We start from the raw sequence: 109,120 nt of genomic DNA on the forward strand, positions 1-109,120 counted from the left end.
GTTGCTGCCTAGGCTAGCCCCTTGTCACACAAACTACCGAAGCCTCTAAAATGTTTGGCTGCAAAACGGATTATAAGCTCGGTGGGCTTTTAAAAAGCGCTGCTCATGCGCTGAGGAGCACGTCGCGCCGTGCGTATAATAAGGCGGGTAACGCCAAAAAAACGAGGCTCTGAGGGGATACCATGTCTCAAGAAACCATCCGCGCGGCCGAGCGTGCCGCGGGACAGGTGAACACCATGTCGACGTATGATCCGGACTCCGACCAGCTGCATGAGGAATGTGGCATTTTCGGCGTATGGGCGCCCGATCGCGACGTGGCTCGACTGACGTACTTTGGCCTGCGTGCACTGCAGCACCGTGGCCAGGAATCGGCGGGAATCGCCGTGGGTGACGGCGGCACGGTTATGGTCCGCAAGGATCTGGGCCTGCTCGACCGCGTGTTCTCCAATGCCGACCTGTCGACGCTCTCCGGCCAGCTGGCCGTGGGTCATGTGCGCTACGGCACCGCCGGCGCCAAGAGCTGGGAGGCCTCTCAGCCGCACCTCTCTACCATCAACAGCGTCATTATCGCGCTTGCTCACAACGGCACCCTCGTCAACACCGACGAGCTGCGCCGCCAGCTGATCGAGCTGGGCGTGCCATTCCTCTCCAATTCGGATTCCGAGGTCGCGACCAAACTCATCGGCTACTTTACCCAGCGTACGGGCCATCTGCGCGAGGGCATTCGCAAGACCATGGAGCTCGTGCGCGGCGGCTACGCCATGACGCTCATCAACGAGCAAGCGCTCTACGCATTCCGCGATCCACACGGCATTCGCCCGCTCGTGCTGGGCAAGCTGGTGGACGAGGGTCTGGACCAGGCCGATGCCGCAGCCGTTTCGCAGCTGCCGTCGCAGGACGGCGCCACGACGGTCGACTCCGCCGTCCGTGTCACGCGCGCCGGCGGCTGGGTCGTTGCTTCCGAGACCTGCGCACTCGACATCGTGGGTGCCGAGTACGTCCGTGACGTCCGTCCCGGCGAGATCTTGCGCATCAGCGCCGAGGGTCTGGTATCCGAGCAGGGCGTGCCTGCAGCCGAAGAGCCCGCCAACTGCATCTTTGAGCAGGTCTACTTTGCCCGCCCCGACTCCATCATGAACGGCAAGAGCGTCTATGCCTGCCGTTACGACATGGGTCGCCAGCTGGCACACGAGGAGCCCGTCGAGGCCGACCTGGTCATCGGCGTGCCCGACTCCGGCCTGCCGCCCGCGGAGGGGTATTCGCACGAGAGCGGTATTCCCTTTGGCGAGGGCCTTATCAAGAACCGCTACGTGGGCCGTACGTTTATCGAGCCTACGCAGGAGTTGCGCGCCATGGGCGTGCGTATGAAACTCAACCCGCTGCGCGACAATATCGAGGGCAAGCGCCTGGTCGTCATCGACGACTCCATCGTGCGCGGCACCACCATGGTGCAGCTCGTCAAGATGCTGCGCAACGCCGGCGCCAAGGAGATTCACATCCGCATCAACTCGCCCGAGGTCATTTGGCCGTGCTTCTACGGTATCGATACCGACGTGCAGTCGCAGCTTATCAGCGCCAACAAGACGGTCGACGAGATTTGCGAGTATATCGGCGCCGATTCGCTGGCCTTCCTTTCGGTCGAGGGCCTGCTTAAGGTCATGCCCAAGGGCGGCTACTGCGACGCGTGCTTTACCGGCCGCTATCCCGTGGCGATTCCCGAGAGCTTTGGCCGCGACAAGTTTATGGAGGGCTTTAAGCCCCGCAACCTGGACAAGCCGCTGTACTTTGACGACGACGCCGTGGTCGAGAAATACGACGACCGCAGCTGGGAAGAGGAGCACGGCGAGGCCTAAAACCTGCCATATGGGGACAGGTTTATTTTGGTAGGTTTTACCTGCTGTTTTGTTGATATGACGGCGCGTGCTGTTATGGCGCGCGCCGAAATGAACGCAACTATGAGCACCGTTTGGCGCCCGTGCGGCGCCACGGTAGTGGGAGAGGAAGGCTCAGATGAGCGACAGCAAGCATGTGACGTACGAGGACGCCGGCGTCGATACCGCCGAGGGCGGCCGCGCCGTCGACGCGATTAAGCAGATGGTCAAGGATACCAATCGCCCCGAGGTTATCGGCGGCATCGGTGGCTTTGGTGGCCTGTTCTCGGCCGCCGCGCTTAAGGATATGGAAGACCCGATCCTGATCAGCGGTACCGACGGCGTGGGCACCAAGCTCGTGCTCGCCCAGATCATGGACCGTCACGAGACGGTGGGCCAGGACCTGGTCGCTATGTGCGTCAACGATATTCTGGCTTCGGGCGCCGAGCCGCTGTTCTTCCTGGACTACGTTGCCATCGGTCACATCGAGGCCGAGCACATGGCAAAGATCATCAAGGGCGTGGCCGACGGCTGCAAGCTCGCGGGCTGCGCGCTCGTGGGCGGCGAGATGGCCGAGCACCCGGGCGTTATGGCTCCGGCCGACTACGACCTCGCCGGCTTTACCGTGGGCGTCGTCGATCGTCCCAAGATGCTCGACCCCGCGAACGTTCGCCCGGGCGATGTGATCCTGGGCCTGCCTTCCACCGGCGTGCACTCCAACGGCTACTCGCTCGTGCGCAAGGTCATCGGCGTCGACGGCATCAAGCCGGGCACGCCCGAGGCCGCCGCTAAGGCCGAGGAGCTGAGCCGTCCGCTCGAGGAGCTCGGCGGCGCTTCGCTGGCTGACGCCCTGCTGGCTCCCACGCGCATTTATGTGAAGCCGATTCTTGAGCTGCTGCGCGGCGGCGCCAACGTGCATGCTATCGCCCACATCACCGGCGGCGGTATTACCGAGAACCTCAACCGCGCGCTCGCCGACGACGTTGACGCCGTGGTCACCCGCAACGGCGCCGAGATGGGTTGGGACGTTCCGCCCGTTATTACTTACGTGTCGCGTCAGGCCGAGCTCGCGCCCAACGAGGCATGCAAGACCTTCAACATGGGCGTCGGCCTGTGCCTGATCGTCGCCCCCGAGGACGAGGCCGCCGTGACCGAGGCACTGGTCGCGCTGGGCGAGAAGCCGTTCCGCGTGGGCGAGTGCGTCGAGGGTTCCGGTAAGGTCGTGTACTCCGATGAGCGCTAACGAGCAGATGGCTGCTGCCGAGGGCCTGGGCTTTGTGCCCTACACCCGTCCGACCGGCACCGATACGGCCGAGCCGCTTAAGATTGGCGTGCTTATCAGCGGCTCGGGTACCAACCTGCAGGCGCTGATCGACCTAATCGCCGCCGGCAAGCTCAACGCCTCGATTGAGCTCGTGGTGTCGAGCCGTCCTTCGGCCAAGGGCCTACAGCGCGCCGAGCGTGCGGGCATCCAGACGCTCACGCTGTCCAAGGATGTCTATGCCGACCCCATCGCGGCTGACGAGATCATCGCGCATGAGCTGCTCGAACGTGGCTGCGAGTACGTGGTGATGGCCGGCTATATGCGCATGGTGCACACGCCGCTGCTGGCGGCGTTCCCCAATCGCGTGGTCAACCTGCATCCGGCGCTGCTGCCGAGCTTTACCGGTGCCCATGCGATTGACGATGCGTTTGCGCGTGGCGTCAAGGTGACCGGCGTGACCGTGCACTTTGCCAACGAGATTTACGACAACGGCCCCATCATCGCCCAGCGTGCGCTGGCTGTCGAGGAAGGCTGGGACGTCGACACGCTCGAGGAGCATATCCACGCGATTGAGCACGTGCTGTATCCCGAGGTCGTGCAGATGCTCGCCGACGGCCGCGTTCACGTGCTGGAGAGCGGCAAGGTGGCAGTTGACCCGGCGCGCTAGTCGCTTGAAAAAGGGTCTCCTTGGTTTCCTTGAGATGTGAAAGCTTCATCAGAACCAAGAAATCTGATAGGGCCTCGTCCGTGTGCGGGCGGGGCCCTTTTGCGTGGCCTTTCATGTTTGCTATACTGCTAGCAGATAGAGAGGAGCCGCTATGGGTACAGCAACGGTGCAGCTCAACACGCGAATCGATCCTATGCTCAAGGCTGGTGGCGACGCGGTCCTAACTCGCAATGGATTGGGGGCGAGCGATGCTATTCGTGCGCTTTGGGTCTATCTTGTCGAGCATCAAACGTTGCCGGGATTTATGGTAGCGGATAAGCGCGAGGCGCCCCGTGCGGAGAGCCTGGCCGAGCAGGGGTGTGGCCTAGCTTTTTCCTCGTTGGGGCTAAGCGCTTCGGATTTTGCGCCAGGTGGATCATCTGCGGAAGACTGGGATGCCGTACGAGATGATATGTATGACGCGATGATTGCCGACATCGAGGCGAATTGCCGATGATCGAGGCAAAACGCCTGCTTGTAGATACGAACGTTTGGCTCGATTATTACCTGCAAGAGGGGGCATTCGATGAAGCGAAGAGATTGGTTGAACTGGCCGAGGCGGGAAAGGTCGACCTTCTTTATGCGCCCACGACGGCAAAGGATGTGTTCTACATTTTGCCTCGGCGTCTAGCCCGGCGGAATGCGAACGGGATTAGCGTGTCGTTTGCCTCGGCGTCATGGGCCTGCATCGAGCATATGATGCAGGTAGCAACGGCCTCTCCACTTTCGTTGGCAGAGTGCGAGATGGCACGCATGCTTGGCAAGCGTATGCCGGATCTTGAAGACAACCTCATCATTGCTTCGGGCGAGACGGCAGATGTTGACTACGTGGTCGCGAGCGACCGGCGCATGTTGGAGGCGATGCCCGAGGTTTGCCTGACGCCCGCGCGTGCACTCGAGATGATTGGGATCCTCGACTAACCTTGTCTGTCTGGTTTCGCTATCATATGGGGCAATGTGAACCCCATGCAACTTTGGAGGACGGTATGGCGGATAACGCCGAGGCGCTTTTCTCGCCTGAGCTGGTGTTTTTTGATTGGGAGTGTGCGACGCCGGATGAGGTGTTTGCGCAGCTCGAGGACGAGCTCGCTCCGCGCGGCTACATTGCCGACGGTTGGCTCGACGCCGTTCGCACGCGCGAGGATGCCTATCCCACGGGTCTTGCCATGCCGGCGGCAAACATTGCCATTCCGCATACCGATCCGGGGTTTGTGGCCAAGCCCTATATCGCGGTGGTGAAGCCCGCCGCGCCCGTGACATTTAACGCTATGGCTGGCATGGGCGCTCCGGTGCCGGCGCAGATCGTCATCAATCTGGGCATCGCCGAGCCGGGCGGCCAGGTCGAGGCCCTGCAAGCACTTATGAATATCTTTATGGACGCGGATGTCGCGGCCGATGTGCTCGGCCAGACCACGCCCCAGGGCATGGTCGACGCCATCCGCCGTCACTTCTAAGGTGGGGCTGAGTCGGCACTTGGGGACGTTCCTTTTCTGCCGGCAGTTAGGGACAGTCCCCGTGTGCCGGCACATAAAGAACGTCCCCAACTGCCAAGTGCCACATCTGTCCCCTTTGCACCAAAATGGTGCAGATTAACCTGTCCCCAATGCACCAAGCGTGCCGCGGGGGCTGCGTTGTGACACAATGGCGTTTGTTCGATTCGTTATGCGAAAGGCCAACTATGGCAAATAAGAAAAAGAACTCCGAGGCCGCGCCGACGCCCGAGCAGCAGGCCCACGCTGCCTCCAGCTCTCGCAAGAAGCAGCGCAAGACGTACGTGTCCAAGACCGTCAAGATCGTCCTGGTGGTCATCGGCGTGCTGGCGATGCTGCTTTCCGTCTCGGCGATGGCGTGCTCCGGCCTTATGTCGCAGGCCGAGGACACCTCGGGCTACAAGCTGACCGGCGGCGTGGCTGCTACCATCAATGGCACCAACCTCACCGAGGACACCGTGACCAAGCAGATCATGAGCATGCGCACGTCCTATGGCTACACCAAGGACAAGGACTGGGCACAGTACCTGGTCGACAACGACCTCACGCCCAAGAAGTACCGCAAGCAGCTCATCGACTCCTACACGCAGCAGATTCTGCTTCAGCAGGCGCAGAAGGAAAACGGCGTGACGGTGTCGGATGAGGAAGTCGAGAAGGCTTGGAAGGACGCGTGCAAGAGCGCGGGCGGCGCCAAGACCTTTAAGAAGACCCTTAAGACTTACGGCTACACCGAGGACACCTATAAGAGCTCGCTCAAGGAGAGCCTGGCGCAGCAAAAGCTCAAGGAAGCCGTGGCGCCCACCAGCAAGCCCAAGGACAGCGAGATCGTCGATTACATCAACGAGAACCTGTCGAAGTACAACGATGCCCGCCGCTCGTCGAACATCCTGATCAAGGTCGATTCCGACGCATCCGACGAGGACAAGGCTGCCGCCAAGGCCAAGGCGCAGGAGTGCCTGGACAAGATTAACTCCGGCGAGCTGAGCTTTGAAGACGCCGTGAAGCAGTATTCCGACGACACCGGTTCCAAGGAGAAGAAGGGCGACGTGGGCTGGGACAAGCTCACCACCTTCGTCGACAGCTATCAGGCGGCGCTCGAAGGCCTTAACAAGGGCGACGTGAGCGACGTCGTCGAGTCGACGTATGGTTACCACATCATCAAGTGCACCGACTACTTCCATGTCGATAGCCAGGTCGATGACATTAAACAGGTGCCCAAGGACATCAAGAAGTATGTCTCCAACGTGGTGAAGACGCAGGCAGAGAGCACTGCGTACAGCGAGTGGCTGGAGCAGTACAAGAAGGACGCCGACATCACCGTTAACCCCATGCCCAAGGACGTGCCGTACAACGTCAGCCTGAAGGGCGTCACCAAGAGTTCGACCGACAATTCGTCGACGACTGAGTAATCATGGGGCGGCGCTCGTGTGAGTGCCGCCCGCACTATTGAGGAGGATTTGCAGATGACCAACGAAGAGCTGCAGAAGGAAATGATCGCAGCCATGAAGGCTAAGGACAAGGTTCGCCTGTCTATCATTCGCCAGGTTAAGGCCGAAGTGAAGAACATCGAGGTCAACGAGCGTCGCGATGTGACCGAGGAAGACGTCAACAGCATGATCAAGCGTCTGATTAAGCAGACGAGCGAGACGCTGGAGATGTCCATCAAGGCCGGCACCGGCCAGGAGCGTACCGACAACCTGACCGAGCAGGTCAAGATTCTGGAGAGCCTGCTGCCCGCGCAGGTTTCGGGCGAGGAGCTCGAGGCCCTGATCGAGCAGGTTATCGCCGAGCTGGGTGCCACGTCCAAGAAGCAGATGGGCCAGGTCATGGGCGCGCTCGGCAAGGCCACCGGCGGCAACTTCGACAAGCCTGCCGCGGCAAAGATCGTCGGCGCAAAGCTGGCGTAATTTGTTACGCGGTTTTACCAAACCGCGTAACGGCTCGACGCTGCAAACCCGTACACGCGGCAATCTGACGTTCAATTTCAAGGGCGCGACCATAAGGTCTGCGCCCTTTCATTTCACGTCACCTTGCTCGCGTGTACGGGTTTTCGCTGACTTATGCTCAACAAGGGCGGTTGTATTATTTTCGGTGCTCATTGGGGACAGACTTAAATGAGTACCCACGGGGGGTACTCATTTAAGTCTGTCCCCAATGAGTGGGTGGAAGGTTGCGGGTTCTTTACGGGGATGTAGTGTGGGCTGCGGAAACGTGGTTCTTTCCGTACAATAGTTCAACTCGTGTAAACGCAGGGAAGGGACATCCATGGCAGACATGATCGAGATCAAGCATCTCAACAAGTACTTTGGCGACCTGCATGTGCTCAAAGATATCAACCTCACCGTCAAGCGCGGCGAGAAGCTCGTAATGATCGGGCCTTCCGGCTCGGGCAAGTCGACGCTCATCCGCTGCGTCGATTATCTTGAGGAGCCCACGTCGGGCGAGGTCATCATCGACGGTACGCCGCTCACCAAAAAGAATCACCTGGAGATGGCCCGCAAGTATAGCTCCATGGTGTTTCAGCAGTTCAACCTGTATCCCAACATGACGGTGCTCGGTAACCTGACGCTCGCGCCCATCAAGCTGCAAAAGAAGAGCAAGGAGGAGGCGACCGAGATCGCCATCGCCGCGCTCAAGCGCGTCGGCATGGCGCATAAGGCCGGCGAGTATCCGCAGAATCTCTCGGGTGGTCAGCAGCAGCGCATCGCCATCGCCCGCGCCCTGTGCACCAAGCAGCCCATCATCCTGTTTGATGAACCGACCTCGGCGCTCGACCCCGAGATGGTGCAGGAGGTGCTCGACGTTATGATCGAGCTCGCGCAGGAGGACATCACCATGATCTGCGTGACGCACGAGATGGGCTTTGCGCGCCAGGTGGCCGACCGCGTCATCTTTATGGAGGACGGCCGCATCCTGGAGGAGGGCACGCCCGAGCACTTCTTCGATAACCCCGAGAACCCGCGCTGCCGCGAGTTCCTGTCCAAGATTCTGCACTAGGCGCGGTGATGGACATGACGGATATGACGAGGGCGGCTGTATCGCGCCGTCACTTTTTGCAGCTGGCTGGCGCCGGCATGCTTGCGCTGACGGGGACCGCGCTTGCCGGTTGCGGCAACTCCACCAGCGGCGAGGGTTCCGACAAGGGATCCAAGCTTGCGGCCATTAAGTCGCGTGGCCATCTGAATGCCGGCGTTAAGAAAGACGTTCCCGGCTACGGCTATTACGACACCGCCAAGGGTCGCTTTGAGGGCATGGAAGTCGATTTGTGCTACCAGATCGCCGCTGCCGTCTTTGGCGTGAGCTACAAAGAGGCCCGCGCCCAGGAGCTTGTCGAGTTTACCGACGTAACGCCCAAGACGCGCGGCCCGCTGATCGATAACGGCCAACTCGACGTGGTCGCGGCGACCTACACCATCACCGACGAGCGCAAGAAGAGCTGGGATTTCTCGACGCCGTACCGCACCGACTACGTTGGACTCATGGTCAAGAAGCGTTCGGGCTTTACCTCGATTGAGAACTTGGACGGCAAGGTCATTGGTGTGAGCCAGGGTGCCACCACGCAGGGCCTGATCGAGCAGATGATCAAGGACAACGGCTTTAGCTGCAAGCCCGAGTTTAGGGCCTTTAGCGGCTACCCCATCATCAAGAGCTCGCTCGACGCCGGCAATATCGACGTCTTTGCCATGGATCGCTCCACGCTGGCCGGTTACATGAACGAGACCGTTGAGCTGCTGCAGCCCGAGGTCAAGTTTGGCGAGCAGGGCTACGGCGTGGCGACCAAGAAGGGCTGCGACCTTTCGGCCGTGGTCGATCAGGTGATTTGCGATCGCCTGGCCGATGGCTGGCTCGACCAAGAGGTCAAGACCTGGGGCCTTGTATAGGCACATCGTCCAAGGAAGGAATCAAATGCTCGAAGGATTATTTGACGCCGACCGTTGGTCGACGACATTTCAAAACATGGGGCCCTTCTGGGAGGGCTTTGGCGTGACGCTGCAGGTGGTCGTTGCCGGTCTGCTGCTGTCGCTGGTGCTGGGCACGCTGCTGGGCGTGTTTTCTACCACCCGTTCGCGGGTGCTGCGTGGCATCAGCCGCGTGTACGTGGAGTTTTACCAGAACACCCCGCTGCCCGTGCAGGTGCTCTTTATGTACATGGCCGGCCCGCAGTTTTTGCAGGCCATAACCGGTGCCGACCAGCCGGTGCGCATTGCGCCGTTCGTGTTGGGCTTCTTGGGCGTGGGCCTGTATCACGCGGCCTATATCTCGGAGGTCATCCGCACCGGTATCGAGGCGGTTCCGCGCGGTCAGATGGAGGCGGCCCAGAGCCAGGGCTTCACCCGTGCGCAGGCTTACTGGTACATCGTGCTGCCCCAGACGTTCAAGATCATTCTGCCGCCGCTGTGTAACCAGGCGCTCAACCTGGTCAAGAACACGTCGGTGCTGGCGCTTGTGGCCGGCGGCGACCTTATGTACCGTTCCGACAACTTTGTGAGTCTGTACGGTTACCTGCAGGGATACATCGTCTGCTGCCTTATGTACTTCATCATCTGCTTTCCGCTCGCCATGCTGGTGCAGTGGCTCGAGCGCCGCTCCAAGGAGCGTCCGCGCGGCGTGAGCCTGGCCGAGCTGGGGCTCGACAACGTAGAGGAGGCCTAGCGCATGGAAATCTTCAACGCGACCAACCTGCTCTACATTTGGGGCGGCTTTGTTAAGACCATCGAGATCTCGGCGCTGTCGATCTTTTTCTCGCTCATGTTTGGCACGGTGCTGGCGCTCGTTAAGAGCTATGCGCCCCGCCCATTCCGTATTTTGGTGAGCGCCTATATCGAGCTGTTCCGCTGCACGCCGAACCTGCTGTGGATCCTGTTTATCTACTTTACGGTGCAGGGTCTGGACATTGTGATTTCGACCATCGCCTTTACGCTGTTTACCAGCGCTGTTATGGCCGAGATTGTGCGCGGCGGCCTCAACTCGATTCCGCGCGGCCAGTTTGAGGCAGCGCAGAGCCAGGGCTTTGGCTTCTTTGCCACCATGCGCTACATCATTCTGCCGCAGACGTTTAAGACGATCATTCCGGCGCTGTTTAGCCAGTGCACGACCGTCATCAAGGACAGCTCGTATCTTTCGGGCATTAACGTGGCCGAACTCATGTACACGGCAAACGTCGTGATGGCCCACGCGATCGATCTGTCGCAGGTGCTTATGCTCTACGGTCTGGTGTTTGCGATGTACTTTGTGCTCAACTTTGGTATCTCGCTGCTGGTTCGCGCATATCAGAGGCGAATGGTGGCAGCGTAGAATGTGGCAAAGGGACAGCCCCTTTGTCACATAGAGAAAGGAATCGCGATGAGCGATCTGGAGAACAAGAAGAGTCCTGTGGTCATTACCATCGCGCGCGACTTTGGTGCCGAGGGCCACGAGATCGGACGCATCCTCGCCAACGAGTTGGGGATTCCTCTGTACGACAACGAGCTACTGGTGCGCGCGTCGCTGCGCGCGGGCGAGTCGCTCGACAAGATGGCCGCCTACGACGAGCGTCTGGCCGTGGAGAACATGGCGTTTCTGCCCGACCGCTACGATGCGCGTTCGTACTCGGACAAGTTGTTCCAAAAGATGAGCCAGGTGATTTTGGACCTGGGCGAGACCGAGAGCTGCATTATCGAAGGCCGTCTGTCCGATTACCTGCTGCGTAACAACCCCAACCATATTGCCGTGCTGGTGACCGCTCCCTTTGAGGATCGCGTCGAGATTGTGCGCAAGAAGCGTGGCCTTAATAAAAAGAAGGGCGCCAAGCTGGTCAAGCAACAGCAGAAGGCGCGTGAGGCTTTTTACAAGCGCTACAGCGCCGGCAAGTGGAAGATGACGAGCGGTAAGGACATCGTCGTCAACCGCGCCAAGCTGGGCCGCGAGGGCTGCAAAGACGTTATCGCCGCTGCCTACCGCTACAAAGTCGCCCAGCTCGAAGACTAACCGACCAAAACCACCACAAAGGGGCAGGCACCTTTGTGGTGGTTTTTGTTTTAGGCCGAGGGAAAGGCCTTGGTGAGACCGGCGCGCGTCTGCGTGTCGGTCTTTTGATAAATGGAGCTCAGGTGGCGCTGTACCATGCGCATCGAGATACCAAGCTCCTCGGCGACCTGTTTGAGCGGGCGCTCGTCCTGGGTTACGGCCATGAGCACGTCGACTTCGCGCGGGGTGAGAGCGTGATCGGTGATGAAGACCTGACGCTGCTCCTCGATACTCGGTGCTGCCAGCGCCTCCTCGGCAAGCTGTTGATGTTCGCGCTCCTGCTCGGTTTGGGGCAGGCGGAACAAGCCGGCTGCCACGAATGCTGCGCAGGCGGCGACGAGAAGCACGACCGCGCCAATCATGATGAGGGCGACGTTGCCAGAGGTCACAAGCGCAAGCGAGACGCCCGACGTGGTGAACGCGCACACGTTATTGGCCGCACGGCCCATGCCGGCCCAGAAGGCGGGCACGTGCATGCGCGGTGCCAGCTGAGTAAACGTGGCGGTAAAGAACGTGACGAAAAAGCCCGAGCTCAGGTAAAAGACGACAAGGCCCAGGTTGGGATCGGCGCCGGCTTCCACGGCCAGGATGGAAATGGTCGAGAGCACGGCGATGCCGAGCATGACAAGTCCCATGTATCGACGCTCGGCAAGATCAAAGATAATGCCGGCGGCAAGGCCGCTCGCCGCCAAAAAGAGGCGCGGCCATGTTTGCACGGCAATGGTGCCCTGGGCGTTGGAGAGCGTGACCACGTTGTCGAGGGTCGAGAACAAGCAGGCCAGAATCATGACGAGCGCGATGCTCCAACACGCCTGCTTGGCAAGGGCGTGCGATGGCTCAACAAAGGGATTGATGGCGGGGCTGGAGCTCTCGGCAGCCTTTTGGGGAACGACGCTGAGGGCAGAGATGGCGATCGTTGCCGCGCCAAGAATGATGAGCTCGACGATGCCACCGCAATTGAGCAGGTTGATGGCGAACTGCATCAGGATGCCCGCGGCATAGGCTGCTCCCGCACCGGTGGCGAGCTTGGGATCGTCTTGGAATGTCGTTGCGAAGGCATGGTGTGCCGCGCCGCCCAGTAGGCCGAGTCCGAGGAATGCGAGGCATCCCAGAATCTCGAGCGCAAGCGGGCTCGTGGGGGACTGAATCTGAGTCAACCCCAAGATGGCGATGGGGACGGCGGCGCTGACAACTGCCTGAGGCCGGCCTTTGCGCTGTGCGAGCCCGAGCAGCGGCGCATATCCGATAAAGCCGATCACGCTGGCGCCCAGGATAAAGCCCTGTGCGAGCACAACGCGTTCGGCGCCGGTGAGTAGCCCGACATTGATGTCGAATCGAAACTCGGCGGCAAGAAAGACAAAGGTAAAGAGCGCAAGTGCCAGAAGCGCGTTGATTTTAGGCCTGCTCAGGTTCAAGGACGGTCCTTTGGGTGGACGAATAATCGTGTCCTCGATTGTAGCGTTCCCGGGACGAGTGTGGCGATGGCGAAATCATATTGACTTAAACCGCAGGTAGAGGCCTGGGTTCACATCTACGAACCTAGGCATACGGAGTCATTTGACACATCTTGGTGGTACAGAATCACCGCAAAGGGGACAGGCACCTTTGTGGTGGTATGGCCCATCGACCAAGGAGGCCGTTATGTACGGAAACCACTTTGACAAGCAAACCCAACGCGAGCGTACCTGCTCGCTGGTTCACGGTACTTGGCGTTGTGTGGGTGCCAAAATCGCTTGCGCTGGCGCGTGTGCGCTTATGGTCGGCCAGCTGCTGCTGCCGAGCGTGGCGCTTGCGACCGAATGTGACGATTCCGTCGCTGCGATGGGCGAGGTTGCCGCGGCTCCGGTGACGCCGACGGTTGCGGAGGATACGGCTGCAACGACCGCACCAGCTGCTTCGACCGCGCCTGCAACCGATGCTGCTCCGACGGTACAAGCCACCGTTGAGCCTCAGCAGACAATCCCAGCCGATGCCGCCAATGAGTCTAGCGGTTCGGCGCTCGCTGGGCAAAACGCTTCTGGCGACGACACCGCCGCCATGCCGGCGAGTAACGCCATCATGCCCTGCGGTGTGACCGATGTTGTTGGCGGCAGCGGCGTTAGGGTCAATATTACGGTGCGGAACAATTACACCGACATCAAGAAAGAAGAAACGATTGAGTATGTGAAGGGGGTTGCCCTTGTAGATGGAGACCAGTCTGCTCTCGATGGTAGCGCTTTGACTTTTATCGGCCTGGGGGACTTGAGCGTCCATGCGGCGTATGACAGTGCGAGCAATAAAACAACGCTTACCCTGGATATCAGCAAGATTCAGAGACAGAAGGAGGAACAGAAGTACTTTACGGAGTACAAGGAGAATAAGTCCAAGATGACGACCACCTATGATGGATCCAAGCTTACGTATACGGGTACAGAGCCCGGGAATATCATCATCGGTGATCCGGACGACGCCTTTAAAGGAGACACCGAGGCGACCGGGAAACCCACTATTAACGAGATCCGGGATGACTACTACACCCGCACCCATGTCTACGAGAGGGCGTGCCTTGTTATCCCGGCAGCGGAATCAGAATCGGAATCCATCTCCTTTGCCAATGTTCAGAATACGAACTTCAATTGGCAGCTGGATACTGGTCCGCAGGCGACGGCAGGTGTCCCTAACTACGATGCAGATAAATACGAAATCGCTTATGAATGCTGGCAGGAATTTGAAAACAACGAACCCGTTGCTGCCTGGTATTCCGATAACGGCTCACATGGTTCCCTGCCGACTATTACAAAGTTTAAAAGCGGGAAAGAGTACGTGTATTCTCTTATGCTGAAGCCAAAAGACGGATATTCCTTCAGCGATGAAACCGTTGTTACCGTAAACGGGGAAACCGTAAAGTCGAGTCTAAGCGGAGAATTCCTGTATGTCCCTGCCATTAAAACAATCACGATGCCTGCTTCGTCGGAAAACGAAGCTCTTGAGAATCTAAACGTCAACGACGTGAAGACCGACTACGCGCCCGGCGAGGCGCCGCGCGCGACCGCGACGGTCCCCGCTGCCGATGCCGACAAGTACGAGATCGCCTATGAGTGTTGGGAGGAAATGGAGCTCGATATGGAATCCGGGGAGTCGGTACCCGTTGCCTTCTGGTATTCCGACCCCGCAAAGTATGCGCCGGGCATGAAGAAGATTGACCACTTCGAAGAGGGTAAGTTCTACATGTATTCCGTTGAGCTGAGGCTCAAGGGCGACAATACCGTGGGCAATGACTGCATGATGTACGTCAACGGCCATTGGGCGCACCACATCAAGACCGTCAACGGCGTTTTCGCGCCAAACGCTGACAATATGCTGTGCGAGCAGCCGATCGACGAATGGCGTGCCATCGACGTTATCGAGATCAACGGTGCTACGACCACCTTCAAGGCTGGCGATAAGCCGGTCTTTACGGCGAATGTTCCGACGGGCTCCAACTCCCTTCCTCAGTGTGAGTTCTGGACGGGTAGCGATGGCAGCGAAGTGAACTCTCAGAAGTTCTGGGATCAGAACATCACGAACCACATCGACGCCTTTAAGCCCGGCGTGGCCTATCGCTACGGTATCTACCTCAAGCCCGCGCGCGGCTTCTACTTCACGCCCGACACCAAGCTGGTGATCAACGGTCAGGAGTGCGGCTACCAGGTGGGCGAAGCGAGTGTAGTTGATCCCGAGAGCGGCTGGATCTACACCCTGTGGCTCAACACCGATTTGACGTTTACGCCCGAAGCCACGCCGACCCCCGATCCGCAGCCTACGCCGGATCCCAAGCCGACGCCGCAGCCTGAGGTTAAGCCTGAGACCAAGCCCGAGGTGAAGCCCGCGGCCAAGCCGGCCACGACAACCGCCACGACCAAGACGGTTGAGAAAACCACGCAGGCCAAGAAGGGCGATGCTGTCCTGGCTACCACGGGGGATACCACCGCGATGACGGTCGCCGCCCTAGGCGTCGCCGGCGCAACCGTAGCCGCCGCCGGCCTCGCCGCGACCAAGCGCCGCAAGCATTAGAGCTGGGTGACGGCTCTCGTTCTCGGCCTCAGCAAAATCTCAATCTGTAACACCAAACTGCCCAAAACGGCTCTAGATGTTACAGATTGAGATGAACCGAATGGCCGCCAATCTAATGTCTCGATCTGTAACACCAAGCGGGGAATTTGACCTCTAACTGTTACAGATCGAGACAAACTGGCCGGCCAAGTCCAGAACCGCCACAAAGGCGCCTGTCCCTTTTGTGGTGGTTTGCGCAGGTAGAACGGTAGGTTCGTATATATGAACCTACCGTTCGCTTTGTTTTTGGACAACGATTACGCTGGATGACTTTTGGTTTGCAGGAAAGGAACGACCATGAGGTGGACTACTGTTCGAGCGCTTTGCCGCCGCCTGACCATTGCCGCGGTGACCCTCACTATGGTGACGGGCTCGTTGCCTGTGGGCGCGTTTGCTGAGGTGCTCACCACCGATAGCACCTTTGTGCAGACGGATGTCGACCAAGTAGACGCCGTCGACCCCGCCGACGCCGCGCCCGATGCCGATGCCGCCAACGCCGCCGACCCCGCGCCCGATGCCGACGCCGCCGACCCCACAGTGCTCGATACCGGTGACACCCCTACGCCCCCGGACTCCGAGATTGCATCGGCGGCGGGCCTGACGGGCGCCGGGCAGACCGAGAGCACACCTGCGGGTACGCTTGCCACCGATCTTGTCGAGGGCAAGGAACTCGCCGAGCAGCAGAAGCAAGAGGAGGCTTCCGGCACCGAGGCAACCTGGAACGAGGAGCTTGAACTCTGGGCAACCTCGAAGGGCGCCACGGGCGTAAAGGGCGAATACGACGATGGCTACGTGGCCGGCGAGCAGACCCCCGCGCAGTACTACTTCTCGATTGATAGCCTCACCAACGAAATTTCTATCGAGTATGGCGACGCGGGCATTACCACGTTGGAGGTGCCCTCGACCATCGACGACAAAAATGTCGTAAGCCTTACGGGTATGGGAAGCGCTGCGCTCACATCGATCACCTTCGCTTCGAATTCGCATGTCCGCTCGGTTGGCGGCTTGGGCGGCAGCAGCATCAAAGAGATCGCACTGCCCGATTCGGTCGAGGAGCTCAAGAGCTATGCATTCTACAAAAGCAAGACGCTCCAAACGGTAACCTGGCCCAACAACGCGGCCTTTACCACGATTCCCGAGCAGGCCTTTAAGGAATGTGAACAACTTGACGACAATGTGGTGGCAACGCTGCCGCCTTCGGTCAAAACTATCGACTATCTTGCATTCGCCTATTGCGGCGTGCCACAGTTCTATGTCTCGGACACAACGGTACTCACCTTTACGCAGATCGATGTGCCGGGCACGGTGGAGCGGATTGAGCAACATGCCTTTGACGGGTGCTCCTTTGTGTCGTCGGTGACGATTGGCGATGGTGTCAAATCTATCGGGGCGCTCGCGTTCGCCTCTCTTGATCCTGCGATTGCCGGCAAAGAGATTGTGCTACCCAAAAGCGTGGAAATGATAGAGTGGGGAGCTTTTGAGAACACGAGATACGGAAACGAGACGAACCATAATGCCGTTGTCCTGCGCGTGATGAACCCCGATCTTCAGTTTGGTGAGGCGGGATATCCGGGCGACTATAATGAGCGCGTGACAATCGATGGCGTAACGTATGCGATTCCCTTTAGTGAAGGCCAGATCATCTATGCCTATGCGACCGATTCGGCTGGCAACCCCTCGATGGTCAAAAAGCTTGCCGATGCCGTGGCCGATCGCAAGGACTCCGTCGATTCCTCGAAGCCTGCTTACACGTTTGAGTGGATGGGCGAGGCGGCCCAGGTGACGGGCAAACTTCCCCAGAGCGCGACGGCTACACTCGTGCAGGCGGGGCAGTCCACGCCGCTGGCGGTTGGCGATGACGGCAGCTTTACAGCGGACGCTCTCTCCAAGACAGCAGCCACCCTGCGCATTTCGCTCAGCGGTTACTATGACATGGTGCTGGCGCGCCCGGGCGACCAGATGACGGGCACATGGAATATCGGAGAGATTAAGGCGGGGGACTTTACCAAGATTCCGGCCTCGCGCGCGATTGAACTCAACGTGGGCTATCTTGAACCGATTGTGGGCCAGGATAAGACCGAACGCATTGAGCTCAATAGTCTCGATAACATCGATCTGACGGTGAAGAGCGGCGGCAAGACGCTTAAGCCTGCCAAGGGTGACAAAGAAAACGACTTCCGTATCCAGGGCACAGCACTCGTGGTGTCGCAGGCCATTGCCGACGCGGACCAGGATCTGGAGATAACGCTCGAGCCCAAAGACAGCCTCAGGCTGGGTGGGGCGACGGCGACGGTGAAGCCCTCGGCCGGCAAGCTCGATATCGACTTGAAGCCTTGGGGCACGGCGACGGTCACGACCAAGGGCGACTACCAGGGCGCCAACCGCGTGCTGGTGTTCCGTACGTCCGACGGCAAGCTCGTAGCCGACGGTGTCACCTATTTGATGGGTTACGAAGACGATGGCACCACGCCTATCATGAAGGCCGAGACGCCGCGCCTTAAGGCCGGTTCGTACACCATCGTCGCCTTTAACAAGACGAGCTACGACATCCAAGCGACGAGCTATTCCACGTTTAGCCGCCTAGGGCTGACCGTGGGTAAGCATATCGCGCAAAAGCAGGTGAAGATTGAGGACGGCAAACAGCTCGACGTGACGCTCGACGTCCCCACGTTTGACGTGGAGACGTATCGTGCCGAGCGTGGGCTGACGGCGGGCTCGGTTATCGCTGATTCGTCCGCGGTCGTTGGCGTGGAGACCGAGCTGCGCATTCATTACGAGCTCAAGGACAGCCAGGCTGCCAAGATTGAGATTCCGCTGGCCAAGGATGCCGTCGAGGATGTGTCCGCAGGCTCTCGCGACCCCGGTGATAGCTCCCATACATGGTGGACTGACGCGACGTGGGAGGGCGACAACCTCGTTCTCGATATGAAGAAGAGTGCGGGCGCCGATGTGTTTGTGCGCTTTAAGCCTAAGGCCGCGGGCATCTATGCCGTCTCGCCGCTCATTACGCTGGGCGAGGTGACATTGCCGCTGGGAAGCACCACACTCGAGGTTAGCGGATCGCGCATCGAGGTCGACAACACCGACGTTCACAGCCTGCTGGGCAATGTGGCCTACGTATACGCAGCGCCCGGCAAAAGCGTGCAGCTTACCGTGGGCGCGGGCGCCTCGGCTGCAAAGTACACCGGCAAGACCAATAAACTCGGCCGTGCCAAGATTGAATACGAGCTGCCGCAGGATACGCTTGCCGCCGAGCGCGTGACGCTCGAGGCGCGCGTGGGCTCGACCGACGTCGCCGCCGCTGCCGCAGAGGTGACGGCTCGCAATTATGTGCGCTATGTTCCGGGCGCTTCGGTCTGGAACTTTGATGTGACGTATCGTGGCGGTACGCAAAACTTGGTCAAGGACGGTAAGGACACCGGCAAGAGCCTGTGGACCTTCCATCATCTGCCACAAAAGAAGAACGCCTACTGGACCTTTGACATCACGCTCGAGGTGGGAAACGAAGAGGCCGCCGACACGCTCGACCTGTACGTGGACTGCGTGGATGGCAAGACGGTGACGATTCCTCTGGCTCAAAAGTCGCGCGAGGGCACCCATGCTCGCTATCTGGCGGAGTATGTGGACGAGGGTTACCTTAAGCTGCTCGATGAGTTTAACAAGGCGAATGACTCGACCTATGTGAACTGCGGCAACTTTGAGCAAATCTTTATGCCGCAGACCTACCGCATCTCCAATGCTCAGCTTATGACCATGCTGAGTTTTGACGCCAAAGCTTCGGCCAAAAAGCATTCCGCCGCGGCCGAGGAGCGCCAGCAGGAGTTCTCGAATGCCGTGCAGCAGTGGCACGAGTATATGATGGATAACTCGTTTAATGATGTCGACGAGGCCTTTAACGACGCGATTGACCAGATGGTCGCCGATGCGTTTGCCGAGGAGGAGAAGGGCGGCAAGGACGAGGGCGGCAACGCGCGTAAGGTTTGCCGTGCTCCTGCTGCCCGCGAAGGCGAGGGTGATGATGCTGGCAACGACGAGGCGGCGCAGTTTGCCGCCGAGCTTAAGGCTGCGGTTGGTGGCTCGTCGGCGCTGCTGACCAAGCAGGGCGACAGCTATGGCGTCAACGTGGACAAGATGATCTTTGAGGACGCGTACGGCACCGGTGAGGATTGGTACCAGGAACTCGCGTCGGCTCAGGGTGCAAGCGCGGCGGACGCGGCGGCGCTCAAGGAGCTTGTTGACCATGCATCGCGAGCGGAGTTTATTGCCCAGCAGGCCGAGAATCTGGTGGGCCAGTCGATGGGTATCGGCCAGCTCAACCAATATGGAAGCTGGAATGACGCAACCGCTGCGGCGCTCAACAAGTGTGCGGGCATTAAGGCCAGCGAGTACAACGGCCAGTCGACGAGCGGGTTTAACGATTTGGGCCAGGCGCTCGGCAGCTCGCTGAGCTACAAGGCGGCTGACGACGATACCGTCAAGGGCTTTAAGGTCGCCGCGCCCGATGGCGAGCAGACGGCCTATATCGAGTCCGAGTTTATCGAGAACTCCAATAACAACAAAAACCAGGCGCTGCTGTTTAACTCGATCGCCATGCAATGCGACATTTTGGACAATCTGTACGATAACTGGAACGTAGTCCACAGCCTCAATAACTCTACGATTCGCGGATGGCTCATGGCCTGGAAGCGCAACGGCGACGTGAGCGCCCATATGAAGCTCATCCGCACGATCCGTTCGCTCAAGAGCTATAAGATCGAGTGCGAGATGTTCGGACAGGTCTTTAAGACCGATGCGTGGAAGGCGGCCGGCCAGGCGTTTCCCGCGGCGACCCAGGGCATCGGCATCTTTACCGGCATTTACGGCGTGAACGATGCCAGCAAGAACTGGGAGAACGTGAACGTCCGTATGCAGAAGGTGAAGGGCGAGCGCGAGGGCTATGAGCTTCAGCATACGCGCTTGCTTGCCAAGCCCGAGAAGACCGAGGACGACTGGAAGTGCATTTACGCGCTGCGCGACGCCATGGAGAAGGCGCGTGCGTTTGAGGATCTGCTGTATCGCCAGCTCTGCCACGATAGCACCGATGTGGCGGTGGGCTCCATTATGACAATCGCCGGCGTGCTGACGGCCGGTTCGGCGGGTACCGTGGTGGGCGCTGCCTATGACGCGGCTTCGACGAGTGTGGGCTCGGAGCGCGCGATTAAGTTGACCAATGCCGAGTGCGCCTACGATGTCGCCTGTGAGCAGGTGGAGCGCGCGTGCCAGAATCGTATTACGGTCAACTGGGGTGAGCTGACCGATGCTGAGGTCTATAACGCCAACAAGGACGGCTTGATCTCGGACGAGAAGATGCAGTCGATCTTCGAGGCGCGTTACCGCCATGTGGCCGCCAAGGCTGCACCCGACCCTGCGGGCGTGGTGTACGAGGGCCTGCTGTCCAATACGGTCAAGGGTGCGACGGTTGAGCTGTGGAGCGCCGACGATGCGGCCGGCACCAATGCCACGCGTTGGGATGCCGAGGAGTATGAGCAGGACAATCCGCTTGCAACGGGTGCGGACGGTGCGTACAACTGGAATACGCCGACCGGATGGTATCAGGTGCGCGTGACCAAGGACGGGTATGAGGAGGCGCGTTCGGCTTGGCTGCGCGTGCCGCCGATTCAGACTGAGGTGAACATTGGTTTGGTGTCGACGGCGGCGCCCGAGGTAGCTTCGGTCCATGCCTATACCGATTGCGTCGAGGTTGAGTTTACGCAGTATATGGATGCGAGTGACGATGCCCTGGTCGCATTGTGCGCGCAGGGCTTGGGCGACGTGACGTATACGTGGCTCGACAAGCAGGACGATCCCAATGGCAGGCCGCTGTCGCGCGTGCTGCGTATTCGCTATGCCGATGCGTGTGAGGCGGGCTCGACGGTGTCGTTTGAGCTCGACGGTGCTCGGAACTATGCCGGCACGGCCATGTCGCGCTGGGCAAGCGGGGAGCTTGCCGTGGGCGTTCGTGCCGACAAGCTCAAGCTCAACGTGGAACAAGCTGTGACCATGCTTGAGGGCGGCGACTTTGAGCTGGTGGCACATGTGACCGATAAGGCGGGCAAGCCGTTTGCGGGCGCCAAGGTTAGTGTTGGGCTGGAATCCTCGGCTATCTGCTCTGTCGATGCCACCCAGGCCGTGACGGGCGAGGACGGCGCGGCGACGTTTATGTTGCACGGTGCCCTGCCCGGCTTGACGACGTTGACGGCGACGGTGGACGGCACGGCGCTGTCCAAGCAGGTCGACGTTCGCGTGTCTGCCGAGGCAGTGCGACCGGCGCGACCGGTGGCGACGATTGGTGCGACGACGTTTGGTGCATGGTCGCCCAAGGAGAACTACATTACGGTGCCCAAGGGCACGAAGCTGGAGCTTTCGGCGGAGGATGGCGCGACCATTTGGTACACCACCAACGACACCTGCCCCTGCCGTGACGAAGGCCGCGTAAAGTACACCGAGCCTATTGTGCTTGATAGCAACATGTATGTGCGCATTGCGGCGCAGCGTCCCGGCATGTCGTACAGCGAGTATTCGGAGCGCTTGAACATTACGATTACGGTGACCGATGAGGCGGTGCCTGAGCCCAAGCCGGAGCCCGGGCCGGAGCCCGAGCCCAAGCCGGAACCCAAGCCGACGCCTGGCAGCGGCGAGCAGGGTGGCGGTGCGGATGGCTCTGGCGGTACCGGGGTTCCTGCGGGTGGTTCGACTTCGACGACGACAACGGTGACGACGGACAAGTCCAAGGGTAAGGGCAAGAACGGTAAGAAGTCCGATAACGCTGCGCTCGTCAACACGGGAGACGCCACTGCGATGACGGTCGCCGCCCTGGGTATCGCCGGCGCAACCGTTGCCGCCGCCGGTGTTGCCGCGACCAAGCGCCGCAAGCGCTAGGTTTTTGGCGACAGCGCCCATCCTCGGCTTCGGCAAAATCTAAATCTGTAACACCTGACCGTCCAAAACGGCCCTAGATGTTACAGATTTAGATGAACCGAATGGCCGCCAACCTAACGTCTCGATCTGTAACATGTAGCGAGGAATTTGGCCTCTAACTGTTACAGATCGAGACAAAACGACCAGGCAAGTCCCAAACCACCACAAAGGGGACAGGCACCTTTGTGGTGATGGGTTGGCCGGCATAGAAAAAGTCCCCGCCGGGCGTGTGCTCGACGGGGACTTTGCCGTTTAATGGCTAGCGCTGAGGGTGATTACTCGCCCAGCAGGCTCTTGGTGATGGAGGCAGCGGCCTTCTTGCCGGCGCCCATCGCCAGAATGACCGTAGCGGCACCGGTGACGATGTCGCCGCCGGCCCAGATGCGGGGATCGGTGGTCTGGCCGGTCTCCTCGTCGGCGACGATGTAGCCCCACTTGTTGAGCTCCATCTTGCCGCCGATCTTCTTTGCGAAGGGGTTGGCGTTGGTGCCGATAGCCGAAATCGCGACGTCGCAGGGGATCTCCTCTATGGCGCCCTCGATGGGCACCGGGCGACGACGGCCGGACTCGTCGGGCTCGCCGAGTTCCATCTTCTGGACCTTGACGGCGCACACGGAGCCGTCCTCGCCAGCGACAAACTCGAGCGGGGAGACGAGCGGCAGAACCTCGACGCCCTCGGCCTTAGCATGGTGCAGCTCGGCGCGACGGCAGGGCATCTCGTCCTCGGTACGGCGGTAGGCGATGATGGCGTGCTCGGCGCCCAGGCGCTTGGCGGTACGGACGGCGTCCATAGCCACGTTGCCGCCACCAAAGACGACGACGTTCTTGCCGTGCTTGGTGGGGGTGTCGTACTCGGGGAACTTGTTGGCCTTCATCAGGTTCACGCGGGTGAGGTACTCGTTGGCGAAGAAGACGTTGGGCAGGTTCTCGCCGGGGACGTTGAGGAACTTGGGCAGGCCAGCGCCGGTCGCCACGTAGATGGCGTCGAAGCCCTGCTCGAACAGCTCCTCGGCCGTGGCCATGTTGCCCACGACGGAGTTGTACTCAAACTTGACGCCCATGTCCTCCAGGCCGTCAATCTCGCGCTTGACGACTGCCTTGGGCAGACGGAACTCGGGGATGCCGTAGACCAGCACGCCGCCGCCGGTAAAGAATGCCTCGAAGACGGTGACGTCAAAGCCGTTGCGGGCGAGCTCGCCGGCGCAGGTGATGCCGGACGGGCCAGAGCCGACGACGGCGACCTTCTTGCCGTTCTTGGGAGCCATCTTGGGCGTGGAAGCGAGCTCGGGGCGATCACCCAGGAAGCGCTCGAGCTGGCCGATGGCCACGGGCTCGGACTTCTTGCCACGGATGCACTTGCCCTCGCACTGGTTCTCCTGCGGGCAGACGCGGCCGCAGATGGCGGGAAGCATGGAGTCCTCGCGGATGGTATCGAGAGCGCCGCCGAAGTCCTTCTCGCGGATCTGCTCGATAAAGCGGGGGATGTTGATGTTGACGGGGCAGCCCTCAACGCAGAACGGCTTCTTGCAGTTGAGGCAGCGCTCGGCCTCGGCCAGCGCCATCTCCTCGGTGAAGCCCTTGTCGACGGGGCGGAAGTCGCAGGCGCGCTCGGCAGCCGGCTCCTCGTTATCGGGGGTGCGGGGCGACTTCATATCGGCAACGAAACGACCGTTAACTAGTGGCATGCGCAGCTCTTTTCCTCATAGGCCTTGAGGGACGCGCCCTCTTCGGAACGGTAAGCGGCCTGGCGGGCACGAAGGTCATCCCAGTCGACCAGGGTGGCATCGAAGTCGGGGCCGTCGACGCAAGCGAACTTGGTCACGCCGCCCACCTCGACGCGGCAGCAGCCGCACATACCGGTGCCGTCAACCATGATGGGGTTGAGCGACGCGGTGATGGGGGTGTCGTACTTCTGGGCGGTGAGGGTCGAGAACTTCATCATCGGAACGGGGCCGACGCAGAAGACCTGGCTCACGGCCTTGTCCTGCAGCAGGCGCTCCAGCGGAGCGGTGACAACGCCCTGCTCGCCGTAGGAGCCGTCGTCAGTGGTGATGTGGATGTGGTCCTCGTCGAGGAGCTCGCGGAACTGGTCCTCCATGAGCAGGAGGTCCTTGGTGCGGGCGCCCATGATGGCGTGCACCTCGTGGCCGGTCTCGACCAGGTGCTTGGCGACCGGGAAGGCAATTGCCAGGCCGACGCCGCCGCCAATGACGGCGCAGGGGCCCTCGGCCATCTCGGTGGGAACGCCCAGCGGGCCCACGACGTCGCGCAGCGACTCGCCGGCCTCATAGGTGGACAGCATCTCGGTGGTCTTGCCGATCACCATGAAGATGAACTCGACCCAGCCCTCGTCACCGTTCCAGCCGGCCAGGGTAAACGGGACGCGCTCGCCCGTCTCGTTGGCGCGAACCATGAGGAACTGTCCAGCGTGCGCATGTTTGGCGATTGCAGGCGCCTCGATGCGGAACTTGAACACCTTCTCCGAGAACTGCGTCTTCTCCAGGATCTTATACATAGAACCCCTCTCTTGTTAGGGCCGCCGAACCGTGCCTCCACGGAAATGGACGGTAGCCCGAATAAAACCGTACGCGCACAGGCGTTGTGCAGACATACGGTACGAATTATACCCTCATGGACATGCCGTTTACGTGTATCTTCGGCAGGCGGAAAAGTGACCTGCCAAAAAGGGACAGGTTTATTTCAGCAGGTTTTATCAGGCAAAACGAAAAAGGGGGCCGGCCTCGCGCATCGGTGGGGCCGGCCCCCTATGGGGCGTTATGCATGTATGGCGGCACAGAGTCAATTGCGATGCAGCCGTTGCGGCGTTTCCGCACATAAAACCTGCCAAAATAAACCTGTCCCTTTTTGGTAGGTTTTAGTGCTTGCCGTTGGCGGAGGCGGAGCCGTTGACATGGTCGCGGGCGTAGATCACGCCGTGCACGATGGCGAGGCCCGCAGCGTCGGCGGCGCGGGCACAGGCGTCCTGGAAGTCCTCGGCCTCGCGGGCGCGTAGCTGCTTGAGCACATAGTCTGCGACAGCCATCTTGCCGGGAGGGTTGCCGATGCCGGTGCGGATGCGGCTGAAGTCGCGGCTGCCCATCTTGTCGATGATGGAACGCAGGCCGTTGTGGCCAGCATGGCCGCCGCCCACCTTAACACGTACGTCGCCGGCGGGAATGTCGAGCTCATCGTGGATCACAAGCAGCTCCTCGGCCTTGATCTTGTACTCGCGGCAGAGCTTGGAGATGGGGCCACCCGAGGTATTCATATACGACTGCGGCTTGACCAGCACAATCTGGCGCTTGCCGCCCTCTTCCTCGGGATCGTTGATATTGATGAGCGCGACCTCGGCGCCTGCCTGGTTTTTCCAGTACGTGACGCCGGCCTGACGGGCCAGCTCGTCGATTGCCTTAAAGCCAGCGTTGTGGCGGGTCTCGGCATACTCATCGCCAGGGTTGCCAAGTCCGGCAACCATGCGAATCTTAAGCGGCTGTGCAGCTGCCATATTTGTCCCTTCGTTACACAAATAGTTCAATCAACGACAAAGGCTACCACGCCCGCCGAAGGCGAGACTTCGTTTCAGCGAAATCCCACCAGACAAAAGCGCGGCCGCGGCAGAGCGAGCCGTCGGAACAGAAGAAACCCCCGCGCGACCTTTCCGAAGCAAGGGGGAGCGCGGGGGTTTCTTCTGTTCCGACGGCGATGCGCCGGGTTGCAAGGACGATGCGACTACAGCGCGAAGTCGCCGCCGACGAGCGTGGAGACGGGCTCCTCGTGGTAAACGGCGGAGATAGCCTGGGCGAACTCCTCGGCGACCGAGATGGTCTTAATCTTGCCGCCGACCTCGACGGGAATGGCATCGGTGACGACGCACTCGACGATGGGGGCGTCGTTCAGGCGCTCGATGGCCGGACCGGAGAAGATGCCGTGGGTGGCGCAGACGTAGATGTCGCCAGCGCCCATAGCCTTGAGCTCCTTGACGTTGGCGCACAGGGTGCCAGCGGTGTCGATCATGTCGTCATTGATGACGCAGGTCTTGCCCTTGATGTCACCGATGATGCCCATGACCTCGGCGGCGTTGTGGCGCGGACGGCCCTTGTGGGCGATGGCCAGGTCGCAGCCGAGCATGTCGGACAGCTTCTTGGCGGCCTTGGCGCGACCCACGTCGGGGGAGACGACAACCAGGTTGTCGGTGTCGAAGTGCATGTCGTTGTAGTACTGGCCAAACAGCGGCAGTGCGGACAGGTGGTTAACCGGGATATCAAAGAAGCCCTGGATCTGACCCTGGTGCAGGTCGAGGGTGATGATGCGGTTGACACCGGCGCGCTCGAGCAGGTTGGCGACGAGGCGGGCGGTGATGGGCTCGCGCGGGCCGGCCTTGCGGTCCTGGCGGGCATAGCCGTAGTGGGTGATAACGGCGGTGATGGAGCGGGCGGATGCGCGCTTGGCAGCGTCGGTGGCGATGAGCAGCTCCATGAGCATGTCGTTGACGTTGCCGCCGGCCACGGACTGAATCAGGAAGACGTCGGCGCCGCGGACGGTCTCGTCGTAGCGGGCGTAAATCTCACCGTTGGCGAACTGCTTTAGCGTAAGGCCCGAAAGCTCGACCCCAAGGTACTCAGCAATCTTTTGAGCGAGGGGACGGTTGGAGGAACCGGAATACACGCGGATGGACTTGCGCATATTCTCCGACTTCTCGGGATCATTAATCGGCATTACCCTTCTCCTTTATACATCGAATGCCATATAGATGCCTTGTTGCATTGTAACCGCGCGACGGGGTTTATCGAGTCTTGATAACGTCTTTACCGTCAACGGACACGAACCGACCACTCATCCGGTCGCGCAGGTCACGATAGAAAAAAGGAGCCGTCCCCATGGAACAGCTCCTTTTGTGCTTGGTAAAACGTTATACCTCGTCGTCCTCGTGCAGACGGCGGCGATAATCGGCGGCCCAGCCCTCAATATTTACCTGGCGGGCGCGGCCCAGACCGAGTGCGTCGGCCGGGACCGGCTCGGTGATGACGGAGCCGGCGGCCACGAGTGCACCGTCGCCAATCTGGGCGGGCGCGACCATCATGGTGTCGGAACCGATGAAGGCATCCTTGCCGATGACGGTCTTGTGCTTGTGGACGCCGTCGTAGTTGCAGGTGATGGAGCCCGCGCCCACGTTGACGCCGGAGCCCATGGTGGTGTCGCCGATGTAGGACAGGTGCGGAACTTTGGAGCCCTCGCCGATCGTGGACTTCTTGATCTCCACGTGCGTGCCGGCCTTGGAGCCGTCGAGCATGTGGGTGCCCGGGCGCAGGTAGGCGCGCGGTCCGCAGTCGACGCCGTTCTCGATGACGGCCTCGATGGCGATGGTCTCATCGATGGTGCAGCCGCTGCCGACGGTGGTGTCGGTGAGACGGCTGTTGGGGCCGAGCTGGCATTCCTCGCCCACGGTGACGTGGCCGATCAGGTGCGTCTGCGGCCACACGACGGTGTCGCGGCCGATGGTGGCGTCGGGGCCGATCCAAGCCTGCGTGGGGTCGATGAACGTGACGCCCTCGGCCATCCAGTGCTCGTTGATGCGGTCGCGCGCGATGGCGGTGAGCTGTGCGAGCTGGATACGGCTGTTGACGCCCAGACCGTCGCGGTAGTCGTCACAGTGGAAGATGGAGACCGCCTGGCCGTGACCCTTGAGGATTTCGAGCATGTCGGGCAGATAGTACTCGGACTGCGCGTTGTCGTTGCCGATCTCGTTAATGTGGGCGGCGAGCTGCGCGCCGTCGAAGGCGTAGCAGCCGGCGTTGCACTCCAGCAGCGTGGCGGCCTGCTCGGGCGTGCAGTCCTTCTGCTCGATGATGCGCTCGATCTGACCATCGGCGCCCAGTTTGATGCGGCCGTAGCCAAAAGGATCGGGCGGGGTCATGGTCATGACGGTGCAGGCGAGCTCGCCGGTGGCGACGGTCTGTGCGAACTTGGCGACGGTGTCGGCGGTGATGAGCGGCAGGTCGCCGTTGAGCACGACGACGGGGCCTTGCGTGATGCCGCAGGCCTCGAGCGCGACCTTGACGGCGTGGCCGGTGCCCAGGCGCTCGGTCTGCTCGACGCACTCGACCTTGGTGGCGCTGTTGGCGTAGGCGCCATCGATGAGGGCACGCATCTCGTCGGCGTGGCTGCCGATGACGACCACGACGCGGCTGCAGCCGGCCTTGATGGTGGCGTCGACGATCCACTGAACCATGGGCTTGCCCAGGATCTTGTGCGAAACCTTGCAGTGGTTCGACTTCATGCGGGTGCCCTCGCCGGCAGCGAGGATAATTGCGGTTGCGTCCATGTGATCTCCTGTTACGTTATAGAGACGTGTGTTTGGAAACGATACACGGCGCAATATGATACCGCAGGCATATGATGAGCGCGTAACGATTGGTTTGCGGCGGTTGAGGCTTGCGCCGCCGTCGTGGCGTTTGCGCTGGTTGTGCATGGCGGAGGCGCTGCGGCGTTGTCGTTTGAGCGAGGGGACGGGGGTGCCCGTGGATATCATGCGAGAGGAATCGGGCAACGAGCCCGTCGCGGCATTCTCGATGTCGCATCCGGCGGTGCCGGCACTCTACATGGTGCTGACGTTGGGGCTCACCATGTTCTCGATGCAACCGGTGCTGATCGCGCTGTCGCTCGCGGGCGGGTTGGCGTATGGATTTGCGACGCGCGGGGCTGCCCGCACGTTGGGCGCGCTTCGCTGGCAGCTGCCGGTGATTTTGATCATTGCACTGGTCAACCCGCTGTTTAGCGCATCGGGCTCGACCGAGCTTTTCCATATTGGCATGCGCGCGGTGTATTTGGAGAGCATGATGTACGGCCTGTGCATGGGTGGGCTGTTTGTGGCGAGCGTGCTGTGGTTTGAGGCCGCGGCGTCGATGCTTGGCTACGACAAGGTGCTTGCGCTTTTGGGCAACGCCGCGCCGGTGATCGCGCTCATGATTTCGATGTGCATGCGGCTTATCCCACAGTTTTTGCGCCGCGGCCGCACGGTGCTGGCGGTGCAGGACGCGATTGATGTACCGGGACGCGCGCCGGCTGACCCCGTGCGCTCGCGCCTGCGGGCATCGAGCGTGCTGATGGGCTGGGGCATGGAAGATTCGCTTGAGCGCGCGGATGCCATGCGCTCTCGCGGGTGGGGTGCTGCGTCGCGCCGTACGACGTATGCGCGGTATCGGCTGAGGCGCGGCGATGTTGCCGCGCTGGTTGGACTTGCAGTGTTTGGTGTCGCCGCGGTGGCGGTGGCATGGACCGCGACAACGCAGTATTCGTTTTACCCGCAGCTTTCGGTGCCCGCGCCGTGGCTGGGCTATGTCGTGTACGCTGCCTGGATGGTGCTGCCCTGCGTGCTGCATGCGATCGATGAGAAGAGGTTCGGCTGATGGCTCGGTTGGATAGTGGCCCGGTGTCGGGCGCGGCGTGCGACCCGGATATGCCGGCGATTGAGGTGCGGAGCCTGAGCTTTACCTACCCCGGGGCTGATGCTGCGGTGCTCGAGGGGCTCGACTGGTCTGTCCCCCAAGGTGCATTTGCGCTGCTTGTTGGCGGTACCGGATCGGGTAAGTCGACGCTGCTGTCGTTGCTCAAGCCCGAGATCGCTCCGGCGGGCGAGTGCACTGGCGATGCGCGCGTGCTGGGCGAGAACGTTGCCGACATGGACGTGCGCGCGTCTGCGGAGCGCGTGGGCTACGTGTTTCAGGATCCCGAGAACCAGATTGTGTGCGAGACCGTGTGGCACGAGATGGCGTTTGGCCTGGAAAACTTAGGCATGTCGCGCGACGAGATGCGCCGCCGTGTGGCCGAGACCAGCTATTTCTTTAGTCTGGAGGACTGGCTTCATCGCGATACCGATACGCTTTCGGGTGGCCGCAAACAGCTGCTGTCGCTTGCCGCCGTCCTGGCGCTGCGTCCGCGTGTGCTGCTACTCGACGAGCCCACGTCTCAGCTCGATCCCGTTGCCGAGAAGAATTTTCTGCACGCGCTGTTTCGCGTGAACCGTGAGCTGGGCTGCACGGTTGTTGTGGCTACGCATCAACCGCGGCCGATGCTCGAGTATGCGACGTGTGCGTACCGGATTGAGGGCGGTCGCGTGCGCGAGGTGGCGGATACGGCTTCTTTGGGACGCCGAGAATCGCTGTTTTCCGATGACATGTTGGGGTGGGGTGCCATCCGATGTGCAAAAAACGGAGTATTCAGCAGGCGTGAGGACAATTTGGGCTCTCTGGAGCCGCTCGGGGACGTATCGAGCGCGAAAAGAAGTTCGGAATTGGACAAATCGTCCGAATTTGTGGCGCAAATGTTGCTCGAGAACGGCTCGGAAGCCTTCCCGCGCACGAATGGAAGCAGAATACTCCAAAAAATGCACGCTGGGTCGGCTACCACCCTGTCGGAAGGCTGGTTTCGCTACGATCGCGCGGGCGGTTGGGTGCTGCGCGGGCTCGATGCGTCGTTTTCGGCTGGCGCGGTGCATGCAGTCGTGGGCGGAAACGGCTGCGGCAAGTCGACGATGCTTTCGGTGCTGGCCAAGACCGCCAAGCTGCAGCGCGGCCGCATGGTGCGCGGAGCGGCCTCGGCGGCGCTGTTGCCTCAGAATCCCAAAGCATTGCTGGTTGCCGAGACGGTTCGCGATGAGCTGATGGAATGGGCCTCGACCTGCGGATATGACGAGAACTTGGCGCGGGAGCGTGCGGCGCAACTGGGATTGGACGGCCTGGAGACGCGTCACCCCTACGACCTCTCGGGCGGACAGCGCCAGCTGCTCGCGCTGGCAAAGCTGCTGCTGATTGGCCCCGAGCTGCTGCTGCTTGACGAGCCCACGAAGGGCTTGGACCTGGAGAGCCGCCGCATCATCGCCCGCGCCCTGCGTGACCATGCGAAGGCTGGCGGCACCGTCATCATGGCTACGCACGATTTGGACTTTGCTGAGCAGGTCGCCGACGACATCGCCATGATGTTCGATGGCGAGATTGCCTGCATGGAGCCGCCGGCCGACTTCTTTGCCGACAACGTGTTTTATAGGGCGTGATGGGATGGCGGATTATCGCATCGTGCGCCTACTCGCAAAACTGGAGATACCGCTGCTGCTGGCGGTGCCAGCCGTGATGGCTGCGGCGTTGCTGGCGGGCGTTGAGCAGGCGGCGCTCGCCATGCTTGTCGTGGTGGCGCTGGTGCTTGCGCTGTTCTTTGCGGGCTACGAGGCGTCGCGCCCGGGCTTACGCCAGATTATGCCAACGCTGGTTCTGGCGGCGTTGGCTGCGGCGGGGCGCATTCTGTTTGGCCCCATTCCCGACTTTAAACCGGTGAGCGCCATCGCCATTATCGCGGGGGCGACGCTTGGTTGCCGCAATGGTTTTATGGTTGGCGCGCTGGCGGCGCTGACCAGCAATTTCTTTTTTGGACAGGGCATGTGGACGCCGTGGCAGATGTATGCCTGGGGGCTCGTGGGATACGTTGGCGGTGCGCTGGCGCATGCCGGCGCTTTTGATCGCGCCGATGGCACCGTGCGTATGCCGGCGCTGTTGATCTACGGCTTTGCTTCGGGTTTGCTGTACGGCGTTGTGATCAACGCGTATGACATCATTGGGTTTGTACAGCCGCTCACGTGGGCGGGTGCCATGGCGCGTCTTGCCACCGCCGTACCGTTCGATATCACGCACGGCCTTGCGACCTGCGTGTTTTTGGTCGCCCTGTACAAGCCTTGGTGTCGCCGCATCAACCGAGTCGTCGTGAAATACGGGCTGTAGGGTTGGTTACGCCGGGGCGGGAATCAATACTGCCGAAGCGCCATTTCAAAACTATGCCGGTTTACGGGGCCAGATTGGCACAAGCAGACCATGCCGGCTATCTTTGAAATAGAGCAAGCCGTTTACCTGCGGTTTTATTATTTCGGAATTGCGTATGGTTGGGGGTTCGCGATTCAGCCCCGTAAACCGGCATAGTTTTGAAATAGCCGGCTGATACGACGGGCATCGTGGCCCTCAGAGAGCCAAATTGATCCGTTTTCTTTCGCCTCCAGACGTTCCCAGGGAATCAGCTGAACCCGCCCGCCACGGAATCGGCCTATCTACTACGTTTGGCCCGACACCCCCAAACACAACCGCGTTTTATGAAAAACCGCAGGCTTTCTACCTGCGGTTTTCTTTTTGCGTTGTTCGCTGTGGTTGAGGGTAGTGGCTTAAACGTAGTAGATGGGCCAGTTTCGTGACAAGCGGGCCGCGTGGATGCCCTCGCGAGGTGAAAATGATCCCTTTTCCTCCGTCCCCAGGGGATTAGTTGGGGCTAGAGCTCTAGGGTGAGGGTGACGGGGCAGTGGTCGCTGCCGAAGATGTCGCCGCGGATGCCGGTGTCGCGTACGTTGTCGGCGATTGCGTCGCTTACCAGGAAGTAGTCGATGCGCCAGCCGGCGTTGTTCTTGCGGGCATTAAAGCGGTAGCTCCACCAGCTGTAGACGCCCTCGACGTCGGGGTTTGCCGCGCGCCAGGTATCGGTAAAGCCGGCGTTGAGCAGCTCGGTAAACTTGCCGCGCTCCTCGTTCGAAAAGCCGGCGTTGCCGCGGTTGGACTTGGGGTTCTTAAGGTCGATCTCCTCGTGCGCCACGTTAAAGTCGCCGCAGGTCACGACGGGTTTGCCGGTCTCGCGCTCGAGCGCGTTCAAAAAGCCGCGGTAAGCATCGTCCCAGGCCATGCGCACGTCGATGCGGGCGAGTTCGTTTTGCGCGTTGGGAGTGTAGACATCCACAAACCAGAACTTGTCGAACTCCAGCGCGCAGACGCGGCCCTCGGTTGCGGCTTGGGCGACGAGTACGGCCGCCTCGTTCTCGCCGGCGTAGGGTAGCAGTGCGTCGGCGTGCAGCACGCGCAGCGGTTCCTGGCGGCTAAAGACCGCAGTGCCCGAATAGCCTTTACGCTCGGCGTAGCTCCAGGTTTGGTGATAGCCGGCCAGGTCAATATCGACCTGGCCTTCTTGCAACTTGGTCTCTTGCAGCGCCAGGATATCGACGTCGAGTTCTTGCGCGATCTGGATAAAGCTCGGGTCCTTTTTGAGCACGGCGCGCAGGCCGTTGACGTTCCACGAGGCGAAAGTGTAAGTCTGAGGCATGGTGTCCTTTCGACGGGGTTGGCAGGCTTAAGATTAGCGCAACAGGGGCGGGGTGGGCTCCGCGCATGCTGACTTAAAGGTCGCATGCTGGGACATCGCCCGACGCCGCCCGATCAACAAGGACGGAGGGCTCATATGACGCAGGCAATATCGGACCCCAGGCAGGCGTCCGCCGCGCTGGCGGATCTGTTTGACACCCACAAGCGCGTGGTCTTCTTTGGCGGCGCTGGTGTTTCCACGGCAAGTGGCATCCCCGATTTCCGCAGCGTGGACGGCCTGTATCACCAGCAGTTTGCCTACCCGCCCGAGACTATGCTCTCGCATAGCTTTTATGAGACACATCCGGCCGAGTTCTTCGACTTTTACCGCACCAAGATGATCGCGCTTAACGCTAAGCCCAACCGCTGTCACACCAAGCTGGCCGAGCTGGAGCGCGCCGGCAAGCTTGATGCCGTGGTGACGCAAAACATCGACGGCTTGCATCAGATGGCGGGCTCGCAGCGCGTGTTCGAGCTGCACGGATCGGTCCATCGCAACATTTGCCAGTCGTGCGGCGCGGTCTATAGCGCCGAGTGGATTTGCTCGCGCGAGCACGAGGACGCCGCGGGCGTGCCCGTGTGCCCCGCGTGCGGTGGTCGCATCAAGCCCGATGTGGTGCTTTCTTGCGACATCGCGGCCGCGTTTGCGTTCTAGCCCGTGTGCGCGGATACAATAGAAAGACTGATTGCAAAGCGACCCCGCCGCCAGCTCCCCAAGCTCGGCGGCGTGGGCATTTTAGGAGGATGTTCATGGCGAACGACAGCAAGACATGGCGGTGCGGAAAGTATGAGCTCAGCTTTGACCGTCCGCGCATCATGGGCGTCCTCAACGTGACGCCCGATTCGTTTAGCGACGGCGGGGAGCACTTCGACCCGGATGCCGCCATCGAGTACGGCCTGGCGATGCTTGACGCCGGCGCCGACATCATCGACGTGGGCGGTGAGTCCACGCGCCCCGGCTTTACCCCGGTTAATCCCGACGAGGAGGCTCGCCGCGTGCTGCCCGTGGTGCGCGCGCTGGCCAAAGAGGGCGCCATCGTCTCGATCGACACGCGCCACGTGGCGGTTGCCAAGGCGGCCGTGCGCTGCGGCGCCTCGATCGTCAACGACGTGACGGGCTTCACCGACCCCAAGATGGTCGAGTTTGTTAAGACGAGCACCTGCGGCGTCATCGTGATGCATGCCGGCGAGGTCGCCGCGCCTACACGCACGCACGCAACGGTGCAGCTCGATACCTCGGCTGCGGCGTTTGTTGCCGAGAAGGCGCGCGAGGCGGCTGCCGAGGCCGCGCGTGAGGCTGAGAAGCCGGCTCGCCGCCGTCGCGGCAAGTTACTGGGCGAGCCTAAGCCGGAGGCCAAGCTTCCGGGCGGCGTGGTGCAGCCCTCGTTGCCGTTTGGCGATCCGGAGCCCGCGACCGAGCCTGCAAGCGAGCAGGAGACGCCGGCCGCCGAGCAGGCTGCTGCCGCCGAGACCGTCGCGCCCGCGCCCGAGGCCACCGAGGCCGCATCGGAGTCCAATGACCGCCTGGCCGCCATGATGCGCCGCAGCGCCCGCCGCGAGGAGGCCTACGTGCCCACCTCGCAGCTCCGCCGCTTCACCCTGCCCGATTCGGCGCCCATCATGCGCCGCGTCATGGGCTTTCTGTCCGACCAGGCCCGCGCGCTCATCCACGCCGGCGTGTCGCGCGACCGCATCTGCATCGATCCTGGCCCGGGCTTTGGTAAGTCGGCTAACGAGGACATCGTCATCCAGCGCGAGACTGCCAAGATGGCGTCACTGGGCTATCCGCTCATGTGCGCTGTATCGCGCAAGCGCTTTGTGGGCGCCGTCTCGGGCGTGACCGAGGCCGCCGAGCGCGATGCCGCTACGTTTGGCGTGTGCCTGGGCGCCATCCAGGCCGGCGCCAACGTCGTGCGCGTGCACGACGCCGCGGGCTTTGCGCAGTTCCTGAACGGCTACTGGGCGGTTGCCAAGCCGCAGCCGCGCCGCGCGTTTGTGGCCGTGGGATCCAACTTGGGGCATCGCTGCGACAACATCCGCGCCGCACGCGACATGATCGCCGAGATTCCACTTACCTGCGTGTCCAACTCCTCCAAGATCTACGAGAGCGAGCCGGCCTACGAGACGCGCCAGGACGCGTTTGCCAACGCCGTCATCGAGATCAAGACCGAGTTGGCGCCGCTGGTGCTGCTCGACGAGCTCATGAAGATCGAGGCCGAGCTGGGCCGCGACCGCTCCAAAAAGGCCAAGGCCAACGGTCCGCGCACCATCGACCTGGACCTGCTGTGGATGGACGGCGAGACCCACGGCGGCAAAAAGCTGCGCCTGCCGCATCCGCTGATCGGCGAGCGCGACTTTGTGCTGGTGCCGCTCGAGGATCTGATGCACGACCCGGCGCGGTTCTTCCGCTACAACGGCGTCGAGGTCAAGGAGCCCGAGGATCGCGTGGGCCATATCGTGGGTGAATTGGGGCGTATGTAGATGATCGAGACGAACGCTGTAGTCGCTGCCACTGAGCTCGACGCGGCGCGTGACGCGGGTCGCGAGGGCGTGTCCGCGGGCTGGTGCGCGTGGAGCGTGGGCGATGCTTCGCTGACGTTTTCGCTGGTCGTGCGTCCGGATGTGAACATGCATGCCTTCCACGGCCTGCCGTTTGTGGCCGCGATGGGCATGATGGACGCGCTCGTGGGCACGGCTTCGACGCCGGGGTTGGGCCTTGCCGGCAAGGTGGGCATTGAGTGGCCGAGCAATATCGTGTGCGGTGCGCCTGCGTTTGAGACGTCGCTCGCGCGTGTTGCCGTGAACGGCGGTGCCGGTGCTGCGGGCATGTTTGCCGCGGTGACGGTTGATATTGAACGTGCGGCGCTGGGCGAGCTTGGCGTGGATATGGCCGACGAGGTGCTGGTCGAGGCATTGGCCACCGCCGTGCTGACCCGCGTGGACACCTGGGCGGTTGCCGCCAACACACCACAGGGCGCTGCCGGCCCGCTGGCTCCGGTGCTGGGTGAGTACTTCGATATGGTGCCGCTGCTGGGTCGTCAGGTTGCGGCGGTGTCGCCCAACGGTTTGCCGCTTGCGGTCGGTGTGTTTGCGGGCCTGGACATCTGGGGCCGCGCGACCATCAAGACCGATGCCGGCGAGCAGGAGTTTCCGCCCGAGGCCGTACGGATTCGCGGGCTGTAACGCGGGGCGTTCGCGCCCAAAGATAGACATGACAACAAGACCCTCCTCGGCCTGTGCCGGGGAGGGTTTCGCCTATCTGGGGAATGGGTTGCCAGCGCCCTATTCCTCAAAACTGAAAAATTTTCGTTTTTGAGGAATAGGATTAAGGCGGCTCGGTCTTTCGCGAGGTATATTCGCTATAGAGCCTATTCCTCAAAACTGAAAATTTTTCAGTTTTGAGGAATAGCGATAAAAGACCGCGAGGAGGCCCCGATGAAACTCATCAATAGAACGTCATATATGGACACGTTGACGAGTCTTATTGGCGTGCCGGACATCAAGGTCATCACGGGCATCCGTCGTAGCGGTAAATCAAAATTGCTCGAGGCCCTCCGCGATTACGTGGAGGCACATCTGTCCAATTCGAATGTCATCCATATCAACTACAACCTCGATGAGTTCGAGAACCTGCTCGAGTATCACGCGCTGCTCGCCTATGTAAAAGAGCATCGAGTGTCCGGCAAACAAAACTTTCTGCTTATCGATGAAGTTCAGATGTGCGACGGTTTTGAGCGTGCGATCAATAGCCTTCACGCATCCGAGCAGTACGACATATTCATTACCGGATCGAATGCCTTTTTGCTGTCGAGCGATCTGTCGACGCTCTTTACGGGGCGTACGTTCGAGATCGAGGTTTTCCCATTCTCGTTTGAGGAGTATCGTCTCTATGGCGACGAGGGCGAGGTCGACCGCGACTTCGATGAGTACGCGAGAACCGGCGGTATGTCCGGCTCTTACCCTTATCCACTGCAGGAGCAGCGCTATCAATATCTCTCCAACGTCTTCAAGACGCTCATTGTGAGAGATATCGTGCAGCGGCATAACGTGAGAAACGAATCGGCGCTGCTGCGCATTGCCGATTACATGATGGACAACGTTTCCAACATTACGTCGGCACGCAACATTACTGATGCATTAAATGCGGATGGGTTAAAGATTACGAACAAGACGGTCGGCACGTACATGGGGTACCTGTGCGATGCGTTTGCCTTCTATAAAGTTCGTCGGTACGACATTCGCGGCAAAAAATACCTTAAGAGCGGCGAGAAGTACTATCTGGCGGACCATGCGTTTAAATATGCGCTGCTTGGTACACGTGATATGGATTGGGGACGCGTATACGAGAACATGGTGGCAATCGAGCTGCTGCGTCGCGGATACGAGGTATACGTCGGCGTGCTCTATAAAAAGGAAATAGACTTTGTAGCAATCAAGCGGAGCGAGAAACTCTACATTCAGGTGAGCGACGACATCAGCTCGGATAAGACATTTGAACGCGAGATTTCGCCACTGCTGAGCATTGGCGATGCGTATCCCAAGATGATTCTCGCCCGCACGCATCACGAGGCCACGGATCGCGACGGAGTGCAGATCGTGGACCTGGCGAGGTGGTTGTGCGGCGAGGCGTAGCAGAAAGCCTATTCCTCAAAACTGAAAAAAATTCGTTTTTGAGGAATAGGACCGATGCATTGCTTAGTCCGCCGCTCGCGCCCGTGCTCGACTTAAGCCCCTGCCTTACCCCAGCTCCTGCATGCGGCGGTAGATTTCGCAGATGCCCTTGATGGTGAGCTGTCCGTCGACCACGTCGAAGGCATCGGTCGAATCGGCGACGATGCCCGCGAGACCGCCCGTGGCGATAACGGTGGCATCCTCGCGGCCCAGCTCGCGCTTCATGCGCTCGACCAGGCCCTCGGCCATGGCAGCAGCGCCCACCACGGCGCCGACCTTGATGCACTCCTCGGTATCGCGGCCGATGGCATGCTCGGGCGCCTCGAGCGGCACGCTGGCGAGCTTGGCGGCACGGGCGGCAAGCGCGTCCATGGAGATGCGGATGCCCGGCGCGATCGCTCCGCCAATGTAATAACCGTCCTCATCGATGACGTCGATATTGGTCGCGGTGCCAAAGTCCACCACGATTGCCGGCGCGCCGTAGAAAGTTTCGGCCGCAACGGCGTTAGCGACGCGATCGGCGCCTACGGCTTGGGGACGCGCCGCGCGCAGCTTGGTCACGGCGGCCGTCTGCGGCCCGATGACGATGGCGTCTGCGGCAATGCGGTCGGCCACGGCGTGCCACTCGCGCGAGAGCTGCGGCACCACGCCCGCAAAGGCGATCGCGTCAACCGCATCGAGCGAGAGGCCGTACATCTTAAAGAAACCCATCAGGCGCACGTGGATCTCGTCGGCGGTATAGGAGCGGTCGGTGGGCATGCGCCACGACTGCACCAGCTCGTCTCCGTCGAACAGGCCCATGGCCGTCTGCGTGTTTCCCATATCGATAGCGAGCAGCATGTCTACTCCCAGTGTTGGCATAAAAGGACGCGCACCATTGTATACGCGCCGTCGACGGCGCTCGGCCGCGATTCGTTTACGGTGATAGGGGCTGAGGGGTTTAAATATGAAGGAATTATGCTCTACGAGATTTTCCTTGCCGTTTACCGAACTCCCGCGTAATATTCTTTCTTGCGCACATGAGGCGCCCAGACATTGCGGGGTGGAGCAGTCTGGTAGCTCGCCGGGCTCATAACCCGGAGGTCGTAGGTTCAAATCCTGCCCCCGCGACCAAGAACTTGCAGCTCGTCGGCCTAGCCGGCGAGCTTTTTTGTTATTCCGGGACCGTGTTTTCGGTCCAATTCCCAACCTCTCAATCAAAGATCTCGATCTGTAACATCTAGACCCGATTTGGGCGGCTAGATGTTACAGATCGAGATGTTTCGGCAGGACGGTCTTCGTTTGTCTAAATCTGTAACACGAGGGACGGTTTTTACTGAGTAACTGTTACAGATCTAGATCTTTCGGCAGGCTAGATTGGTTCGTCTCAATCTGTAACAGTTGCTCGGCAAAATAGGGCCTAACTGTTACAGATTGAGACAAACCGACGGGCCGTCCGCTCCATCCACCTGCCGCCACCTGATATTCGCCGATTTTCGTTGTGCCGCTGTACCTCCATGCCATATCCTCTAGACAACTACGCGGCAACATCGCCGCCGCGCCTACAAGAGAGGAATGTCCATGACCGCACCTGCCACTAAGCTGCTCCAGCCCATTACGGTTGGCCCCCTTGAGCTCAAGAACCGCATTATGTTCCCGCCGCTCACCACCGGCTACGAGGAGCGCGACGGTTCCATTGGCGAGCGCAGCCTGGCTTTTTACGAGCGCCTGGCCCGTGGCGGCGTGAGCTACATCGTCATCGGCGACGTCGCTCCCGTTATGACCGCGAGCCCCACGCCCAAGCTGGCGACCGATGCCCAGATCCCCACGTTTAAGGCGCTGGCCGACGCCGTCCACAAGCACGGTGCCAAGGTCGCGCTGCAGCTGTTCCATCCCGAGTACGACGTGCCCGGTGTCGGCCGCATGGTCATGGGTTCCATGGCCGCTGCGAAAGCTGCGCAGGAGGCCAAGGCCGCCGGCGACGAGGAGGCCTTTGCCGCCAAGATGGCCGAGTCCAACGAGATTCGCAAGCAGGCCTACGCCAAGCTGCACCACGACATGCAGCACTTTGTGAACGAGGCCACCGTGGAGCAACTCACCCAGATCAAGGAGGCCATCGCTGCCTCGGCCGCTCGCGCACAGCAGGCCGGGATCGACGCCATCGAGGTCCACGGCGACCGCCTGGTGGGTTCGCTGTGCTCGGCCATCCTCAACAAGCGCACCGACGAGTACGGCGGCTCGTTCGAGAACCGCGTTCGCTACGCGCTGGAGGTCGTCGCCGCCATTAAGGAAGCCGCACCGGAGCTGATGGTGGAGTACAAGCTCCCCGTGATCATGGAGAACCCCGACGGCACGCCGCGCGGCAAGGGCGGCCTGCAGCCCGATGAGGCCTGCGAGTTTGCCAAGCTGCTCGAGGGCGCGGGCATCGACATGATCCAGGTCGCGCAGGCCAACCACACCGGCAACATGGGAGACACCATTCCGCCCATGGGCGCCATGCCCTACAACTGGACGCTGCCGGTGGCCGAGCGCGTCAAGGCCCTGGTCTCCGTGCCGGTGGCAACCGTCGGCCGCGTTGTCTCGGTCGAGGCCGGTGAGAAGATTCTGGAAGACGGCGCGGCCGACATCATCGCCTACGGCCGCTCGCTCATGTGCGACCCCGACATTGCGCTGAAGGCCGCCACGGGTGAGCCCATCCGCGAGTGCCTCAACTGCAACAAGGGCTGCGTCGACGCGATTCAAAACCGCAAATACATCTCGTGCGTGCTCAATGCCGAGAACGGCGACGAGGCGACCATCGCCATTAAGCCGGGCGAGGGCGACAAGAAGATCGCCGTGGTGGGCGGCGGTATTGCCGGCCTGGAGGCCGCGCGCGTGGCGGCCAAGCGCGGCTACGACGTGACCGTCTATGAGGCGAGCGATCATCTGGGCGGCCAGATTGTGCTGGCGGCCGCGCCTCCGCGCAAGGACGAGATCATGCGCTCGGTGGAGTATTACGAGAAGATTCTGCCCGGCCTGGGCGTAAAGGTTGAGCTCAACCATGCCGCTACGGCCGAGGACCTCAACGCCGCCGACGCCGCGATTGTGGCTGTGGGCGCGCACGACGTGGTCATCCCCGTTCCGGGCGCCGATTCGGACAAGGTCGTCTCGAGCTGGGACGTGCTGGCCGGCAAGGCGGAGCTCGCGGGCTGCGTCGCCGTTATCGGCGGCGGCCTGGTGGGCACCGAGACTGCCGAGTACCTGCTGCAGAACGGCTGCGAGGTGGCGATTGTCGAGATGCTCGACAAGATTGCCGCAGGCGAGTCCGAGACCATTCTGCCGCTGATTATGAACGACTTTGCCGCCCACAACGTTGAGCAGCATGTTAAGACCCGCCTGACCGCCATTACCGACGAGGGCGTGGAGGCCGTTCGAACCACCGAGGACGGCGCCGAGGAGCCGGTGAAGATCGCCTGCGATTACGTGGTGATGGCCGTGGGCTCCAAGGCCAACGGGTTTGACCTGGACGGCGTAACGGTGCCCGTGACCTGCGTGGGCGACTGCTCGGGCGAGCGCACCGCCGACATTGCGAGCGCCATTCGCACGGCGTATCACGCGGCCAACGAGCTCTAAGTAAGAAAGCTATCGCGTATTGAGTGGGCGGGGAGTGCCGTATCGGCGCTCCCCGCCTTTTTTGCCAATGAGGGCGCCCCTGACCAGCGGGTTCAGAAAATCCGAATTTCATGCACCAGAAAATCCGACTCCTTAGAACATGAAAATCCGAATCGCAACCACCCGAAAATCCGAATTTGCTACAGTGGAATAGAGGAATCAGAAAGCAGGAACTGGAAATCTGCGGGGGTGGCTCATGGCGGGCGAAAGGCTACATCGGGACGGATACATCCCGCGTATCGTGGATGCGCAAATCGAACGCTACCTTCGCGTCTTTGGCGCGGTCGAGATTGCGGGCACCAAGTGGTGCGGCAAGACGTGGGCCGCGCTTGAGCACGGGGCGTCCGCCTCGTATGTCGACGAGAATCTCGACCTCGCGCGTGCCGACCCGGCGATGATGTTGCTGGGAGACCGTCCGCATATTATCCATGAGTGGCAGCGAGTTCCCCAGATTTGGGACTACGTTAGACACGAGGTTGACCGCACCCGGGGCACGCGCGGCGCCTATATCCTCACGGGTTCCGCCACGCCTGCGTTTGGCTCAAAGACGGAGGCACCCGCGCATAGTGGAGCCGGCCGCATCGGCCGCGTCCGCATGTACCCCATGACGCTTGCCGAGACAGGTGAGTCCAGCGGCAAGGTGAGCCTGGCGGGCTTGTTTGAGCATCGTTTTGAGCCCTGTCGGTGCAATGGCGATACACCGGGGCTTGTCGAAGCCGCCTGCCGCGGCGGCTGGCCCGAGGCGATCGATATGGTTTCGGCTGACGCCCAGCTCATCGCTCGCGAATATCTCAACACTACGTTTTCGAGCAGCTTCCCGGCGGTTGGTCTCGACCCCGATATTGCTCGTCGAGTCTCCGCATCGATCGCGCGCAATCTGGGACAGGCGACCACGTATAAAACGATTCTTATGGATATGTTCGGTGCCGAGGGGGAACCCGCAGCGTTTGCCGACGAGACCAAGGTGCGCAGGTACCTGGATGCCCTCAAAGGCATGTTCATTCTCGAGGAGGTCCCCGGTTGGGTTCCCGCCGCGCGCGACAAACGACGCTTTACCGTCAAGCCCAAGCGCTATCTGGCAGATCCGAGCCTTGCTTGCGCCTTGCTAGGTATGTCCTTGCAGGCGCTGCTTGCCGACTGGCAGACATTTGGTCTGGTGTTTGAGAATTTGGTCATACGCGATCTTTCGGTCTACGCACGTTCGCTCGACCTGCTGGATAGCACGCCCGTGCGCTATTATCGCGACGATTCGGGCCTTGAATGCGATGCCATCGTGCAGCTAGCCGATGGACGGTGGGCCGCCTTTGAGATTAAGGTGAGCGAAGATAAGGCGAGCGCCGGCGTTGAGAGCCTCAAGCGCGTTCGCAAGAAGGTCTGTGGAAATCTTCGTTCACGCACACGCGAACCGGAGTTTATGGCCGTGATTGTGGGGGTGGGTGAGTACGCCCGCGAGGTCGAGGACGGTATCTACGTGATACCCGTGCGCGCGTTGGGGTGTTAAGGGGCGGCACGCCGTGTGCCCGCTGCCCGGTGCTGCGGATTGGTGCAAGTGGTCAGGTTTGTTTGCACCATGTCCTTGGCATATGGAAGAAGCTGCTATTCGTAATCTTTAAGACATCATTAAGGCTTGCGCTGTGGAGCAAACCGCAGGTCAATGCTATTCTTTTACCTTATCGTATGGTGTTGTATTCTGCCTGAATTCTATGCCTACGAGCAACGGATTGATCGCGACCAAGCGGAAAGGACGGCACGCCCGCTAGCAGGGCAAACGCAAACGATGAGTGGCATGGACCGACATAGCGAGCTCCAGCAGCACAAGACGGCGGCCGAGTACCGCCAAGCTGCCGACGAGCATGTGCGGACCCTCAAGGATTTCTGGAAGGATTTCCTGGTGAGCGGTCTGTTTGTGCTGGCCGCCATCGTTGCCATCTTTGCATGCCTTGCCTGGTTTGCCGCGAACAATCGAGTGAGCGCCACGGGGAGTACGATCGGGGCGAAGGGCCCACGGTTTGTGCTCTCGGGAACGCAGGGCGGCACGGCAGGTAAGTACGACGCCCAGGACAACTACGCGTCGGACAGTACAAGCCTTGCCGTGAACAATCTTTTCAACCTCAATAACATGAGTGCCGATGGCAGTCTTTCTCCGGGGTCGGCGGGCCAGCTTCAGCTCAACGTCAAGCCGCTCTGCAACGACCTGCACGATATTACGGTGGAGATGACCTGGGAGATTTCTGTCCAGACGAGCGTTGCGGGCACGGACTCCGTTGTGGACGCATCGACAAACGAAGAGATCATCAACTCGCTTAAAGATTTGGTGCGCGGTCATATCCTGGTTTTCCAGGGCAAAGACACCTCTGGCTTTTACTCCAATCCGCTGGTTCCCACGACAACCACGGTGACCCAGGACGGAGCGAGCGTCACCGTCATTACGCAGAGCTTTACCATCCCGGCGCGGAGCTTTTGCGCTGAGGGCTCAAATAGCACGACCAAAACCGCAACCAAAACCCTCTACTGGATTTGGCCGGAGCAGTTCAAGAGCTATGTTCGCACGGGCAACGCCGGCTACGGTGGCAACCTTTTCGCTAACACAGGCGACGAGGGGGGATACACAACCCTCGTCGGCGACATCAACAATAACCACGCGCGCTATTTCCGCGCCGATAGCACGAGCGTGCCAGGTCAGGCGCCTAGCGCGGTTCCGCCTGTCGGAGCCGGCATGTCCTCTGCGGATGTGGAAACCTGCGCCAGCTACTACAACAACGCCGACGAGATTATCGGCAAGAACGTCAAGTACATTCGCGTGCGCTTCACCGCCAAGGAGGCGGATAAATAAATGGACGAGCAGCTTAATGCCCGCGAGCAGGGCGATATCAAACACAACGAAGGAGCGGCAAACCCCGGCGGCAACGGGTTCGGCTCGCACGGCGAAGCGCGTCCGGCTGGCCGCATCGAGCGCATCAAGGCTTGGGTGAGCGACCACCGTCGCGAATCCCTGGCCATCGTGGGTCTGGTGGCCGTGCTTCTCGTGTTGCTGGGATTGACGCTCGGATGGTTCGTCGATGCCAATCGCGGCTCCACCGTTGGCAAGATCAAGGAGCCGGCGGAGCTCAAAGTGCTGGGCCCCAACGCTACGGCAACAGAGCAGGTCGACCTGAGCTACAACCCCGAATACGGCGATACCAAGACCGGCAACACGGTGACGCTCAAGCGTGCGTTTTGCGTGCAGACGGGCGGTGACGGTTTTGAGCTGCAACTCGCGAATACGACCAACATTACGGGTCTCACTATTGAGCTGTACAGAGCCGAGAACACGTCTGCGCTCCAGACGCCCGACGTGAGCGGTACCGCAGACGGCAAATCTTATAGCTGGAAAGCAACCGGAGAGAACCTGCTGACGAGCTTCGAATATATCAACAAGGAGAACGACGGTCTGGCAGCCGTGCCGGGCGAGGGCGCAAGCGACCCTACATTCAAGGACTATCAAAACGTCCAGCGCAACGCGCGCCCGCTCTACCGATACAAGAAATTCGGCAAAGGCGACCTCAACGCTAAGACACTCGACAACTCGACTGGCAATGACACGCTTAACTTTATCATCAAGCTTTCGTGGGACGAGAGCGCCAAAGAGACCGACGTGATTTACCTGATCGCGCGCAACACGAGCGGCAAGTAGGAGAGGGGGCGCACATGGAGAAGCAAGAGAAACAGCAGGATGCCGAGCGCGAGCAGCTGGCAAAAAGCAAGAGCCTAGTCAAGAACAAGCTGGTTGTGGCGGCAATCGCACTTATTTGCGCCGTGGCGCTCGTGACGGGTGGCTACTTTACCTATTCCGCCTACACCGCCAACGGATTTCTAAAGTCCGTCGCCGCAACGGGCACTGCGCAGAGCCTATTTGCAAGCGATTTGCTCACGGGCTATATGAGTGCGCCTAGCCCCGACGAGCTCGCCCGTGCCCAGCGCTCCGTTACGGTGTATCCCAACAACGGGCAGTGCAACTTTACCTTTAGCATCTACAACTACTTGCTGGGCAACAGCAACTTCTGCAACGACAAAAATGTGACATACACCTTGACGGTCGAGGGGCACGGGCTCGATGGCGCCACGTGGAGCTATGCGCCCCAGCCCGGTAGCAGCGTCACGCTTCCGGAGAATCAACCTACCAAGAACGACTACACCGTGACGTTCCCTGAGGACAAGCTGGGACATGCCTACTTTGTGATTAAGGCCACGGTCGTATCGGAGAAGAGTCCCGGCACCGAGCTTACCTGCCTGGCGGCGAAAGTCGTGCCGTCAAAGAGGGCCGAGGTCAAGACCGCGGCGGTCGAGGGCGCGCTGGTCGATGAGGCTGGTAAGTTTACTGATTACGCTGCGTATAACTACCGCGTGACGGTCACGGGAGCACCGGCGAACGTCACGCTCACGTGGGGGGAGAACGTGGAGATCGACCCGTTCTTCGCGACCAACCATAGCGCGACGGTGGATGCTACAGCTCGCACGGCTACGTTCACCATGGAGCCGGGTTCGATGGTCGTCAACTTCTACCGAGCGGACGGCAAAACGCCTGGTGGCTGGGATGACCTGGGCATTAGCGCGAGCGGAACCACCCAAGCGGGTACGACGGAGACTCAATAACTCTGGCAGCAGAGTTTTTAGGATAAGAGGTACGGAATCGATGAGAACGGCAAAGCGCATACTCGCAGAGTTCATGACGGTGGTCATGGTGCTCCAGGCATGCTCGCCCACGGTGGCCGCTGTGGCGGCCGGCTGGCAGAACATCTCGAGCGAGATTGCCGCCGCGTCTGCGGAGGCATCGGACGCTGCCGAGAGCGGTGAGACCAACGGCGATGCCGCGACCGGGCCTGGGTCGAGTGATACTGGTGCCGCGGGTGACAGTGCCCAGGATGGCGCTGCGAATGGCGACGCCGCAACGGGCGATACCGTCGATAGTGCCACGGGTTCCGATTCCACGGGCGATCAGGCGGAAGGCGACGATGCGGCAGGGGATGCCGCCGCTGGCGATGCCGAGCAAGATGCCGATGCCGCGGTTTCGGAAGACGCTGAGGCCCAGGCCGATGCTTCGATTACAAATCTTGATGAGCTTGTCGACCTGCTCAAGGCGAACGGCGCGGAAAGCATCGTGTGCAAAGACGACAGGAGCGGAATCCAAAGCCTCAATGTCACGTTGTCGAAAGCGTTCGCCGTCCTGTCTAACGCCGACGCTTCGCTTTACTATGATGCGCAGATCAAGGTTATCATCACGGGCGATGCGAAGCTCACTGAGTCGGCTGATAACGGCATGTCTTTCCAGGGCCTTGGCAGCGATGAGCGTCCGTTCGAAGGCAGGATCTATAGGTCGCTGGACGATGATAGTCCCGTCGAGCTTACGACTGATCGGACGGTCTTTAATAACCTCAAGCTGTCTGGCCAAAAAAATAGGGTCAGGATAAAGTGGGTGGGCGCGACTAGCTATAGCGCGCCGATGGTCGCTTCGAAGGTCAGCGGTGCGGAAAACAGCGAAGAGAGCAAGGCGCTCATCGCGTCGGTTGACATCGCGGATCCCGTGAACGCTGATGTGAAGGACACGACTTCCGCCTTGACGGCACCTCTCCTGGGTACGACGACGGGCAACCTTACCGCGAACGTTACCTATAGCCTCACCCCCACCTGTTCCCGAAAGAATCTCAACGCGAATGCGACGGGCAACATTGGCTTGATTGCCAACACGGTCGAGAGCGGGACCTTGACGGTTGAGTCCGTCACGTTCCCCAACGATCTGGCCTCAGACGGAACCGTCAAAACGAGCTCTGGCAACGCTGGCCTGCTCGTAGGCGAAGTCAAGGACGGTGCGACCCTGAGTATCGGCGCCCTGACCAACGTTCCCACCACCACCGTCCAGTCCACAAACGGCTCCGCCGGCGGTGTCGTAGGCCTCGTTGGCTCGAGCGCAGGTGCCATGGTCAACGTCACGGAAGCTCTCGACCTACGCGCGCTCACCGTCAAGGGCACCACCGCCAGCGGCGGTTTTATTGGCAAAGCGACCGTGCTCACGCTGGGCGCGGATAATAAGCAGATTAGGTGTCCTCTAAATATTGGCGATGAGAACAGCGCTTGTTCTGGTGGCGTTATCGGCGACGTGAGCTTTGCGCAGGGATTTATCGTTAAGCCCAATATGTTCGACCTGGGCAACCTTGTGACACTTGGTGCGTCGCAGCGCGCCGGCGCTCTTTTTGGCATGGCCGATATCTCTAATGGAGACATCGTGGTGCAAGGCGGGGCGTATAAGAGCAAACTCGCCTTACCAGAAGATGTTAGTGTCAACGGCAGCTACGGCGGCCTTGTCGGCAAGGTGTTCGCGACGAAAACGGACGACAAAGGCGCTTTGCGTGCCTTTGTGGTCCAAAAGGATGCGGATAAGAAAACGTGCTCAATTGAGTTTGAACTTGCGGGCAAGCTGTCCGATACGGGCGGTGTTGTTGGCTATGTTGGCGATAACGCGGATTCCAATTCGCAGCCTGTCAATTCGCAGCCTGTCGCCGCTGTGCTCGACGGCGTGACGGTTACGTGCAAGGGAGTTGCTTCGGCACGAACGGACGCCGGAAAGTTCGGTGGCGCCGTGGGTGTTATCGACACGCGCAGCGTGCTCGACGTGCGCGATTTTACGCTTACAAGCGATAATGCCATTGGCGGTGCAGCAAACAATCGCGCGGCTGGTATTGCGGGCTCCGCACGGAATGCCGTAATCAAGTTCAGCGGCATCACAAACCTGTCGGGCGCAAGCTTTGCCGAGAACGCCACGACGGGTCAGCTTGTCTACGAGAACAACAACGCACTGATTTTCGCTGCCGGCGATGGCTCTAACGGTAACGTAACCGATGAAGGCGCTACGGGTTGGACCTATAGGCGCAGCAACAAGGCCTCGAAGACGGATGATATCGCGACCTATGGCGAAGTTATTCGCTTGGGCGATAAATTTATTACGCTTGACCCCAGCACTCACAAGCTGACCTTGCCGGCATCGTTGGCGCTGACTAACGGTGCCTACACCCTAACCTCTGTTGAGGATTTCGCCAAACTTGTAATCACCTGGCAAACCAACGGCTACTACTCCATGGTCGAGGGCGTTTCTGAAAACAACCCGAACATCTTGCAGTCCTCGACCATTACGGTGAACGGCACTATTGATCTCAAGGGCACGGGCCTGACGGGTTTCACGCAGGATCGTGCAGACGGCTCGCAAGTTTTCTCGGGAACGTTGAACGGTGGCGGCACAATCAATCTTGCCGTCGGCGAGGCGTACGGCAAGCGTGGTGAAGACGTGCTCGACGGCAATAACACGAGCAACGGCAACGGCAAAATCTACCGCCACGGCCGCTTGGGCTTGTTCGCGGCCGTCAACGGTGCAACCATCTCCAACGTCACAATCGCTGGCTCCATGAAGTTCGATAACGGTTCGGCTATCGATGCCGGGTCGCTTGCGTGTGCCATCGTCGGCAACCTGTCATTGTCTGGCGTAACGTGCAAAACGAATATCGCGTGCGATGATACGTTTGCCAATGACGTGAACATTGGCGGTATTGCGGGCAGCGTGCTGGCGGCTTCTACGGTTGCGTTTAAGGATAACAGCAAGGCTCAAGCGACCATCGCTGCAACTAAAACGCTTAACGGCAATAGTCGCATTGGCGGCGCCATTGGTTATGCGGGCGATTATGGCTCGTCATTCAATGTTGCGGGCCTCGAAGTCGCCGGATCAATCGAAACTGGCGATTGCGCCGGCGGCAAGATTGCCCAAGTCGGTGGTCTTATCGGCTGCATCGCACAGAGTACCTACAATGCAGGGACAATAGCCAACTCAGCTGATAAGTACGTGAACATTTCGGGCCTTTCGTTCAATTCATTCGAAATGAAAGTCGGCAGGAACGGCGATAAGCTCAATGGCACGGGTGGTTTCTTGGGTTATAGCTGGGGCAACGCGGTCGTAACTATCGGAGATGAGAGCATTAACAAGAATGAAAACTCTTATGCTCTGAAAACGACCAACGCTTCTATAACCGCGACTGCGGATGATTCCAAGGAACTCGGTGGTCTTGTATACGCCGCGAGCGGCCACTGGATTATCAACAACTATGCCATCGATCTCTCGGGCACAACCATTAATGCGGGCGCCGCTCAGACGCTCGGCGTTCTAGTTTGCCGCGGCTGCAAGGTGGATGATAAGACGACATATGGCGTCGAGAGCTACCTAGGCCTGTACTTGGAGGACAGGGCTTATTGGGATACCGCCTATAGGGTGCCCACCGGCGAGGGGGCCATCGTTGCGTCGGGCGTAACGTCCTTCGATGAATGGGTTGGCAGCGGTGTAAAACCAAACAACGGCAGCAAGCTCATGGACGCCGACTGGAACACGGTCGTTTCGCTACACACACAGAAAAACAAGCTGGACATGGACGGCGATTCCACAAAAGACAACAGCTACCATAATCGCTCGTCTTTCGGTCGAAGCCAGAATACGAACGGCAATACCCGCTACTTCTACAACCTCGACATAGCCTCTAAGAATTGTGAAGGCGGCTTTAGTGGCAGTCAAATCGATACAGCGGAAAAGCTGCTCTTATGGTCTGCTTACCGTTATGCTCCCGAAGGTATTCGTTCGACAATCGTTCCCAATGGCACGACAGGGCTCGATGATTCCATAACCATAACGGGTACAATCGATTTGGCCGGCTACAGCTATTATCCAACTCAGCCGAGCGGAGAGGTGACGGTTGAGAATGCGACCATTACCTTCTGTTACTCCAAGATCAAGGCCGAGCAGAATGGCAACAAGCTAAATTCCGATGCTACCCAGCACGAGAACATGCACTGCGGTCTTTTTCGAACGGTGGCAAACGGCGATCTCACAGTAAAAAACGTCACTTTGCGTGGTACTGTTGGGCCCGTTATTAATGACGGAAAGAGCTCTGAAGACACTGATGGAGCAAGCGGAAGCTCTTCGGGCGCGCTCGTGTGCCGCTACGTGTATGGGTCCAGCGACGGCAATGGCACCAAGATTAGAAAGATCTCAATTGATGGTCTTACGCTCAACAATCTGATTGTCGACGGCGCCAACAGCGCCACGGATGCTAACGCCTATATGCCTCTGCTCATCAACGAGATGCAGAAGTACGTGAGCCTGAACGCGAAGAATATCAAGACTACTGGGTACACGAGTGACACCAAGGCGGCTACGTCGCTGTTCGGAAAGCTTGGTGTAGGCAGTGAGGCCGATCAGGTGACGGCAAAGTTTGAGCAAATCAGCTTGCCCAGCCAAAAGAATAAAACGATCTTCACCCATGCGAGCCTGCTGGAGAGTTTTGGCTACGGAAGCACGAGCACGGGCTCTGCGGACTACACCTTTACTAAGGCCGATGCCGATGCCGGAATGGTGACGTACGGAAGCGAAATCGATGCCGAGAACAAGGAGTACTCGGGCAAGCAGCTTTGGTATTACGACGAAGCGACGTATGGTGCCGTGAGCGGCTATGTGACGGTTGATGGTAAGAAGGACGGTGACGTCAGGCCTTGGTTCGGTGACTACCTTCCTTATGTTTACAAGGGAAAAGCCACCGAGGATGGCGTCCAGTATCACGAAATTAAAGTCAACCAGCGCATTCCAAAGCTGGTAGAGGGATGCGGCACATATGGCGATCCGTATGCCGTTAAGGACGCGGCGGAAATGAACGCCATCGCCAACTATATCAACAACCAAACCGCGCTCGACGGCTGGGAGGTCACCATTGTCGTCGACCAGAGTACGCTCTGCAATCGCCGTAGAAACAACTCAAATGACAATGAGATTACGTACGTCTATAAGCAGGCGAACGACGCCGGGGAGAAGTGGGAGAAGAGGACCGGCGATAACGCCACTGATCATTCGGCCACGCTTTCCGACGATATGATGCACCGCTATATCCAAAGTGCGTACTACAGTATTGAACCTACCGAGGGCAATACGATTACTCTCGACGGCGCATCGTTTGGCGGTTTTGGAAATAGGGCCAACCCGTTTAGGGGCGTCATCGTTGGCAACTTTGGTAGTGATAATAAAAACGCAACCATCAAGATAGAGAATAACAAGGGTTCGCTTCGCGGCCTTATTCCCTATAGCTACGGCAGCGTTGTGCGCAGCCTCAACATCAACTATGTGAACGCGTCGGCGACTATTACTTATTCTGCCAAGGATTCCGACGGCGTTCCGACGGCGTTTTTCGGTGGCGTTATCGGCTGCATCCTTGGCGGCGATAACATTATCGACGGTGTGGCCGTGAATGGGACAACGCCCGATAACTCCACAACCGGCTTTACGGTTGCTGGTGGCGGAACTAAGCCACATCTTGTTCCCATCGGCGGTTACGTTGGTGCCATTGCGGGCGGCGGTGTGATCTTCCGCAATATGTCAGGGACGTCTTGGCGCGCTGGAACCAGCGACAAGTCTCAGGGTCTTGGAACGGGCAACTTCCGGCAGTACGACAATCCCTACGTTGGTCGTGTGATTGATGGCTATGCCTTTAGCGAGGGCTGCAAAGTCGAAAACGGTAACGCTAACTACAAGATCAACGAGCTCACAAAAAAAGGAACCTCCTGTGTCACCACCACAGGCACCGACAACAAGTACCTTGGCACTAACGCCGAGGCTCCTGTGACCATGGTAGAAAACGCCCAGGGCCTTTTGGTGCTCTCGGCCATTATCAGCTCGGGTGCGGGTGCTGGCGCGGCACATACCAACTACTCCAATAATGGCGTGTTCCGCGGTTCCAAGGCTTACTGGGGCAGCGATTCGCAAGACCCGGCGATATGCGGCTACCTGTTTGGCAACAAGGAATATGGCAAGGTACGGAATGCTAGCTACGCAAATGTGGGCAAGCCTGAGAGTGCTGCCGGCGATTTCGAAATCGCCAAAAACGACGACCAGAAGGCCCCCGGCAAGCAGGGGTGGCACGGCCCGCTTGACCATGATGACGATGTAAATTCGCCCTACCTGGTGGCGTCCTATGCTGCCGACTACCAAACGGGCTATGTGTGCGCGTCGAAATCGATCGGCATGAGCTTGGAGTTCAAGCAGGGCGACACCTACGATATGACCGGCTACGGCACGGGATACGTGGGCCTCAGTGGCCGTTACTATTCCAATGCTTGCAACTCGAACGAGGCGGCCACCGACCGCGACCGCATCACGCCGCACGTGGCCACGATCGACGGCAACGGGGCCACCATTACGGTGGGTACCAAAGGCGCCGCCTACGGCGTCGTCGAATATGCCGATGACGACTATAAGGTCTCGGGCGTGGGCGGCCTTTTCAGTACTGTGATGTTCACCTCAAGCTATGTCGCCCCCAGCGTCACCGCGAACGACGGCGCGCAGGTCAAAGACCTCACCTTTAGCAACTGCAACGTAGCGCTCACCTATATCGACACCAACGGCGAAGCCAAACCAGGAGGGGCGCCGAACGACCTTACCGGTGCCGGCCTTTTGGCGGGTGCAACGGCCAACTACGACGACGGCACGTGCGGCATCTACTGCAACGTGCAGATGAAGAACTGCACCGTGTCGGGCGCAAAGAGCGTAGGAGGGCTTCTTGGCAGCTCGGGCCGCGCCAGACGAACTACGCGCGAAGACAGAACCTATATGGTCGAGTTCAGTGACGGGTGGGGCCCCGCGTATCTCTATGACTGCTCATACACTGGCCTTAACGTCACGGGCGAGAAGAATGTCGGTGGCTATGTGGGTACGGTCGCCTCGGCGTGCGGTGTGTGGACAACCGCAGGCACAGGGGTAAGCGAGAAGACTGTTGCCGCGAACTCGACCATAACCGCCACGGGGACAACGCCCTACGTGGGCGGTGTGCTCGGCTATGCCAAATCAAGCGATATCTCGGTCAACACTAACGTCGGCACCACCGAAGCGGTCTCGTCGAGCAGCACGGCAGTTATCTCTGGGGTAAATGTGCTTGCTACCGGGGAGAACACCGATACGTGCATGGGCGCCGGCGGTGTGCTCGGAAGCGCCTATAGCGGAGTTATTTCTATGAGCAACGTGCGCATTGATGGCGGAGACGGCAGCAAGAATGCCCTCATCGGCGATGAGACCGGAAAGAACACGACCATCCGCAATGCGGGCGGCTTGATTGGCGAGGTTACGACCAGCATCTATAGATCCAACGTGTACTGGTTCGAGGGCTGCAGCGTCGAGAACATCGACGTTGCCGGCACCAACCAATGCTCAGGTGGGCTGATTGGCTACTTCTACAGCAACGATGGTATAACTTGCAACAATATCGCGATTGAGGGTGCTGCGATCAAGGGCAGCTGGAGCGGTGGTCTGCTCGGTGCGATTCACAACGGTTCCGACGTCATCAACGTCACCAACACAAGGGTATCCAACACCACGTTTGGCGGAACCTCCAACGGCGGCATTGCGGGCGACGGACGTGGCCAGTTCCATCTGGTAAACGTGCTTATGGATGGCAACACCTACAAAAAGGACGCTAAGCAGGGCGTGCTCTTGGGCGAGGTTGACACAGGGGATAATCGGTACAGCCTCTCCGCAGCAGGTGTGGACGTAAAGCCTGGCGACGGCAAGACCACGAGCGACCTGCCGCCGATGGTTTACACGACCAATGCGGCTGCGGTTAACAAGAAAACCTACATCGCGTTCGGCGACTATAAGGACACGCTGCGCGCGCCCGACGAGGGCACCACGCTCTACGGTGCGGACGATACCGCTACCACGGCGGCAAGCCCGTACGTGACCACGAGCCCCGTGAGCACGCTGGCGGTGCGTGCCTCCGACAACGACACCACCGACCGCTACCTGTTTGGCGACGGCGCCGCCATCGACACCGCGGCGACCATCCAGAGCGAGGCGGCTGCTGGCGTTGATGGCCGCTACACCTACACCAATATCGGCGGCATTAATGACAACGGCGCCTATCAAAATACCTCGAGCTACGATGCCTCATCCGTGGCGAGTAAGTTCAATTCGAATAATGATACAAGCAGCAACCAGGCCACAACAGATTTCCCCGTTTTGGTGATCTCTGGCAACGACAACACGACGGTCAAGAGCTATCTAAACATCGTCACGAACGGCGGCTTCTCCGACGCTTGCAGATTGAATAACGAGAATGGCACCAATCCGCACGTGACGGCCAAAGCAGAGGTGTTCCAACTCAAGGATGGTGTGTTCGTTAAGGACGATGACGCGTCGAACAATCCCACACTTCGTGTGGTGAACAACGGTAAAAAGAACATGTCGTTTAGCCCAAGCTCCGATTGGGACAATGGCAAAGGTCGCTTTACGCTCCTGACCGTTACCTTTACCGAGGCGGGTCAGAGCTACAACGTTCAGGTGCCGATCATCGTTAAGCGCAAGCTCGAGATCGATTTCACTGCAACGTATGATTACGGCACTCAGTTTAAAGAAAGAGACTACGCTAACCTTGGAAAAGATGCACACGTGCTTACGAGCTTTGGCGAGCCGATGACGGGTCTGCTTACCTGGACATACAATTCTGCTAATGGGAAGGAAGTCGACTTTGGCTGGGACAGCTATATGGCTGCCGGCGGCTCGATGAAGGGGCTCGGCAAGAGCATCCTCTTCAATGGTGCCGACGGAAGGTTGCCCCAGGGCACCCAGCTTACGCTCATCGATGCGAACGTTGATGGCAAGGCCGGTGGCAGAGAGTACCACTATACGGTGGGCGAAGGCGGAGCAACGAGCGTTTCCCTGAGCGGAAATGCGGGCTTTGAGGATTCTGCGGGCAATCCATATCAGGAGCGATGGCTGAGCGAGATTTTGGATGTGTACGCCGAAAAGGATGGCGCCGGCACATGGGCCGAGTGTAATAACGAGGCAGAGGCGACCGCTAAGGCGAAGATCGGAGACAAGTGGACGCTGTTTAAGGTTGCGGGCGCTAACGTTCCCAGCAACAAGCGGTATACGCTAAAGGTACCTAAGGAGAAGGATACCGGCAGAGAGAAGCGTGCATCGGAGAGCGTCTACCTAGTTGTCAACGTGCCCAAGTCGGGCGACGGCGTGACGCAAGCTAGTATCAACGGTTTTACGGCTTCGTCTATTGACTCGAATTCTTCGGGTGGCCGCATATCTTGGAATCTGCATCATGTTTTACGCACCGATGGCAGCGACGATATTCAAAACAGTACGGCATCGACATACAGCATCTTGTCCAATTATGAGCAGAATGTAGTCGACAAAAAAGATGGGGCGTGCATTCCGGTTTCGAAGTCGGAGGACGGTGCCGCCTACGTTCTTTCTCTCGATGTCATGGATACGGTTACGTTTAGCCCGAGCCAATACTATACAGAGAGCGACCATCTGTTCTATCAGCTCGATACATCGCTGTGTCGCTATGGCGCCAACAACAACCTAATGGGAGTAAGCAGTTTCCCGAGCGGAACTTCGGCAATTGCGAAGTTCTATGTTGCCATCGGCAATCAGAACTACAGGTGGAGTGGCAGCGATTGGGAGCCGTATGACGCTTCGACGCCTGCGTTTACACAGATTGTGACGGATACGGGTGATGACTCACTGAGGCTCACGCTCGACCATGACCTCGCCGGAATCCGCAAGATCGCAACGGACGGATCCTTTACCGTGCATACGGTGGTGGAAGAGATTCGCCTTACGCCGGACGGCTGCAACAAGGTTATCTCCCTGTCCAAGCAGTCTGGCGAGGACGCCTGTACCAAGATGTCCTATACTGCCAAGCTTTCGACGCGTAAGGAAGGCCTTAATACCTCGAGCCTGACGCAGACGAAGCCCGGTAACGTCGGGTACTATCGCATGGACACGGGTGATACGACCATTACGCTTTCTGCGCCAGATAAGTCGCAGCTTGGTATTAACGTGGACGACCTACGTCCGATCGCGAATGGCACGATTGGTCTGGGTGCCACGTATGAACTGGGTGGACTTAGCAACGCCGCCGAGGCAATTGCAAATGCCGACTCTGTTGTGTACACGCTCGAGCTGCAGCGCCGCGGAACCGACGGCACGTATGAGAGTGTAACGGATGATATCTCCAACTACGTAACAGTGACGGAGAGTAAGCTTGCCGCGGTCGCTCCCTCCGGTAGCACGATCACCTTCACTGACTCGAAGGAGAATGGCAAGTTCAAAACGCAGAACGGTAATACGACGTTTAGCCTGCCCTTTACCGTTAAGGTCAACACGCAGGTTGAACAGCGTGAGCAGTTCTACGCGAACTATCGCTTGGTGATGACAGCGAGCCTGGTTAAGGGTGACGTGGCGAGCGCAAAGCCTCAATCGCCCGACTATGTGACCTATACGCTCACGAGGGTGAACCTCAACGGCATCGACCACTAGTTCCGAAGCCAACTGGCTTCGCAAAGGGGGCGGCAACCACCCGGTTGCCGCCCCTTTTCTTGTTCTCCTGGCCTGCTGCTGCCCCAGCTTCCCACCTAGCTTTCCAGCTTTCCACCTTAGGTGGTAAGTTAAGTGGAAAGCTGGAAAGCTAGGTGGAAAGCTGGAAAGTAAGTGGAAAGTTGACATGTAGGTGCGGGCTGAAGAGGGGTTAATAATTACACAAACCATACCAGCCAAACAAAAAGATACCAATCTGGTTGGTAAAACACCGTCAATGAGCCGCGAGCTAACTAGCTGCGTAAATAAAACCTAAAGAACTGTTGCAAATTAATGGCAAATGCCCAGATAGCGAAATTGCGATTTTCAATTAACTGTTACGTGCAAACAGCAAAATGCTACTATCTAACATGCACGTAAGAAAGCAGATTAACGGTTAAGGCTAAGAAGTGGCAGGTATGTCAGAAGCAACTAGGACTCGCACGCATGCGCCCGAGGTCAGGCAGCGCGCCGTCGAGGTCCTCCAAGAGGGGGTCGGTCATCGTGCCCTCGCCGCGGAGCTCGGCATTCCCCAGGCCACGGCTCGTCAGTGGGCCCGCGCATACGCCGTGGGCGGTGCCGACGCCGTGCTTAACGCGGGTTCGCATCACCGCACGTATTCGTACGACGTCAAGCTCGCCGTGGTAAAGGATCGCCTGGAAAACGGCCTGACGGTTCGCGAGGCCATGATCAAGCACAAGATCCCCAGCGAGTCTTCGGTCAAGGCCTGGTGCCGCCAGTATCGCGAGAGCGGTGAGTCCGCGCTGGCCGATAAGCCGCGCGGTCGCAAGCCGCGCGTTAAAAAGGCGAAATAGCGAATGGGATGGTGCGCCCACAGGGGCGCATTTTTCTTGCCGCCCCTCTGCTCCAAAGCGGACGCGTCCTTGCCCCGTACGCTTAAAACTCCCCAGTTGACCGAAAACCTGCCGCCGCTACTCCTCAATTGAGCTATAACGTTAAACAATTGCAGCGTTTTTGCATGAGGGAGTGATGGTATGACGCTACTGTATTTCCTTACCCTGTTTCCGCTGGTACCGGCGCTGGGCATGCTGCTCGCGCACGGTGACCGCACCCGCGACGCGGTGGGGCTCATAGGCGCCGGCATCATTATGGCGGTGACAGTTGTAGTCGCCGTCATGTTTTTTGGTGCGGGTCCGCAGAGCTTTGAGGTTGCCCCCGGCACCTCGCATATGCTCTCGATCATCAGCTCCGCCATCGATGTCATCCTGTGTGCTGTCATCCTGTATAACGCGTACAAATATAGGAACGTGCTCACCACGGTGCTCGGCATAGTCCAGCTGGTGGGCTCGCTCGCCTTCGCTGCCATGACGCTGCCCGCGACCGAAGCCGTCACGGCGACACCGCTCTACCTAGACTACATGAGTGTGATCATGGTCCTCGCCATCGGCATCGTCGGCAGCCTGATCTGCGTGTACGCCTTGGGCTACATGAAGGACTTCCAGGCGCACGACGAGCACGAGGCCGCGCTGCGCGGGCAGACCGCGCCCGACCGTCGCCCGCAATTCCTGGCGCTCATGTTCCTGTTCCTCTCGGCTATGTTCGTCATCGTGATAAGCGACAACCTGGAGTGGCTGTTCTGCGGTTGGGAAATCACCACCGTGTGCTCGTTCCTTATGATTGGCTACACGCGCACGCCCGAGGCCATTAAAAACGCCTTTACCCAGATCATCCTCAACATGCTGGGCGGCATCGCGTTTTTGGCGGGGCTTATGTTCTTGCACGTTAACGGCATGCCGCTGACCATCTCGGGCATGATCGAGCTTTCCGGCACCGGAACCGCGCAGTCCGCGCTGCTGGTGATGCCGGTCATCCTGTTGTCGCTCGCCGCGCTCACCAAGGCCGCACAGATGCCGTTCCACACTTGGCTGTTGGGTGCCATGGTTGCACCCACTCCCACGAGCGCCCTGCTGCACTCGTCAACCATGGTCAAAGCCGGCGTGTTCCTGATGGTCAAGCTGAGCCCACTCTATGCCATCTACCCCGTGACCGGCTTTATGGTCACGAGTGTGGGTGCCATCACGTTTTTGCTCGCTGCACTCATGGCCATCTCGCAGAGCAACGCCAAACGCGTGCTCGCGTACTCCACCATTTCCAACTTGGGCCTCATCAGTGCCTGCTTGGGTGTCGGCGCGCCCGAGGCCGTATGGGCCGCCATCTTCCTGATCCTGTTCCACACGGTGGCCAAGTCGCTGCTGTTCCTGTGCGTGGGCACGGCCGAGCATCATATCGGCAGCCGCAATATCGAGGACATGGACGGTATGTTCAGCCGCATGCCGCACCTTACGCGTCTGATGATGCTGGGCATCATGGGCATGTTCGTGGCACCGTTTGGCATGCTCGTGTCCAAGTGGGGCGCCCTGGTGGCGTTCGCGCAGACCGGCAACGTGCTCATGATCATGGTGCTTGCCTTTGGCTCGGCCGCGACGTTTTACTTCTGGGGCAAGTGGCTTGCCAAGCTTTCGGGCGTCGACCCCACGGCTCAAAACGTTGAGGTCAATGTCCATAAGACCGAATGGATGGCCCTCAACACCATCGCCGCGCTGCTGATTCTTTGCTGCGTGGCGTTCCCGCTCATCTCGAGCGGCCTGGTGTCGCCTTACTTGGCCATGGTGTTTGGCCGCGTGCCGTACGTTATTGGCAAGGACTCCATGTATCTGATGGTGGTTATCGTGGCGTTTATCGCCGTGGTGCTGCTGACTTCATTCCGCGTGAGCAACAAACCGCACGTCAACGTGTACCTTTCGGGTGTGGGGACCGACAAATATCGCCATTTCCGTGGCTCGATGGGACACGAGGTGAAGGCCGAAAAGCGCAATTGGTACTCGGAGGACGCCCTTGGCGAGAAGCGTATTGGCCCCGCGGGTAGCGTCGTGTGTTGCAGCATTATCTTGTTTGCGCTGCTGTGTTGCGCGTGGATTGGGCCCGAGCGGCTTGCCATGAGCGCGCCCTCGGTGCTGCGCGGCAAGTATTTCGAAGGCTCGGGCGTCGTGGGCATTTTTATTGGCACCGTGGCGTTTGCTTTGCTGGCGCCGCTTGTGGGCGGCCTGATCGACGGCCTTGACCGTAAGCTTTCGGCTCGCATGCAGGGCCGCGTGGGTCCGCGTCTGCTGCAGCCCTTCTACGACGTTGCCAAACTGCTGCGCAAGGCCCCTGCCAGCGTAAACACCATGGACGATACCTATATGGCATGTGCGCTCATCTTTACCGTGGTAGGCGGCGGCATCTTTGTGTCGGGTTCCAACACGCTGCTGTGCGCTTTTATGGTGACGCTCGCCGCGATCTTTGTGGTGCTGGCGTCCGCCTCGACGCAAAGCCCGTTTGCGCAGGTCGGCGCCGATCGCGAGCTGCTGCAGGTTATGAGCTACGAGCCCGCCGTTCTGCTGATGAGCGTGGGCCTGTATCTTGCCACCGATAGCTTCGATTCCATTGCCGTGACGGGGCAGCCGGCCCCCATCATCGTGTACAGCGCACCCATTTTCCTTGCGCTGCTCGCGGTGCTTACCATCAAGCTGCGCAAGTCGCCGTTTGACCTTTCGTACTCGCATCACGCGCATCAGGAGATCGTCCAGGGCGTCGCCACCGAGATGAGCGGCGGCACACTGGCCAAGATGACCCTTATGCACTGGTGCGAGACCGTGCTGTTTTTGATGTGGGTGGGCATGTTCTTTGTCTGGGACAACCCGGTGAGCTGGGTGGTTGCCCTGGTCGTGATGGTCGCGACGTATTTTGTCGAGGTACTGATCGATAACACCTTCGCCCGTAGCACCTGGCGCAGCTGCTTTAAGCTCGGCTGGGGCGTGGCGCTGGTGTTTGGCCTGCTCAACCTTATGCCCATCCTCGTCGACGTGTTTATTTAGGAGGCGGCATCCATGGATCATAAAATGTCGCGCTCGCCGTGGGTTATTCATTACGACGGCTCGAGCTGCAACGGATGCGATATCGAGGTGCTGGCCTCGCTCACGCCGCTGTTCGATGCGGAGCGCTTTGGCGTGGTCAACACCGGCAACCCCAAGCATGCGGATATCTTTTTGGTGACGGGCTCGGTCAATGCCCAGAACCTGCCCGTCGTGCGCCAGATCTACAACCAGATGCTCGAGCCCAAGTGCGTGGTGGCCTGCGGTATCTGCGCATGCTCGGGCGGCGTATTCCGCGATGCCTATAACGTGATCGGCGGCGTGGACCGCGCAATTCCCGTGGACGTGTACGCGCCCGGATGCGCCATTCGTCCCGAGACCGTGATCGATGCCATCGTGGAGGCGTGCGGCATCCTGGACCAGAAGGAGGCCGTGATGCGCGCCGGCGGCGACCCGCTCACCGTGGGCGGTGCCGCTACCTGGGACGGTGGCGTTGAGCTGGGCGAGGACGGGTTTGTAGCTGCTGCAGGGGTCGGGGCTGATGGTGCCGGTGACGCGCCTGCCGGGAAGTCCGCCGCGCCCGCCGCTGGCGACGCATCTGCTGAGACGCTCGCCGCTGCAAAGGAGGCCGAGTAATGCAAAAGGCTATCTATACCACCGTCGGGATCGACGAGCTCCTGTCGCATGTCCAGGCGCTCAAGGGCGTCGGCGCGCGCTTTGTGCAGATGCACGCCGAGCGCAACGTCGACGACGGCTCGTATCGCTTGGTCTATACGTTTATCAACGTCCGTGCTGCTCAGGAGCATATTGCGCAGGACGGCAGCTATGCGATCGAGAACCTGGTGGTCGAGGGCATCGACCAGTACCAGGAGATTCCGTCCATCAGCTCGTATTACCCCGCGGTGTTCCCGTTTGAAAATGAGGCCCACGACCTGTTTGGTCTTGCCATCACCGACATGCAGATCGACTTTAAGGGCTTTTTCTACCAGGTCTCGACTGCCGAACCCATGAGCGTCATCACGCCCGAGGTGAAGGCTGCGCGCGAGAAGGCCATGAAAGTCCGCGCGGCCGCCGAGGCCAAGGCGCGCAAGGCCGCGGCCGAGAAGGCCGCCGCGGCTGCGGCTGCTGCGGGGGAGGGTGCCGCGGGTGCCGGCGATGCTGCGGGCACTGCCGCTGCTCAGCCCGCTGCTGCTGCCGGCTCCGATGCCCAGCATGACGATGCCGCTGCGAAGGCCGCGCTCAAGGCCGCCGAGATGGAGGCAAAGCTCGCCGCCATGGATCCCGAGAAAGCGGCCAAGGTCCGTGCGGCGCTTGCCGCCAAGGCCGCCCGCGACAAGCAGAAAAAGGAGGCGTAAGGTCCATGGCTCATCGCTCCGTAATTCCGTTTGGCCCGCAGCACCCGGTGCTGCCCGAGCCGCTTCATCTGGACCTGGTGATCGAGGACGACCGCGTCATCGAGGCAATTCCGCAGATCGGCTTTGTGCACCGCGGACTCGAGAAGCTCACCGAAAAGCGCGACATGCACCAGTTTGGCTACATCGCCGAGCGCATCTGCGGCATTTGCGCCGTGGGCCACAGCTACGGCTATGCCAGCGCCTGCGAGCGCATGCTCGACATCGAGGTGCCCGGCCGCGTGCAGTATATCCGCACTATTTTGCACGAGCTTTCGCGCATCCACTCGCACCTGCTGTGGCTGGGCCTGCTCGCCGATGCCTTTGGCTTCGAGGCGCTGTTCTATCGGTCGTGGACCCTGCGCGAGCAGATTCTCAAGATCTTCGAGAGCACGTGCGGTGGCCGCGTGATCCTTTCGATTAACGAGATCGGCGGCCTAAAGCACGACATTGAGGACTCCGAGCTGGCTGGCATTGTCCAGACGCTCGATGCCATGCGTCCCGACTACGAGGCCCTGGTGCATACGTTTTTGGACGACGTCAGCTGTGGCGAGCGCCTGCATGGCGTGGGCGTGATCAGCAAGAAGGACGCGCTGGATCTGTCGATGGTCGGCCCGTTTGGGCGCGCCTCGGGCGTGGACTACGACGTGCGCATGTTTAGCGACGGTGCCTATGCGGACCTGGCTGCGTTTGAGCCGGTTGTCGCCACCGATGGCGATTGCTATGCCCGCTGCCAGGTGCGCTGTGCCGAGGTCACGCAGGCCATGGACATCATTAAGGAGCTTGTGGGCAAGATTCCGCACGACGGGATCGGCGGGCGCACCAAGCTTACGCCGGCCGACGGCGCACGCGGCGAGGTTGTGATTGAGCAGCCGCGCGGCGAGGCGTATTACTATGTGCGCGGTAACGGCACCAAGAACCTGGACCGCTTCCGCGTGCGCACGCCGACGTCGCAGAACCTGGCGGGTCTGACACATGCGCTGCAGGGCGTGCTCCTTGCCAACGTGCCCATGATTATCCTGACCATCGACCCCTGCATTAGCTGCACGGAAAGGTAGGCGCGGCATGAGTTTGCTGACATTTGCCAAGACGGCCTTGGGTTCTATGGTCAAGCAGCCGGTAACGGTGTGCTATCCGCAGGAGAAGCTCGCGGCACCCGAGCGCCTGCGTGGGCACATCGTTAACGACATGGACGTGTGCATTTGCTGCGGCATGTGCGCGCGCCGCTGCCCGGCGGGCGCGCTCGCGGTCGATCGCAAGGGAGGAACGTGGTCGATTGACCCGTATGCCTGCGTGGTATGCGGCGAGTGCATCGAGAGCTGCCCCAAACACTGCCTGACTATGGACACCGCGCGCACTCCGGTCGCGGCGGACAAGACCCCCACGGTAGAAACCAAGCCGGAATAGCGCTGGAATTGAGCTGGAATAGGGGCCGGTGGGGCAAAATTGCCCCACCGGCCCCGCGCTTAAACGCGCGGTTGGGCCGTCGCGAACAAAACTATGCCGGATTACGGGGCTGGATAGCGAACCTCCGACCATATCGAAAACCAAGATAATAAAACCGCAGGTAGACTGCTTGCTGTTTTTCAAAAATAGGGGGTATGGATGAGGGCTCCGACTTTAGCTCCGTAATCCGGCGTAGTTTTGGAATGGCACCATATCCGTAACAGCCTTTGATCTCCCGTGGACAGAGGGAAACGGATCATTTTGGCCTTGCGAGGGCTGCCGCGTGACCCGTCTGCCACGAAATGGGCCCATCTACTACGTTTAGACGGCAGCCCTCGACCACGGCAAGTAATGTGAAATGAAAACCGCAGGTAGAACGCCTGCGATTTTTCATGAAACGCGGCTATGGTCAGGGGTATCGGGTCAAACGTAGTAGATGGGCCCATTTCGTGGCGGGCGCCGTCAGCCGATCTCCGCGGGCGGAAGAAAACGGATCATTTTGGTCCCGCGAGCCTTGCGGAGGCGCTCGTGCAGGGCCGACCGAACAAAACTATGCCGGTTTACTACGATGAATTCGACATTTCCGACCATGACTGCATTTTTCTAAATATTACAAGCGTTCTACCTGCGGTTTTGCAAGCGCACAATTTACCGTGGTCGAAGGTGGGCGATTCATCGTAGTAAACCGGCATAGTTTTGATATGGCATTAAATCGGTAGCATCCATTTTGCTATGCCGGAGCGGTCGGCCGTTGGGTAATTACCCTCGCAGGTAGGCGATGGCGATTTGGGTGCGGTTGCGCAGGCCCATTTTGGCCAGGATCGAGCTGATGTGGTTGCGCACCGTGCCTTCTCCCATATAAGCCGTGGCGGCAATCTCCTTGTTATCGAGGCCGCGGGCGATGAGCTCGGCGACTTCGAACTCGCGGTCGGTCAGACCGGCAAAGGCCGCGGGCCGGCGAGTCGCACCGGCCTCAGCGTTCGCCCCATCAAAATCGACATCTTCGATCGCCTTGCCCTCGAGCACGCGTTTGCCATCCATGACCTGCGCCAACGCTGGCGGAATGGCGGCGACATCGGTCTTGATCAGGTAACCGCGGGCGCCCAGCTTGAGCGCCGACACAATGTACTCGTCATCCGAGAATGTCGTCAGAAACACCACGCGTGCCGCGGGGTCGTGCTCAAGGATCTCGCGCGCCGCCGAAAGGCCGTCGCGCCCCGGCATCTGAATGTCGAGCAGCGCGATATCGGGCGCGTGCTCGGCGTAAAGTGCCACCGCGTCGTTGCCGTCGGCTCCGGTGCCAACCACTTCGATCTGCGGCTGGGCGCCCAGGATAATCTTGAGCGAATCGACTACCAAGCGGTCGTCGTCGACAACTATGAGCCTCATCGGGCGTCATCTCCTTGCTGTTTGGGGACGGTGGCAAACACGCGCCAGCCGGGGGCGCCGGCGCGCAGGCCGGCGGTGAAGGTTCCGCCAAGCGCCTCGACGCGCTCGCGCATGGAGACGAGCCCCATGCCTTCTGCGACGCCGCGACCACCCGTCCGGGTCCCGCCAGTGCCATCGTCGGTAACGATGAGCTGGTAAAATGACGGATGTTCCATGCATCGTACAGTGACAGCATGGGCGCAAGCGTGGCGCATGGTGTTGGAGAGCGCCTCGCGCAGGACCGCCGCAAAGCAGTTGGCGACATTTGCGGGCGTATGTTCAGTCATAACTTCAAGCTCAATCTGCGGGCCGCCGTCCGAGCGCGCGCCTTCAACGATGCGTTCGAGCTGCACGGAAAGGTCGACGGCGTTGTCGTTGAGCGCGTGGACGCTGGCGCGCACGAGCTGGAGCGCCTCGTCAACCGTGCGTTTGACATCGGCGAAATCGGCGGCGACGCCGGGCTCGTTGGCGTGGACCACGCGCAAGGCTTCGGTTTGGAGCGAAGCGCGCGTGAGCTGGTGGCCCACGTTATCGTGGATTTCGCGCGCGATGCGGGCGCGTTCGGCGAGCGTTGCGAGCTCGACTTCGTAGTCCTGGCGGTCGGCGAGGTCGCGGTTGCGTGTCTCGAGTGCCAGGGCGCGTTCTTGCAGCTTGTCGCGGGTGCGACGCATGCGTTCCTGTTCGCGCTCCAGCTGCGCAGTGCGCAGCGACAGCAACGTGGCAGCGATCGAAAGGATGGCGGTTAGCAACAGCGTTCGGGTGGTGAGCACGCCGCCACGAAGGTCCGCGACAAGCGCGCAGACAAACACGGCGCCAATCGCCAGCGCGGGCCAGATGCGTTCACGGCGCACGCGTCGCGCGATGTCATAGAAGGCAAGGGGTGCGAACGGCATAAATGGCGGCACGAAGACGGCAGCGATGATGTAAGCGTAGCTCGCGGCCTCGCTCGCGCGATGGGCGTGTTCTTCTCGTGCGACTTCCGACGCCGAGGTGGCTATAACGCCAAGGCAAAACGCCACAACCAGACGAGCGTCCACGGCAAGACCCATGGCGGCCGCAATACAGCACGCCAGCACAATCGATTTGTCGAAAAGCCTGTTCATACGGGTATTGTACGCGATGCTGCGCGCGGGGGAGGCGCCGCCCGGGGCAACCGTGACATTCCTCCCGCGCGGCAAAGCGGCGTCGATCGCTCGCGCGAGCGGGGGTTTCGCCTCCGCCCCCTCGTACTCGTGACAAAGCTCACTGGTGCGCGCCGCCCACTCCTGCGATGATGCAATCGTACCGGGCCACGATCAACAGAAGGGCCGCCTCATGACAGACATCGTCCACGTCGAAAACCTCGTCAAGCGCTATGACGATCTTATCGCGCTCGACCACTTTAACCTGAGCATCGCCCCCGGCGAAATCTTTGGACTGCTCGGCCCCAACGGCTCGGGCAAGACCACGTCCATCAACTGCATTCTGCAGCTGCTTGCCTACGACAAAGGCACCATCGAGCTGTTCGGCGAGCCCATGACGCCCGCCCGCTACGACCTCAAGCGCCGCATAGGCGTGGTGCCGCAGCAGGTGGCGGTGTTCGACGAGCTTACCGTGCGTGAGAACATCGACTATTTCTGCAGTCTTTACGTCAACGACCGCAAGCGCCGCCGTGCGCTCGTGGACGAGGCGATCGACTTTGTCGGTCTGGGCGACTTTGCCAAGTTCCGCCCCGGTAAGCTCTCGGGCGGCCTGGCGCGCCGGCTCAACATTGCCTGCGGCATCGCGCACAAGCCCGAGCTCATCTTCTTCGACGAGCCCACGGTGGCGGTCGACCCCCAGAGCCGCAACGCCATCCTGGAGGGCATTTGCCGCCTGCGCGACGAGGGTGCCACGGTGGTGTATACCAGCCATTACATGGAGGAAATCGAGCAAATCTGCAGCCGCATCATGATCATGGACGGCGGGCGCGTGCTGGCGCAGGGCACCAACGACGAGCTCAAGCGCATGATTCAGATGGGCGAGCGTGTGACCGTCGAGGTCGGCGCCGTCGAGCCCGCCACGGTCGAGCGACTGCGCGCCCTCGAGCATGTGCTTTCGGTTGAGCTGTCCGGCGGTGAGCTCGTCTGCACCTGCGAAGCGAGTCCGCACAATCTGGTCGACATCCTCGACACGCTGCGCGCCGCCGACGTGGCGCTCGGCCGCGTGTGGAGTGAGCCGCCGACCCTCAACGACGTGTTCCTCGAGATCACCGGCCGCGAGCTGCGCGACTAGGGGGCAGCCATGTTCAACACCATTATTATCACGGTCAAGACGCTGCTGCGCCGGCCGAGCACGTGGGTCTGGGGTGCTCTCTTTCCCATTGCGCTTTCCACGATGTTCATGTTTATGTTTGCGAACCTCAGCTCCGACGGCACGGTCGATCCGGTGCCGGTTGCCGTCGTGGCGGACGAGGCCTGGGACGCTTCGACCTTTAAGAGCGTGGCGACGTCGCTCGACGAGGAGGGCGACGACCAACTGCTCGAGATCCATGAGTGCGACGACGCAGCCGATGCGAACCGTGCGCTTAAGGCCGGCGAGGTCGCGGGCGTCTATACGGTTGACGCCGAAGGCGCACCCAAGCTCACGCTGCTATCGAGCTACGACAGCTCGCGTGCCTCATCGGTGCTCACCGACCGTAGCATTTTGGAGACGGTGGCAAGCTCGTATACGCAAAATGCCGAGCTCATGTCCCAGATTGCCCAGAACAACCCGGCGGCACTCGCCGACCCGGAGGTGGTTGCGCGCGCCCTGTCGCTCGAGGGCGGCACCCGCCGCGTGAGCCTTACGCGCACCACGCCCGATGGCACAGTCATCTACTATTACGCGCTCTTTGGCCTGGTGGCGATGATGTCTGCCGAGTTTGCCGCCTTGAGCGTCGTCGATCTGCAGCCCAATCTGTCGGGCCTCGGCGCACGTCGCTGCGTGGGCGGTCTTTCCAAGACGGCGTCGCTGGCTGGCATCTTTGTGGGCTCGTGGCTGGTCTCCTTTGCCTCGATGGCGATTGCGATTGGCTACGTGCGCCTGGTCGTGGGCATCGACTTTGGCGGGCGCGAGGGACTGTGTTTGGTGGGCGCCGCCGCTTCCGCGCTTGCCGCCACGGGCTTGGGGCTCTTTGTGGGCACGCTTCCCGTTAAGGGCGGCAAGGCGTCCAAGTCGGGCATCCTCACGGGCTTTGCCACCACGTGCGCCCTGTTCGCCGGCCTCTACGGCGAGCCGGCGATGGCGCTTGCCGACGATGTTGCCCGCGCCTGCCCGGCCGAGTGCTGGTTCAACCCCGTCAAGCTCATCTGCGACATGTTCAACCGCCTGTATTTCTTTGAGGACCTGGGCCCCTTTGCCGTTCGCGCCGGCGCGCTGGTCCTTATGGCGCTGCTGTTCGTTGCCGCCGCCACGCTGATCTTTGGAAGGAGCCGCTATGAGCACCTTTAAGACTGCGCTTCGCATGGCGCTCGCGCACCCGCTCTATCTGCTCATCTACACGGTGTTTATTTCTCTGCTGGGTGTGTTTATCGCGGCATCGGTGAGCTGGAACTCGTCGCAGCTCACCGAGTATAAGCCCTACGATGCCAACGTGATCGTGGTCGACCGCGACGACAGCGATCTTTCGCGGGCGCTTACCAAGCATCTGGGTTCGCGCTTTGAGCTGGTCACGGGCGTCGGCGACGACACCTACGACCTTGCGGACGCGCTCTCCAAGAGCAACAGCGCCAAGGGCAGCGCCGACTGCGTGTTCTTTATCCCGGAGGGGTTTGAGGGCGACCTCGTTGCAGCCGCTCGCGCGGGGCAGGCCCTGCCCAAGCTCGATGTGACCTACGGTGCCGGCACCATGGCGGCAGCGCTTTCGTCTGCCGAGGCCTCGCGTTGGATCTCGCTCGCGGGTGCTGCGGCGGCACTTGAGCCCACCGCCTCCAACGGTGACGTTGCCAAGGCTGCTGAACATGCGGCCGCGAAGCGCGCGGAGGTCGGGATCGAGCAGGTCAAAGTCGACTCGACTGCCGCCGCCACGCTCGAGTCGTACTTTAACTTTGGTGCGTACGCGATTATCTCGTCGGTCATCGTGTCGGTGGGGCTGGTGTTCTCGGGCATGAACGCGCCCGAGCGCGTGCGTCGTATGGATGCCGGCCCAATCCCCGAGCGCCAGCGTTCGCTTGCCGTGTTTGCGGCCGCCGCCGTGCTCACCGTCTGTATCTGGTTTGTGTCGAGCATGATGGGTGTCGTGGGCTTTGCCGGCGCGGTCGCCGAGGTCGGCGTGGGCCGTGTATGCCTGGCGCTGGCAGCGACGTTTGCCCTGGCGTGTACGCCGCTGGCCGTTGGCTTTGCGTTGTCGAGCCTGGGTGCGCGCGAGGAGCTACTCAACGGTGTGGGCAACCTGCTTGGCATGCTCATGACGTTTTTGGGCGGCGCCTGGATGCCGCTGTCGCTCATGGGTTCGGCCGTGCAGACCGTGGCGCATTTTGTGCCGACGTTTTGGGTGAACGACGCGATCGGCAAGGCGCTTGCCTCGGATTTGACGTCCGCCGTGTTGGGTGACATCGCCTGCGACCTTGGCATCACGGCACTCTTTGCCGTGGCCATCGCCGCCGTAGGCCTAGCCCTCGCACGCGCCAAATCCCACGCCTAGCCACCTAGTCATTGGGGACGTTCTTAAACGACTGGTCGCTGGGGGCAGTCTTTGCCCATTCGCCGGCCCGCCGGCCGGGCTGGCAAGGACTGTCCCAATATGTCGGCACTTGGGGACGTTCCTTTCCTGCCGGCACTCATTGGGGACAGACTTAAATGAGCGATTTCACTCATTTAAGTCTGTCCCCAATGAGTAGGTTGGAAAAAAGCCGCGCACGTCGCTTAAAAATAGTTCGCCCGGGTTTACTATTAGCCTAGAAAAGTAGCAGAAGGCTAACAACGGGGGATAGCATGGCGACAAAGCGTGCCTACGTCCAGGTCAACGGACTCAAGAAACACTACGGCGACGGCGATGCGCGCCTGACGGTACTCGACGGCATCGACACGTCCATCAACCGCGGCGAGATCTGCGTCATGCTGGGGCCCTCGGGCTCGGGCAAGTCGACCTTTCTCAACCTGATCGGCGGCCTGGAGGATGCCGACGGCGGCTCCATCATGGTGGACGGCTGCGACCTCACCGTGCTCAAGCCTGCCGATCTGGGCGAATACCGACGCCGCGAGCTGGGCTTTGTCTTCCAGTTCTACAACCTGGTGCCCGATCTCACCATCAAGGAGAACATCGAGGTCACGGCGCACCTGTCCAAAAACCCGCTCAATGTCGACGACCTGCTGCGTTCGCTGGGCCTCTACGAACACCGCAACAAGTTCCCGCGCCAGGTCTCGGGCGGCCAGCAGCAGCGCTGCGCCATCGGCCGTGCACTCGTCAAAAATCCGGGCCTGCTGCTGTGCGACGAGCCCACCGGCGCGCTCGACTACAAGACGTCCAAGGAAATTCTGCAGCTCATGGAGGACGTCAACCGCACTTACGGCTGCACCATCATCATCGTCACCCACAACACCGCCATCGCGCGCATGGCCAATCGCGTGTTGCGCCTGCGCGACGGGCGCATCGTCGAGGATGGGCTCAACGAGTCGCCCGTCTCGGCCGCCGAGCTCGATTGGTAGGCGGCGCCATGACACCTCTCGCAAAACGTCTCCCGCGCGAGCTGCGCCGCAATATCGGCAAGTACCTGGGCATCTTTTTGCTTATGTGCGGAAGCATCGCCCTTACCTCGGGCTTTTTGCTCGCGGCGCATTCCATCGGTTGCCTCATTGACGACATGCGCGATGCGTACACGATCGAGGACGGCCGCGTGACCACCTCCTTCGAGGCCACCAAAGACCAGCTCAAGGCTGCCGAGGACGCGGCGGAGGGCGTCGGCGGCGTTACGCTCTACAAGAACTTCTCTATCGACGCCATCATCAAAAAGGCGGCTGGCGACGACGGCACCAAGCGGACCCTGCGCACCTATGCGCACCGCGCTAAGGTGGACATTGCGTCCTACTGTGAGGGCAAGGAACCCAAGGCGGACGACGAGGTGGCCATCGACCGCGTCTTTGCCACCAATAACGACCTCGCCATCGGCGATAAGGTCGAGCTCGAGGGGCGCACCTATACCATCTGCGGGATCATGACGCAGCCCGATAGCCAGGCGTTGTTCCTCGACAATTCGGACTTTACGGTGAACACCATCACGTATGGCGTAGCCGAGGTCACCGACGCCGGTTTTGTTGCGCTCGAGGCTGCCGGCGGCGCACCCGCCTATACGTACTCCTTTACCTTTAACGACCGCGATCTCCCCACCGCGGATCGCATCGATGCGGAGCAGGATATGGTCGAGGCGCTGACCGATGCCGATGCGCGCGTGGACGATCTGATCGATGCCGATTCCAATCAGGGCATTGGCTATGCGCGCGACGACGTGGACGGCGACGCCATGATGTGGATGACGTTGCTCGACATCATCATCGTGATCATGGCATTTGTCTTTGTGGTGCTCACCGACGCCACCATCGAGGAGGAGAGCGCCATCATCGGCACGCTGCTCGCCAGCGGCTATCGCCGCCGCGAGATCGTGCTGCACTACCTCGCGCTTCCCGCCATCGTGGGCGTGCTCGCGGCACTTTTGGGCACCGCGCTCGGCGTTGCGTTCTTTACCGAGCCCATGCGCGGTCTCTATTACGGTTCGTACAGCCTGCCGCCCTTCCAGGTGTACTGGAGCTGGGAGATCTTTGTGAAGTGCGCCGTGGTTCCCGCCGCCGCGCTCATCCTTATCACGCTGGTGGGCCTGCTTCGCAAGATGGGCAAGACGCCGCTGCAGTTCCTTCGCCACGAGGCGAGCGGCAAATCGGGCACCAAGCGTGGCCTGCAGCTGCCGGAGCGCATGGGCTTTGTTTCCCGCTTCCGCCTGCGCGTTTTCCTGCGCAACCTAGGCAACTTCGCCACGCTCTTCGTGGGCATTGCGTTTGCCTCGCTGCTGCTGCTCTTTGGCCTGGCGATTCTGCCCACGATGACGCATTACGCCGACAACCTCGAGACAGGCCTGGTCGCCGAGCACCAGTACACGCTCAAGGCTCCGCTAGAGCTTGAGGGTACTGCCGAGGAGCGCGGGCAGTGGGCGGCGCTCGAGCGCTTGCAGTCGGTGGATGGTGCGCTGCTCTCCGCCGCTCAGGATGCCAGCGACGAGCTCGATGACGCGGCCGATACGGCGCAGGCGGCAGCCGATGCCGCGACCAGCGTTCCGTCTGCCGAGACCCTGGCCGCGGCGCAGGACGCGCTCGCCAAGGTCCAGGACAAGAAAGATGCGCTTTATGCGCGCCTCGATGACCTTGCCGATGCCCTCGGCTGCAACCGCGACGAGGCTATCGACCTGATCGACAAGGCCTCTAAGATCGACACTGACAACGACGATATCCACCCGGTCAATTCGACCGACAACGGCGCGGGCGCAATCGCGCAGGCCGAGAAATATGCCGTCTACCAGCTGCAATACGACCGCGGCGATGGTAATGGCGAGGAGACGATTTCCGTCTACGGCATCTCGCCCGATTCGCGCTACTGGAAGGGCCTCAACATCGGCGACGGACACGTCGTCTTTGGCGGCGGCCTGCTCGACAAGTTTGGCTGGAGCGAGGGCCAGAAGGTCGAGCTTCGCGACAAGTACGAGGCTCGGGATTATTCCCTTGAGTACGCGGGCAAGGGCTGCTCCTGGGGCTCAAAGTCGGACATGAATATCTATATGAGCATCGATGACTTTAACGAGCTGTTCGACAACGATGCCGCCTACTTTAACGGCTATGTGAGCAACGAGAAGCTCGACCTCGACGCGCGCTACTTTGCCGGCGACACCACGCCCGACGACATGCGCGCCGTGGGCGACCAGTTTATCGGCATGATGAGCAAAATGATCGGCATGATGGTCGGGCTCGCGGTGTTTATCTTCCTGCTGTTTATGTACCTGCTGACCAAGGCGGTGATCGACCACAGCGCCCGTTCGATCAGCTACATGAAAGTCTTTGGCTATCGCGATAGCGAGATCTCGCATCTGTACATCCGCTCGATCACGCTGTGCGTGGCGGTGTCACTCGTGCTGAGCCTGCCCGTGATCATTGGCTCGCTGACCGCGATTTTCCGCTCGATGCTGCTCGCCTACAACGGCAATATCGAGATCTACGTGCCCGCTTGGTCCATGGCTGCATGCGTCGGCATCGGCTTTGCGACCTACCTGGTCGTGGCGCTGCTACACACGCGCTCCATCAAGCGCGTCAGCCTGGCCGAAGCCCTCAAGGTGCAGGAGTAGTCATCGGGGACAGTCTTTGCCGATTCGCCGGCCGGGCGGCAAGCACTCATTTAAGTCTGTCCCCAATGAGTGGCTGTGCTTGACTTCGACCCTACTTTAACGGGTACCATCCTCTATGTCTGTAACGCCATATAGACCGAGGGGATATAACTATGACCGCAACTGCACCCGCAGCACCCGCTAAGGTGTACTTCACCAACCTGCGCACGCATGCTCGCGAGAGCCAGCTCGACAAGCTCAAGCGCCTCATTCGTCGCGCCGGTATCGAGCAGATCGACTTCGAGAATAAGTTCGTCGCCATCAAGATCCACTTTGGCGAGCTGGGCAACCTGAGCTTTTTGCGCCCCAACTACGCCCGCGCCGTCGCGGACGTGGTGAAGGAGCTGGGCGGCAAGCCCTTCCTCACCGACTGCAACACGCTCTATGTGGGCAGCCGCAAAAACGCGCTCGAGCACATCGACACCGCCTACCAGAACGGCTTTACTCCGTACGCCACGGGCTGCCAGGTCATCATCGCCGACGGCCTCAAGGGTACCGACGAGGCACTCGTCCCGGTCGAGGGCGGCGAATACGTGCACGAGGCCAAGATCGGCCAGGCGCTCATGGACGCCGACATCGTGATCAGCCTCACCCACTTTAAGGGCCATGAGCAGGCCGGCTTTGGCGGCGTCATGAAGAACCTGGGCATGGGAGGCGGCAGCCGTGCCGGCAAGATGGAGCAGCATGCCGCCGGCAAGCCGAGCGTCGATACTACCAACTGCGTAGGTTGCCGTGCCTGCGAGAAGATTTGCGCGCACAGCGCCATCACGTTTGACGGTACGCGTGAGCGCGAGCTTGCCAACGGCAGCACCCGCACGGTTCACGTGGCTACCATCGACCACGATCGCTGCGTGGGCTGCGGACGCTGCATTGCGGCGTGCAACCAGGACTGCATCAAGCCCGACTATGACGCCGCGGCCGACGTACTCAACTACAAGATCGCCGAGTATACGAAGGCCGTTGTCCAGGATCGCCCCAGCTTCCATATCTCGCTCGCCATGGACATCAGCCCCAACTGCGACTGCCATCCCGAGAATGACACGCCCATCGTCAACGACATCGGCATGTTCGCGAGCTTCGACCCGGTCGCCATCGACCAGGCCTGCGCCGATGCCGTCATGGCATCCGAGCCGCTGCCTAACACCGAGCTTACCGACAGCGCGGCCAAGATGGAGCATAACCACGAGCATTTGGAGGGCGAGCAGGCCAAGGATCCCTTCTGCATCACGCATCCCGACACCGACTGGCGCGCGTGCATCGCGCATGCCGAGAAGATCGGCCTGGGCACGAGCGAGTACGAGCTCATCGAGGTCAAATAGCGCCTAGCTATTGGACATATCAAGCGCTTTTGTAGCGCAACGTTAGTAAAAACCGCCCGTGAGCACAGCGCCCACGGGCGGCTTTTTGGAAGTGCTAGGGGCCAGATAGACCAGTAAACCGTACTATTTGCTTAAAAAATCTTGTCGAGGAAGTCGTCGACCGTGTTCCAGTAGAGCTCGGGGTCAACTTGCGCGCTCTTGGCGTGGGTGGCGCCGTGGATAGTGAGCTTCTGTTTAACCTTGCTGGCGCACGCGTCGTAGTTTTGGTCGAGCATGTCGTACGGCACAAAGGTGTCCTGGTCGCCGTGGATAAACAGCATGGGAACCGTCGCGTGTTCGAGTTGGTCCACACTGCTCGCCTTATGAAAGTCGTAGCCTGCGCGCACGTTGCACACTAAGTTTGCTACATCGAGCAAGGGAAAGCTGGGCAGGCCGAACACGTCCTTGAGCTGCAGGGAAAACTCGTCCCAAACGCTTGTATAGCCGCAGTCCTCGATAATGCATTTCACGTTTGCGGGCAGAGATTCCCCCGCGACGTCCATGGCGGTCGCTGCACCCATCGACTCGCCAAAGACCAGGATGCGCGCCTTGGGATCGGCCGCAACGATCCGCCCGATCCACGCGACGACATCGAGTCGCTCGGGCCAGCCCATGCCGATGTAGTCACCGCCGGAACGCTCGTGGGCGCGGGCGGCAGGTGCGAGCACGTTCATGCCGCGGTCGTGGAATCGCTTGACGTATCGGGCCATACCGATGGGCTCATCGGTGTATCCGTGTAGGCAGATAGCGTAATTGTGCGTGCTCTCTGGGGCGACAAAATACCAAGCGGCAAGTTCGGTTCCGTCATCTGCGGTGAGGCTGCTGCTCTCGCGGTTCTCTTTAAACCATGCCCGCGCCTCGGTTCCCTCGGCATCCATCTGTTCACCCTTTTCGGCGTCCTTGCCGTCCTGCATCATCTTCATGGTGTAGGGGGCGCGAGGGTTCAGGGCAAAGTCGAACAAGAAGTTGCCGGCAAACCCCAGCAGCGCTACAACGAGCACCAGCGCAACGATGCCGGCTATCTTGAGCTTTCGATGGGAACGTGCGTTTTGAGACATAAGAAGCTTTCCTATAAGATGTTAATACATCAACATTTAATGCAAGCGCATTATGGACGTTCGCCGTTGATGCGTCAACAGGCAAAGAATGGGTAAACAAAGGGTCACGTATGGTGCAAATTTCGCACGCACCCAGACGCTTTGATATAGTGTTGAGAACTCTTTACGTTGGAGGATGTAACCGGCATGTCCGATTCGAGCGACAGTTCCAAGCCGCGACCCAAGGCCGCGGCCGTTCCGCACTACACGGTGGGCGAGGAGATTATGAACTCCGTCACCCATGGTGTCGGCTGCTTGCTGGGTATCGCGGGTCTGGTGCTCCTGATCGTATTCGCTGCACTGCGCGGCGGTGGCCCGGCCCACATGGCCGCGGCAATCGTCTACGGCGCCAGTATTATTCTCGAATACCTTGCCTCCACGCTCTACCATGCGATTCAGCCCGCGGGCGCTAAGCGCGTGTTCCGCATTATCGACCACAGCTGTATCTATCTGCTCATTGCCGGCAGCTATACGCCGTTTTGCCTCATTACGCTGGCAAACGACGGTGGTCCCGTGCTGTTTTTTGCCGTATGGGCCATCGCCATCGTCGGGATCGCCCTCGAGTGTTTTTTGCGCGAGCGCCAGCCGCATTGGGTAAGCGGCCTGGTCTATCTGCTGATGGGCTGGCTCGTCGTCTTTAAGCTGCCCGAGCTCGTGTCGCTGCTCAACCCCGTGGCACTTGCCCTGCTCGCTGTCGGCGGCGTGTGCTACACCGTGGGCGTGCCGTTCTACATCGCCAAAAACGTGCGTTACCTGCACAGTGTGTTTCACTTGTGGGTGCTCGCCGGCAGTATCTTCCAGTTCATGGCGGTGATCCTCTTCGTAATCTAGCGATCGCGTCTGTGCCCGCGGGCCCATCCGAGCGGCCGTCGGGCGCAACTGCCCTATCCGTCACCTACGCTTACTACCTAACGTCCCGAATCTTGGAGGTTCGAGAAACTCCCGATGGACATAACCATCTCCCTTATCACCACCCTCGTTTTGACCCTCATCAACGGCTACTTCTCTATGTCTGAGATGGCGCTCACCACGGCCAAGCGCGCCGTGCTGGAGCACGAGGCCGAGGAAGGCGACAAGCGTGCCGAGCGTGCCATTAAGCTGGCTGCCGACTCCGACCAGCTGCTCGCCACCATCCAGGTCGCCATCACGCTCGTGGGCTTCGCCTCGTCCGCCGTCGCCTCGACGAGCCTGTCCGACCCGCTCGCCACGTGGCTCATGAGCTTTGGCGTCGCGCCGCTTTCCGCCATCGCACGCGGCCTGGCGCCGGTCATCATCACCGTCGCCGTCGCCTTTGTGTCCATCGTGATCGGCGAGCTCGTGCCCAAGCGCATCGGCCTTGCTAACGCCGAGGGCGTATCCAAGCAGGTCGTGGGACCGCTCTCCGTATTCCAAAAGATCGCCCGCCCGCTCGTGTGGCTGACCGGTGCCTGCTCCGACGGCCTGGCCCGCATCCTGCGCATCAAGAGCGCCGACGACCGTCAGAACGTCTCGGAAGAAGAGATCAAGTACATGGTCTCGGAGCAGGACGACCTGCTCGACGAGGAAAAGCGTATGATCCACGAGATCTTTGACCTGGGCGACACCGTTGCCCGCGAGGTCATGGTGCCGCGCGTGGACACCACCATGTGCGAGGATGACGAGACGGTCGCCGACGTGCTGTCCACCATGCGCCAGACCGGCTTTAGCCGCATCCCCGTCTATCACGAGGATCCCGACAACGTCGCGGGCATCGCGCACATCAAGGACCTGATTCAGCCCGCGCTCGACGGCAAGGGCGACCAGCCCATCGCCGGCTTTTTGCGCGACGCCACCTTTGTGCCCGACACCAAGGACATCCTGCCGCTGCTGTCCGAGATGCAGACCTCGCACGACCAGATCGTGGTGGTCGTGGACGAGTACGGCGGCACGGCCGGCATCATCACCATCGAGGACATCGTCGAGGAGATCGTCGGCGAGATCGAGGACGAGTTCGACCCCGACAACAAGTACCTCACGCGCCTTTCGCGCCACGAGTGGCTTGTCGATGGGCGTTTTTCGTGCGATGACGCGATTGAGCTTGGTTGGCCGCTCGAGGAAAGCGATGATTATGAGACCATCGCCGGCTGGATTTTGGAGCTTTGCGACTCGGTGCCCGACATCGGAGAGGTGTTTGAGGTTGCGGGGTACAAGTTTAAGGTGCAGTCGATGCGTGGCCAGCGCATCTCGCTCATTCGCGTGATCGCTCCGGCCGAAACCGATAGGAAGGATTCCGAGTCCTCGGCAGATAAGCCGGCGGCGTCGGGTGCGGGTTCTGCGGACCCGCACGACGGCGATGAGTAGGGCAAGGAAGAGTAGGGGAGAGTTATGGCAGGCCTGTTCAACATCCTTAAGGTCACCGTCAGTGAGGACAAGATCTGCGCGCATGTGCTGGTGAACCCCGGCATGCCGCTCATGACCTCGGAGGACATCGAGGCCACGGCGCGCGTGTACTACCTGGTGCCTGCGATTGCCAAGCACCTGTGCCTGGGCGATTCCGGTCGCGAATTCCAGGACTGCATGGGCCAGACCGAGCTTTGCCATCTGCTGGAGCACGTGACGGTCGAGCTCATGAACGAGACCGGGCTTGCCGGCAGCATTTCGTGCGGCCGCACCCGCGTAAGCGAGCACGATGAGCGTGTCTTTGAGGTTGAGCTTTCGTGTCCCGACGACGCGCTGGCCATCGGCGCGCTGTCTTCGGCGACCTTTATGATGGATTGGGCCTATCTGCATGCCGAACAGCCCGCTCCCGATGTGGACGGTACGGTCGCGGGTTTGCGCAACCTGGTGCTGGGCATGCGCGCCGAGGCCGAGGGTAAGGATCCGCACGAGGTCGTCGCCGCCGCGAACGGCGAAGATGCTGCCGAGGACGAGGGCACTGACGAGGGCGATGCGCCGGTCGACGCCGAGCCCGTTGCCGATGCGACCGCCGAGCCCGTTCCCACCGAGCCCCAGGGCGTCCCCAACTTTGACGACGAGCCCCAGGTGGCGATTGATACCGAGGGCGCGGTTGCCGAGAACCACGAGGCCTCCGCTGCCGTCTTTGGCGGTGCTGCGACGGTTCCGGTAGGACCTGCGCATGAGGGCGGCCTGCCGCTTGTGGACGGCGCCGGCGAGGACCCGGGTGCCACGGTGGCCATGCCGGCTATGCCCCAGGAGTAGGCCTACGCGTTTATCACCATCACGTACCTGCGCCTTTGCCGTACGCAGATGAGCGGAGCGGCAAGTGATGCGCTGCGGGTATAATGGACAGCATTCAAACGGTGGGCACCGACGTGCCCGCAGGAGAGGAATGATCATGGGTAAGACTTTCAGCTTTGTCTCCGGCGCACTTTTTGGTGCCGCTGCCGGCGCTATTATCGGCGTTGCTCTGGCCCCGCGCTCGGGCGCCGAAACCCGCGCCATGGCTGCCGATATCGCCAACGACGCCTGGGACAATATACGCGACACCTACGAGCACAGCGCCGAGGAGGCCCGTGCCGCGGTGAATGACTTTGGCCCGATGGTCGACGCCAAGACTGACGACCTACGCGCCAAGGTCGACCTGGCCCGCGAGCGCATGGACCAGCTGCGCGAGCAGCTCAACGACGCCATTTCGGGCGGCAACGTGACGCCTGCCGCCGACGTCGTGGTCGAGAACGCCGTCGAGGCTGATGCCGAGGCTGCGGAGCCCTCGACCGAGGCATAATGCGCGCCGGGGATTTTGTCGGCGCCAAGATCTATCGCAAGCCTGCCGAGGACAAGCGCACCAAAAAGGACGGCACGCCGCGCAGCCCTAAAAAGCTCGGAAAGATTCACTTTCCGGTCTTTACCCCGGGCGGTACGCGCGTGGTCGGCTTTATGGTCCGCCAGTCCGATATCGCGGGCATGATCGAGCGTCCCGACCGATTCGTAGCGCTCGACGCCATTGGTGTCTACGAGGGCGCCATCGCGGTTGACGACGTCAAGGGCACCTACGATACCGCTGCGGCCAAGCGCCTCGACATCAACCTGGACGATTGCATCATCTGGGTCGGTATGGACGTGCGCACGGAATCGGGCGACGTCGTGGGCTATTGCTCGGACGTTGAGTTCAAGCCGCGCTCGGGCATCGTGCAGGCATTCTATGTGACCGCCGGCGCTGCTTCGAGTGTTTTGGTTGGTGACACGCAGGTGCCGCCGACGATGCTGCGCGGCTACGAGAACGGCGCGATGGTCGTCTCGGACGAGGTCAAGTCGCTCGGGTATTCGGGCGGTGCGGCTGCCAAGGCCGCCGAGGCCAGCGTCGTGGTGGGCGACAAGGTCAAAAAGGGCGCCAAGGTGCTCGATGACAAGGGATCGGTCGCCGTGGACAAGGGCAGCCGCGCACTGGGCAAGCAGCTCGGCAAGACGCGCGGTATGTTCAAGGCCTTTAAGGACGAATACCAAAAGGCGAGCGGAGGCTCGTCAAAAGCTACAAAATAGCGACGTACCAAATGATGGGAGGCAAGCCGGAGACCTGTTGCTCCGGCTTGCTGTGTTTATGGGGGAGGGCACATGCGCCAAAACGAATCCAACTTAAACGGGCGTTCGGGTGCGCGTCCGACGGCGCGCCGCGACCTGGGGCAGCTGCCCAGCGGTCAGCGCCGCCGTCACCGTAAGCCCGGCGCGATGTATCTCAACCATAGCCGCGGCTTTAGCGATCGCAGCGCGCGCATCGGCAACAGCCGCACACCCCGTCGTTCGTCTCGCCTGCCCTACGCGCTCATCGCCGTGGGTTGCGCGCTCGTGCTGTTTATCGCTGCCGTCGTGGGCTACGTCAACCGCAGTGTGGACGTGGAGCTCAACGGCCAGAAGACAGCGGTGCGTGTGGGCTCTACGCTGCAGAATCTCATCGACGACCAGGAGTTGACTGACACCTACGACGCAGGCGACCTGCTGGCCGTCGATGACAGCGTGCTCAAGCGCCATGGGGGCGAAAAGCTGTCGGTGAAGGTCGACGGCAAGCGCGTGAAGCAGGGCAAATGGGATAGCCGCGAACTTGAGGGCGGCGAGAAGGTGACGGTCAAGGATGGCCGTAACACCTACGAGAAGCACGAGGTTCAGGCTACGGTTATCGAGCCCAAGCTCAAGGTCGAGGGTACGGGCGCTATCGAGTATGTGCAGACGTGGGGTGTCCAGGGCCGCTCCGAGGTGTGGGTCGGCGAGCAATCGGGCAAGACACAGGACCGCGGCGAGGTCGTGCCCGCCACCGATTGCGTCGTTGCGTGCGCCAGCGTGGCGCCCAAGGGCAACAAAAAGTACGTGGCGCTGACGTTTGACGAGGGTCCGAGCAGCGCTACCAAGCAGATCTTGCAGGTACTCAAGGAAAAGGGCGTCACCGCGACGTTCTTCCTGTCGGGCGATGCGGCCGAGGCATCGCCTGCCACGGCCAAGGCGATTGTCGATGCCGGGTGCGAGATCGGATCCAACAGCTACAGCGACGATTCGCTCAAGGGTCAGGACCGTGAGGCGGTACGCGAACAGATCACGAAAGGCACCGATGCGATTAAGTCGGCGACCGGCGTGAAGACGATGCTGCTGCGTGCTCCCTACGCTGCCTTTGACGAGCAAAACTGGATTGATGCGATGGACCTGGTCTCCGCCGTGGTCTCGTGGAATATTGACTCGGGCGACTGGCTGCTCAACGGTGCCGACGAGCAGGTCTCGACGGTGCTCGATTCGGTGACGCCGGGCAATATCGTGCTGCTCACCGATAGAGACGAATGCGCCGAGCAGACGCTCGAGGCGCTGCCGCAGATTATCGATGGCCTTGTCGCCGACGGCTACAAGATCGTGACGCTCAGCGACCTGGTTAAGACGGACACGGCATTGAGCAAAAAGCTCACCTCGCTCACCAAGGTTTCCATGCCCAAAAACGCTGTGTTCCCCCAACTTGCCGAGGACGATGACACCACAGAGTAGCCATTGGGTAGTCGTTTAAGAACGTCCCCAATGGCTATGTCACGGATACGTCAGCGTTTGGTATGCCTGCAATGTGCAGCGCATAAATTCGATGCCGCAAGGCGATGCTGATGCTATAGTTACTGCGGTTAATGAGGGTCAAGAGAAAGGTTACAGGTGAAATCCAAACCTCGACCATACAGTCGATGACCCCATGCAGGTGCTTTTTGCGCATGCACGGGGTGTAAGCGTCGAGCGGCGTGCCGCCCGCGCATGCGTATACATATCCAGAAGCCCCCGGACGCCGCACGCGCGGCCGCGTCCGGAGGAATAATGATGGGGAGCACCATTGAATTATCTGAGTGAGATGCTCAAATTGCCGGTCTTGGACGTCGACGGCGAAAAGCTCGGCGTGGTCAACGATTTTGGCATTGCTACCGGCGAAGTTTTTCCGCACGTGACGTCGCTCGCGTTCCGCGGTCCCGGCAAGACGCCGTTTATGATCAGCTGGCGCAAATGGGTCGACCGCATCGACGAGACAGGCGTGTATCTCAACACGTCTGCCACCAATATTCGCTTCTCGTACCTGCAGCCGACCGAGCTCCTGCTGGCGCGCGATGTTCTCAATAAGCAGATCGTCGACACGCAGGGCATGAAGGTCGTGCGCGTCAACGACATCAAGTTTTCCATGTCGGGCGAAAATCAGCTGCGCCTGCTGGGCGCCGAGGTCGGTGCCCGCGGTCTGCTACGCGCCATCAGCCCCGCGCTCGAGCATATCGTCGAAGGCTTTATGAAGCACCTGGGCAAGCCGCTCAGTGAGGACATCATCGCTTGGTCCTACATGGACCTGCTCGACCGCTCGACCAAGAACATTCAACTCTCGGTGTCGCACAAGACGCTCGGCGAGCTGCACCCTGCCGACATCGCCGACATTATCGAGCAGCTCGACCCGCGCCTACGTGCGCAGGTGTTTGCGCAGCTCGATACTGCCCAGGCCGCCGAGGCCATCTCGGAGTTCGATGACGACGAGCTCATGACCGAGATGCTCGAGGGCCTGTCCGACACGGACGCATCGTCGATGCTGGCCATGATGGACCCGGATGACGCTGCCGACCTGATCGACGAGCTCGATTACGAGAAGGCCGAGAAGCTCCTGCGCCTGATGGGCGTCAAGGAGGAGAAGGCGATTCGTAATCTGCTGGGGTATGAGGACAACACCGCCGGCCGCATCATGACCTCGGAGTTTGTCTCCCTGCCCGCCACGGCAACGGTCGGTGACGCCATCGAGGCGATTCGCGAGCTCGACGAGGACTTCGAGAGCGTCTACTACGTCTATACCGAGGATCCGAGCGGCATGCTGACCGGCGTGCTTTCGCTGCGCACGCTGATCGTAGCCGACCGCGACGCTACGCTGGGTCAGCTGGCCTATCGCGACCTGGTCTATGTGTCGCCCGACGAGGACCAGGAAGACGTGACGGATGAGATGACCAAGTATGACCTGGTAGCTATCCCCGTCTGTGACGAGAACCGCCACATCCTGGGTATCGTGACCTTCGACGACGCCATGGACGTTATAGCCGAGGAGCATCAGGAGGACCTGCAGATCGCCGGTGTCGGCTCGGGCGATAGCGCATCGGACGACTCGACGAACGTGCTCAGCTGGTTCGTACATCGCCAGTACTGGGTTGTTGTATGGGGCGTCGCGTCGTGCATCATGGCGACCGTGCTGGGAACGGCGCTCGGCTCCGCGCATCTGGTGGTGTTCCCCATGTGCGCCATGCCGCTCGTGCTGCTGGCGGCCTCGCGCATGGTGTCGTTCGTCAAGAACTACTTCCTGGAGTATGACGGTCACGACGACGAACCCAAGCCGTATCTGGGGTTCTTCTTCCAGAGCACGGGTATGGGCCTGATTCTGTCACTCGTGACCTACCTGTGCGCCCAGCTGGTGCGCACCGCTGCGTTCCCCGATGCGTCCATGTTTGAGGAGCAACTCTTTACCGGGTGCTTTAACATCGCGGCCATCGTCTGTCTGATTGGCAACATGAGCGCCGTGATTTACCTGATGGTGCTGTTCTGGCGTGACGAGCACGACCTCAATACGTCGGGCACCGCCATGAACGTCATTGCCGTCATGATCTCGTGTGTGGCGTATTGCATCGCCGCGGTGCTGCTCGCCATGTCAGTCATGGGTTAGGTGGTCGCGTGCAAAATACCAAGCAAAAGTCGGGCACCAAGCAAAAGCTGACCATCGCGGCCATCTTTGGCGCTATGGGCCCCGGTCTGCTGGCGGCGCTTTCGGGCAATGACGCCGGCGGCATTGCAACGTATTCCAGCGCGGGCGCCAGCTATGGCTACAAGATGCTCTGGATGCTTCCCGTCATGACTGTGCTGCTCATCGTGACGCAGGAGACCGCGGCGCGCTGCGGCTGCGTCACGGGCAAGGGCCTGGCATCGCTCATTCGCGAGCGCTTTGGCGTGCGCAAGAGCGTGTTGGCCATGGCGGCGCTGTTGATCGCCAACACGGCTGTGACCATTTCGGAGTTTGCGGGCATCGCCAGCGGCCTTGCTCTCTTTGGCGTGCCGGCGAGCATCTCGGTGCCGTTGGTGGCGCTGCTGGTGTGGATGCTTACCATGTCGGGTAGTTTCCAGCGCATCGAGAAGATTCTGCTGCTGGTGAGCTGCGTGTTCGTGACCTATATCGTCGCCGCGTTTATGGCTGGCCCCAACTGGGGTGAGGTCGCGGTCGACCTGGTCGTGCCCAACATTCAAAATGACCCCAGCTACGTGTCGCTCGTGGTCGCAACGATCGGTACCACTATCGCGCCGTGGATGATTTTCTTGGCGCAGAACAACGTGGTCGATAAGAACGCGGGCGAGGACGATATCGTGCTGCAGCGCATCGATACCGTGAGCGGCTCGCTTGCCGCTGATGTCATTGCCGGCTTTATTATCATTACGACCGGTACGGTGCTGTTCCCGGCGGGTATTCAGATTAGCGATGCTGCCGATGCTGCCCGCGCGCTGGAGCCTATTGCGGGTCAGTGGTCTACGGTACTGTTTGCCTCGGGCCTGGTCGCGGCGAGTTTCTTGGCTGCCTGCGTGCTGCCGGGCGTTACGTCGAGCGCTATCTGCGAGGCATTTGGCTGGGAGCGCGGTGCCGATCGCAGCTGGGACGAGGCCCCGGTCTATCGCGGCATCATTACGGCCATCATCGGTATCTCTGCCGTGCTGGTGCTTATGCCCGGCGTCGATCTGTTCCAGATTATGATGACCTCGCAGGTCATCAATGGCGTGCTACTGCCCGTGGTTCTGGTGTTCCAAGTGGTTATCGCCGCCGACCGTCACATTATGGGCGCCAACCGCAACGGCCGCGTGTGGAACGTGCTCACGTGGGCGACTATCGCCGTGATTACGGTGCTCACGGTCGTCATGTTTGTCCTGCAGGCGATGGGTTACAGCGCTTAGCGCCCACTTTTGCTTCCGAACAGGCCGCAGCGATGGACTGCGGCCTGTTTTTTGCCCGCTATAGGGCATTAGTTATATGGCAGTGGACAAAAAATGCCAAATATGAGTACTGTTGCTAAGTGAATAGCATTTACATCCAAGAAGATAATGGACATAGCCGATAGTATGTTCATTAAAATTGGCTCCAATATGTCTTAAACCAGTCAGGTTGGCTGCTTTAGGGGGTTGTAGGGGTCGCTCGGACGTCATTTTGGGTGGTTTTGCCTGCTACTAAAATGGTAACAGTACTCATATTTGCCCCTTTTTGTCCACGACCCCTTGGAGCCGGCTCGAAAAGAGTGATTTTGGGTTGTTTGCTGCGGGTGTGGGCTTGGAAACAACGTTCGGGGTGGCGAGGCGCCCAGAATTTGGTCGCAAGGAGGGCGTTCCTCGGCTGTGTCAGGAGTGTCCCTGGGTGCCGGCACATAAGGAACGTCCCTAACTGTCGGAGGGGGTGCCTGCCGTGGCGGGCACCCCCTCCGGATGTGGGAAGTTTGCGCTGCAGGTTACTTGTCGGTGCCCAGCTTGTGCGGCTTGAGAGCGAGCGCATTGACGAGCGCGTCGGTGGCAGACTTGACGGCCGCCGGCTGCGGATCGTTGACGTGATCCTCGGGATGCACGGGCAGGTCCTTCTTGACTGCATCGTGGATCAAGTTGAGGTACTCAGTCACGCCAGTGGTCGACAGGTGCGTGCCATCGCCATCGAACAGGTCGTTGCGATTGGCACTGTATCCGTACCAGTCGATAACGCGCACGTTCTTGTAGCGCGTAGCAGCGTTGGCGATGGCCTGGTTGGTAGAGCCAACCCACGGCTGCGGGCTGCGCGTGTTCACAAACACCACAATACGCTTATCTCCTGCATCGGTCATGATGGCGTCGATCTGGTCGTCGGTTACCAAGCCGTTGGTGCCCAGTGCAAAGACCACGATCTTGCCGGCAAGGTTCTGTTGGAGATAGCCCTCAAATGTCGCGCGGCCCGCATCAAACTGGCGGCCCTTTTCGGCATCGATATGGCTGTGCGGGAACACGCCGTCAAAGGAATCAACGGCGCGCAGCGACACGGAGTCACCGATCATCAACAGGTCGTAGGAGCCATCGGGGAAGCCGTCGTTGTCCTTGTCGGTGTCGTCGGCCGCCTGTTGGTCTGTGGGCGCGGTGTTTTTGGCTTCCTTGTTGAGGACTTCGGCGCCCTCACCGCTCAGCGCAGACGTCTCGGGCACAAAGATCAGGCCGCCCAGTGCAACGACCAACACGACAGCGCAGGCTGCGCAGACAGGGACGTGCGCGCGCACCCAGTTGGCGGGCGCGGTGGTGCCGTCGCGGAACTCGGATACGGTGCGCCCAAAGGCGCCCTTTCTAAACGGCGTCTCGATAAAGCGATATGAACATTCGGCTACGGCGACCACCAACAACACCTGCAAAATGTACTGCCACCACGGCGTATCGTTGATGTTGGCGACCGGGTTCATGAGCAACAGTAGCGGATAGTGCCACAGGTAGATGCTGTACGAGCGCTTGCCAACCCACACGAGCGGCTCGGCGGACAGTGCGCGGGCAACCATTCCCTGGGGCTGCACGCAGGCCGCGATGACCATGAGCGTGAGGATGGAGCATAGCAGCGTGCCGCCGCGATACTGGAACGCGGTGTAGCCGTTGGTGAGCGCGACCATGGCGGCAAGGCCAACCAGACCCACGACGCCCAACACATCGATGGATGCGGGCGAGGACCAAAAGCGCACGAGGGCGCTCGGCTGTGCCGGGACGGTCTCGGCTGCGTTGTCGGCCTTCTCGCCAGGCTTGCCCTCGGCGTTCTTGCCGTGCTTGGCGGCGCCAGCCAGGCGATTGAGCCCCAAACGATGAGCGAGACGCACCGGCGCCAGGTCGCGATTGGGGATAAAGGCCATCCAGGCGCCCAGCAGCAGCGAGAAGACGCGGGTGTCGGTGCCGTAGTACACGCGGCTGGGGTCGGCGGCAGGGTTGTAGAGCACCATCATGGCAAGGGCGGATACCGCTGCGAGTCCCAGGACCACACGGCGCGTGTTGGGTTTGCTCACATGCATGGACACCATGGCAAACAGCAGCGGTGGCCAAACCAGGTAGAATTGTTCCTCGATGGCGAGCGACCAAAAGTGCGTAAGCGGCGAGGGGTCGCCCAGGGCGTTGAAGTACGAAACGTCCTGCATAATCTGCCACCAGTTGTTAAAGAACAGCAGCGACGGCAGAATGTCGGGACGCATCTTGGTGAGCATCACGTGGTTGAAGACGGTGCACAGCGCACAGGTTACAACCACAACGGTCACCACGGCGGGGACCAGGCGACGGATGCGGCGGATCCAGAAGCTCTTGAGGTCGATGCGGCCGGTCTTTGATACTTCGTTGATGAGCAGGCGCGTGATCAGGTAGCCCGAGAGCACAAAGAAAATCGTGACTCCAAGCAAGCCGCCCTGCGCCCAGGTGAGGTTGAGGTGATAGAGCACCACCGCGACGACGGCAAGCGTGCGCAGACCGTCGAGGGCGGGGATATACCGAGATTTGGGGCGCGCGGGCACCTGCTCTTTTGTGGCGCTGCTGGCGTGGGCGCCCTTGTTGGCAGACGCGCGATGGGGGTCTGCGGCTTGGCGCGGCTCGGAGGTTTGGCGGCTGGCGCGCGAGCGTTCGTGCGGCGCCTGTTGATCGCTCGAGTGGCGTGAGCTGCGCGAGTTCGATCGCGGGAATTGTTCCATAAAACATCATCCAAATGACGAGAATAATCAGCACGCCTTTATTGTAGCCGCCTGCTCCTGTGAATGCTTGCTGCTGGCGCAAGCTCAAGCGCGCGTCCACATCAAAGTGAACTAAAGTTATAGAGGCGTGAGAGCGCACGATCGACGACCGGCAGCGGGTGCAGAGCCCGCGGACGAGGAGGTTTCCATGGCAGATTGCGGCATCGTCGCGGTGTTCGGCAGCATGAACATGGACCTTTCGGTGGCGTGCGAGCGCATGCCGCGTGCGGGCGAGACCGTCGGCGGCAGCGGGTTTATCACCAACGCCGGCGGAAAAGGCGCCAACCAGGCCGTAGCGGCTGCGCGCATGGGCGCGCACACATGCATGATCGGTGCGGTCGGTCGCGACGCGTTTGGCACGTCGCTCGTGACGGGGCTCCAAGACGCTGGCGTGAGCTGCGATTTTGTGGCGCGTCGCGACGACGTGGAGACGGGAACGGCGACCATCATTCGCTTTGGTGGCGACAACCGTATTGTGCTGTCGCCGGGCGCCAACCATGCGCTTACGGGCGAGGACGTTGCCTGCGCGCTGAGGTGCCTGGTGGCCGATGAACTCGACGGCGACGCCAGCAAGATTGCCCCGGCTGCCGGAAGCGTCTTTATCGCCCAGGGCGAATGCGACCTGGCGGCGACGGCCGAGGCACTCGTTTGCGCTCACGAGCTGGGGTTCTATACGGTCTTTAACCCGGCGCCGGCAAGTGACGTGCCGGCAGGGGCTTGGACGGCGGTCGACCTGGTCTGTCCCAACGAGACCGAGTGCCAGGTGCTGACGGGCATCTTGCCCGCGGATGATACGAGCTGCGCCGCAGCGCTCAATGCCCTGCTCGCCAAGGGTGCCGGAGCTGCGGTCATCACGTTGGGCGGTGCCGGGTCGGTTACGCTCGGCGACGACGGCGAGCTGCTGCGCATGCCGGCGCTTTCGAGCACGGTGGTCGATACGACGGCCGCGGGCGATACGTTTATCGGTGCGCTTGCCGCGGCTCGTCTGGAGGGCCTGCCGCTCTTTGAGTGCATGGCCGCGGGTGCCCGTGCCTCGGCGGTGACGGTGTCGCGCTTGGGTGCACAGCAGTCGATTCCCACGCGTGGCGAAGTCGAGCGCGCGTTTGGTTTAGACGATTACGTACAAGACGGAGAAGCGGAGTAGAACAATGGCAATCAAGAAGCTGATCCTTGATCTGGATATGGGTGTGGACGATGCGATGGCGCTTGCCTATGCCATCGCGAGCCCCGAGGTGGAGCTCGTGGGCATCACCACGTGCTTTGGCAACGTGCGCGTCGAGCAGTCGGCGCATAACTGCCTGGCGGTGCTCGACCTGTTGGGTCGTCCCGAGGTGCCGGTGTATCTGGGTGCCGACCGTCCCCTACAGGCGACCGAGCCCTATACGCCACCGGCGTCCACCACGCTCATCCACGGCAAGAACGGCATCGGCGGCGCGAGCGTGCCCGCGTCTCCCTACGAGCCAGTGGGGGCGACCTCGGCCGATGGCAATGCCGCGGTCGATTATCTGATCGATGCCGCGCGCACCTATGGGCCCGATCTGGTCTACGTAGCGACCGGCCCGCTCTCCAACCTGGCACTTGCCTTGGAGCGCGATGCGGCGGCGATGATGTCTATCGGCCGCGTGGTGGTGATGGGCGGCGCCCTGACCGTGCCCGGTAACGTGAGCGCGGGTGCCGAGGCCAACATGGCAAGCGATCCCGAGGCCGCCGATGCCGTGCTGCGCTCGGGCCGCAAGCTCACCATGGTGGGCCTGGACGTGACGCATCGCGTGGTGCTCACGCGCCGCGATGTTGCCGGCTGGACAGGCTCGGGCACCATGGCGGGCTGCGCATTTGCGAGCATGGTCGAGCACTACATTGGCTCGTACGAGATGAACGCACCCTACCTGGGTGGTTGCGCACTGCACGATCCCCTGGCCGTTGCCGTGGCGATCGACCCCACGCTCGTGGGTGCGCTCGGCTGCAATCTGCGTGTCGACCTGCTGGGCGAGTACCGTGGCCGCACCATCTGCGACGAGCACCGCCTGTCCGATCCCGACAAGAGCGCGCTTGTGGCGCTGACCGTTGACGCCCCGCGCTTCCTGTCCGAGTTTAAGGCGCGCATGGCCCGCGTCCTAGGTTAAACGATTCCTGCACCCCGCCCCATGTAGTCAATTTGGGACGGGGCTTTTTTAGCTACCGAGCAAATGCGCCCGTTGGGGGAATAGTCGTGCCACTTCGCTTGACAACAGGCTAAACTAGCTCATAAACATTTACTATTATGTTTAGTTTGAATTTGCGGCCGTTTAGTTGCCGAGCCATCGAGTCGCGATGCTCCACCACGGCCGCCGCTAGGGGGACCAATGGCCAAAGCAAGTGTTCGCGAGATCAGCCGCATCACCGGTTTTTCGCCCGCAACCGTGTCCAACGCGCTCAACCGCAAGCGCAGCGTGAGCGAGGAGACCGCCAAGGTCATCCTGGAGTGTGCGCAGTCGCTCGGCTATCAGCAGTCGACGCAGCTCGAGAGCATCCAGTTTGTACTTGCGCGCAAGACGGGCGCCATCCTGGACGAGAGCACCTTCCATCCCGCGGTCATCGAGGGCGTGGAGCGCCAGGCGCGTCGTCACGGCATGAGCACGAGCTTTGTCACACTCGACTTTAGCGACCTGGACGCCGTGCGCCCGCAGGTCGAGGGCCTGATCGCCGATCCGTCTGCTGCTATCGTGCTGATGGGCACCGAGCTGGGCGAGGAAGACTACGCCCTGTTCGCCAACGCTGCCGCCCACCTGATCGTGCTCGACGGTTGGAGCGATCGCCAGTACTTCGATGCCGTGGTCATTGCTAACACCGATTCGGTGCTGCGTGCCGTGGACTACCTTATCGAGAAGGGCCACAGACAAATCGGCTACCTGGCAGGCGACCTTCGCATTCGCAACTTTAAAGATCGTGAGCGCGGCTATCGCCAAGCGCTTGAGGATGCGGACCTCGAGGCCAACCCGACCTGGCACGTCACGCTGGGCACCACGCTCGAGGGTGCTTATCGCGACATGGGCGCGTGGCTCGACGGCGTCTCGCGCGATGACTTGCCGACGGCCTTCTTTGCCGAGAACGACGTGCTCGCCGTGGGCGCTATGCGCGCCCTGAACGAGCACGGCATACGCGTGCCCGAGGATGTTTCGATCATCGGCTTTGACGACCTATCTTTGGGCGCTTTCTCCAACCCGCCGCTCACCACGGTGCACGTTCCCAAGCACGAGGTGGGCGAGATCGCGGTGCGCCGTCTGGTGGGCAACATCCGCAATCCCAAGAGCTACACCTGCAAGACAGCCGTATCGACCTATTTTGTCGAGCGCCAGAGCGTGCGCGAGCTCTAGGCGAAAGCGGCATCGCACGCGCCGTGCCAAGATGCGCGGGGCGGCACGCATAACGTCGTTCAAAGAGGGGGTCCTTCGGGGCCCTCTTTTTGTTCCCCTTGTATGTTCAGATTGTTTACATACCGTTTAGGCTGATTTCTCTACCGTCTACGGGTATTTCGCGTTAAACTTCTAAACAGAAGAGTAAAACATTTAGTAAACAGAACAAAACGAAACACGCGTCTGTTTACTGAACATGTGACTAGGGGAGGACGTACATGGATAAGATCAAGCTCGGTTTTGTGCCCACGCGCCGCAGCATCTTTAGCGCGCCGGACGCGATCAAGTATCGCGGCCTGACGGCTGATCGCCTGCGCGAGATCGGCGTCGACATCGTGGATATCGACGACATCAACGACGAGGGCCTGCTGTTCGATGACAGCCATATCGAGCCTATCGTCAAGAAGTTCCGCGCCGAGGGCGTCGACGGCATCATGCTGTGCCACGCCAACTTTGGCACCGAGTATGTCTGCGCCCGCCTTGCCCGCGAGCTCGGCCTGCCCGTGCTGCTGTGGGGCCCGCGCGACGAGCGCCCCGAGCCCGATGGCACCCGTCTGCGCGATAGCCAGTGCGGCCTGTTCGCCACCGGCAAGGTCCTGCGCCGCTTCCGGGTTCCCTTCACCTATATGACCAACTGCCGCCTGACCGACCCCGAGTTCGAGCGCGGCGTCTGGGACTTCTTGGCTGTGTGCAACGTGGTCAAGACCTTCAAGCACACCCGCATTCTGCAGATGGCCACCCGTCCGTTCGACTTCTGGTCCACGATGTGCAACGAGGGTGAGCTGCTCGAAAAGTTCAATATCCAGCTTTCGCCCATCCCCATGACCGAGCTTGTCCAGGCCGTGCGCGATGCCCAGGCCGACGAGCAGGCCATGGCAGCCATGCTCGCCCACATTGGTGACAGCTTTGAGATCTGCATCCCCGAGGACAAGGTTCCTGCGGTCGCAGGACTCGCCATTGCCATGAAGCGCTTGGTCGAGAAGTACGGCTGCAACGCCGGCGCCATCCAGTGCTGGAACGCCCTGCAGGACGAGTTGGGCATTATGCCCTGCGCCGCCAACGCAATCCTCAACGAGATGGGCATCCCCATCGTCTGCGAGACCGACATCCATGGCGCTATCACCGCGCTGATGGTCGAGGCCGCCGACCTGGGCCGTCACCGCGGCATGTTCGCCGACTGGACCGTGCGTCATCCCGATAACGAGAACGGCGAGCTGCTGCAGCACTGCGGCCCCTGGCCCTGCAGCTGCGCGGCCGTCAAGCCCAAGCTCACTTACCCGCTGGCTTTCGATCACCCCGGCGCGCTGACGGCCGAGGCCAAGCACGGCGACCTCACCCTTGCCCGCTTTGACGGCGACAACGGCGAGTACTCGCTGCTGCTGGGTAACGCCCGCGGCATCGACGGCCCGGCCGGCATGGGCACCTACCTGTGGGTCGAGGTCGACAACCTCAAGCGCCTCGAGGCCAAGATCGTCGAGGGTCCCTACATCCACCACTGCGTCGCCATTCACGCCAACGTGGTGCCGGTGCTCTACGAGGCGTGCAAGTACATCGGCATTGTCCCCGACCTGTACGACCCCATCGAAGAAGACGTCAAAGCTTACCTGCGAGGAGAGTAGAAATGGCAACTATCGAAGAGCTTGAATCCCTGCGTTGGGACCTTCGCCGCGATTGCGTCGATATCATCATGGCTGGCGCTGGCGGGCACATCGGCGGCGACATGTCGGTCATCGATGCGCTGATGACCCTCTATGCCAACCACCTCAACATTTCTCCCGAGACCGTCGACGATCCCAACCGCGATCGCTTCGTACTCTCCAAGGGCCACGCCATGGAGGCCTACTACGCGGTGCTCTGCCACGAGGGCTATCTGGACCTCGACGACGTCAAGGCCCGCTTCTCTAAGTTCGGCAGCCCCTACATCGGCCACCCCAACAACAAGCTCAAGGGCATCGAGATGAACTCGGGCTCGCTGGGTCATGGCCTGCCCGTGGCCGTCGGGATGGCGCTTGCCGGCAAGATGGATGGCCGCGACTACCGCGTCTACACCATCATGGGCGACGGCGAGCTTGCCGAGGGCTCGGTCTGGGAGGGCGCCATGAGCGGCGGCAACTACCAGCTCGATAACCTGTGCGCGCTCGTGGACCGCAACCGCCTGCAGATCAGCGGCAGCACCGAGGACGTCATGAAGCAGGATTCGCAGGAGGAGCGCTGGGCCGCCTTCGGTTGGAACGTGCTGTCCATTCCGGGCAACGACGTCCAGGCCATCGACGCCGCGCTGACGCTGGCCGCCGAGACCAAGGGTAAGCCCACGGTCATCATCCTCAACACGGTGAAGGGCTACGGCTCGCCGGTTATGGAGGACAAGGCCGCCTGGCATCATCACCTGCCCAACGATGAGGAATATGCCCAGATCATCGCCGATTTCGCTGCCCATAAGGAGGCTATCAATGGCTAACAAGATCGCCAACCGCAAGGCTATCTGCGACACGCTGCTCGAGGCCGCCGCAACCGATAAAGACATCGTCGTCCTGTGCTCCGACTCCCGCGGCTCCGCATCGCTCACGCCGTTCTTCGATCAGTATCCCCAGCAGTCCATTGAGGTCGGCATCGCCGAGCAGGACCTGGTGAGTATCGCCGCCGGTATGGCCTCGTGCGGCAAGAAGGCCTGGGCCGCCTCGCCGGCGTCCTTTGTGACCACGCGCTCGTATGAGCAGTGCAAGGTCGACGTTTCGTACTCCAACACCAACGTCAAGCTCATCGGCATCTCGGGCGGCGTGTCCTATGGCGCCTTGGGCATGAGCCATCACTCCGCGCAGGATATCGCCGCCATGAGCGCGATTCCCAACATGCGCGTGTATCTGCCGAGCGATCGATTCCAGACCGCCGAGCTCGTGCGTGCCCTGGTCGCCGACAACAAGCCGGCCTACATCCGCGTGGGCCGCAACCCGGTGGAGGACGTGTACACCGAGGACGAGTGCCCGTTCCAGATGGATCGCGCCACTTGGGTGCGTCGCGGCGCCGATGTGACGATTGTCGCCACCGGCGAGATGGTCCGCCATGCCGTGGACGCCGCCGATCTGCTGGCCGAGCAGGGCATCTCGGCAACGGTACTCGACATGTATTGCGTCAAGCCGATCGATGCTGAGGCTGTGATCGAGGCCGCCGGTGCCACGCGCGCCGTCGTGACCGTCGAGGAGCACAGCCCCTTCGGCGGCCTGGGTTCCATGGTCGCGCAGGTCGTGGGCGAGCATTGCCCGTGTCCGGTCAAGTGCCTCTCCCTGCCCGATGCGCCGGTCATCACCGGCACGAGCCCCGAGGTCTTTGCGCACTACGGCCTGACGGGTGCCGGAATCGCGCAGACCGTCGCCGAGTTCTTGCCCGCAGAGTAACTGGAATGTGACAAAGGGACCGCCCCTTTGTCACATTCGTTTTGAAAGGGGTGGCCATGGGCCGCTACATCATCGGAATCGATCAATCCACGCAGGGCACCAAGGCGCTGCTGGTGGACGAGGGCGGCCATTTGATTCATCGTGCCGATCGCCCGCATCGCCAGATTGTCAACGAGGCCGGCTGGGTGAGCCATGATCCAGCCGAGATCGCCGCTAACGTGCTGGCCGTGGCGCGCGCCGTGGTGGAGGAGACCGGGGTCGATCCGGCCGACGTCGCCGGCATCGGCATCTCCAGCCAGCGCGAGACTACCGTTGCCTGGAAGCGCACGACGGGCGAGCCGCTGTGCGACGCCGTGGTGTGGCAGTGCGCCCGCGCCCGCGAGCTGTGCGACGAGCTTGCTGCGCGCGAAGGCGTGGCCGAGCTGGTGCGCGACACGACGGGTCTGGTGCTCTCGCCCTACTACCCGGCGGGCAAGATGGCCTGGATCCTCGCGAACGTTCCCGCGGCTGCCGAGGCCGCTGCGGCGGGCGAGCTGTGCCTGGGCACCATCGATGCCTGGGTGGTCTGGACGCTCACGGGCGGCGCGGAGTTTCGCTGCGACTGGTCCAATGCCAGCCGCACGCAGCTCTTTGACCTGCGCCGTGGCTGCTGGAGCGAGCCGGTGTGCGAGGCCTTTGGCGTCGATGCAGCCTGCCTGCCGCAGGTGACCGATTCCGATGGCCTGTTCGGCATGACGAACCTGGGCGGCTTTTTGCCGGCGCCCGTGCCCATTCACGGCGTGCTCGGCGACAGCCATGCCGCCTTGTTTGCCCAGGGCTGCCATAGCCGCGGCATGGCCAAGGCGACCTATGGCACCGGCAGCTCGGTCATGATGAACGTCGGCGACGAGTTCGTCGCCAGCTCGCACGGGCTTTCGAGCTCGCTTGCGTGGCGTATGGACGGTGTGACCGAGTATGTGCTCGAGGGCAACGTGAGCTACGCCGGCGCCGTCAAGACGTGGCTGCGCGACGACCTGGAGCTCATCAACAATCCCGAGGAAGTCACCGACCTGTGCTACGCCGCCAATCCGGCGAGCCGCGTCTACTTTGTGCCGGCGTTCACTGGCCTGGGCGCGCCGCACTGGGCGAGCGATGCCGAGGGCTGCGTCTTTGGCATGACGCGCACCACGGGCCGTGCGGAGTTCGTAAAGGCCGCCGACGAGTCGATCGCCTATCAGATCTTCGACGTGATCGATGCGATGGTCGAGGATTCGGGCGCGGCACTGGCCGAGCTTCGTGTTGACGGCGGTCCCACGCGCGACGCGTACCTGATGCAGTTTGAGAGCGACCTGGTCGGCTCGCCCATCCGCATTGCGAGCAACGACGAGATGAGCGGCCTGGGTGCGGCTTGGGCCTGCGGCATTGCGCTGGGCATGTACACGCGCGATGTCGTTGACGTCTACGGCGCCCGCGGCATCGTGGAGCCTGCCATGCCTGCCGACGAGCGAGCCAAAAAGATCGCCGGCTGGCGCCATGCTGTCGACGCCACAATTGCATACACTGCCTAGGCGTCTGCGCGGCGCCCAAGGATTTTTCTGGGACGGGGATAAAAAACTCATTGATCCCCGTCCTAGGCAGCTCATTTGGGGCGGGGCTTTTTTGACTGGTATGATTGGTGCGACCATTCGAACCAGCTAAAAGAGCCCCGTCCCAATTTAACTACCGAGAGGAACTGCCATGGAGCGTATCGCGAGTTTTTCCGTTGACCATCTGCTGCTCGAGCCCGGCGTGTATGTGAGCCGCATCGACCGCGATCCGGCGACCGGCGCCGCCGTCACCACCTTTGACCTGCGCCTGACCACGCCCAATAAGGAGCCGGTCATGAACACGGCCGAGTGCCACACCATCGAGCACCTGGGTGCCACGTTCCTTCGCAATCATGCCGAGTGGTCGAGCCGCATTGTCTACTTTGGTCCCATGGGCTGCCGCACGGGCTTTTACCTGGTTGTTTTTGGTGAGCTGACGAGCGAGGAAATCTTGCCGCTCGTGCGCGAGCTGTTCGAGTTTGTCGCGGGCTTTGAGGGCGATGTTCCCGGTGCCGCTCCCGAGGAGTGCGGTAACTACCTGGACCAGAACCTCCCCATGGCCAACTGGCTTGCGCGTCGTTATCTCGACCGCGACCTGGCCGATATCGACGAGAAGCACCTGCACTATCAGCAGGCATAGGGCCGCCCTCTGCCTCCAAACCGTTCACACGGAGATATCGACCGTTTAACTGTTTAGAAGTGTTTATTCGAGGTCATTAGCACTAGCTCGCTTAAACTAGTCCTCAGAGTGATATTCAGGCAAGGCTCCTGAAGCAGCATCTGTCGACATTGATTGTCGGATTCTGCTTCGGGAGCCTTGTTCTGTTTAGGGGGGGGGACACATGGAAATTGTTAAACGAATTAATACCAGCGCTGTCCTCTGCGTCGATGGAAATGGCAGACAGTTGGTTGCATTCGGCCGTGGTCTGGGGTTTAAGAATGTCGGAGACGAGGTCCCTCTTTCGGAGATTCAACGAACGTTTTATAACGTTAGCTCTCGCTACATCGCTCTCGTTGACGAGGTCCCCGACGAGCTTCTCGAGCTTACCTCGGATGTTATTGATATGTCGACAGGTTTGCTGTCTTATGAGGTGAGCCCTAATTTGCCGTTTATCCTTGCGGACCATATCGCGTATGCGGTTAAGCGCAAAGAGCAAAATATCGTTGTCCGCATGCCTTTATCGTTTGATGTCCGCCAACAATATCCCGTCGAATTTAGAATCGGCGAGTATGCACTTAAGATAATCAGGAAACGTCTTAACGTTAGGCTTCCAGCTCATGAGGCAGTTGGAATTGCCATGGCGTTTATCAATAACATGGCCGATTCGGACTCATGCGAAGTAGTTAAAGAGTTTAGCGCGGATATCTACGATCGTGTTCTGGAGGAGTCAACCGTTGCTGTTGAAAATCGGCTTGGCATTCAAGTTGATCGGGAAGGTTTCGATTACGCAAGGTTCGCAACCCATCTTCAGTACTTATTCAATAGGTTGAACTCTGGCGAAAGCATCGTGAGCGACAACCGCAAGATGTACCTCTCGCTCAAAAAAGAATATCCGGTGGCATCAATGTGCGCCGATGATATTGCTTCTGTTCTCAGCCGACTGACGGGGCGGGAACTTATAGACGAAGAAAGACTCTACCTCATGATGCACATCAATCGAATTGCATCGAAAACAAGGTAATTAGTTGGCAAAGGCGCGCGCTTTGCTGATGGTTACATATAAAACTCAACATGGGAGAAATGGTATTTATGGCAGATACAACCAAGCTCGCTGCCGAGATTCTCGAGATGGTGGGCGGCGCAGACAACGTTACATTTGTAGCTCACTGCATGACTCGTTTAAGGTTCAACCTTAAGGACGAAAGCATCGTAGACGATGCAAAAGTCAAGGCGATTGATGGCGTGATCGACATTCGCCATTCCGCGGGGCAATATCAGGTGATTGTGGGACCTAAGGTCGATAAGGTCTATGAAGTCGTTGCCAAGGAAACCGGGATTGATGCCGGAGATTCCGAGGCAAGCGAAGGAGAGACTAAGGGCTTTCTGGGAAAGCTAATGAAGCTCATCAGCGGCATCATGATGCCCGTTCTTCCTGCCTTGATCGCATGCGGAATGATAAACGCCGTCCTTAGTATTCTGACGACGGCGGGTGCTGTTTCCGCCGAGAGCGGAATATACACTCTGCTGTACGGCATGGGAAATGCCTGCATGTATTTTCTGCCCGTTCTTGTCGGATCATCTGCTGCTCAGTTCTTTGGAACCGATCGATATATCGGTGCGGTACTCGGTGCAATCCTGATTTATCCGACTTTCGTTGCTGCGGCCGGAGCGGGCGATGCGCTGGATTTGCTCGGCATGAAGTTCACAATGGTGAGCTATTCCTCCACGGTGTTTCCTGCTATCGTGGCGGCTTGGTTCGCATCCGTTCTTAATAAGTGGCTGCGGGCGGTTCTTCCCGATGTTGTGGCATTTGCGCTCGTCCCGTTCCTGACGGTTGCTGTTGCCGCCCCCGTCTCGCTCCTTGTGATCGGCCCCGTTATTCAGCAGGCGAGCTCTTTGCTTGCGACTGCAGTGCTGGCGGTCTATCAGTTCAGCCCCGTCCTTTGCGGCGTTATTCTCGGGCCGATATTCGGTCTCGTTATGATCCCCCTTGGACTCCATTGGGCCCTGATCGTGCTTTCCATCAACAATATTATGACCGTCGGCTCCGATCCTATCCTTGGACTTCTCTGCTGCAGCATGGGTGTTGTCGGCGCTTGTTTGGCGTTTGCCCTCCGCTCGAAGGACCCGAGTGAAAAGAGTCTTGGGTTCAGCTGTGCCATTACGGGCTTTTTCGGGATTACGGAACCGGCGCTGTACGGCATCATCTTGGAGCACAAGAAGATCATTATCGCTTCCATGGTCGCCGGAGCAATCAGTGCTGTTATCCCGGCGATTTTCAACACCTGTACGTTCGTTATGACGTCGAGCGGCATTTTTAGCTTCCCCGGTTATATGGATCCTTCTGGTGATATGAGCAGCCTCATCGGCGCAATTCTTTGCAATGTCGTCGGTTTAATTCTTAACTTCGTTCTCGTTTACATCCTGTATCGCCCTGATGAAGAGGCAGTAGTGGAGTAGACAATTATTTGGGATGTAAGCTGCCGAAAACCCCGCGGCAGATTGCATGTGGTGGGCTTGCCGTTGATTCACGCGAGCCCACCCTCATTTTTGGAGTGACTAGCTATGACAATTACAGCCGATATGACGTTTGGCGAAATCGCGCTCCTTCCTGAGTTCGCTGGCTTTGGCGAGCACCTTATGCTTTGCCGGCCTTCAACTTGGGAGCGCATGTGGAATAAACCCATCGTGTCTCATATGAATTCTGATGCTAATCCATATGAAACTACTCGCGTTTTGCGTGGATTGAATCGGATTGTCGAGCTCGTGGATGACGGGAGGCAAGTTGCCTACGATATATGGGATGAAGCCGACTGCATCCGTGATCCGACTCGACGCAACACGAAACTGTTCTTCTTTCCCGGGAGACCCGGGGCTCCCTTTATCATTGCGGTTTCGGGCGGAGGTTATCAGAGCGTTTGTCATCAAATGGAAGGCTTTCCCGTTGCCCCCGAGCTCAACGATGCGGGCTATAACGTGTTCGTGCTGTCATACAGGGTGAGGGTCGAGCCTTTGATGCCGCGTCCAATCGACGATTTAAATCGAGCTGTCCGTTTTGTCTTCGAGAATTCAGCGAAATTTAATGTCGCAAAAAGTTATGCAGTTATCGGCTTTTCTGCTGGTGCGCATTTAACTGCCGAGTGGGGGACGGACAACAAGGGATTTGCGTCCTACGGATGCGAGGCACCCAAAGCCTTGGTCCTGTGTTATGCACCGATTGATCTTCGTGGCTTTGAGAACGCATCAGACAATAGATTTCTTGATTCGGTGTGCGGCGGGGCTGGTCGCGACTCGCTCGATGATTTCTGTATTAATCAGCATGTGTGGGAGCAGTATCCTCCGACATATCTTTGGCAATGCGCTGACGATGATATTGTATCGCCCGACAATTATGAAAAGATGGTCGATGCTCTGGATGCAGCTGGAGTACACCATGAGGGAGTCATGTATTCAGAAGGGGGGCATGCATTGATGAAGCCCCATGCGCCGGAGACCGACTACTGGTGTATGAGCGTTATTGAGTTTCTTAAAGATTATCTCGACTAGGAAGCTGCATGTCGCTTTTTGAGCGGGTGATTTCGTCATGCAATGTTTTCGGTATTGATCGTGGTCGTGGATGAATGATGTTCTAGAATGTTCATACTGTCACATAAACGAACAGGAGCGAACATGCATATCTACTCTGTATCAGATCCCGAGTTCAAATCCTATGGTCGCGTGTGGGACGACGTGCCGTCCAACCTGACCGCCCCGCTTGTCGAGGCGCTTGCGGCTACTCCCATTCCCGAGGGCACCAAGTACGTGGCCTCCGCACCCGAGCTCGAGCAGGTTGAGGGTGTCGACACGCTCGGCCTGCTCATGTACGGCGGCCGTCCGTTCCAGCCGGGCTGGTGCAACGGCCACAACACGCGCCTCAACTGTCTGGAGTATCACCGTGCCAGTGAGTTTAATTTGGGTGCGCGCGACTTTATTCTGCTGCTGGCCAAGCGCGAGCAAATTGTCGACGGCAAGCTCGACACCGCTCAGGTCAAGGCCTTTCGCGTGCCCGCCGGCACGCTCGTCGAGGTTTACGCCACCACGCTTCACTACACGCCCTGCATGGTCGACGACGGCGGCTTTCAGGTGATGGTGGCGCTGCCGGCGGGCACCAACGGCCCGCGCCCCGAGGCTGCAGCCGACATGCCTGCCGCCGGTGACAGCTACTGCTACTGGAAGGCCGACAAGTGGGTCCTCTGCCACGCCGACAGCCCCAAGGCGGCCGAGGGCGGTTACGTGGGCCTCATCGGCAAAAACCTCGACATCACCTGCGACTAGGGGCTTTTGTTTTAATCTGTAACACCTGGCGGGCTAAATCGTCTCTACCTGTTACAGATCAAGACAAACCGCCCCAAACCACCACAAAGGTGCCTGTCCCCTTTGTGGTGGTTTGGGGCGGCGGTATCAGAAAGTGTCAGGCAGGGGCGGCTGCCGGACGCCCGCGCGCGAAAAGAAGTGTCGACCTGCGTTGCTGTCGTTGAGCGGCGCGCTGTTTGCGGGGATACTGAAGCTACGACAAACAGCGTGTGAAAGGATTGATGCATGGCTTTCCGTAAAGACTTCCTGTGGGGCGGCGCGACGGCTGCCAACCAGTGCGAGGGCGCTTACGACGTGGATGGCCGCGGCCTGGCCAACGTGGACGTGGCACCGCACGGCCCCGAGCGCTATGCGGTGGTCTCCGGCCAGCGCAAGATGCTCGACTTCGAGGACGGCTATTACTACCCCGCGCAGACCGGCATCGATTTCTATCACCACTACAAGGAGGACATCGCCCTCTTTGCCGAGATGGGCTTTAAGACCTTCCGCATGAGCCTGGCTTGGACCCGCATCTTCCCCAACGGTGACGAGACCGAGCCCAACGAGGCCGGCCTGGCTTTCTACGAGGATGTGTTCCGCGAGTGTCAGGCGCACGGCATCGAGCCGCTCGTGACCATCACGCACTTCGACTGCCCGATCCACCTCATCAAGGAGTACGGCGGCTGGCGCAACCGCAAGCTCATCGACTTCTACAAGAACCTCGCGACCACGATCTTTACCCGCTACAAGGGTCTGGTGAAGTACTGGCTCACCTTCAACGAGATCAATATGATCTTGCACCTGCCGTTTATGGGTGCCGGTCTGGTCTTTGAGGAGGGCGAGAACAAGGAGGCCGTCGAGTACCTGGCCGCCCACAACGAGCTCGTCGCCAGCGCTTGGGCAACCAAGATCGCTCACGAGATCGACCCTGAGGTCAAGATCGGTTGCATGCTTGCCGCAGGTAGCTACTACCCCTACAGCTGCCGTCCGGGCGATGTGCGCCAAGCGCAGATTGACAACCAGAGCAACTATTTCTTCGTCGACGTTCAGAGCCGCGGCTACTACCCGGCCTATGCCGTCAAGAAGCTCGAGCGTTTGGGCATCGATGTGGGCATGACGGATGAGGACCGCGAGATCCTGGCCGCCAACACCGTCGACTTCATCAGCTTTAGCTATTACAGCACCCGTTGCTCCGCCGGTGCCGATAACCCCGACGTCGAGCGCACCCAGGGCAACGCCTTCGCCGGCGCCAAGAACCCCTACCTGCAGGAGAGCCAGTGGGGCTGGGCCATCGATCCGCTGGGCTTCCGCATCACCCTCAACGACCTGTACGACCGTTATCAGAAGCCGCTGTTTGTGGTCGAGAACGGTCTGGGCGCCAAGGACGTTGTCGAGGAGGATGGCTCCATCAACGACGACTACCGTATCGACTACCTGCGCCAGCATATCGCCGCGATGCGCGATGCGGTGACCGAGGACGGCGTTGACCTGCTGGGCTACACCACCTGGGGCCCGATCGACCTGGTGTCTGCCGGCACGGGCGAGATGTCCAAGCGCTACGGCTTTATCTATGTGGACCGCGACGACGCCGGCAACGGCACCCTCAAGCGTTCCAAAAAGAAGAGCTTTCACTGGTACAAGAAGGTTATCGCCACCAACGGCGAAGATTTGGCCTAGGCGTTCTCAACAGCAATAGCATCCTAACCAAGGCGCCCGGCGAGCAGCCTATGCCCGTCGGGTGCCTTGTTAAAAGAAGTAAAAACTTGCAATTGCACTACGGCGCGAGCACATCCAGCGGAACAACTTGGACGCCGCGGTCAGTGACATAGGCTTGTGAACCAAATCCAATGATTACGACTTTCGAAACTGGCGGGTTGTTTCCGGCGGCAACCATACGCTTCTCGACAGCAATAAGGCTGTCAGACGCCTCTTCGATTTGGGCGGAGCTGAGCTTGATTTCGACCGGGATCCACGTTCCACCGGGAGCCGCAATGACTGCATCGACTTCTAGATCGCGAGAATCGTGATAGTGATAGAGGCCCATTCCATTTGCCTGCGCATAAACCCACAAATCATGAAGGGCCAACGATTCAAAAAGCAGCCCAAGCGTCTTGAAATCTAGCAGCAATGTCGCCGGAGTCGCTCCGAGCGCAGCGGCCGCCAGTGACGGATCAGCGAGATGATGCTTCTTCGATTCTCTTAAGTGCACGGGAGATCTCATTGCGGGGTTCCATGCGGGAATATCGCGAACGAAACTAACCCGAGCGAGAAGGGATATATATGATGCCGCCGTTTGTCTCGATACTTCTCCACCAAGATCGGCTACGAGCGTCTTGAGTGTCGCCAAAGTGGATTCATTGCGCGCAAGCGATTCGATGACAGCTTTGACCTTTTCAGGGTCGCGGCGAGAGCCGTCGACACGAGACAAATCTTCTTCGGCGACTATGCCGATGTAACGTTTCGCCATCGCCGACGCAGCCAGCGCATCGCGACCGACCGCCGCGGGCCATCCGCCACGGACAACGTACTCGGCAATCGAGGCGGAATCCAGCGATCCGAAAGCGCCATTGAACTTTTCGCCAGAAATAATGCCCGACAGCTTAACCGCGCCGCTGGATTTCCCAAGCTCGAAAAGCGTCATGGTATCCATGCGCAATTTAGCGAACCTTCCAGCGCCACTGTGCATTGGACGTTCGTCGTCTCGCGGTGTCGCTGACCCCGTAAATATGAACTGACCAGGCTCGCCGCTGCGGTTGTCGCACTCAAACCGTGCCGCGTCCCAAAGTTTCGGAACCTCCTGCCACTCGTCAATCAGCCGCGGCACCTCGCCGGAAACGGCAAGAGCCGGGTCAGTCTCGGCACGCAAGCGATTCTCGAAGTTGCGGGACGGGTCCATGAGAAGGAGCCTGGACGCCGCACGGGTCTCGGCCGTGGTCGTCTTTCCGCACCATTTCGGTCCTTCGATGAGAACGGCGCCGAATATACCCAGCAGCTGGTCAAGCTCATTTTCGATAATTCTAGTGTAGTACTTCTTTGGCATAATTATCACCATTGTTTACCAGTACATTTAACCAAATATACAGTTACTATTTAACCAAATATCAATTCTTTGGTTAACCATATTTACGCATTTCAATTAACGAAACAGATTAAACATGTACTGTTTGAGTTGGCACTTGGGAAATCTCTCGCTGGGCAATCCGTTGCTACGGCTGAGGCCTCTTCGTCGAACCGACACCCCCGGCGAGCAACTTATGCCCGCCGGGCGCCTTGTTAAAAGAAGTGAAAGAAAGCAAAAGAAGTTAAAACTTGCAAAAGAAATTAAAGCGGGGGTGAGGGGCGTTTTTAGCTGTTTTGGGCCGCCGCGGCCAGCGGGGGCGGGTCGCGGCGGCCCAAACATCCTTGACGAGGGTGCCGGTGAAGTTACAGCAGCTCGCCGTGGCGGGCGATGTAGCGGCGCTTGGCCAGTTGGGTGAGCGCGATGTAGGCGGCGACAATGCCGATGAGCAGCGCGAAGAAGATTGGCGGCAGCGGCATGAGACCCAGCGCATCGGCGATGGGGCTTGCCGGCAGCCAAGTGACGAGCACCAGGCCCAGCACGGTGAGGAGGCACAGCGCGGGCGCGGCGTGGTCGCGCAGGCTCGGTAGGCGCGGGGAGCGCAGCATGTGGATTACGAGCGTCTGCGACCACATGGACTCGACAAACCAGCCGCTCTGGAAGATTGCGGCGAAGGTCGTCATGCCCGCGACGTTGCCCGCGGCGGCAAGCTTTGCCCAGCTCGCGCCCACGGTGGCGGGGCACACCACAAAGAAGAGCGCGGCGAAGGTCACGATGTCAAACAGCGAGCTCGCGGGGCCCAGCTCGAGCATAAAGCCCTGAATGGACGCGGCGTCCCAGGCGCGCGGACGGACGGTCCAGGCGTCGTCGACGGTGTCCCACGGCAGCGCGATGCACACGATCTCGTAGACCAGCGACAGCAGCACCAGCTGCAGAGCGCTCATGGGCAAGAACGGCAAGAACAGGCTCGCGACGGTCACGGATAGCACGTTGCCAAAGTTGGAGCTCACCGTGGTCTTGAGGTACTTGAGTAGGTTGCCGTAGGTGCGGCGGCCTTCGATGATGCCGCGCTCGAGCACGCCCAGGTCCTTCTGGAGCAAGATGATATCGGCGGATTCCTTGGCGATGTCGACGGCGGAGTCGACCGAGATGCCGCAGTCGCTCGCGCGCATGGCGGCGGCGTCGTTGATGCCGTCACCCATAAAGCCCACGGTGTGACCGAGCAGCTCGCGCATGACGCGCACCAGGCGCGCCTTCTGCAGAGGCGAGAGCTTGGCGAAGAGGTGGGTGTTCTCGGCGCGCTCGGCAAGTTCGGCGTCATCGAGCGCATCGATCTCGGAGCCGAGCAAGACGTTGCTCGCGTCGATGCCGATCTGCTCGCAGACGGTGGCGGCGACACGGTCATTGTCGCCGGTCAGGACCTTAACGGCGACGCCCTTGGCCTCGAGGGTGGCGACGGCGCCCGCGGCACTTGCTTTGGGCGGATCGAGGAAGGCCAAAAAGCCCATCAGCACCATGTCGCACTCGTCGGCGATGCCAAACTCGCCCACGCAGCGCGGGTCGGTCTTCTGCGCCACAGCAATCACGCGCAGGCCCTCGGCGTTGAGCCCGGCTACCTGCTTTCGAATCTGGGTGAGCTTATCTTCGGTGAGCGGCTGGGCGGCACCATCGACCTCGACAAAGGAGCAGATCTCGAGCATTTCCTCGGCAGCTCCCTTGGTGACCATCTGGGTTTTGCCTTGGGCATCGGCGACAACTACGCTCAGGCGACGGCGCGAGAAATCGAAGGGCACCTCGTCGACCTTGGTATAGCGGTCGCGCAGGCTCTGGCCCAGCATGGAATCGGGTGCTGCGGCCGAGGGCGTCACATCGGCGCGGTCGATGACGGCCAGGTCGATAAGGTTCTTGAGGCCGGTCTGGAAGAAGCTGTTCAAAAACGCATGGCGCAGCACGCGTGCGTCTTCGTTGCCGTCGGTGTTGAGGTAGCGCTCGAGCACGATGCGGTCTTCGGTGAGGGTGCCGGTCTTGTCGCAGCACAGGACGTCCATCGCGCCCAGGTTTTGGATTGCTGGCAGCTCCTTGACGATAACCTGGCGACGGGCGAGGTCCTTGGCGCCCTGCGACAGGCTCGTGGTCACGATGACGGGAAGCATCTGCGGCGTGATGCCCACGGCCACGCTCGTGGCGAACAACAGCGCATCGATGACGTTGCCCTTGGTGGCGGCGTTGATGGCAAAGACGGCCGGCGCCATAACGAGCATGAGGCGTACGAGCAACATGGAGACGCTCGAGACGCCGCGGTCAAACGCGCTCTTCTCGCCGCGCCCGTTGAGCATCTTGGCGATGCCGCCCAGGTAAGTGTCCGAGCCGGTGGCTACGACAAGTGCCATAGCGGTGCCGTTTTGCACGGAGGTGCCGGTAAAGACGATGTTTTTGCAGGCAGAGAGCGGCAGTGCGGAGTCGTCGGCGCCCTCGACGACGGTGATGGCAGCGGTCTTCTCGACAGCCTCACTCTCGCCGGTGAGTGCGGACTCGATCACAAACAGGTCGCGCGCGGTGATGATGCGGGCATCGGCCGGCACCATGTCGCCGGCAGAGAGGCGGATCACATCACCGGGGACGAGCTCGTCGAAGGGGATCTCGACGCGCTCACCGTCGCGCAGAGCGGTGCAAGTGTTGGAGACCAGGTCCTTGAGGGCCTCGGTCGCATTGCCGCTGCGGGCTTCTTGGATAAACTTCATACCGCCCGATACCAGCAACATGATGCCGATGACGATGACCGTGGAGGGGTCGCGCTGCGGTTCGGGCACGGCGAGCACGTCGATGTAGAGCGAGACCAGCGCGAGAGCGGCGAGGATGCCGGCGAAGGGGTCGACAAAGGCGTCGGCGATACGGCGGGCGAGTGTCTTGGTCGGCGCCTCGATGGTGTTGGGGCCGGAGGCGTCCAGGCGCTCGGTTGCCTGCTCGGCGGTGAGGCCGTCGGCTGTGGCGTCGAGCAGCACGAGGGCATCCTCGGCGCTATGGGTGGCGGCGAATATGGTGTTCTTGGACATGCCGGTATGAGCGGCGGGGCGCGCCGTGCGGCGGCGCTTGGAGATGGCTTCGAGTACCGTGGCGGTTTTGAGCATCAGCATAGGGTCCTCCTTGTTGAAGGGAGTTAGCGTACGTGTCGTATGTGCTTCAAAAAACCTAGATGTCGCTCACGTCATGCTTTCGAACCACCACAAAGGGACAGGCACCTTTGTGGTGGTTTTGACGATCGGCTGTTGGCGCTTATGCGTGCGCGGAATCCTCGCGGCGTGCCGAGGGCGACATGCAGGTTTTTCGACTATGACTGCCTTCCATGGCACACCTCCTTAAGGCCGGGCGCGGCGCGCTTTGGGTATCTCGTACCCGTTACAATCCGCCCGTATTCTTGATGAGGGGGTTTGCCGTGTCAACCCCAATGTTTGGAAAACCATTGCCCCTGACAAAGCCTTTACAGAATGCCGAGGCCCCAAAGCGCGCCCGCAACGCGCCCTGCCTGCGCTAAACTGGAAGGCACGTACGCGATTACGAGAGGAGCCCGCATGGAGGCTTACAAGCAAGAGTTCATCAAGTTCATGGTTGAGTCCGACGTTCTTAAATTCGGCAGCTTTACGCTCAAGAGCGGCCGTCAGTCTCCGTTCTTTATGAACGCCGGCGCTTATGTGACGGGCTACCAGCTCAAGAAGCTGGGCGAGTATTACGCCCAGGCCATCCACGATAACTTTGGCGACGACTTTGACGTGCTGTTTGGGCCGGCCTACAAGGGCATTCCCCTGGCCGTCGTGACCGCCATTGCCTACCACGAGCTGTACGGCAAGGAGGTCAAGTACTGCTGCGACCGCAAGGAGGCCAAGGACCACGGCGCCGACAAGGGCAACCTGCTGGGCTATGAGCCCCAGGACGGCGACCGCGTGGTCATGGTCGAGGACGTCACCACCAGCGGCAAGTCCATCGACGAGACCTATCCCAAGGTCAAGGCTGCTGCCGATGTCGAGATCAAGGGCCTCATCGTATCCCTCAATCGCATGGAGGTCGGCAAGGGCGGCGTGACCACCGCGCAGAAGGAGATCGAGGCCAAGTACGGTTTTCCCGTCGCGAGCATCGTTTCCATGGCCGAGGTCGTCGAGACCCTCTACAACCACGAGATCGACGGTAAGGTCGTCATCGATGACGAGCTCAAGGCCGCCATCGACGCCTACTACGAGCAGTACGGAGCCAAGTAGGTAGTTACGCGGTTTTACCAAACCGCGTAACGGCTCGACGCTGCGCGGGCCGCATTTGGACAATCTGACGTTCAACTTCAAGGGCGCGAC

The 109,120-nt window shown here is 60.4% G+C and carries 76 protein-coding genes and 1 tRNA gene; 63 read left to right on the forward strand and 14 right to left on the reverse strand.

The features are described from left to right. The first annotated feature begins 182 nt into the window (after positions 1–182). The 13 genes from purF (at position 183) to DW037_RS03850 (ending at position 11,298) form a co-directional block, all read left to right on the forward strand. Positions 183–1,853: an amidophosphoribosyltransferase gene (gene purF / locus DW037_RS03790; RefSeq protein WP_118372846.1), complete on the forward strand. Its 1,671-nt coding sequence runs from the start codon at positions 183–185 to the stop codon at positions 1,851–1,853. Positions 1,854–2,010: 157 nt separating this feature from the next. After that, positions 2,011–3,114, forward strand: a complete 1,104-nt coding sequence (gene purM, locus DW037_RS03795) for a phosphoribosylformylglycinamidine cyclo-ligase (RefSeq protein WP_055251557.1) — start codon at positions 2,011–2,013, stop codon at positions 3,112–3,114. Then, a complete protein-coding gene (gene purN / locus DW037_RS03800; protein ID WP_118372847.1) occupies positions 3,104–3,802 on the forward strand; it encodes a phosphoribosylglycinamide formyltransferase in 699 nt (232 codons plus the stop codon). The genes purM and purN overlap by 11 nt, the downstream gene beginning before the upstream one ends. Positions 3,803–3,953: 151 nt before the next feature. After that, positions 3,954–4,298 (forward strand): type II toxin-antitoxin system RelB/DinJ family antitoxin, encoded by a 345-nt coding sequence (locus DW037_RS03805; RefSeq protein ID WP_117629795.1) that lies wholly within the window; start codon positions 3,954–3,956, stop codon positions 4,296–4,298. Then, positions 4,295–4,762 carry a PIN domain-containing protein gene (locus tag DW037_RS03810; RefSeq protein ID WP_199578299.1) on the forward strand — a complete coding sequence of 156 codons (468 nt, stop codon included), beginning with the start codon at positions 4,295–4,297 and terminating at the stop codon, positions 4,760–4,762. The genes DW037_RS03805 and DW037_RS03810 overlap by 4 nt, the downstream gene beginning before the upstream one ends. A 65-nt stretch (positions 4,763–4,827) precedes the next feature. Beyond that, positions 4,828–5,295 carry a PTS sugar transporter subunit IIA gene (locus DW037_RS03815; RefSeq protein WP_117735854.1) on the forward strand — a complete coding sequence of 156 codons (468 nt, stop codon included), beginning with the start codon at positions 4,828–4,830 and terminating at the stop codon, positions 5,293–5,295. A 224-nt stretch (positions 5,296–5,519) separates the two neighbouring features. Further along, complete coding sequence (locus DW037_RS03820; protein ID WP_117735855.1) at positions 5,520–6,740, forward strand: peptidylprolyl isomerase; 1,221 nt, start codon at positions 5,520–5,522, stop codon at positions 6,738–6,740. Positions 6,741–6,794: 54 nt separating this feature from the next. Further along, a complete protein-coding gene (locus DW037_RS03825; RefSeq protein WP_118372849.1) occupies positions 6,795–7,238 on the forward strand; it encodes a GatB/YqeY domain-containing protein in 444 nt (147 codons plus the stop codon). 358 nt (positions 7,239–7,596) lie between these two features. Then, the gene (locus DW037_RS03830) at positions 7,597–8,328 is read left to right on the forward strand and encodes an amino acid ABC transporter ATP-binding protein (protein ID WP_055251548.1); all 732 of its coding nucleotides are present in this window, start codon (positions 7,597–7,599) and stop codon (positions 8,326–8,328) included. Between the two features lie 8 nt (positions 8,329–8,336). After that, the gene (locus tag DW037_RS03835; protein WP_118080062.1) at positions 8,337–9,212 is read left to right on the forward strand and encodes a transporter substrate-binding domain-containing protein; all 876 of its coding nucleotides are present in this window, start codon (positions 8,337–8,339) and stop codon (positions 9,210–9,212) included. Between the two features lie 25 nt (positions 9,213–9,237). Continuing rightward, positions 9,238–9,984: an amino acid ABC transporter permease gene (locus DW037_RS03840; protein ID WP_117564045.1), complete on the forward strand. Its 747-nt coding sequence runs from the start codon at positions 9,238–9,240 to the stop codon at positions 9,982–9,984. Positions 9,985–9,987: 3 nt separating this feature from the next. Beyond that, complete coding sequence (locus DW037_RS03845) at positions 9,988–10,626, forward strand: amino acid ABC transporter permease (protein ID WP_118372850.1); 639 nt, start codon at positions 9,988–9,990, stop codon at positions 10,624–10,626. A 48-nt stretch (positions 10,627–10,674) separates the two neighbouring features. Then, the gene (locus DW037_RS03850; RefSeq protein ID WP_118094044.1) at positions 10,675–11,298 is read left to right on the forward strand and encodes an AAA family ATPase; all 624 of its coding nucleotides are present in this window, start codon (positions 10,675–10,677) and stop codon (positions 11,296–11,298) included. 50 nt (positions 11,299–11,348) lie between these two features. Here the strand turns inward: DW037_RS03850 and DW037_RS03855 are convergent, their stop codons facing one another. After that, positions 11,349–12,752, reverse strand: coding sequence for a helix-turn-helix transcriptional regulator (locus DW037_RS03855; protein ID WP_118372851.1), 1,404 nt, complete (start codon positions 12,750–12,752; stop codon positions 11,349–11,351). Between the two features lie 226 nt (positions 12,753–12,978). Here DW037_RS03855 and DW037_RS03860 point away from each other — a divergent pair, with 226 nt between their 5' ends. Both DW037_RS03860 and DW037_RS03865 read left to right on the forward strand, forming a co-directional pair. Further along, complete coding sequence (locus tag DW037_RS03860) at positions 12,979–15,369, forward strand: LPXTG cell wall anchor domain-containing protein (protein ID WP_118372852.1); 2,391 nt, start codon at positions 12,979–12,981, stop codon at positions 15,367–15,369. 336 nt (positions 15,370–15,705) lie between these two features. Further along, entirely contained in the window at positions 15,706–22,326 is a 6,621-nt protein-coding gene (locus tag DW037_RS03865) for a leucine-rich repeat protein (RefSeq protein ID WP_118372853.1), read from the forward strand. Positions 22,327–22,640: 314 nt separating this feature from the next. On the opposite strand, the gene gltA is transcribed toward DW037_RS03865, so the two are convergent. The 5 genes from gltA to glmU form a co-directional block, all read right to left on the reverse strand. Further along, positions 22,641–24,050, reverse strand: a complete 1,410-nt coding sequence (gene gltA / locus DW037_RS03870) for an NADPH-dependent glutamate synthase (RefSeq protein WP_006235794.1) — start codon at positions 24,048–24,050, stop codon at positions 22,641–22,643. Beyond that, on the reverse strand, positions 24,041–24,880 hold the full coding sequence (locus DW037_RS03875; RefSeq protein ID WP_117647773.1) for a sulfide/dihydroorotate dehydrogenase-like FAD/NAD-binding protein: 840 nt from the start codon (positions 24,878–24,880) through the stop codon (positions 24,041–24,043). Before DW037_RS03875 ends, gltA begins: the two co-directional genes overlap by 10 nt. A 360-nt stretch (positions 24,881–25,240) precedes the next feature. Beyond that, entirely contained in the window at positions 25,241–25,870 is a 630-nt protein-coding gene (pth, locus tag DW037_RS03880; protein ID WP_199578301.1) for an aminoacyl-tRNA hydrolase, read from the reverse strand. Between the two features lie 224 nt (positions 25,871–26,094). Continuing rightward, entirely contained in the window at positions 26,095–27,081 is a 987-nt protein-coding gene (locus DW037_RS03885; protein WP_118372854.1) for a ribose-phosphate pyrophosphokinase, read from the reverse strand. Positions 27,082–27,274: 193 nt separating this feature from the next. Continuing rightward, complete coding sequence (gene glmU, locus DW037_RS03890; RefSeq protein ID WP_099432438.1) at positions 27,275–28,687, reverse strand: bifunctional UDP-N-acetylglucosamine diphosphorylase/glucosamine-1-phosphate N-acetyltransferase GlmU; 1,413 nt, start codon at positions 28,685–28,687, stop codon at positions 27,275–27,277. Between the two features lie 205 nt (positions 28,688–28,892). Between glmU and DW037_RS03895 the strand changes: the two genes are divergently transcribed. The 3 genes from DW037_RS03895 to DW037_RS03905 are packed head-to-tail and all read left to right on the forward strand — an operon-like array spanning position 28,893 to position 32,132. Beyond that, positions 28,893–29,771 carry an energy-coupling factor transporter transmembrane component T gene (locus DW037_RS03895; protein ID WP_118372877.1) on the forward strand — a complete coding sequence of 293 codons (879 nt, stop codon included), beginning with the start codon at positions 28,893–28,895 and terminating at the stop codon, positions 29,769–29,771. Then, complete coding sequence (locus DW037_RS03900; protein ID WP_118372855.1) at positions 29,771–31,414, forward strand: ABC transporter ATP-binding protein; 1,644 nt, start codon at positions 29,771–29,773, stop codon at positions 31,412–31,414. Before DW037_RS03895 ends, DW037_RS03900 begins: the two co-directional genes overlap by 1 nt. 4 nt (positions 31,415–31,418) lie before the next feature. After that, positions 31,419–32,132, forward strand: coding sequence for a DUF6580 family putative transport protein (locus DW037_RS03905; RefSeq protein WP_118289458.1), 714 nt, complete (start codon positions 31,419–31,421; stop codon positions 32,130–32,132). Positions 32,133–32,667: 535 nt separating this feature from the next. On the opposite strand, the gene DW037_RS03910 is transcribed toward DW037_RS03905, so the two are convergent. Further along, entirely contained in the window at positions 32,668–33,486 is an 819-nt protein-coding gene (locus tag DW037_RS03910) for an exodeoxyribonuclease III (protein WP_118372856.1), read from the reverse strand. A 135-nt stretch (positions 33,487–33,621) separates the two neighbouring features. Between DW037_RS03910 and DW037_RS03915 the strand changes: the two genes are divergently transcribed. From DW037_RS03915 to DW037_RS03930, 4 genes are all read left to right on the forward strand, one after another. Beyond that, positions 33,622–34,179: a Sir2 family NAD-dependent protein deacetylase gene (locus DW037_RS03915; protein ID WP_233503825.1), complete on the forward strand. Its 558-nt coding sequence runs from the start codon at positions 33,622–33,624 to the stop codon at positions 34,177–34,179. Between the two features lie 95 nt (positions 34,180–34,274). Further along, positions 34,275–36,005: a dihydropteroate synthase gene (gene folP, locus DW037_RS03920; protein WP_118372857.1), complete on the forward strand. Its 1,731-nt coding sequence runs from the start codon at positions 34,275–34,277 to the stop codon at positions 36,003–36,005. Continuing rightward, the gene (locus tag DW037_RS03925) at positions 36,006–36,707 is read left to right on the forward strand and encodes a hypothetical protein (protein ID WP_118372858.1); all 702 of its coding nucleotides are present in this window, start codon (positions 36,006–36,008) and stop codon (positions 36,705–36,707) included. Between the two features lie 252 nt (positions 36,708–36,959). Further along, complete coding sequence (locus tag DW037_RS03930; protein ID WP_117743660.1) at positions 36,960–38,156, forward strand: ATP-binding protein; 1,197 nt, start codon at positions 36,960–36,962, stop codon at positions 38,154–38,156. Positions 38,157–38,261: 105 nt separating this feature from the next. Here the strand turns inward: DW037_RS03930 and DW037_RS03935 are convergent, their stop codons facing one another. After that, complete coding sequence (locus DW037_RS03935) at positions 38,262–39,035, reverse strand: type III pantothenate kinase (RefSeq protein ID WP_158565210.1); 774 nt, start codon at positions 39,033–39,035, stop codon at positions 38,262–38,264. A 196-nt stretch (positions 39,036–39,231) separates the two neighbouring features. Between DW037_RS03935 and DW037_RS03940 the strand changes: the two genes are divergently transcribed. From DW037_RS03940 to DW037_RS04000, 13 genes are all read left to right on the forward strand, one after another. Next, positions 39,232–39,308, forward strand: a tRNA-Met gene (locus tag DW037_RS03940). A 447-nt stretch (positions 39,309–39,755) separates the two neighbouring features. Beyond that, positions 39,756–41,786 (forward strand): bilirubin reductase, long form, encoded by a 2,031-nt coding sequence (gene bilR / locus DW037_RS03945; RefSeq protein ID WP_233505698.1) that lies wholly within the window; start codon positions 39,756–39,758, stop codon positions 41,784–41,786. A gap of 235 nt (positions 41,787–42,021) precedes the next feature. Continuing rightward, positions 42,022–43,326, forward strand: coding sequence for an ATP-binding protein (locus DW037_RS03950; RefSeq protein WP_117629808.1), 1,305 nt, complete (start codon positions 42,022–42,024; stop codon positions 43,324–43,326). 285 nt (positions 43,327–43,611) lie between these two features. After that, positions 43,612–44,658 carry a hypothetical protein gene (locus tag DW037_RS03955; RefSeq protein ID WP_117629809.1) on the forward strand — a complete coding sequence of 349 codons (1,047 nt, stop codon included), beginning with the start codon at positions 43,612–43,614 and terminating at the stop codon, positions 44,656–44,658. Further along, entirely contained in the window at positions 44,659–45,498 is an 840-nt protein-coding gene (locus tag DW037_RS03960) for a hypothetical protein (RefSeq protein ID WP_117629810.1), read from the forward strand. It abuts the gene before it with no gap. A 14-nt stretch (positions 45,499–45,512) separates the two neighbouring features. After that, the gene (locus tag DW037_RS03965; protein ID WP_117629811.1) at positions 45,513–46,457 is read left to right on the forward strand and encodes a hypothetical protein; all 945 of its coding nucleotides are present in this window, start codon (positions 45,513–45,515) and stop codon (positions 46,455–46,457) included. Between the two features lie 40 nt (positions 46,458–46,497). Further along, entirely contained in the window at positions 46,498–57,207 is a 10,710-nt protein-coding gene (locus DW037_RS03970; protein WP_118372859.1) for a hypothetical protein, read from the forward strand. 455 nt (positions 57,208–57,662) lie between these two features. Then, positions 57,663–58,058: a helix-turn-helix domain-containing protein gene (locus DW037_RS03975; protein WP_117800071.1), complete on the forward strand. Its 396-nt coding sequence runs from the start codon at positions 57,663–57,665 to the stop codon at positions 58,056–58,058. A 180-nt stretch (positions 58,059–58,238) separates the two neighbouring features. Continuing rightward, positions 58,239–61,121, forward strand: a complete 2,883-nt coding sequence (locus DW037_RS03980) for a proton-conducting transporter membrane subunit (RefSeq protein WP_118372860.1) — start codon at positions 58,239–58,241, stop codon at positions 61,119–61,121. Between the two features lie 12 nt (positions 61,122–61,133). Further along, on the forward strand, positions 61,134–61,754 hold the full coding sequence (locus DW037_RS03985) for an NADH-quinone oxidoreductase subunit B family protein (RefSeq protein ID WP_118372861.1): 621 nt from the start codon (positions 61,134–61,136) through the stop codon (positions 61,752–61,754). Continuing rightward, entirely contained in the window at positions 61,754–62,473 is a 720-nt protein-coding gene (locus tag DW037_RS10595; protein ID WP_158566567.1) for an NADH-quinone oxidoreductase subunit C, read from the forward strand. The genes DW037_RS03985 and DW037_RS10595 overlap by 1 nt, the downstream gene beginning before the upstream one ends. 5 nt (positions 62,474–62,478) lie before the next feature. Further along, entirely contained in the window at positions 62,479–63,567 is a 1,089-nt protein-coding gene (locus tag DW037_RS03995) for a nickel-dependent hydrogenase large subunit (RefSeq protein ID WP_117630031.1), read from the forward strand. Positions 63,568–63,574: 7 nt separating this feature from the next. Continuing rightward, positions 63,575–63,916 carry a 4Fe-4S dicluster domain-containing protein gene (locus tag DW037_RS04000; RefSeq protein WP_055251494.1) on the forward strand — a complete coding sequence of 114 codons (342 nt, stop codon included), beginning with the start codon at positions 63,575–63,577 and terminating at the stop codon, positions 63,914–63,916. Between the two features lie 798 nt (positions 63,917–64,714). Here the strand turns inward: DW037_RS04000 and DW037_RS04005 are convergent. Both DW037_RS04005 and DW037_RS04010 read right to left on the reverse strand, forming a co-directional pair. Continuing rightward, positions 64,715–65,344 carry a response regulator transcription factor gene (locus tag DW037_RS04005; RefSeq protein ID WP_117634594.1) on the reverse strand — a complete coding sequence of 210 codons (630 nt, stop codon included), beginning with the start codon at positions 65,342–65,344 and terminating at the stop codon, positions 64,715–64,717. Further along, the gene (locus DW037_RS04010) at positions 65,341–66,486 is read right to left on the reverse strand and encodes a sensor histidine kinase (protein ID WP_118372862.1); all 1,146 of its coding nucleotides are present in this window, start codon (positions 66,484–66,486) and stop codon (positions 65,341–65,343) included. Before DW037_RS04010 ends, DW037_RS04005 begins: the two co-directional genes overlap by 4 nt. Positions 66,487–66,697: 211 nt before the next feature. Here DW037_RS04010 and DW037_RS04015 point away from each other — a divergent pair, with 211 nt between their 5' ends. The 6 genes from DW037_RS04015 (at position 66,698) to DW037_RS04040 (ending at position 75,062) form a co-directional block, all read left to right on the forward strand. Further along, complete coding sequence (locus DW037_RS04015) at positions 66,698–67,636, forward strand: ABC transporter ATP-binding protein (protein WP_117634590.1); 939 nt, start codon at positions 66,698–66,700, stop codon at positions 67,634–67,636. 9 nt (positions 67,637–67,645) lie between these two features. Continuing rightward, complete coding sequence (locus DW037_RS04020) at positions 67,646–68,833, forward strand: ABC transporter permease (protein WP_118372863.1); 1,188 nt, start codon at positions 67,646–67,648, stop codon at positions 68,831–68,833. Next, positions 68,820–70,025: an ABC transporter permease gene (locus DW037_RS04025; RefSeq protein WP_117634586.1), complete on the forward strand. Its 1,206-nt coding sequence runs from the start codon at positions 68,820–68,822 to the stop codon at positions 70,023–70,025. Before DW037_RS04020 ends, DW037_RS04025 begins: the two co-directional genes overlap by 14 nt. A 290-nt stretch (positions 70,026–70,315) precedes the next feature. Beyond that, positions 70,316–71,029: an ABC transporter ATP-binding protein gene (locus tag DW037_RS04030; RefSeq protein ID WP_117634584.1), complete on the forward strand. Its 714-nt coding sequence runs from the start codon at positions 70,316–70,318 to the stop codon at positions 71,027–71,029. Positions 71,030–71,037: 8 nt separating this feature from the next. Beyond that, a complete protein-coding gene (locus tag DW037_RS04035; protein ID WP_118372864.1) occupies positions 71,038–73,704 on the forward strand; it encodes an ABC transporter permease in 2,667 nt (888 codons plus the stop codon). 152 nt (positions 73,705–73,856) lie between these two features. Continuing rightward, positions 73,857–75,062: a DUF362 domain-containing protein gene (locus DW037_RS04040; protein ID WP_118372865.1), complete on the forward strand. Its 1,206-nt coding sequence runs from the start codon at positions 73,857–73,859 to the stop codon at positions 75,060–75,062. A gap of 131 nt (positions 75,063–75,193) precedes the next feature. Here the strand turns inward: DW037_RS04040 and DW037_RS04045 are convergent, their stop codons facing one another. Further along, positions 75,194–76,159: an alpha/beta hydrolase gene (locus DW037_RS04045; RefSeq protein ID WP_118372866.1), complete on the reverse strand. Its 966-nt coding sequence runs from the start codon at positions 76,157–76,159 to the stop codon at positions 75,194–75,196. Between the two features lie 186 nt (positions 76,160–76,345). Here DW037_RS04045 and DW037_RS04050 point away from each other — a divergent pair, with 186 nt between their 5' ends. From DW037_RS04050 to DW037_RS04085, 8 genes are all read left to right on the forward strand, one after another. Then, positions 76,346–77,029 (forward strand): hemolysin III family protein, encoded by a 684-nt coding sequence (locus DW037_RS04050; protein WP_199578305.1) that lies wholly within the window; start codon positions 76,346–76,348, stop codon positions 77,027–77,029. A gap of 114 nt (positions 77,030–77,143) precedes the next feature. Continuing rightward, on the forward strand, positions 77,144–78,517 hold the full coding sequence (locus DW037_RS04055) for a hemolysin family protein (protein ID WP_118372867.1): 1,374 nt from the start codon (positions 77,144–77,146) through the stop codon (positions 78,515–78,517). 24 nt (positions 78,518–78,541) lie between these two features. Further along, positions 78,542–79,375: a hypothetical protein gene (locus tag DW037_RS10740; RefSeq protein WP_233542244.1), complete on the forward strand. Its 834-nt coding sequence runs from the start codon at positions 78,542–78,544 to the stop codon at positions 79,373–79,375. A 136-nt stretch (positions 79,376–79,511) separates the two neighbouring features. Next, entirely contained in the window at positions 79,512–79,901 is a 390-nt protein-coding gene (locus DW037_RS04065; protein WP_118372879.1) for a YtxH domain-containing protein, read from the forward strand. Then, complete coding sequence (locus DW037_RS04070) at positions 79,901–80,656, forward strand: PRC-barrel domain containing protein (RefSeq protein ID WP_117716174.1); 756 nt, start codon at positions 79,901–79,903, stop codon at positions 80,654–80,656. Before DW037_RS04065 ends, DW037_RS04070 begins: the two co-directional genes overlap by 1 nt. Positions 80,657–80,728: 72 nt before the next feature. Continuing rightward, on the forward strand, positions 80,729–82,135 hold the full coding sequence (locus DW037_RS04075; protein WP_233542245.1) for a polysaccharide deacetylase family protein: 1,407 nt from the start codon (positions 80,729–80,731) through the stop codon (positions 82,133–82,135). A gap of 328 nt (positions 82,136–82,463) precedes the next feature. Beyond that, positions 82,464–84,308 (forward strand): magnesium transporter, encoded by a 1,845-nt coding sequence (locus tag DW037_RS04080; RefSeq protein ID WP_118372868.1) that lies wholly within the window; start codon positions 82,464–82,466, stop codon positions 84,306–84,308. A 74-nt stretch (positions 84,309–84,382) separates the two neighbouring features. Next, a complete protein-coding gene (locus tag DW037_RS04085) occupies positions 84,383–85,579 on the forward strand; it encodes an Nramp family divalent metal transporter (RefSeq protein ID WP_099432833.1) in 1,197 nt (398 codons plus the stop codon). Between the two features lie 545 nt (positions 85,580–86,124). Here DW037_RS04085 and DW037_RS04090 read toward each other — a convergent pair. Continuing rightward, positions 86,125–88,341, reverse strand: coding sequence for an acyltransferase family protein (locus DW037_RS04090; protein ID WP_118065954.1), 2,217 nt, complete (start codon positions 88,339–88,341; stop codon positions 86,125–86,127). 187 nt (positions 88,342–88,528) lie between these two features. On the opposite strand from DW037_RS04090, the gene DW037_RS04095 reads away from it, so the two are divergent. From DW037_RS04095 to DW037_RS04155, 13 genes are all read left to right on the forward strand, one after another. Continuing rightward, positions 88,529–89,524: a ribokinase gene (locus DW037_RS04095; protein ID WP_118065956.1), complete on the forward strand. Its 996-nt coding sequence runs from the start codon at positions 88,529–88,531 to the stop codon at positions 89,522–89,524. 4 nt (positions 89,525–89,528) lie between these two features. After that, a complete protein-coding gene (locus tag DW037_RS04100; RefSeq protein WP_118065958.1) occupies positions 89,529–90,503 on the forward strand; it encodes a nucleoside hydrolase in 975 nt (324 codons plus the stop codon). 219 nt (positions 90,504–90,722) lie between these two features. Beyond that, positions 90,723–91,733 (forward strand): LacI family DNA-binding transcriptional regulator, encoded by a 1,011-nt coding sequence (locus tag DW037_RS04105; protein WP_118065960.1) that lies wholly within the window; start codon positions 90,723–90,725, stop codon positions 91,731–91,733. Between the two features lie 257 nt (positions 91,734–91,990). Continuing rightward, positions 91,991–93,391: an L-fucose/L-arabinose isomerase family protein gene (locus tag DW037_RS04110; RefSeq protein ID WP_118372869.1), complete on the forward strand. Its 1,401-nt coding sequence runs from the start codon at positions 91,991–91,993 to the stop codon at positions 93,389–93,391. A gap of 2 nt (positions 93,392–93,393) precedes the next feature. Beyond that, positions 93,394–94,230: a transketolase gene (locus DW037_RS04115; protein ID WP_197736868.1), complete on the forward strand. Its 837-nt coding sequence runs from the start codon at positions 93,394–93,396 to the stop codon at positions 94,228–94,230. Beyond that, positions 94,223–95,164 (forward strand): transketolase family protein, encoded by a 942-nt coding sequence (locus DW037_RS04120; protein WP_118372870.1) that lies wholly within the window; start codon positions 94,223–94,225, stop codon positions 95,162–95,164. Before DW037_RS04115 ends, DW037_RS04120 begins: the two co-directional genes overlap by 8 nt. A 56-nt stretch (positions 95,165–95,220) precedes the next feature. After that, on the forward strand, positions 95,221–96,711 hold the full coding sequence (locus DW037_RS04125) for a glycerol kinase GlpK (RefSeq protein ID WP_118372871.1): 1,491 nt from the start codon (positions 95,221–95,223) through the stop codon (positions 96,709–96,711). Between the two features lie 169 nt (positions 96,712–96,880). After that, positions 96,881–97,369: an S-ribosylhomocysteine lyase gene (locus tag DW037_RS04130; RefSeq protein ID WP_117583665.1), complete on the forward strand. Its 489-nt coding sequence runs from the start codon at positions 96,881–96,883 to the stop codon at positions 97,367–97,369. A 202-nt stretch (positions 97,370–97,571) separates the two neighbouring features. Then, complete coding sequence (locus tag DW037_RS04135; RefSeq protein ID WP_117646431.1) at positions 97,572–98,411, forward strand: PRD domain-containing protein; 840 nt, start codon at positions 97,572–97,574, stop codon at positions 98,409–98,411. A gap of 68 nt (positions 98,412–98,479) precedes the next feature. Next, the gene (locus tag DW037_RS04140; protein ID WP_158550168.1) at positions 98,480–99,850 is read left to right on the forward strand and encodes a PTS transporter subunit EIIC; all 1,371 of its coding nucleotides are present in this window, start codon (positions 98,480–98,482) and stop codon (positions 99,848–99,850) included. A 105-nt stretch (positions 99,851–99,955) separates the two neighbouring features. Further along, on the forward strand, positions 99,956–100,936 hold the full coding sequence (locus tag DW037_RS04145; protein ID WP_117778711.1) for an alpha/beta hydrolase: 981 nt from the start codon (positions 99,956–99,958) through the stop codon (positions 100,934–100,936). Positions 100,937–101,059: 123 nt separating this feature from the next. Further along, positions 101,060–101,704, forward strand: a complete 645-nt coding sequence (locus tag DW037_RS04150; protein WP_118372872.1) for a DUF4867 family protein — start codon at positions 101,060–101,062, stop codon at positions 101,702–101,704. A gap of 264 nt (positions 101,705–101,968) precedes the next feature. Continuing rightward, the gene (locus tag DW037_RS04155) at positions 101,969–103,399 is read left to right on the forward strand and encodes a 6-phospho-beta-glucosidase (protein WP_118372873.1); all 1,431 of its coding nucleotides are present in this window, start codon (positions 101,969–101,971) and stop codon (positions 103,397–103,399) included. Positions 103,400–103,496: 97 nt separating this feature from the next. Here the strand turns inward: DW037_RS04155 and DW037_RS04160 are convergent, their stop codons facing one another. Both DW037_RS04160 and mgtA read right to left on the reverse strand, forming a co-directional pair. After that, positions 103,497–104,762 carry an ATP-binding protein gene (locus DW037_RS04160; RefSeq protein WP_158549353.1) on the reverse strand — a complete coding sequence of 422 codons (1,266 nt, stop codon included), beginning with the start codon at positions 104,760–104,762 and terminating at the stop codon, positions 103,497–103,499. Between the two features lie 383 nt (positions 104,763–105,145). Then, complete coding sequence (gene mgtA, locus DW037_RS04165; protein WP_118372874.1) at positions 105,146–107,914, reverse strand: magnesium-translocating P-type ATPase; 2,769 nt, start codon at positions 107,912–107,914, stop codon at positions 105,146–105,148. Between the two features lie 435 nt (positions 107,915–108,349). Between mgtA and pyrE the strand changes: the two genes are divergently transcribed. Further along, entirely contained in the window at positions 108,350–109,030 is a 681-nt protein-coding gene (pyrE, locus tag DW037_RS04170) for an orotate phosphoribosyltransferase (RefSeq protein WP_118372875.1), read from the forward strand. Positions 109,031–109,120: the final 90 nt, after the last annotated feature.

The organism is Collinsella sp. AF39-11AT (assembly GCF_003474585.1).
In the GTDB taxonomy this organism is placed as follows: Bacteria; Actinomycetota; Coriobacteriia; order Coriobacteriales; family Coriobacteriaceae; genus Collinsella.

Excerpts from the sequence above, each read along its gene's own strand:
- purF (WP_118372846.1), top strand. The coding sequence starts at position 183 with ATGTCTCAAGAAACCATCCGCGCGGCCGAGCGTGCCGCGGGACAGGTG.
- purM (WP_055251557.1), top strand. The coding sequence starts at position 2,011 with ATGAGCGACAGCAAGCATGTGACGTACGAGGACGCCGGCGTCGATACC.
- purN (WP_118372847.1), top strand. The coding sequence starts at position 3,104 with ATGAGCGCTAACGAGCAGATGGCTGCTGCCGAGGGCCTGGGCTTTGTG.
- DW037_RS03805 (WP_117629795.1), top strand. The coding sequence starts at position 3,954 with ATGGGTACAGCAACGGTGCAGCTCAACACGCGAATCGATCCTATGCTC.
- DW037_RS03810 (WP_199578299.1), top strand. The coding sequence starts at position 4,295 with ATGATCGAGGCAAAACGCCTGCTTGTAGATACGAACGTTTGGCTCGAT.
- DW037_RS03815 (WP_117735854.1), top strand. The coding sequence starts at position 4,828 with ATGGCGGATAACGCCGAGGCGCTTTTCTCGCCTGAGCTGGTGTTTTTT.
- DW037_RS03820 (WP_117735855.1), top strand. The coding sequence starts at position 5,520 with ATGGCAAATAAGAAAAAGAACTCCGAGGCCGCGCCGACGCCCGAGCAG.
- DW037_RS03825 (WP_118372849.1), top strand. The coding sequence starts at position 6,795 with ATGACCAACGAAGAGCTGCAGAAGGAAATGATCGCAGCCATGAAGGCT.
- DW037_RS03830 (WP_055251548.1), top strand. The coding sequence starts at position 7,597 with ATGGCAGACATGATCGAGATCAAGCATCTCAACAAGTACTTTGGCGAC.
- DW037_RS03835 (WP_118080062.1), top strand. The coding sequence starts at position 8,337 with ATGGACATGACGGATATGACGAGGGCGGCTGTATCGCGCCGTCACTTT.
- DW037_RS03840 (WP_117564045.1), top strand. The coding sequence starts at position 9,238 with ATGCTCGAAGGATTATTTGACGCCGACCGTTGGTCGACGACATTTCAA.
- DW037_RS03845 (WP_118372850.1), top strand. The coding sequence starts at position 9,988 with ATGGAAATCTTCAACGCGACCAACCTGCTCTACATTTGGGGCGGCTTT.
- DW037_RS03850 (WP_118094044.1), top strand. The coding sequence starts at position 10,675 with ATGAGCGATCTGGAGAACAAGAAGAGTCCTGTGGTCATTACCATCGCG.
- DW037_RS03860 (WP_118372852.1), top strand. The coding sequence starts at position 12,979 with ATGTACGGAAACCACTTTGACAAGCAAACCCAACGCGAGCGTACCTGC.
- DW037_RS03865 (WP_118372853.1), top strand. The coding sequence starts at position 15,706 with ATGAGGTGGACTACTGTTCGAGCGCTTTGCCGCCGCCTGACCATTGCC.
- gltA (WP_006235794.1), bottom strand. The coding sequence starts at position 24,050 with ATGCCACTAGTTAACGGTCGTTTCGTTGCCGATATGAAGTCGCCCCGC.
- DW037_RS03875 (WP_117647773.1), bottom strand. The coding sequence starts at position 24,880 with ATGTATAAGATCCTGGAGAAGACGCAGTTCTCGGAGAAGGTGTTCAAG.
- pth (WP_199578301.1), bottom strand. The coding sequence starts at position 25,870 with ATGGCAGCTGCACAGCCGCTTAAGATTCGCATGGTTGCCGGACTTGGC.
- DW037_RS03885 (WP_118372854.1), bottom strand. The coding sequence starts at position 27,081 with ATGCCGATTAATGATCCCGAGAAGTCGGAGAATATGCGCAAGTCCATC.
- glmU (WP_099432438.1), bottom strand. The coding sequence starts at position 28,687 with ATGGACGCAACCGCAATTATCCTCGCTGCCGGCGAGGGCACCCGCATG.
- DW037_RS03895 (WP_118372877.1), top strand. The coding sequence starts at position 28,893 with ATGCGAGAGGAATCGGGCAACGAGCCCGTCGCGGCATTCTCGATGTCG.
- DW037_RS03900 (WP_118372855.1), top strand. The coding sequence starts at position 29,771 with ATGGCTCGGTTGGATAGTGGCCCGGTGTCGGGCGCGGCGTGCGACCCG.
- DW037_RS03905 (WP_118289458.1), top strand. The coding sequence starts at position 31,419 with ATGGCGGATTATCGCATCGTGCGCCTACTCGCAAAACTGGAGATACCG.
- DW037_RS03910 (WP_118372856.1), bottom strand. The coding sequence starts at position 33,486 with ATGCCTCAGACTTACACTTTCGCCTCGTGGAACGTCAACGGCCTGCGC.
- DW037_RS03915 (WP_233503825.1), top strand. The coding sequence starts at position 33,622 with ATGACGCAGGCAATATCGGACCCCAGGCAGGCGTCCGCCGCGCTGGCG.
- folP (WP_118372857.1), top strand. The coding sequence starts at position 34,275 with ATGGCGAACGACAGCAAGACATGGCGGTGCGGAAAGTATGAGCTCAGC.
- DW037_RS03925 (WP_118372858.1), top strand. The coding sequence starts at position 36,006 with ATGATCGAGACGAACGCTGTAGTCGCTGCCACTGAGCTCGACGCGGCG.
- DW037_RS03930 (WP_117743660.1), top strand. The coding sequence starts at position 36,960 with ATGAAACTCATCAATAGAACGTCATATATGGACACGTTGACGAGTCTT.
- DW037_RS03935 (WP_158565210.1), bottom strand. The coding sequence starts at position 39,035 with ATGCTGCTCGCTATCGATATGGGAAACACGCAGACGGCCATGGGCCTG.
- bilR (WP_233505698.1), top strand. The coding sequence starts at position 39,756 with ATGACCGCACCTGCCACTAAGCTGCTCCAGCCCATTACGGTTGGCCCC.
- DW037_RS03950 (WP_117629808.1), top strand. The coding sequence starts at position 42,022 with ATGGCGGGCGAAAGGCTACATCGGGACGGATACATCCCGCGTATCGTG.
- DW037_RS03955 (WP_117629809.1), top strand. The coding sequence starts at position 43,612 with ATGGACCGACATAGCGAGCTCCAGCAGCACAAGACGGCGGCCGAGTAC.
- DW037_RS03960 (WP_117629810.1), top strand. The coding sequence starts at position 44,659 with ATGGACGAGCAGCTTAATGCCCGCGAGCAGGGCGATATCAAACACAAC.
- DW037_RS03965 (WP_117629811.1), top strand. The coding sequence starts at position 45,513 with ATGGAGAAGCAAGAGAAACAGCAGGATGCCGAGCGCGAGCAGCTGGCA.
- DW037_RS03970 (WP_118372859.1), top strand. The coding sequence starts at position 46,498 with ATGAGAACGGCAAAGCGCATACTCGCAGAGTTCATGACGGTGGTCATG.
- DW037_RS03975 (WP_117800071.1), top strand. The coding sequence starts at position 57,663 with ATGTCAGAAGCAACTAGGACTCGCACGCATGCGCCCGAGGTCAGGCAG.
- DW037_RS03980 (WP_118372860.1), top strand. The coding sequence starts at position 58,239 with ATGACGCTACTGTATTTCCTTACCCTGTTTCCGCTGGTACCGGCGCTG.
- DW037_RS03985 (WP_118372861.1), top strand. The coding sequence starts at position 61,134 with ATGGATCATAAAATGTCGCGCTCGCCGTGGGTTATTCATTACGACGGC.
- DW037_RS10595 (WP_158566567.1), top strand. The coding sequence starts at position 61,754 with ATGCAAAAGGCTATCTATACCACCGTCGGGATCGACGAGCTCCTGTCG.
- DW037_RS03995 (WP_117630031.1), top strand. The coding sequence starts at position 62,479 with ATGGCTCATCGCTCCGTAATTCCGTTTGGCCCGCAGCACCCGGTGCTG.
- DW037_RS04000 (WP_055251494.1), top strand. The coding sequence starts at position 63,575 with ATGAGTTTGCTGACATTTGCCAAGACGGCCTTGGGTTCTATGGTCAAG.
- DW037_RS04005 (WP_117634594.1), bottom strand. The coding sequence starts at position 65,344 with ATGAGGCTCATAGTTGTCGACGACGACCGCTTGGTAGTCGATTCGCTC.
- DW037_RS04010 (WP_118372862.1), bottom strand. The coding sequence starts at position 66,486 with ATGAACAGGCTTTTCGACAAATCGATTGTGCTGGCGTGCTGTATTGCG.
- DW037_RS04015 (WP_117634590.1), top strand. The coding sequence starts at position 66,698 with ATGACAGACATCGTCCACGTCGAAAACCTCGTCAAGCGCTATGACGAT.
- DW037_RS04020 (WP_118372863.1), top strand. The coding sequence starts at position 67,646 with ATGTTCAACACCATTATTATCACGGTCAAGACGCTGCTGCGCCGGCCG.
- DW037_RS04025 (WP_117634586.1), top strand. The coding sequence starts at position 68,820 with ATGAGCACCTTTAAGACTGCGCTTCGCATGGCGCTCGCGCACCCGCTC.
- DW037_RS04030 (WP_117634584.1), top strand. The coding sequence starts at position 70,316 with ATGGCGACAAAGCGTGCCTACGTCCAGGTCAACGGACTCAAGAAACAC.
- DW037_RS04035 (WP_118372864.1), top strand. The coding sequence starts at position 71,038 with ATGACACCTCTCGCAAAACGTCTCCCGCGCGAGCTGCGCCGCAATATC.
- DW037_RS04040 (WP_118372865.1), top strand. The coding sequence starts at position 73,857 with ATGACCGCAACTGCACCCGCAGCACCCGCTAAGGTGTACTTCACCAAC.
- DW037_RS04045 (WP_118372866.1), bottom strand. The coding sequence starts at position 76,159 with ATGTCTCAAAACGCACGTTCCCATCGAAAGCTCAAGATAGCCGGCATC.
- DW037_RS04050 (WP_199578305.1), top strand. The coding sequence starts at position 76,346 with ATGTCCGATTCGAGCGACAGTTCCAAGCCGCGACCCAAGGCCGCGGCC.
- DW037_RS04055 (WP_118372867.1), top strand. The coding sequence starts at position 77,144 with ATGGACATAACCATCTCCCTTATCACCACCCTCGTTTTGACCCTCATC.
- DW037_RS10740 (WP_233542244.1), top strand. The coding sequence starts at position 78,542 with ATGGCAGGCCTGTTCAACATCCTTAAGGTCACCGTCAGTGAGGACAAG.
- DW037_RS04065 (WP_118372879.1), top strand. The coding sequence starts at position 79,512 with ATGGGTAAGACTTTCAGCTTTGTCTCCGGCGCACTTTTTGGTGCCGCT.
- DW037_RS04070 (WP_117716174.1), top strand. The coding sequence starts at position 79,901 with ATGCGCGCCGGGGATTTTGTCGGCGCCAAGATCTATCGCAAGCCTGCC.
- DW037_RS04075 (WP_233542245.1), top strand. The coding sequence starts at position 80,729 with ATGCGCCAAAACGAATCCAACTTAAACGGGCGTTCGGGTGCGCGTCCG.
- DW037_RS04085 (WP_099432833.1), top strand. The coding sequence starts at position 84,383 with ATGGGCCCCGGTCTGCTGGCGGCGCTTTCGGGCAATGACGCCGGCGGC.
- DW037_RS04090 (WP_118065954.1), bottom strand. The coding sequence starts at position 88,341 with ATGGAACAATTCCCGCGATCGAACTCGCGCAGCTCACGCCACTCGAGC.
- DW037_RS04095 (WP_118065956.1), top strand. The coding sequence starts at position 88,529 with ATGGCAGATTGCGGCATCGTCGCGGTGTTCGGCAGCATGAACATGGAC.
- DW037_RS04100 (WP_118065958.1), top strand. The coding sequence starts at position 89,529 with ATGGCAATCAAGAAGCTGATCCTTGATCTGGATATGGGTGTGGACGAT.
- DW037_RS04105 (WP_118065960.1), top strand. The coding sequence starts at position 90,723 with ATGGCCAAAGCAAGTGTTCGCGAGATCAGCCGCATCACCGGTTTTTCG.
- DW037_RS04110 (WP_118372869.1), top strand. The coding sequence starts at position 91,991 with ATGGATAAGATCAAGCTCGGTTTTGTGCCCACGCGCCGCAGCATCTTT.
- DW037_RS04115 (WP_197736868.1), top strand. The coding sequence starts at position 93,394 with ATGGCAACTATCGAAGAGCTTGAATCCCTGCGTTGGGACCTTCGCCGC.
- DW037_RS04120 (WP_118372870.1), top strand. The coding sequence starts at position 94,223 with ATGGCTAACAAGATCGCCAACCGCAAGGCTATCTGCGACACGCTGCTC.
- DW037_RS04125 (WP_118372871.1), top strand. The coding sequence starts at position 95,221 with ATGGGCCGCTACATCATCGGAATCGATCAATCCACGCAGGGCACCAAG.
- DW037_RS04130 (WP_117583665.1), top strand. The coding sequence starts at position 96,881 with ATGGAGCGTATCGCGAGTTTTTCCGTTGACCATCTGCTGCTCGAGCCC.
- DW037_RS04135 (WP_117646431.1), top strand. The coding sequence starts at position 97,572 with ATGGAAATTGTTAAACGAATTAATACCAGCGCTGTCCTCTGCGTCGAT.
- DW037_RS04140 (WP_158550168.1), top strand. The coding sequence starts at position 98,480 with ATGGCAGATACAACCAAGCTCGCTGCCGAGATTCTCGAGATGGTGGGC.
- DW037_RS04145 (WP_117778711.1), top strand. The coding sequence starts at position 99,956 with ATGACAATTACAGCCGATATGACGTTTGGCGAAATCGCGCTCCTTCCT.
- DW037_RS04150 (WP_118372872.1), top strand. The coding sequence starts at position 101,060 with ATGCATATCTACTCTGTATCAGATCCCGAGTTCAAATCCTATGGTCGC.
- DW037_RS04155 (WP_118372873.1), top strand. The coding sequence starts at position 101,969 with ATGGCTTTCCGTAAAGACTTCCTGTGGGGCGGCGCGACGGCTGCCAAC.
- DW037_RS04160 (WP_158549353.1), bottom strand. The coding sequence starts at position 104,762 with ATGCCAAAGAAGTACTACACTAGAATTATCGAAAATGAGCTTGACCAG.
- mgtA (WP_118372874.1), bottom strand. The coding sequence starts at position 107,914 with ATGCTGATGCTCAAAACCGCCACGGTACTCGAAGCCATCTCCAAGCGC.
- pyrE (WP_118372875.1), top strand. The coding sequence starts at position 108,350 with ATGGAGGCTTACAAGCAAGAGTTCATCAAGTTCATGGTTGAGTCCGAC.